Annotated in this window: 117 protein-coding genes, 1 tRNA gene, 1 pseudogene and 1 riboswitch (1 of these 120 cut by a window edge); of the genes and pseudogenes, 82 read left to right on the forward strand and 37 right to left on the reverse strand. The window is 66.6% G+C overall.

The window, feature by feature from the left end; all coding sequences use genetic code 11:
* Positions 1 to 204: 204 nt before the first annotated feature.
* Positions 205 to 1146: a GlxA family transcriptional regulator gene (locus EV191_RS07525; RefSeq protein WP_020502092.1), complete on the reverse strand. Its 942-nt coding sequence runs from the start codon at positions 1144 to 1146 to the stop codon at positions 205 to 207.
* Between the two features lie 107 nt (positions 1147 to 1253).
* Here EV191_RS07525 and EV191_RS07530 point away from each other — a divergent pair, with 107 nt between their 5' ends.
* From EV191_RS07530 to EV191_RS07540, 3 genes are all read left to right on the forward strand, one after another.
* Complete coding sequence (locus tag EV191_RS07530) at positions 1254 to 1565, forward strand: putative quinol monooxygenase (RefSeq protein ID WP_006247389.1); 312 nt, start codon at positions 1254 to 1256, stop codon at positions 1563 to 1565.
* Positions 1566 to 2341: 776 nt separating this feature from the next.
* Entirely contained in the window at positions 2342 to 3667 is a 1326-nt protein-coding gene (locus EV191_RS07535; RefSeq protein ID WP_132876210.1) for an ISL3-like element ISPfr2 family transposase, read from the forward strand.
* 665 nt (positions 3668 to 4332) lie between these two features.
* Entirely contained in the window at positions 4333 to 4680 is a 348-nt protein-coding gene (locus EV191_RS07540) for a hypothetical protein (protein ID WP_132876211.1), read from the forward strand.
* Positions 4681 to 4749: 69 nt separating this feature from the next.
* On the opposite strand, the gene EV191_RS07545 is transcribed toward EV191_RS07540, so the two are convergent.
* Positions 4750 to 6363 (reverse strand): tyrosine-type recombinase/integrase, encoded by a 1614-nt coding sequence (locus EV191_RS07545; protein ID WP_207894452.1) that lies wholly within the window; start codon positions 6361 to 6363, stop codon positions 4750 to 4752.
* A gap of 256 nt (positions 6364 to 6619) precedes the next feature.
* Positions 6620 to 6692, reverse strand: a tRNA-Arg gene (locus EV191_RS07550).
* 175 nt (positions 6693 to 6867) lie between these two features.
* Here EV191_RS07550 and EV191_RS07555 point away from each other — a divergent pair.
* The 11 genes from EV191_RS07555 to EV191_RS07605 all read left to right on the forward strand — a co-directional run bounded on the left by EV191_RS07555 (position 6868) and on the right by EV191_RS07605 (position 19665).
* Complete coding sequence (locus EV191_RS07555) at positions 6868 to 7785, forward strand: cation diffusion facilitator family transporter (protein ID WP_132876213.1); 918 nt, start codon at positions 6868 to 6870, stop codon at positions 7783 to 7785.
* Positions 7786 to 7890: 105 nt separating this feature from the next.
* Positions 7891 to 8811: a DALR anticodon-binding domain-containing protein gene (locus tag EV191_RS07560; protein WP_132876214.1), complete on the forward strand. Its 921-nt coding sequence runs from the start codon at positions 7891 to 7893 to the stop codon at positions 8809 to 8811.
* Position 8812: 1 nt separating this feature from the next.
* Entirely contained in the window at positions 8813 to 10240 is a 1428-nt protein-coding gene (lysA, locus tag EV191_RS07565) for a diaminopimelate decarboxylase (protein ID WP_132876215.1), read from the forward strand.
* Between the two features lie 61 nt (positions 10241 to 10301).
* Positions 10302 to 11609 carry a homoserine dehydrogenase gene (locus EV191_RS07570; protein ID WP_132876216.1) on the forward strand — a complete coding sequence of 436 codons (1308 nt, stop codon included), beginning with the start codon at positions 10302 to 10304 and terminating at the stop codon, positions 11607 to 11609.
* Complete coding sequence (gene thrC, locus EV191_RS07575; RefSeq protein ID WP_132876217.1) at positions 11606 to 12673, forward strand: threonine synthase; 1068 nt, start codon at positions 11606 to 11608, stop codon at positions 12671 to 12673. Before EV191_RS07570 ends, thrC (EV191_RS07575) begins: the two co-directional genes overlap by 4 nt.
* The gene (gene thrB / locus EV191_RS07580) at positions 12670 to 13560 is read left to right on the forward strand and encodes a homoserine kinase (protein ID WP_132876218.1); all 891 of its coding nucleotides are present in this window, start codon (positions 12670 to 12672) and stop codon (positions 13558 to 13560) included. The genes thrC (EV191_RS07575) and thrB overlap by 4 nt, the downstream gene beginning before the upstream one ends.
* Before the next feature lie 534 nt (positions 13561 to 14094).
* Positions 14095 to 16116, forward strand: a complete 2022-nt coding sequence (rho, locus tag EV191_RS07585; RefSeq protein ID WP_132876219.1) for a transcription termination factor Rho — start codon at positions 14095 to 14097, stop codon at positions 16114 to 16116.
* A gap of 186 nt (positions 16117 to 16302) precedes the next feature.
* Positions 16303 to 16515, forward strand: a complete 213-nt coding sequence (gene rpmE, locus EV191_RS07590; protein ID WP_132876220.1) for a 50S ribosomal protein L31 — start codon at positions 16303 to 16305, stop codon at positions 16513 to 16515.
* A 132-nt stretch (positions 16516 to 16647) separates the two neighbouring features.
* Entirely contained in the window at positions 16648 to 17730 is a 1083-nt protein-coding gene (gene prfA / locus EV191_RS07595; RefSeq protein WP_132876221.1) for a peptide chain release factor 1, read from the forward strand.
* A gap of 61 nt (positions 17731 to 17791) precedes the next feature.
* Positions 17792 to 18664: a peptide chain release factor N(5)-glutamine methyltransferase gene (gene prmC / locus EV191_RS07600; protein ID WP_132876222.1), complete on the forward strand. Its 873-nt coding sequence runs from the start codon at positions 17792 to 17794 to the stop codon at positions 18662 to 18664.
* Positions 18665 to 18708: 44 nt separating this feature from the next.
* Positions 18709 to 19665, forward strand: coding sequence for a hypothetical protein (locus EV191_RS07605; protein ID WP_165912873.1), 957 nt, complete (start codon positions 18709 to 18711; stop codon positions 19663 to 19665).
* A 57-nt stretch (positions 19666 to 19722) separates the two neighbouring features.
* Here the strand turns inward: EV191_RS07605 and EV191_RS07610 are convergent, their stop codons facing one another.
* Positions 19723 to 20793, reverse strand: coding sequence for a peptidoglycan recognition protein family protein (locus EV191_RS07610; protein ID WP_132876224.1), 1071 nt, complete (start codon positions 20791 to 20793; stop codon positions 19723 to 19725).
* 268 nt (positions 20794 to 21061) lie between these two features.
* Here EV191_RS07610 and EV191_RS07615 point away from each other — a divergent pair, with 268 nt between their 5' ends.
* From EV191_RS07615 to EV191_RS07670, 12 genes are all read left to right on the forward strand, one after another.
* A complete protein-coding gene (locus tag EV191_RS07615) occupies positions 21062 to 21712 on the forward strand; it encodes an L-threonylcarbamoyladenylate synthase (protein ID WP_132876225.1) in 651 nt (216 codons plus the stop codon).
* A 154-nt stretch (positions 21713 to 21866) separates the two neighbouring features.
* A complete protein-coding gene (locus EV191_RS07620) occupies positions 21867 to 23021 on the forward strand; it encodes a glycosyltransferase family 4 protein (protein WP_132876682.1) in 1155 nt (384 codons plus the stop codon).
* Positions 23018 to 23575: a Cg1360 family ATP-synthase-associated protein gene (locus tag EV191_RS07625; RefSeq protein WP_243658817.1), complete on the forward strand. Its 558-nt coding sequence runs from the start codon at positions 23018 to 23020 to the stop codon at positions 23573 to 23575. Before EV191_RS07620 ends, EV191_RS07625 begins: the two co-directional genes overlap by 4 nt.
* Positions 23576 to 23781: 206 nt before the next feature.
* Entirely contained in the window at positions 23782 to 24561 is a 780-nt protein-coding gene (atpB, locus tag EV191_RS07630; RefSeq protein WP_132876226.1) for a F0F1 ATP synthase subunit A, read from the forward strand.
* Between the two features lie 57 nt (positions 24562 to 24618).
* The gene (locus tag EV191_RS07635) at positions 24619 to 24867 is read left to right on the forward strand and encodes an ATP synthase subunit c family protein (protein WP_132876227.1); all 249 of its coding nucleotides are present in this window, start codon (positions 24619 to 24621) and stop codon (positions 24865 to 24867) included.
* A 30-nt stretch (positions 24868 to 24897) separates the two neighbouring features.
* Positions 24898 to 25458, forward strand: a complete 561-nt coding sequence (locus EV191_RS07640; protein WP_132876228.1) for a F0F1 ATP synthase subunit B — start codon at positions 24898 to 24900, stop codon at positions 25456 to 25458.
* Positions 25459 to 26298: a F0F1 ATP synthase subunit delta gene (locus EV191_RS07645; RefSeq protein ID WP_132876229.1), complete on the forward strand. Its 840-nt coding sequence runs from the start codon at positions 25459 to 25461 to the stop codon at positions 26296 to 26298.
* A 61-nt stretch (positions 26299 to 26359) separates the two neighbouring features.
* Positions 26360 to 28000 carry a F0F1 ATP synthase subunit alpha gene (atpA, locus tag EV191_RS07650; RefSeq protein WP_132876230.1) on the forward strand — a complete coding sequence of 547 codons (1641 nt, stop codon included), beginning with the start codon at positions 26360 to 26362 and terminating at the stop codon, positions 27998 to 28000.
* A gap of 11 nt (positions 28001 to 28011) precedes the next feature.
* Positions 28012 to 28974 carry a F0F1 ATP synthase subunit gamma gene (locus tag EV191_RS07655; protein ID WP_132876231.1) on the forward strand — a complete coding sequence of 321 codons (963 nt, stop codon included), beginning with the start codon at positions 28012 to 28014 and terminating at the stop codon, positions 28972 to 28974.
* Positions 28975 to 30402 carry a F0F1 ATP synthase subunit beta gene (gene atpD / locus EV191_RS07660; RefSeq protein WP_132876232.1) on the forward strand — a complete coding sequence of 476 codons (1428 nt, stop codon included), beginning with the start codon at positions 28975 to 28977 and terminating at the stop codon, positions 30400 to 30402. It begins immediately after the preceding gene.
* A gap of 143 nt (positions 30403 to 30545) precedes the next feature.
* Positions 30546 to 30911 carry a F0F1 ATP synthase subunit epsilon gene (locus EV191_RS07665; protein WP_132876233.1) on the forward strand — a complete coding sequence of 122 codons (366 nt, stop codon included), beginning with the start codon at positions 30546 to 30548 and terminating at the stop codon, positions 30909 to 30911.
* A 27-nt stretch (positions 30912 to 30938) separates the two neighbouring features.
* Positions 30939 to 31382 (forward strand): DUF2550 domain-containing protein, encoded by a 444-nt coding sequence (locus tag EV191_RS07670; RefSeq protein WP_132876234.1) that lies wholly within the window; start codon positions 30939 to 30941, stop codon positions 31380 to 31382.
* Positions 31383 to 31428: 46 nt separating this feature from the next.
* Here the strand turns inward: EV191_RS07670 and EV191_RS07675 are convergent, their stop codons facing one another.
* Together EV191_RS07675 and EV191_RS07680 are read right to left on the reverse strand one after the other, a co-directional pair.
* Positions 31429 to 32001, reverse strand: coding sequence for a cob(I)yrinic acid a,c-diamide adenosyltransferase (locus EV191_RS07675; protein WP_132876235.1), 573 nt, complete (start codon positions 31999 to 32001; stop codon positions 31429 to 31431).
* Positions 32002 to 32010: 9 nt separating this feature from the next.
* Positions 32011 to 32901, reverse strand: coding sequence for a glycosyl hydrolase (locus tag EV191_RS07680; RefSeq protein ID WP_165912874.1), 891 nt, complete (start codon positions 32899 to 32901; stop codon positions 32011 to 32013).
* A gap of 197 nt (positions 32902 to 33098) precedes the next feature.
* Between EV191_RS07680 and murA the strand changes: the two genes are divergently transcribed.
* Positions 33099 to 34379, forward strand: a complete 1281-nt coding sequence (gene murA, locus EV191_RS07685) for a UDP-N-acetylglucosamine 1-carboxyvinyltransferase (protein WP_132876237.1) — start codon at positions 33099 to 33101, stop codon at positions 34377 to 34379.
* 20 nt (positions 34380 to 34399) lie between these two features.
* Here the strand turns inward: murA and EV191_RS07690 are convergent, their stop codons facing one another.
* Positions 34400 to 35044 (reverse strand): TetR/AcrR family transcriptional regulator, encoded by a 645-nt coding sequence (locus EV191_RS07690; protein WP_132876238.1) that lies wholly within the window; start codon positions 35042 to 35044, stop codon positions 34400 to 34402.
* Between the two features lie 139 nt (positions 35045 to 35183).
* Between EV191_RS07690 and EV191_RS07695 the strand changes: the two genes are divergently transcribed.
* The 5 genes from EV191_RS07695 (at position 35184) to ehuA (ending at position 40478) form a co-directional block, all read left to right on the forward strand.
* A complete protein-coding gene (locus EV191_RS07695; protein WP_132876239.1) occupies positions 35184 to 37199 on the forward strand; it encodes a protein meaA in 2016 nt (671 codons plus the stop codon).
* Positions 37200 to 37349: 150 nt separating this feature from the next.
* On the forward strand, positions 37350 to 38258 hold the full coding sequence (ehuB, locus tag EV191_RS07700; protein WP_132876240.1) for an ectoine/hydroxyectoine ABC transporter substrate-binding protein EhuB: 909 nt from the start codon (positions 37350 to 37352) through the stop codon (positions 38256 to 38258).
* Positions 38259 to 38269: 11 nt separating this feature from the next.
* Positions 38270 to 38968 carry an ectoine/hydroxyectoine ABC transporter permease subunit EhuC gene (gene ehuC, locus EV191_RS07705; protein WP_132876241.1) on the forward strand — a complete coding sequence of 233 codons (699 nt, stop codon included), beginning with the start codon at positions 38270 to 38272 and terminating at the stop codon, positions 38966 to 38968.
* Positions 38965 to 39624, forward strand: a complete 660-nt coding sequence (gene ehuD, locus EV191_RS07710; RefSeq protein WP_132876242.1) for an ectoine/hydroxyectoine ABC transporter permease subunit EhuD — start codon at positions 38965 to 38967, stop codon at positions 39622 to 39624. The genes ehuC and ehuD overlap by 4 nt, the downstream gene beginning before the upstream one ends.
* A gap of 35 nt (positions 39625 to 39659) precedes the next feature.
* The gene (gene ehuA, locus EV191_RS07715; RefSeq protein ID WP_132876243.1) at positions 39660 to 40478 is read left to right on the forward strand and encodes an ectoine/hydroxyectoine ABC transporter ATP-binding protein EhuA; all 819 of its coding nucleotides are present in this window, start codon (positions 39660 to 39662) and stop codon (positions 40476 to 40478) included.
* A 37-nt stretch (positions 40479 to 40515) separates the two neighbouring features.
* Here the strand turns inward: ehuA and EV191_RS07720 are convergent, their stop codons facing one another.
* Positions 40516 to 41190, reverse strand: coding sequence for a LysE family translocator (locus EV191_RS07720; protein WP_132876244.1), 675 nt, complete (start codon positions 41188 to 41190; stop codon positions 40516 to 40518).
* A 112-nt stretch (positions 41191 to 41302) separates the two neighbouring features.
* Between EV191_RS07720 and EV191_RS07725 the strand changes: the two genes are divergently transcribed.
* Entirely contained in the window at positions 41303 to 42076 is a 774-nt protein-coding gene (locus EV191_RS07725; protein WP_132876245.1) for an enoyl-CoA hydratase-related protein, read from the forward strand.
* A gap of 35 nt (positions 42077 to 42111) precedes the next feature.
* Entirely contained in the window at positions 42112 to 42774 is a 663-nt protein-coding gene (locus EV191_RS07730; RefSeq protein WP_132876246.1) for a GOLPH3/VPS74 family protein, read from the forward strand.
* Positions 42775 to 42781: 7 nt separating this feature from the next.
* Here the strand turns inward: EV191_RS07730 and EV191_RS07735 are convergent, their stop codons facing one another.
* Positions 42782 to 43327, reverse strand: coding sequence for an NUDIX domain-containing protein (locus EV191_RS07735; protein WP_132876247.1), 546 nt, complete (start codon positions 43325 to 43327; stop codon positions 42782 to 42784).
* 84 nt (positions 43328 to 43411) lie between these two features.
* Between EV191_RS07735 and nucS the strand changes: the two genes are divergently transcribed.
* The 10 genes and pseudogenes from nucS (at position 43412) to EV191_RS07785 (ending at position 54985) form a co-directional block, all read left to right on the forward strand.
* Positions 43412 to 44071: an endonuclease NucS gene (nucS, locus tag EV191_RS07740; protein WP_132876248.1), complete on the forward strand. Its 660-nt coding sequence runs from the start codon at positions 43412 to 43414 to the stop codon at positions 44069 to 44071.
* 337 nt (positions 44072 to 44408) lie between these two features.
* A complete protein-coding gene (locus EV191_RS07745) occupies positions 44409 to 46106 on the forward strand; it encodes a sodium:solute symporter family protein (protein ID WP_132876249.1) in 1698 nt (565 codons plus the stop codon).
* Between the two features lie 15 nt (positions 46107 to 46121).
* Complete coding sequence (locus EV191_RS07750; RefSeq protein ID WP_132876250.1) at positions 46122 to 46403, forward strand: hypothetical protein; 282 nt, start codon at positions 46122 to 46124, stop codon at positions 46401 to 46403.
* Positions 46404 to 46497: 94 nt separating this feature from the next.
* The gene (gene dhaK / locus EV191_RS07755; protein ID WP_132876251.1) at positions 46498 to 47499 is read left to right on the forward strand and encodes a dihydroxyacetone kinase subunit DhaK; all 1002 of its coding nucleotides are present in this window, start codon (positions 46498 to 46500) and stop codon (positions 47497 to 47499) included.
* Positions 47499 to 48122, forward strand: a complete 624-nt coding sequence (dhaL, locus tag EV191_RS07760; protein ID WP_132876252.1) for a dihydroxyacetone kinase subunit DhaL — start codon at positions 47499 to 47501, stop codon at positions 48120 to 48122. Before dhaK ends, dhaL begins: the two co-directional genes overlap by 1 nt.
* Complete coding sequence (dhaM, locus tag EV191_RS07765; RefSeq protein ID WP_132876253.1) at positions 48119 to 48832, forward strand: dihydroxyacetone kinase phosphoryl donor subunit DhaM; 714 nt, start codon at positions 48119 to 48121, stop codon at positions 48830 to 48832. The genes dhaL and dhaM overlap by 4 nt, the downstream gene beginning before the upstream one ends.
* A gap of 225 nt (positions 48833 to 49057) precedes the next feature.
* The gene (locus tag EV191_RS07770) at positions 49058 to 50629 is read left to right on the forward strand and encodes a glycosyltransferase family 39 protein (protein WP_132876254.1); all 1572 of its coding nucleotides are present in this window, start codon (positions 49058 to 49060) and stop codon (positions 50627 to 50629) included.
* A gap of 129 nt (positions 50630 to 50758) precedes the next feature.
* Positions 50759 to 52534 (forward strand): 3-hydroxyacyl-CoA dehydrogenase family protein, encoded by a 1776-nt coding sequence (locus EV191_RS07775; RefSeq protein WP_132876255.1) that lies wholly within the window; start codon positions 50759 to 50761, stop codon positions 52532 to 52534.
* A 51-nt stretch (positions 52535 to 52585) separates the two neighbouring features.
* A pseudogene (locus tag EV191_RS07780) lies at positions 52586 to 53350 on the forward strand (class I SAM-dependent methyltransferase).
* Positions 53351 to 53431: 81 nt separating this feature from the next.
* A complete protein-coding gene (locus EV191_RS07785) occupies positions 53432 to 54985 on the forward strand; it encodes an alanine/glycine:cation symporter family protein (RefSeq protein ID WP_132876256.1) in 1554 nt (517 codons plus the stop codon).
* Positions 54986 to 55001: 16 nt separating this feature from the next.
* Here the strand turns inward: EV191_RS07785 and EV191_RS07790 are convergent, their stop codons facing one another.
* Complete coding sequence (locus tag EV191_RS07790; RefSeq protein ID WP_132876257.1) at positions 55002 to 55220, reverse strand: FmdB family zinc ribbon protein; 219 nt, start codon at positions 55218 to 55220, stop codon at positions 55002 to 55004.
* Positions 55221 to 55239: 19 nt separating this feature from the next.
* Between EV191_RS07790 and EV191_RS07795 the strand changes: the two genes are divergently transcribed.
* Positions 55240 to 56370: an alkaline phosphatase family protein gene (locus EV191_RS07795; protein ID WP_132876258.1), complete on the forward strand. Its 1131-nt coding sequence runs from the start codon at positions 55240 to 55242 to the stop codon at positions 56368 to 56370.
* 7 nt (positions 56371 to 56377) lie between these two features.
* On the opposite strand, the gene EV191_RS07800 is transcribed toward EV191_RS07795, so the two are convergent.
* Positions 56378 to 56953 carry a class I SAM-dependent methyltransferase gene (locus EV191_RS07800; protein WP_132876259.1) on the reverse strand — a complete coding sequence of 192 codons (576 nt, stop codon included), beginning with the start codon at positions 56951 to 56953 and terminating at the stop codon, positions 56378 to 56380.
* 118 nt (positions 56954 to 57071) lie between these two features.
* Between EV191_RS07800 and EV191_RS07805 the strand changes: the two genes are divergently transcribed.
* From EV191_RS07805 to EV191_RS07840, 8 genes are all read left to right on the forward strand, one after another.
* Positions 57072 to 57812, forward strand: a complete 741-nt coding sequence (locus EV191_RS07805) for an AraC family transcriptional regulator (protein ID WP_132876684.1) — start codon at positions 57072 to 57074, stop codon at positions 57810 to 57812.
* A gap of 46 nt (positions 57813 to 57858) precedes the next feature.
* Complete coding sequence (locus EV191_RS07810) at positions 57859 to 58161, forward strand: hypothetical protein (RefSeq protein ID WP_132876260.1); 303 nt, start codon at positions 57859 to 57861, stop codon at positions 58159 to 58161.
* Between the two features lie 67 nt (positions 58162 to 58228).
* A complete protein-coding gene (gene rsfS / locus EV191_RS07815; protein ID WP_132876261.1) occupies positions 58229 to 58630 on the forward strand; it encodes a ribosome silencing factor in 402 nt (133 codons plus the stop codon).
* Positions 58627 to 59250 carry a histidine phosphatase family protein gene (locus tag EV191_RS07820; protein WP_132876262.1) on the forward strand — a complete coding sequence of 208 codons (624 nt, stop codon included), beginning with the start codon at positions 58627 to 58629 and terminating at the stop codon, positions 59248 to 59250. Before rsfS ends, EV191_RS07820 begins: the two co-directional genes overlap by 4 nt.
* Before the next feature lie 10 nt (positions 59251 to 59260).
* Positions 59261 to 59992, forward strand: coding sequence for a diglucosylglycerate octanoyltransferase (octT, locus tag EV191_RS07825; protein WP_132876263.1), 732 nt, complete (start codon positions 59261 to 59263; stop codon positions 59990 to 59992).
* A gap of 46 nt (positions 59993 to 60038) precedes the next feature.
* Complete coding sequence (locus EV191_RS07830; protein ID WP_132876264.1) at positions 60039 to 60881, forward strand: DegV family protein; 843 nt, start codon at positions 60039 to 60041, stop codon at positions 60879 to 60881.
* A 102-nt stretch (positions 60882 to 60983) separates the two neighbouring features.
* Positions 60984 to 61772 carry a ComEA family DNA-binding protein gene (locus EV191_RS07835; protein ID WP_243658818.1) on the forward strand — a complete coding sequence of 263 codons (789 nt, stop codon included), beginning with the start codon at positions 60984 to 60986 and terminating at the stop codon, positions 61770 to 61772.
* A 53-nt stretch (positions 61773 to 61825) separates the two neighbouring features.
* Positions 61826 to 64363 (forward strand): DNA internalization-related competence protein ComEC/Rec2, encoded by a 2538-nt coding sequence (locus EV191_RS07840; RefSeq protein ID WP_341539598.1) that lies wholly within the window; start codon positions 61826 to 61828, stop codon positions 64361 to 64363.
* Here the strand turns inward: EV191_RS07840 and thrC (EV191_RS07845) are convergent.
* Positions 64288 to 65562 carry a threonine synthase gene (thrC, locus tag EV191_RS07845; protein WP_132876266.1) on the reverse strand — a complete coding sequence of 425 codons (1275 nt, stop codon included), beginning with the start codon at positions 65560 to 65562 and terminating at the stop codon, positions 64288 to 64290. The two genes, EV191_RS07840 and thrC (EV191_RS07845), sit on opposite strands and share 76 nt — an antisense overlap.
* Before the next feature lie 17 nt (positions 65563 to 65579).
* Positions 65580 to 65714, reverse strand: a riboswitch (SAM riboswitch).
* Positions 65715 to 65799: 85 nt separating this feature from the next.
* On the opposite strand from thrC (EV191_RS07845), the gene holA reads away from it, so the two are divergent.
* Positions 65800 to 66780, forward strand: coding sequence for a DNA polymerase III subunit delta (gene holA / locus EV191_RS07850; RefSeq protein WP_132876686.1), 981 nt, complete (start codon positions 65800 to 65802; stop codon positions 66778 to 66780).
* Positions 66781 to 66888: 108 nt separating this feature from the next.
* On the opposite strand, the gene rpsT is transcribed toward holA, so the two are convergent.
* From rpsT to EV191_RS07875, 5 genes are all read right to left on the reverse strand, one after another.
* Positions 66889 to 67149, reverse strand: coding sequence for a 30S ribosomal protein S20 (gene rpsT, locus EV191_RS07855; protein WP_132876267.1), 261 nt, complete (start codon positions 67147 to 67149; stop codon positions 66889 to 66891).
* Positions 67150 to 67359: 210 nt separating this feature from the next.
* Positions 67360 to 67917 (reverse strand): GNAT family N-acetyltransferase, encoded by a 558-nt coding sequence (locus tag EV191_RS07860; protein WP_243658819.1) that lies wholly within the window; start codon positions 67915 to 67917, stop codon positions 67360 to 67362.
* Positions 67918 to 67976: 59 nt separating this feature from the next.
* Positions 67977 to 68261 carry a hypothetical protein gene (locus tag EV191_RS07865; protein WP_132876268.1) on the reverse strand — a complete coding sequence of 95 codons (285 nt, stop codon included), beginning with the start codon at positions 68259 to 68261 and terminating at the stop codon, positions 67977 to 67979.
* A gap of 99 nt (positions 68262 to 68360) precedes the next feature.
* Positions 68361 to 68576 carry a heavy-metal-associated domain-containing protein gene (locus EV191_RS07870; protein ID WP_132876269.1) on the reverse strand — a complete coding sequence of 72 codons (216 nt, stop codon included), beginning with the start codon at positions 68574 to 68576 and terminating at the stop codon, positions 68361 to 68363.
* Entirely contained in the window at positions 68573 to 69007 is a 435-nt protein-coding gene (locus EV191_RS07875; RefSeq protein WP_132876270.1) for a nuclear transport factor 2 family protein, read from the reverse strand. The genes EV191_RS07870 and EV191_RS07875 overlap by 4 nt, the downstream gene beginning before the upstream one ends.
* Before the next feature lie 87 nt (positions 69008 to 69094).
* Between EV191_RS07875 and EV191_RS07880 the strand changes: the two genes are divergently transcribed.
* The 5 genes from EV191_RS07880 to EV191_RS07900 all read left to right on the forward strand — a co-directional run bounded on the left by EV191_RS07880 (position 69095) and on the right by EV191_RS07900 (position 72963).
* Positions 69095 to 69688 carry a TetR/AcrR family transcriptional regulator gene (locus EV191_RS07880; RefSeq protein ID WP_132876271.1) on the forward strand — a complete coding sequence of 198 codons (594 nt, stop codon included), beginning with the start codon at positions 69095 to 69097 and terminating at the stop codon, positions 69686 to 69688.
* Between the two features lie 141 nt (positions 69689 to 69829).
* Positions 69830 to 70912 (forward strand): S-(hydroxymethyl)mycothiol dehydrogenase, encoded by a 1083-nt coding sequence (locus EV191_RS07885; protein ID WP_132876272.1) that lies wholly within the window; start codon positions 69830 to 69832, stop codon positions 70910 to 70912.
* A 75-nt stretch (positions 70913 to 70987) separates the two neighbouring features.
* Positions 70988 to 71617: an MBL fold metallo-hydrolase gene (locus EV191_RS07890; RefSeq protein WP_132876273.1), complete on the forward strand. Its 630-nt coding sequence runs from the start codon at positions 70988 to 70990 to the stop codon at positions 71615 to 71617.
* A gap of 85 nt (positions 71618 to 71702) precedes the next feature.
* Positions 71703 to 72560 (forward strand): DMT family transporter, encoded by an 858-nt coding sequence (locus EV191_RS07895; protein ID WP_132876274.1) that lies wholly within the window; start codon positions 71703 to 71705, stop codon positions 72558 to 72560.
* Positions 72561 to 72588: 28 nt separating this feature from the next.
* Entirely contained in the window at positions 72589 to 72963 is a 375-nt protein-coding gene (locus EV191_RS07900; RefSeq protein WP_132876275.1) for a VOC family protein, read from the forward strand.
* Here EV191_RS07900 and EV191_RS07905 read toward each other — a convergent pair.
* Both EV191_RS07905 and EV191_RS07910 read right to left on the reverse strand, forming a co-directional pair.
* Entirely contained in the window at positions 72960 to 73763 is an 804-nt protein-coding gene (locus EV191_RS07905; RefSeq protein ID WP_132876276.1) for an exodeoxyribonuclease III, read from the reverse strand. The genes EV191_RS07900 and EV191_RS07905 overlap by 4 nt on opposite strands.
* 64 nt (positions 73764 to 73827) lie before the next feature.
* Positions 73828 to 74421, reverse strand: a complete 594-nt coding sequence (locus EV191_RS07910; RefSeq protein WP_132876277.1) for a class I SAM-dependent methyltransferase — start codon at positions 74419 to 74421, stop codon at positions 73828 to 73830.
* A gap of 144 nt (positions 74422 to 74565) precedes the next feature.
* Between EV191_RS07910 and lepA the strand changes: the two genes are divergently transcribed.
* Positions 74566 to 76413, forward strand: a complete 1848-nt coding sequence (gene lepA, locus EV191_RS07915) for a translation elongation factor 4 (protein WP_132876278.1) — start codon at positions 74566 to 74568, stop codon at positions 76411 to 76413.
* 72 nt (positions 76414 to 76485) lie between these two features.
* On the opposite strand, the gene EV191_RS07920 is transcribed toward lepA, so the two are convergent.
* Positions 76486 to 76725, reverse strand: coding sequence for a hypothetical protein (locus EV191_RS07920; RefSeq protein ID WP_132876279.1), 240 nt, complete (start codon positions 76723 to 76725; stop codon positions 76486 to 76488).
* Positions 76726 to 76897: 172 nt separating this feature from the next.
* Between EV191_RS07920 and EV191_RS07925 the strand changes: the two genes are divergently transcribed.
* Positions 76898 to 77953 (forward strand): NAD(P)H-dependent flavin oxidoreductase, encoded by a 1056-nt coding sequence (locus EV191_RS07925; RefSeq protein WP_132876280.1) that lies wholly within the window; start codon positions 76898 to 76900, stop codon positions 77951 to 77953.
* Positions 77954 to 78014: 61 nt separating this feature from the next.
* Here the strand turns inward: EV191_RS07925 and EV191_RS07930 are convergent, their stop codons facing one another.
* Complete coding sequence (locus EV191_RS07930) at positions 78015 to 78980, reverse strand: quinone oxidoreductase family protein (protein ID WP_132876281.1); 966 nt, start codon at positions 78978 to 78980, stop codon at positions 78015 to 78017.
* A 50-nt stretch (positions 78981 to 79030) separates the two neighbouring features.
* Here EV191_RS07930 and EV191_RS07935 point away from each other — a divergent pair, with 50 nt between their 5' ends.
* Together EV191_RS07935 and EV191_RS07940 are read left to right on the forward strand one after the other, a co-directional pair.
* Positions 79031 to 79300 (forward strand): hypothetical protein, encoded by a 270-nt coding sequence (locus EV191_RS07935; RefSeq protein WP_132876282.1) that lies wholly within the window; start codon positions 79031 to 79033, stop codon positions 79298 to 79300.
* Positions 79301 to 79431: 131 nt separating this feature from the next.
* Complete coding sequence (locus tag EV191_RS07940) at positions 79432 to 79779, forward strand: barstar family protein (RefSeq protein WP_132876283.1); 348 nt, start codon at positions 79432 to 79434, stop codon at positions 79777 to 79779.
* 84 nt (positions 79780 to 79863) lie between these two features.
* Here EV191_RS07940 and EV191_RS07945 read toward each other — a convergent pair whose 3' ends face one another.
* Genes EV191_RS07945 through tgmA form a run of 3 tightly spaced genes read right to left on the reverse strand, consistent with a single transcriptional unit; the run spans position 79864 to position 82266 of the window.
* The gene (locus tag EV191_RS07945; RefSeq protein WP_132876284.1) at positions 79864 to 81012 is read right to left on the reverse strand and encodes a methyltransferase domain-containing protein; all 1149 of its coding nucleotides are present in this window, start codon (positions 81010 to 81012) and stop codon (positions 79864 to 79866) included.
* Complete coding sequence (gene tgmB, locus EV191_RS07950; protein WP_132876285.1) at positions 81012 to 81965, reverse strand: ATP-grasp ribosomal peptide maturase; 954 nt, start codon at positions 81963 to 81965, stop codon at positions 81012 to 81014. Before tgmB ends, EV191_RS07945 begins: the two co-directional genes overlap by 1 nt.
* Before the next feature lies 1 nt (position 81966).
* Positions 81967 to 82266 (reverse strand): putative ATP-grasp-modified RiPP, encoded by a 300-nt coding sequence (tgmA, locus tag EV191_RS07955; RefSeq protein WP_243658820.1) that lies wholly within the window; start codon positions 82264 to 82266, stop codon positions 81967 to 81969.
* A 702-nt stretch (positions 82267 to 82968) separates the two neighbouring features.
* On the opposite strand from tgmA, the gene EV191_RS07960 reads away from it, so the two are divergent.
* Both EV191_RS07960 and EV191_RS07965 read left to right on the forward strand, forming a co-directional pair.
* Positions 82969 to 83841, forward strand: coding sequence for a helix-turn-helix domain-containing protein (locus EV191_RS07960; protein WP_132876287.1), 873 nt, complete (start codon positions 82969 to 82971; stop codon positions 83839 to 83841).
* A gap of 18 nt (positions 83842 to 83859) precedes the next feature.
* Positions 83860 to 84054 carry a DUF397 domain-containing protein gene (locus tag EV191_RS07965; protein WP_207894453.1) on the forward strand — a complete coding sequence of 65 codons (195 nt, stop codon included), beginning with the start codon at positions 83860 to 83862 and terminating at the stop codon, positions 84052 to 84054.
* Between the two features lie 316 nt (positions 84055 to 84370).
* On the opposite strand, the gene EV191_RS07970 is transcribed toward EV191_RS07965, so the two are convergent.
* From EV191_RS07970 to EV191_RS08020, 11 genes are all read right to left on the reverse strand, one after another.
* Positions 84371 to 85156, reverse strand: a complete 786-nt coding sequence (locus EV191_RS07970; protein ID WP_132876288.1) for an enoyl-CoA hydratase family protein — start codon at positions 85154 to 85156, stop codon at positions 84371 to 84373.
* A gap of 56 nt (positions 85157 to 85212) precedes the next feature.
* A complete protein-coding gene (locus tag EV191_RS07975) occupies positions 85213 to 87027 on the reverse strand; it encodes a gamma-glutamyltransferase family protein (RefSeq protein ID WP_132876289.1) in 1815 nt (604 codons plus the stop codon).
* Positions 87028 to 87102: 75 nt separating this feature from the next.
* Positions 87103 to 87873: a sirohydrochlorin chelatase gene (locus EV191_RS07980; RefSeq protein WP_132876290.1), complete on the reverse strand. Its 771-nt coding sequence runs from the start codon at positions 87871 to 87873 to the stop codon at positions 87103 to 87105.
* Positions 87870 to 88799, reverse strand: a complete 930-nt coding sequence (locus EV191_RS07985) for an ABC transporter permease (protein ID WP_132876291.1) — start codon at positions 88797 to 88799, stop codon at positions 87870 to 87872. The genes EV191_RS07980 and EV191_RS07985 overlap by 4 nt, the downstream gene beginning before the upstream one ends.
* Complete coding sequence (locus EV191_RS07990) at positions 88786 to 89610, reverse strand: ABC transporter ATP-binding protein (RefSeq protein ID WP_132876292.1); 825 nt, start codon at positions 89608 to 89610, stop codon at positions 88786 to 88788. Before EV191_RS07990 ends, EV191_RS07985 begins: the two co-directional genes overlap by 14 nt.
* 31 nt (positions 89611 to 89641) lie before the next feature.
* Positions 89642 to 90730 carry an ABC transporter substrate-binding protein gene (locus EV191_RS07995; RefSeq protein ID WP_424565445.1) on the reverse strand — a complete coding sequence of 363 codons (1089 nt, stop codon included), beginning with the start codon at positions 90728 to 90730 and terminating at the stop codon, positions 89642 to 89644.
* Positions 90731 to 90749: 19 nt separating this feature from the next.
* Entirely contained in the window at positions 90750 to 92042 is a 1293-nt protein-coding gene (locus tag EV191_RS08000) for a sulfate adenylyltransferase subunit 1 (protein WP_132876294.1), read from the reverse strand.
* A gap of 3 nt (positions 92043 to 92045) precedes the next feature.
* A complete protein-coding gene (gene cysD / locus EV191_RS08005; protein ID WP_132876295.1) occupies positions 92046 to 92960 on the reverse strand; it encodes a sulfate adenylyltransferase subunit CysD in 915 nt (304 codons plus the stop codon).
* 28 nt (positions 92961 to 92988) lie between these two features.
* Positions 92989 to 93690: a phosphoadenylyl-sulfate reductase gene (locus EV191_RS08010; protein WP_132876296.1), complete on the reverse strand. Its 702-nt coding sequence runs from the start codon at positions 93688 to 93690 to the stop codon at positions 92989 to 92991.
* On the reverse strand, positions 93687 to 93839 hold the full coding sequence (locus tag EV191_RS30510) for an Insertion element protein (protein ID WP_132876297.1): 153 nt from the start codon (positions 93837 to 93839) through the stop codon (positions 93687 to 93689). The genes EV191_RS08010 and EV191_RS30510 overlap by 4 nt, the downstream gene beginning before the upstream one ends.
* A gap of 93 nt (positions 93840 to 93932) precedes the next feature.
* Positions 93933 to 95630: a nitrite/sulfite reductase gene (locus EV191_RS08020; RefSeq protein ID WP_132876298.1), complete on the reverse strand. Its 1698-nt coding sequence runs from the start codon at positions 95628 to 95630 to the stop codon at positions 93933 to 93935.
* Between the two features lie 324 nt (positions 95631 to 95954).
* Between EV191_RS08020 and hemW the strand changes: the two genes are divergently transcribed.
* The 15 genes from hemW to recO all read left to right on the forward strand — a co-directional run bounded on the left by hemW (position 95955) and on the right by recO (position 110102).
* Positions 95955 to 97181, forward strand: a complete 1227-nt coding sequence (hemW, locus tag EV191_RS08025; RefSeq protein ID WP_132876299.1) for a radical SAM family heme chaperone HemW — start codon at positions 95955 to 95957, stop codon at positions 97179 to 97181.
* A 218-nt stretch (positions 97182 to 97399) separates the two neighbouring features.
* Positions 97400 to 98422, forward strand: a complete 1023-nt coding sequence (hrcA, locus tag EV191_RS08030) for a heat-inducible transcriptional repressor HrcA (protein ID WP_424565438.1) — start codon at positions 97400 to 97402, stop codon at positions 98420 to 98422.
* Positions 98423 to 98500: 78 nt separating this feature from the next.
* The gene (dnaJ, locus tag EV191_RS08035) at positions 98501 to 99655 is read left to right on the forward strand and encodes a molecular chaperone DnaJ (RefSeq protein ID WP_132876301.1); all 1155 of its coding nucleotides are present in this window, start codon (positions 98501 to 98503) and stop codon (positions 99653 to 99655) included.
* A 3-nt stretch (positions 99656 to 99658) separates the two neighbouring features.
* Positions 99659 to 100450, forward strand: a complete 792-nt coding sequence (locus tag EV191_RS08040) for a 16S rRNA (uracil(1498)-N(3))-methyltransferase (protein ID WP_243658822.1) — start codon at positions 99659 to 99661, stop codon at positions 100448 to 100450.
* 225 nt (positions 100451 to 100675) lie between these two features.
* Positions 100676 to 101314 (forward strand): TetR/AcrR family transcriptional regulator, encoded by a 639-nt coding sequence (locus tag EV191_RS30040; protein WP_165912875.1) that lies wholly within the window; start codon positions 100676 to 100678, stop codon positions 101312 to 101314.
* Between the two features lie 10 nt (positions 101315 to 101324).
* A complete protein-coding gene (locus EV191_RS08050; RefSeq protein WP_132876302.1) occupies positions 101325 to 101699 on the forward strand; it encodes a histidine triad nucleotide-binding protein in 375 nt (124 codons plus the stop codon).
* Positions 101700 to 101897: 198 nt separating this feature from the next.
* Complete coding sequence (locus EV191_RS08055; RefSeq protein WP_132876690.1) at positions 101898 to 102920, forward strand: PhoH family protein; 1023 nt, start codon at positions 101898 to 101900, stop codon at positions 102918 to 102920.
* Positions 102917 to 103477 (forward strand): rRNA maturation RNase YbeY, encoded by a 561-nt coding sequence (gene ybeY, locus EV191_RS08060; RefSeq protein WP_132876303.1) that lies wholly within the window; start codon positions 102917 to 102919, stop codon positions 103475 to 103477. The genes EV191_RS08055 and ybeY overlap by 4 nt, the downstream gene beginning before the upstream one ends.
* 49 nt (positions 103478 to 103526) lie before the next feature.
* Entirely contained in the window at positions 103527 to 104948 is a 1422-nt protein-coding gene (locus tag EV191_RS08065) for a hemolysin family protein (protein WP_132876304.1), read from the forward strand.
* A gap of 5 nt (positions 104949 to 104953) precedes the next feature.
* Positions 104954 to 105280 carry a cytidine deaminase gene (locus tag EV191_RS08070; RefSeq protein WP_132876305.1) on the forward strand — a complete coding sequence of 109 codons (327 nt, stop codon included), beginning with the start codon at positions 104954 to 104956 and terminating at the stop codon, positions 105278 to 105280.
* A 107-nt stretch (positions 105281 to 105387) separates the two neighbouring features.
* Complete coding sequence (locus tag EV191_RS08075; RefSeq protein WP_132876306.1) at positions 105388 to 106209, forward strand: SAM-dependent methyltransferase; 822 nt, start codon at positions 105388 to 105390, stop codon at positions 106207 to 106209.
* A gap of 23 nt (positions 106210 to 106232) precedes the next feature.
* Entirely contained in the window at positions 106233 to 107150 is a 918-nt protein-coding gene (gene era, locus EV191_RS08080) for a GTPase Era (protein ID WP_132876307.1), read from the forward strand.
* A 108-nt stretch (positions 107151 to 107258) separates the two neighbouring features.
* Entirely contained in the window at positions 107259 to 108083 is an 825-nt protein-coding gene (locus tag EV191_RS08085; protein ID WP_132876308.1) for an SAM-dependent methyltransferase, read from the forward strand.
* Positions 108080 to 109252, forward strand: a complete 1173-nt coding sequence (locus EV191_RS08090) for a YbfB/YjiJ family MFS transporter (protein WP_132876309.1) — start codon at positions 108080 to 108082, stop codon at positions 109250 to 109252. The genes EV191_RS08085 and EV191_RS08090 overlap by 4 nt, the downstream gene beginning before the upstream one ends.
* Before the next feature lie 37 nt (positions 109253 to 109289).
* Positions 109290 to 110102 carry a DNA repair protein RecO gene (gene recO / locus EV191_RS08095; RefSeq protein WP_132876310.1) on the forward strand — a complete coding sequence of 271 codons (813 nt, stop codon included), beginning with the start codon at positions 109290 to 109292 and terminating at the stop codon, positions 110100 to 110102.
* On the opposite strand, the gene glmS is transcribed toward recO, so the two are convergent.
* Positions 110089 to 111927: a glutamine--fructose-6-phosphate transaminase (isomerizing) gene (gene glmS, locus EV191_RS08100; RefSeq protein ID WP_132876311.1), complete on the reverse strand. Its 1839-nt coding sequence runs from the start codon at positions 111925 to 111927 to the stop codon at positions 110089 to 110091. The two genes, recO and glmS, sit on opposite strands and share 14 nt — an antisense overlap.
* 57 nt (positions 111928 to 111984) lie before the next feature.
* Entirely contained in the window at positions 111985 to 112254 is a 270-nt protein-coding gene (locus EV191_RS08105) for a hypothetical protein (protein ID WP_132876312.1), read from the reverse strand.
* Between the two features lie 187 nt (positions 112255 to 112441).
* Between EV191_RS08105 and EV191_RS08110 the strand changes: the two genes are divergently transcribed.
* Together EV191_RS08110 and EV191_RS08115 are read left to right on the forward strand one after the other, a co-directional pair.
* Complete coding sequence (locus tag EV191_RS08110) at positions 112442 to 113332, forward strand: isoprenyl transferase (RefSeq protein WP_132876313.1); 891 nt, start codon at positions 112442 to 112444, stop codon at positions 113330 to 113332.
* On the forward strand, positions 113329 to 113368 hold the 5' end (the start) of the coding sequence (locus EV191_RS08115; protein WP_132876314.1) for a hypothetical protein. The gene runs 395 nt beyond the window's last position; 40 of the gene's 435 nt are visible here — the first part of the coding sequence; the start codon lies at positions 113329 to 113331; its stop codon lies off the right edge, out of view. Before EV191_RS08110 ends, EV191_RS08115 begins: the two co-directional genes overlap by 4 nt.

The following is a 113368-nucleotide window of genomic DNA, read 5'->3' on the forward strand; positions in this document are numbered from 1 at the left end:
GGCTCCACTGTCTCGGTCATCACAGATCCTTCCCACCAAGCTTGCTGCTCGGCGTGTCAGACCAAGACCAGATCCACCGTTAACCAGACAGTCCCCGGGCGTGTCGAGTGGGTCGTCCAGGGGCGACGCAGGAGCGTCGACGCGACGTGCTGAGAGGTGGTTCCAACCGAGCGCTAGTACACCGGCTACAGGCATGGCGATAGGTCAGGAACGGCGTCGCTCCCTGCGCAGGAGGGAGCGCAGAGTCTCGGCGTTCGCGTAGCCGACCCGTCGCGCGATCTCGGCGGAGGTGAGGTCCGTGGTTGCTGAGAGGTGCCGAGCTCGTTCGATGCGAAGCCGTTGGACGAAGCCGAGCGGAGTGAGGTTGAGCGCCGCACGGACTCGTCGTTCGAGGGTGCGCCGGCTGGTGCCGAGCGACTGCGCGACGACGGCGACGTTGAACGGTTCGTCCAGGCGGACGCGCACGAAGCGTTCGAACTCGACGACGATCGGGTCCTCGTGCCGGAGATGTTCGTAGGCGACGAAGGCCGCCTGCGACGGGCGCTCGTCGATGATGAGGAGCTTGGCGACATGTTGGGCCAGGTCGGGGCTGATCGATCGCACGAGTGAGAGCGCGAGGTCGATGTGGGCGAAGGCGGCGCCGGCGGTGACGAGGTTCCCGTCGACCACGACCATGGTGTCGAGATCGAGGGCGACGGTCGGATAGCGCTTCAGGAACTCCGGCCCCAGGAACCAGCTGGTCGTCGCCCGCCGATGATGCATCCGTCCGGTCTCGGCGACGGCGAACACGCCGGTGCACGCCGCGGCGATCCGGGTGGTCGCGTCGTCGAGGCGCCCGAGTGAGGCGATGACCGAACGAGCATCTCGGCTCTGGAGGGCGTCGTGGGTCGCGGCGGCCGTGAGGGTTCCAAGCGCAGGGACGACGACCACGTCGAACTCTCCGGACTCCGACAGCGGGTGGTCCACCGACAGGGTCATCGATGCCGTCGTGGTCACTCGCCGTTTCGGTCCGAGGATGGCGAGTTCGATCGGGTCGATCCGCGGGTCGACATCGCCGCGGGCTCCGTCGGCCACCCGCACGATGTCGATGACCGACGCGACCGCCGAACCGAAGCAGCCGTCGATCGCGATCAGTCCGATACGCATGGCGCGAACAATAGCAATACTGCCGTATACGCCACTCCCCACCGGCCCTCGCTCGTCATACGCTGAACTCGCCCCACGAAGAACCCCGACTTCAAGGAGAACCCCTCATGTCCACACCCGCATCACTTCCGTATGCCTTCGTCGCCAAGATCGTCGCGGCCGATGGACAGCACGACGCGCTCGCCGATCTGCTCGCCGGCGCTGTCGCACTCGCCAACGAAGAAGTAGGAACGATTGTCTGGTTCGCGGCTAGGACCCACGCCGACACCTTCTGGATCTTCGATGCATTCCCCGACGAGGCCGCTCGCGACGCCCACGCCAACGGCGCCATCGTCGCAGCCCTGATGGCCAACCAGCACCTCCTCGGCGCAGCACCCGAGATCCTGGCGGCCGACGTCCTCGCGTCCAAGCTCCCGTAGTCCGCCAACGCACGAGACGATCGCGCCCCGCCGAGCCGTCGGACCCGACCGCCTCGACACCCGCACCACGTTGACGATCCCCGACGGGCCGATCACGAGGAGGCCAGGCAACACCAGGCGCAAGCCTGGAGCGGCACTGTTTCACCGGTGGTCATCGAGAGAGCCAGCGCGGTTCCATGGCAGCGCAACTGTGTCAACTTGCCCTCCGTCCCGCGAGGCGCCGTGGGCGGGTCGTGGTTGCGATCCGTTGCCGTGACGGGAGACGCGTTGCGCGTCGCAGCGATGACGGGTCGTTGGCGTTCCGGGGCGTTGCGTTCGTGCGCGCCGCGCGTGCGGCATGGAGCATCTCGCTGCGCACACAACGATCGCTGCGCCGACGCACCGTTGACACCTCGCACGTCCAGGTCGCGACACAACGCCACGCTGCGTTGCCGAGCGGAGCGAGGCATATCGGCACACGGACAGGATGCCGGCCGCGAGCGCTCAGCCGGCGAGGGGTCCGTCGCAGAGGAGAGCGACGTCGGTGTCGGGCAGAGCCGTGAGGCCAGCGCATCGCGCGACCACCAGAACCGAACCGCCCCTGCCCTGCGTTTGCGCAGGTCAGGGGCTGTTCGCCGGAGCCGCCTGTCGGAATCGAACCGACGACCTAATCACGTCGGCTTTGCGGGCTCTTCCCAGATGAGGGTGTAGGTCGGCCGGGCGCGTCGGTCCGCAGATAGACGTCGAGGTCTCCCGACGATGGAGGTTCCTACGCCATCCATCCGAAAGACCTCGACGTGTCCGACGCTACCCCGCCGGCCGGCTTCGGCCGCCCTGACCTGACCGCCTTCGCTCGACTCGACGGCCTCGGTCTGAGCGTGACCGGGCAACGACTTGAACCGGATCGTGCGGTCCTCGCGTGCCGCGTGGTGGAACCAGATCAGTCTTGCCGACGGTGCGGCAGCGAAGGCGCTGCTCGTGACACCGTGATCCGGCGGTTGGCCCACGAGCCGTTGGGCTGGCGACCGACCGTGCTGGAAGTTGTAGTTCGCCGCTACCGCTGTGCCGACTGCGGACACGTGTGGCGCCAAGACACCAGCGCCGCGGCGGAGCCACGCGCGAAGCTCTCGCGCACCGGGTTGCGGTGGGCGCTGGAAGGGATCGTGGTCGCACACCTCACCGTCGCCCGTGTCGCCGAGGGACTCGGGGTCGCGTGGGACACCGCCAACAACGCGGTCCTGGCCGAAGGCAATCGGCTGCTGATCAACGACCCCACGCGGTTCGAGGGCGTGAAGGTCATTGGCGTCGATGAGCACGTCTGGCGCCACACCAGGCGTGGCGACAAGTACGTCACCGTGATCATCGACCTCACCCCGGTCCGCGATGGCGCCGGCCCAGCAAGGCTGCTGGACATGGTCGAGGGCCGGTCGAAGGCGGCGTTCAAGACCTGGCTCGCCGACTGCGACGACGCCTTCCGTGACGCGGTCGAGGTGGTCGCGATGGACGGCTTCACCGGGTTCAAGACCGCCGCTGCGGAGGAGATCCCGGACGCGGTCACGGTGATGGATCCCTTCCACGTCGTGCGCCTGGCCGGTGACGCCCTCGACAGGTGCCGGCGCCGGGTCCAACTCGCGATCCACGGGCACCGTGGGTTCAGGGACGACCCGCTCTACAAGTCGCGGCGCACGCTGCACACCGGCGCGGACCTGCTCACCGACAAGCAGAGCGACAGGCTACGCGCGCTGTTCGTTGATGACGCTCACGTCGAGGTCGAGGCGACCTGGGGTGTCTACCAGCGCATGATCGCCGCCTATCGCCACGAGGACCGGCAACGTGGCCGCGAGCTCATGGAGAAGCTGATCACCGACCTCAGCGCCGGCGTCCCCAAGGTGCTCACCGAGCTCACCACCCTGGGCCGGACCCTGAAGAAGCGAGCCGCCGACGTGCTCGCCTACTTCGAACGACCCGGCACCAGCAACGGGCCGACCGAGGCGCTCAACGGACGGCTCGAACACCTGCGCGGCTCCGCACTCGGGTTCCGCAACCTGACCAACTACATCGCCCGAAGCCTGCTCGAGACCGGCGGCTTCAGACCCCAACTCCTACACCCCCGATTGGGATGAGCCGTTGTGCCGCGACCGGCCTTTGGTTTTCTTCGCCTAGGGGCCTGGCGTACGAAGCACTAAATTATGATGAGGGGCGAATAAGGTATGCAGGGTAAAAAGATTAGCATTCGGAAGTACTTATGGTCATCTGCGGTACTATTGGTTAGTTCTCTCGTGTTTATGGTAACCGGATCCGTGGCCGCGGCGACATCTGAATCATCTAATATTCCAGCCTATGAGACTTTTGCCGACATACAATGTCATAGGAATCCAGATTTTTTAACGGTTTCTTATAAAGGGTGGGGCGTGGACTACACTGCAAATACGAGGATCCATGTCTTCATGTATATAACGGCGCCTGCTGCTCAATCTCCGGGGGGTTCCGTCCAAGATGACGATCGAGTTCTGACAACATCGGGTAGCGGGTCCTGGAGCACTCCTAGGCTTAGCGAGGTCGCCCGTGAAGGGCAGTTTGTCCTGACGGTGAAAGCGTACAGATACCCGGCTAGTGGGGGGGGCTTCTAGATTCAGCAAGTGCTACCTGTACGTTCTGAAAAGGGTGACTAGGCTGGCCCTGGAAGTGTCGGCCGCAGGCGGTACTCGATCTCTTGGTCTTGCTGGTCAGTCTTGCGGGGTCTTATAATGCTCCGTATTTGATATAGTCCTAGTAGTTAGGTGGCCAAATGTGCGACGTACCGGATGATGTGCCGCCTGAAAAGTATCATGAGAATGCTGGATTGAATCCTATTCGGCACTGGGAGGACACTGCCGAGGTTCGGATGGAGCTTTGTCATATTGTGCGGGGTAGTACACCAGCTGACAGAGTTCAGTTCCTCGAACAGTTGGTGGACGGCAAGAAGAAACCGATGACCAAGCAGGATCTGGACTACGCGGTCTTCTTTAATAAGGTTGCCGAAGCATTTGGTTTCGTGGATATTATCGACATATCGACTGAAGGGTGCTCGATCGTACGCGGAGCACAAGAGCCGTTGCGTAAAGTTTTCTCGGATGATTATCAATTTGGAGACTAAGAAATGAGCTAGAGTTAGGATGTTTTTAGTCTTCAAAATCAACCTTTGTGTCCTTGTGATCGTCGACGATCACAAGGACACAAAGGTTGTGAGTAGCTCGGGCGTTCCGGCTCTACGTACTTCTAGTGCATAGTCGTCGATGTCGGTGTTTTCGCCTCCAAAACGTCGAATCGCGCCGGCTAGTAGGCGGCGCAGATGTTCGGCGTTCGTAGGGTCGGCCTGCGCGGAGAATGAACGAATCTCGTTGCCGAGTCGGTACAGTCCTAGATCCAGCATGATGGTTGCCTTAGCGTCTGATGTGGACTCGGGCGTCGTAGTAGTCGTCGGTAGTTCTGCGGCGGGTTGTTCCGTGGTAACCGGTTCTGGTGGCCGGATGATCGTGGGGCGGTTGCCGCGACCGGCATCGCTGAGCAGTCCCCATTTACGAAGCAGGCCGAGCGCGCGGTGAGCGGTACCTGCTGAAACGCTGTGGTCTTGGCACAGTTGCTTGACGGACGGCGCGAGTTGGCCACCGGGAAGCAGTCCTTCGAGGATTGCTCGGCGCAGGCTGGCCGCGATGTGTTCGTAGGGTGCCTGCGGATCGGCCTTTGCTCGTTCAATCGGGTCTGGTGGTGCGGCAGGGCGCTCAGGTACGCGTGAGAGCAGGGTTTGTGACGCGCGTTGGTCGGCTTCGGTGACCCATGCGGCGTAGACCTTGAGCGTCGTCGTGCCACCACCAGAATGGCCAAGGCGACCGGCAACCGTGCGGATGTCGACGCCAGCGGCGATGAGCTCGGTAGCTGAGTAGTGCCGCAGCTTGTGGATCGACGTGTTGATACCTAGACGTCCGGCCAGCCGCTTGTAGCGCTGTCCGAGCGATGCGGGCTTGTACGGCGTGCTGCCGTCTGGGGTTAGCGAGAAGATGTGCGCGTCGGACGTGATCGCGAGTCCGGCCTGCGACGCGAGTTTGACGCAATGGTCGTAGTAGTCCGACAGCACGGCAACGGTGGTGTCATCAAGTGCGAGGTTGCGCCCTTCGCCTTCCTTGGTCTCCTTCTCCCAAATCTCGGCGCCGTCCTGGGCAATGCTGCCGCTGTAGCGCAATACCTTTCGCTTCTTGTTGAAGTGCCGCCACCGTAGCCGGCTGATCTCTCCTCGGCGGGGTGCGGTGATCATCACAACCCATACGAGCGTGCCGAAGTCGAGATCCTTCCAGGCCTCATTGAGGATAGCGGCGGCTTCCTCGGCGCTCGGCGGGTCAGGGTTGGGTTTCGGCGCGGAGGGTGGTTCCGCCTGGTCCATCGGATTGCGGCCGATCCAGCCCCATCGGACGGCGCGTGCGTACGCCCCGGACAGGATGAAATGGATCTTCCGCACGGTCCATGCCGCAAGTGGTTCACGCATATGGGGTTGACACCGCTTGTCGCATTCGCGCGCCTTGGTGGTGTGATGCTCGGTGTGTGAGCCGGTGCAATGGTCGCGGCAACGCGCCAATTCGGCGTAGTAGGAGTCGAGCAACGTCGCGTCGAGCAGGTCGCCGATCTTGCGCTGCCCGATCAGCTGAGTCACATGGTTCTTGACGTAGCGCGCGTAGGTGCGTCGGGTGGTCTCTGCGATGTCCATCAACGGCAGGTGCTTGTCTAGGAGCTGCTGCACGGTCGCATCGGTGCGTGGATGCCGTTGCTCGTATACGTCGTTCAGCAATCGGACTCGGGCAGCTTCGGCTTGATCCCACTTCGTCGGACCGTCTGGAATCGTTTCCCGAAGGTAGCGCTCCTCGCCCGTGAAAGCGTCGACTCCGGCGTAGACGTGTACGCGGAGTGATCCGCCGCGACGTTCCTCGATATGACCGCGCTGACGGTGCCGTTTGCCTGCCATGAGACGAGCGTAGGCCCGTTTCATTCCCCAAACCATTCCCCAACGGGCGGCTCGGCCGGCTCAAGGCGGTCTCTGACCTGGGCGCCCTCGGTAGGATTCGAACCTACGACACCTGCCTCCGGAGGGCAGTGCTCTATCCCCTGAGCTACGAGGGCCCATCGCGATCGCGACGTCGGAGAGCCTATCGCATCCGGTTTTCGTCGTCGGCGGCCACCCCGTCCGCCGCCGGCGGGGACTCATCACTCTACCAAGTAAACTTAGCCTCAGCTTTCTTGCATACATGCGCATGTCGCTATATGTTCTCCCTATGCGATCTTATGGAGGCTGGTAATGGGACACGGACATGGGCACGGCCAGGTGAACCCGCAGAGCGCGTCCGGGCGCTACCTCGGCCGGCTGTTCATGGCGTTGGGCATCACGACGAGCTTCATGTTGGTCGAGTTCATCGTCGCGCTGAGTACCTCCTCGCTGGCTCTGCTCTCCGACGCCGCGCATATGCTCACCGACGTCGTCGGCATCGGGATGGCGATCACGGCGATCGTGTTGGCCAAACGAGCGAGCCGCAAGTCCAGCCGCACCTTCGGGCTCTACCGAGCCGAGGTCTTCGCCGCGCTAGCCAACGCCGTCATGTTGTTCGGGGTAGCCGGCTACGTGATCTACGAGGCTGTCGGCCGGCTCGACGATCCGCCAACGGTGCCCGGTATGCCGGTGGTACTGGTCGCGCTGGGTGGCCTTGTCGCGAACATCGCCGCCTTCGCGCTGCTCCGTCAGGGCGCCAAGGAGAGCCTGAACGTCCGGGGCGCCTATCTTGAGGTGTTCGCCGACCTGATCTCCTCGGTCGGCGTGCTGATCAGCGGTGCGATCACCCTGGCCTTCGGTTGGGCCTACGCGGACATGATCATCGGTGTCGCGATCGGTCTGTTCGTGCTCCCGCGTAGCTTCGTGTTGGCCCGCAGGGCACTGCGCATCCTCTTCCAGCACGCGCCGGAGCGGGTGGACGTCGGTGCGGTCAACGGCGCTCTCGCCGCCCTGCCCGGCGTGGTTGACGTGCATGACCTGCACATCTGGACACTGACCTCGGGCATGGAGGTCGCCTCGGCACATCTGGCGACCGAGACCGAGGCGGAGGTGGCCGACGTACTCGGCGCGGCGCAGCGGCTCCTCGCCGAGGACTACCACATCGAACACGCCACGCTGCAGGTCGAGCCGATCAACGCGACCGAACGCTGCGCGGAACTGAGCTGGTAGCCACACCGACGCATAACTCACCAGCCGGCGTGCCGATGGACCACGAGATCATCGGCACGCCGGCCCCTTTTTGCGCTGTTCGGGGCGCTCCCTAGACTTCCGCAGGTGACCCCCGCGATGCTCGCCGACCTGGTCCGTTCGGCCGGCGCCGAGGTGCTGACCGAACGCGGACTGGATACCGCCGCGTTGCCGGCGGAGATCATCGTGCGGCGACCACGGAATCCACGACACGGCGATTACGCGACCGGGATGGCTCTGCAGGTGGCGCCCCGAGTCGGGCTGGCTCCGCTCGAGCTGGCCGGAGCGCTCGCCGACCGCCTTGCCCGCGAACCAGCGCTGGACACCGTCGAGGTGGCCACGCCGGGCTTCCTGAACCTTCGCCTCGCGCCCGCGGCCGGGTACGGGGTCGTCGCCGACATCCTCGAGCAGGGCACCCGCTACGGCGGCGCGGACCGCGTCGAGCTCACTGCCGGCGATCCGCTCACCAGAGTGAACGAGGTGACCGGCGCGCCGGTCACCGAGCAGGACCTCGCCGCGCTCGTCGGACAGGACGAGGCCCGCTACGCGCTACTGCGCTGCCCACCAGGCTCGGTGCACATCGACGAGGATCTGCTGCGGACCCAACGCCCGAACAACCCCTGCTACCTCGTGCGATACGCGCACGCCAGGCTGGCCTCGGTGTCTCGAGGCGCGCAGCGCCTCGCCATCGACCCCGCGCTTGGCACCGCGGCAAGTGACGCGAAACTCACTGACGACCATACGGCCGAACTAGTGCGCATCCTTGCCGAGTGGCCCGAAGTGTGCGAAACCGCCGCGAACCGGAGCGAACCACACCGGATCGCGCGCTATCTCGAGGATCTGGCGCGGGCCTGCCACGCGTTCGCGGACACCTGCCAGCTACTGCCCAAAGGCGATGAGCCATCCTCCGAGGGGCACACCGCGCGGGTACGGCTGTGCCTCGCGGTGAAACAGGTCATGGCCAACGGACTTCGGCTGCTCGGCGTGAGCGCCCCAGAATGGATGTGAGATGAGAGCGCACCCCGCAGGACCACTGCACGCGGATGTACTGCCGCATACGGATACGGCCGGCCGTGAACCGTCTACTTCGGAGGATCTGAACCGGCTTCCCGAACTGGTCTGGCCGCGGGGCGCCGTACGCGACGCGGACGGCGTGGTGCGGATCGCCGGCGTGGACGTCCGGGAGCTCGCGGACACCTATGGCACCCCGCTGTTCATCGTGGACGAAGCGGATTTCCGCTCCCGCTGTGCGGAACACGCGCAGGCGTTCGGCGCGCCCGAACTGGTGCACTACGCGGCCAAGGCCTTCCTGACCACGCAGATCGCCAGATGGGTCGCCGAGGAAGGGTTGAGCCTGGACGTGTGCAGCGGCGGGGAGCTCGCGGTCGCCAAGCTGGCCGAGTTCCCGCCGGAGCGGATCACCTTCCACGGCAACAACAAGGCGCCAGCGGAGCTGGCCGAGGCGGTCGAAGCCGGGGTGGGCACGATCGTCGTCGACTCGTTCTTCGAGATCGCCAGGCTGGAGGCGATCGCCGCCGAACGTGGCACCGAACAGGACGTGATGGTGCGGGTGACCGTCGGCGTCGAGGCCCACACGCACGAGTACATCGCGACCGCGCACGAGGACCAGAAGTTCGGCTTCTCGCTGGCCGCCGGTGACGCGCTGGAGGCCGCGCGGCGGGTGCTGAAGTCGCCCTCGCTGAACCTGATCGGACTGCACAGTCACATCGGTTCGCAGATCTTCGACGTGGACGGCTTCGAGGTCGCCGCGCATCGGGTGATCGGGCTGCTCGCCGAGCTACGCGACGAACTGGGTGCCGCCGCGCTGGAATCGGTGCACACCGTGGATCTCGGCGGCGGGCTCGGCATCGCCTACGTGCCGCAGGACGATCCGCGACCACCCGCGATGCTTGCCGAGCAGCTACACAACATCGTCGCCAAGGAGTGCGAGTACGCCGATCTGCGGCCGCCGAGGGTCGCCGTGGAGCCAGGCAGGGCGATCGTCGGTCCTGGCACCGTGACGCTCTACGAAGTGGGCACCATCAAGGACGTCGTGCTCGGCACTGACGCGCAGCGACGCTACGTCAGCGTGGACGGTGGGATGAGCGACAACATCCGGACCGCGCTCTATGACGCCGTGTACGATTGCCGGCTGGTGTCCAGGCGCAGTGAGCCGGAAACTTCGGCGACGCTGTCCAGAGTGGTCGGAAAGCACTGTGAGTCCGGCGATGTCGTGGTTCGGGACTGCTGGCTGCCGAATGACCTCGGCCCCGGCGATCTGCTCGCGGTGGCCGCGACCGGTGCCTACTGCTATTCCATGGCGAGCGGTTACAACTGGTTGCCACGGGCAGCCGTGGTCAGTGTGCGGGACGGCGAGGTACGACCACTTCGGCGGCGCGAGACGATCGAGGATCTGCTGCGGCTGGAAGTTCGGTGAGCGGGTTGGCATGCGGTTCGCCGGCGATCATCGGTTGTGAACGGAAAACGGGAGGCACGTGGTGAGTGAGCGGGTGCGCGGACCCGTCCGGGTCGCGCTGCTCGGATACGGGACGGTGGGCACCGAGGTAGCCCGGCTACTCGAGGAACACGCGACGGATTTCGCCGCGCGAGTGGGCACGTCCATCGAGCTCACCGGGATCGCGGTGCGCCGCCCTGATCGGCATCCGGACGTACCGGCCGAACTGCTCACGGCGGACGCGGCGAGCCTGGTGAACGACGACGTCGACGTCGTCGTGGAGTTGATCGGCGGTATCGAGCCGGCGCGGACCTTGCTGCTCGACGCGCTGCGTGCGGGCAAATCGGTGGTGACCGCGAACAAGGCGCTGCTGGCCGAACACGGAGCCGAACTCTTCGCCGCGGCCGACAGCTCTGGTGCCGATCTGTACTTCGAGGCATCCGTGGCCGGCGCGATCCCGCTACTCCGGCCGCTCCGCGAGTCGCTTGCCGGGGACCGGATCACCCGGGTGATGGGAATCGTCAACGGCACAACGAACTTCATACTGTCCGCAATGGACTCCTCGGGCGCCGGTTATTCGGAGACGCTCGAGGAAGCCGCGCGACTTGGTTACGCCGAGGCCGATCCGACCGCGGACGTGGATGGCTTTGACGCCGCGTCAAAGGCCGCGATCCTTGCCTCGCTCGCCTTCCACACCAGGGTCAGTGCCGCTGACGTCTACCGCGAAGGCATCGCCGAGGTGACCGCTTCGGATATCGCCGCGGCGAAGACGCTCGACCGCACGGTGAAGCTACTCGCTATCTGCGAACGGGTGAGCGACACGGAAAACGGCGAGTCCGTCGCCGTCCGGGTCCACCCCGTGATGCTGCCACGCAAACACCCATTGTCCAGTGTGGACGGCGCGTTCAACGCGGTGTACGTGGAAGCGGATGCCGCCGGCGAGTTGATGTTCTACGGTCAGGGCGCCGGTGGCTCGCCGACCGCGAGCGCGGTGCTCGGTGACCTGATCGCGGTGGCGCGTAACCGGGTACAGGGCAGCCGAGGCTCGCGGGAATCCGCGTACGCCGCACTGCCGGTTCGGCCGTTCGCGCAAACCACCACCCGGTACCACATCAGCCTCGATGTTGCCGACCGTGCCGGTGTGCTCGCCCAGGTGGCCGCGGTGTTCGCCGCGCACGAGGTGAGCATCGCGGTGGTCCGCCAGCGAGGCAGGGCACAGGATGCCAGCCTCGTGGTGGTAACCCATTCGGCCAGTGACGCCGCGCTTCGCGCCACGGTGGACGATGTGGCGAAACTGGACGCGGTACACCAAGTGGTCAGCGTAATGCGGGTAGAAGGTGGCGAGCCATGACAGACGCACGGGCCGGCTGGCCGGGCATCATTCGCGCGTATGCGGACCGGATCGAGCTGCCGCCCGGTGCCGAGGTCGTGACGCTGCACGAGGGCGGCACGCCGTTGATCGAGGCGCCGCACCTTTCCGAGCTGACCGGATGCACGGTGTATCTGAAGGTCGAGGGCGCGAATCCGACCGGTTCGTTCAAGGACCGGGGGATGACCGTGGCGATCACGCACGCGCGGGCGACCGGTTTTCAGGCCGTGCTCTGCGCGTCCACGGGGAACACCTCGGCATCGGCCGCCGCTTATGCCGCCCGCGCCGGCCTGACCTGCGCGGTGCTCGTACCGCAGGCGAAGATCGCCCTTGGCAAGCTGGCCCAGGCCGTGGTGCACGGGGCGCGCATCCTGCAGATCGACGGCAACTTCGACGACTGCCTCGAGCTGGCCCGCAAAACCGCGGCCGACCATCCGGTGATGCTGGTCAACTCGGTGAACCCGGTGCGGCTCGTCGGGCAGCAGACCGCTGCCTGGGAGATCTGCGACGTACTCGGCCGCGCGCCCGATGTGCACTGCCTGCCAGTCGGCAATGCGGGCAATATCACCGCATACTGGCGAGGCTACGGCGAATACCACACCGAGGGGCGGATTCCGGCCACCCCGCGGATGTTCGGCTTCCAGGCGGCCGGCGCGGCACCACTGGTGCACGGTGCGCCGGTACGCGAGCCGGAAACCATCGCCACCGCGATCCGGGTGGGCAGTCCGGCCTCCTGGACCAGCGCGGTTGCCGCGAAGGACGCATCGGCTGGGCTGTTCGAAGCGGTCACCGACGAGCAGATCCTTGCCGCCTACCGGCTGCTCGCCGAGCGCGAGGCGGTGTTCGTCGAACCCGCATCGGCAACCAGCGTCGCTGGACTACTGCACACCGTTGCCGACGGTCGGCTGCCCGCCGGTTCCACGGTCGTCTGCACGGTCACCGGAAACGGGCTCAAGGACCCGTCCACCGCGCTGGAGAACAACATCGAGATTGAACCGCTGCCGGTCGATCCGCAGGCGGTGGCGGCGGCGCTGGAGCTCACATGAGCGCGCCGGAGGCGCCCGGTCTGCGCATCACGGTGCCCGCGTCCACGGCGAACCTCGGCTCCGGATTCGATGCGCTCGGGATGGCGCTCGGGATGTACGACGTCGTCGAGGTCCGCGCGAGTGATGGCCGGAGCAGGGTCGAGGTCGCCGGGCAGGGCACCCGCGAGTTACCGAGCGGGGAGCGGCATCTGGTGTTGCGGGCGCTACGTGCGGCGAGCAATCACCTCGGCCACGACGCCGGGGCGCTACGGGTCTTCTGCCAGAACGCGATCCCGCATTCGCGTGGCCTCGGCTCCTCGGCCGCCGCGATCGTGGCGGGAATCACGGCGGGCTACGCCTTGGCCGGTGCCGAGCTGGACGAGGGCGCACTGAATCTGGCCGCGGACTTCGAAGGACATGCCGACAACGCCGCCGCGAGCCTGTATGGCGGGCTGGTTCTGGTGTGGCGCAGCGAACACGGATTCCACGCGAGCCGCGCCGAACCGCACGGGTTGTTGCGTCCGGTGGTGGCCATCCCCGAGGTGCGCTCGGCGACCGCGGCCACCCGAGGACTGCTGCCGGAGACCGTGCCGCACGCGGACGCGGCCTTCGCCGCCGGCCGTGCGGCGCTGGTGGTACACGCCGTAACCACTCGTCCGGAACTCCTGCTCGCCGCCACCGATGACCGGCTGCACCAGGGATATCGGCGGCCGGCGTGGCCCGCGAGCATGGCACTGATCGAGGCACTGCGCGAGCGGGGCGTAGCCGCGGCCATCTCCGGTGCCGGGCCGACCGTGCTCGCGCTGACCACCGATGGCGTGCTGCCAGAGGATGTGGACACCACCGGGTTCGAGGTCCGCGAGCTGTCCGTGGACCTGCAGGGCGTCTCGGTGGACCAGCTGTCGTGACCAAACTCGACGCGCCAGGTGGGGGCGGTTGTTGCACCCACAACCGGCGACGTCTACCCTCGGCAGTGTTCAGTCACCGCGCGCACGGGCGCCCGGTGTTGTTCCCAGGGGATTCTTTCCTGGGTCACATCTTCTGCTGAGCCTTCGCTCCCACGCCTTCGGCGCGGGATGAGGTGCAGGCAGGTTCCCGGTGGCCGTGGTGACTGCTAACGAGCTTGCGCGGATAGTGGTTTCCGTTGTGAGCGGGGAGCCGATGTGGATAACGGACTCGGTAACGACATCACCCACGCAATCCATGGGTGATGTCAGGAACCGGTCGTTCCGCTGGGTCCCCGGCGGCTGGAAGCAGTTCCCTAGTCGTGCGAGTTCGCGAATCCCGTGCCGGCGACCCGGTAATAGTGCGGGACATGTCGATATGACCCGCAGTTATTCGCCGCGTACGTCGCACCGGATGAACAAGTCCGTTCCGCGTTCCGAGCGGGCGGAAGTCCGCTGATTCACGTTGGAGGCGTGGATCGGTCAGGAAGGACATGTGTGAGCAACACCGATCTATTGAGCGGCGAATCCGCGACAACGGATGCCACTGAGGCGTCGGCGAGTTCTGGGGGCAAAGCGACTGGCGGCGCGGCAAAGCGTCGTTCAGGGCTTTCCGGCATGGTGCTCGCCGAGCTGCGGGAGCTGGCTAACCAGCTTGGCATCAAATCCACCGCGGGTATGCGTAAGACCGACTTGATCGCGGCCATCAAGGAGCATCAAGACAAGAACCAGGGGCGGTCACGCGCGGAAACCTTGCCGCTGGACGGCGTCGGGGAGGCGCCGGCCAAGCCCGCGCGTCGACGCACGACCAAGACGAAGTCCGCGTCGACGAGCGAGCCAACCACGCCCACCGGCGAGTCGCAGAACGGCGCCGTATCCACGGTTGCCGACGAGGCCAAGCCGGCGAGCAGCAAGAACGGCACCGCCGCCGCGGCGAAGTCGACCGCGCCGAGCGAGCAGGCCGGGGGCGGCGAAGCCGAGGGACAGGACACCGAGCGCAGGGACAACCGGCGACGGCGTTCCGCCGGCAGGGCCGCGGGCAGCACGGATGGCGGTAGCGGCCAGAGTGGCGCCGGCCAGGGCGAGCAGCAGCGCGAATCCCGTGGCGGCCGTCAGGGTGACCGCAACCAGGGCGAGCGCTCCCAAGGTGATCGCAACCAGGGCGACCGCAACCAGGGTGATCGCAACCAGGGTGATCGCAACCAGGGTGATCGCAACCAGGGTGGTAACCGGGGCCAACAGAACCAGCAGGGCGGCAACCGGCAGAACGACGAGGACGACGAGGACGGCGGCAGGCGCAGGGGGCGTCGATTCCGGGATCGGCGGCGCAGGGGCGGCGGCCGCGGCGAAGGTGGCACGGACACCGAGATCCGCGAAGACGACGTGCTGCTGCCGGTCGGCGGCATCCTGGACGTGCTGGACAACTACGCGTTCGTGCGCACGTCCGGCTACCTCGCCGGCCCGGAGGACGTCTACGTCTCGCTGTCCCTGGTCCGCAAGTACGGGCTGCGCCGTGGCGACAACGTCACCGGCATGATCCGCCAGCCTCGGGAAGGCGAGCAGCAGCGGCAGAAGTTCAACCCGCTCGTTCGGGTGGACTCCATCAACGGTCTTGACCCGGACAAGGCTCGCGGCCGCCCCGAGTTCACCAAACTCACGCCGCTGTACCCGAATGAGCGGCTGCGGTTGGAAAGCGAATCGCACCAGCTGACCACCCGGGTGATTGACCTGGTGATGCCGATTGGCAAGGGCCAGCGAGCGCTGATCGTCTCGCCGCCGAAGGCCGGCAAGACGATGATCCTGCAGTCCATCGCGAACGCCATCACCAAGAACAACCCTGAGTGCCATCTGATGGTGGTACTCGCCGATGAGCGGCCGGAAGAAGTCACCGATATGCAGCGGTCGGTGAACGGCGAGGTCATCGCCTCGACGTTCGACCGTCCCCCGTCAGACCACACCTCGGTCGCGGAGCTGTCCATCGAGCGGGCCAAGCGGCTGGTGGAGATGGGCCACGACGTGGTGGTGCTACTGGACTCGATCACCCGGCTCGGCCGTGCCTACAACCTGGCGGCGCCGGCATCCGGGCGAATCCTGTCCGGTGGTGTGGACTCCACCGCGCTGTACCCGCCGAAGCGCTTCCTCGGTGCGGCGCGCAACATCGAGGGTGGCGGTTCGCTGACCATCTTCGCGACCGCGCTGGTGGAGACCGGATCCACGATGGACACGGTCATCTTCGAGGAGTTCAAGGGCACCGGTAACGCCGAGCTCAAGCTGGACCGCAAGATCGCGGACAAGCGGATCTTCCCCGCGGTGGACGTGCTGCAGTCCAGCACGCGTAAGGAGGAGCTGTTGCTCGCTCCGGACGAGCTGGCGGTCACCCACAAGCTGCGCAGGGTGCTGCACGCGCTGGACTCGCAGCAGGCCATCGACCTGCTGCTGGACCGGTTGCGGAAGTCGAAGACGAACATCGAGTTCCTGATGCAGGTGTCCAAGACCGCGCCTGGTCAGGAAGACGACTAGCTGCCGTCGAGGCTGGCGGGTTGACCTGCGTAAACGTCGGGAATACCCGCCAGCTTGGACGCGTTGTCGCGGTGACTGGCTCGTCTGGCAAGATGAGTTGGATTTTGTAGTGCGTTTGCGCACCGGTTCACCCCGCTCGGGCTATGGCCTGCGGGGACCCGGCGGCCACCAAGAGAGGACAGCACATTGAAGAGCGGTATTCACCCCGAGTACGCCAACACCGATATCACCTGTAGCTGTGGGAACTCGTTCACCACGCGCAGCACCAAGACTTCCGGTTCGATCCACGTCGAGGTGTGCTCGGCCTGCCACCCGTTCTACACCGGTAAGCAGAAGATTCTGGACACCGGTGGCCGGGTCGCCAAGTTCGAACAGCGCTACGGCAAGCGCAAGAAGTAGCTACCGCGACGGCGCCCGTGCAGCACCCAGTGCTCGCTACGGGCGCCGTTTTGCATGAGTAGTGCAAACCCATGAGTAATAGAACTCAGCCAGCGGCACCGCGCCGTAGGCGATGAGACGAGGAGGCGAGTAGTGGAAGCCGCATCTGAGGACTCCCTGCGGCCGCTGCTCGCCGAGTACGCGGAGATCGAGCAGCGGCTTTCCGAGCCGGATGTACACGCGGATCAGGCGCTGGCACGCAAACTCGGCAGGCGGTACGCGGAACTCGCGCCGCTGGTCAAAACGGTGCAGGAGCTTACGGCCGCGCGCGAGGACGAAGCCGCGGCCAAGGAGCTTGCTGGCGAGGATCCGGCATTCGCCGCCGAGGCCGAACAGCTCGCGCAACGTATTCCCGCGCTGCAAGCCAAGCTCACCGAACTACTGGTGCCGAGGGACTCCTACGACGCCTCCGACGTGCTGATGGAGATCAAATCCGGCGAGGGTGGCGAGGAGTCCGCGCTGTTCGCCGGCGATCTGCTGCGGATGTATCTGCGCTACGCCGAAGCACGCGGTTGGCGAGTCGAGGTGCTGGACGCGACCGAGTCCGACCTTGGCGGCTACAAGGACGTCACCATCGCGGTGAAGGGCAAGGGTGATGGCCCGGACGGCGTGTGGTCGCGGATGAAATACGAGGGTGGGGTGCACCGCGTACAGCGGGTGCCAGCCACCGAATCGCAGGGCCGGATCCACACCTCGGCCGCGGGGGTACTCGTCTATCCCGAGCCGGAAGAGGTCGAGGTCACCGTTGATCCGAATGATCTGCGGATCGATGTGTTCCGCTCCTCCGGTCCTGGCGGGCAGAGCGTGAACACCACGGACTCGGCGGTGCGCGTCACGCATCTGCCCACCGGGATCGTGGTTTCCTGCCAGAACGAGAAGTCGCAGCTGCAGAACCGGGCGCGCGCGATTCAGGTGTTGCAGGCACGGTTGCAGGCGATGGCGGAGGAGGAGGCTGCCGCGAAAGCCGCCGACGAGCGGCGCAGCCAGGTACGTACGGTGGACCGTTCGGAACGGGTACGTACCTACAACTTCCCGGAGAACCGCATCTCCGATCACCGGGTCAACTACAAGGCCTACAACCTCGATCAGGTCCTTGGTGGCGAGCTGGACGGGGTACTGGACGCGCTGACCGAAGCCGACCGCGCGGAGCGGATCGCCGCACAGTCGGCAAGCTGAGCTTGGACACACGTGTGGGTGCTTCACGCGTTATCCGTAGCGCGCATGGCAGGCTTACTACGTGAAACGACAGCCGTTACGCCTGGCGATAATGGAAGCCGAGCGACTTCTCGCGCAGGCAGGGGTGGACTCACCGCGTGCCGACGCCGAGTTGATCGCCGCACATGTGCTCGGTGTCGAGCGTGGCCGGTTGCCGATGGTGCCGCTGGTGGATCCGCCTGTCGTGGACGCGATTGGCCAGCTGGTTACGCAGCGCGCCAAGCGGATTCCGCTGCAGCATCTCACTGGATGGGCGGCGATGGGTCAGGTCACGGTGGACGTGGGCTCGGGTGTGTTCATTCCCCGTCCGGAAACCGAACTACTGCTCGAGTGGACCTTGCGCCAGCTGCGCGACGTGCAGCGGCCCATCGTGGTCGATCTGTGTACTGGTTCGGGCGCGCTTGCGCTCGCGATGGCGCACGAGCGGCCGGATGCCACCGTCTACGCCGTCGATAACGACCCCGTGGCGCTTTCCTGGGCGCGGCGGAACGTGGAGGCGCGGGCGTCGGCAGGGGATACCGCGGTGCGGCTGTTTTCCGGCGATGTGGCCGATCGCATGGTTTTCGCCGATCTCGATGGAATGGTGGACGCGGTCGTGTGCAATCCGCCGTACGTTCCGGAGGGAACCCGGGTAGCACCGGAGGTGGCCGGTTATGACCCGCCCGCCGCGGTGTTCGCGGGCGAAGGTGGATTGGCCGTGATCCGTCACGTGGTGAACTGCGCCGCCCGCCTGCTCAGGTCCGGTGGCGTCGTGGCGATTGAGCACGATGATCGGCACGGGCATTCGGTGCCCGCACTACTCGCCAGCAGGCGGGTGCTCAGTGCGGTCGCCGATCATCCGGACCTGGCTGGGCGCGCGCGGTTCGCGACCGCGCGGCGCGGCAGCGCTCCGTAGGAGCGCGGGCAGAAAGCGAGGGTTCGGATATGCGGCCCAAGGCGATGAGAAGTCGCGCCGTGGTGGTGTTCCTTGGGGTACTGGCGTTGTTGTTGGCGACGCCCGGGGCCTCCGGCGCGGATAGTCCGGCCAAGGCGGAGTTGCCTGGCGGGATGTCCCGGTTCGTGGCTTCGGTCGGTGGTCTGAGCACCGATTCCAGGGAGAACTGGGTACGGCTGGCGACCTACTCGTTCACCGCGGACGGCAAGGTCACCGAGTCACATTTCCATTGGACACAACGCGAGCGGGTGAAGCGTTCGCTCAATGGCGTGCATGGCAACGGATGTGATGCCAGGGACTGCGAAGTCCGCACCGCGAACGGCTATCAGGCAACCAGCTTCCCGGAAAAGCTGAGCGGCAGTTACACGGTGGATGGTGACCAGCTCACCGTGGAATGGCCGGATACGGGTACGGAGACCTGGAAACTGAGCTCGGTCGCGGACGGCAAGCTGGCGAAGCTGACCTTCGTGGACAGTTCCTACGGTGCCACGCATGGCTACGGCTACGGCAGCGAAGCGAAATGGGACGAGCGTGCGTCGATGGCCGAGGTCGCCGCCTTCGATCACGAGAAGCTTACGCACAACTTCGTCTTCTGGAAGACCGACGAAGGCGCGCCCTATTTGGACAAGGGATCCGGCAGCCCGTTCTGGCGCACCGAATGGAAGGAATGTGAGAGCAGTCGCTGCCTCGGCGGCAAGAACCCGGACACCGAGTACTACCTGGCGACGGCGAACAGTTCGTCCACCGACCGCAGGGACACGCTCTGGCACTGGCGTACCGAACTCGCTGATGGCCGGGGCGAGTACTGCTACACGGGCAACTCGCACGTGAAGCCGATGCTGCAGATCATCGACAGCGACGGAGGCTTCCACGGCTGGGTAGCCGCGGAAGCCTCGATCTCCGAGACATCGTCCAGCACGGACGATGATGACATCGGCGTTTTTGAGATTTCCGAATACTAGTAACTACTTGCGGTGACCGCGGTCCGTAAGAGGATCGCGGTCACCGCAAGGGGTGAGCTATTTGGCGAGCAGCTGTTTCCAGGCCGAGGTGTCTATCGTGGACTGGATTCGACTGCTGCGCCCCTTGGCGTCCAGCAGTACCTGCGCGGCTTTTGCCGCCGGGCCCTGATCACCCGGCCGCACCGTGGTGGCCAGGATCGGCCAGATGCCAGCGCCGAGCAAGCCGGTCTCCGGGCGCTTGCGTACCGCGCTGCAGGCCGCGGGGGTGATGCCGTACCGCGACTCCAGTTCAGCCACCGCCCGCTGCGTGGACGCGCCGAATACGCCGTCCGTCGGCACGGACATGCCCTGCGCGCGAAGCAGATGCTGACCGGCGAGCACCTCCGGGCCGGTGTCACCAGGCTGCACCAGACGCCAGGTGGTCGGCTGCTTGACCTCCTGGCCGAGCCGCGCGCCAACCGCGTCGCGGAGTTCGGGTAGCCGGCCGTAGAGCACCTCGCCCGGGCATTCCGTGCTGTTGTAATCCCGGTGGCCGTAGATCTCCGAGGCCGGAATACCGAACTGCGAGCACATATGCGAGACGAGTTCGACCAGCGAGTTCCACAGCGCGTCGGGCACGTCCACCTCGGTGTAGGTGCCCTCGTTCTCGATACCGACCGCATCGCTGTTGTGATCCCCGACGTGCGCGCCCACCACGTGCTTACCGCCGTCATTGAGCGCGTTCAGGCTTTCGTGCCTGCCCTCGGTGATATGGCCACCACGGCTGTTGGTGAACTGCTGGCCGGAATCGACCCACCCACGGTCGTCCATATGGAAGTTCTGGATGCCCCTGGACAGCGAGAAGGCGTGTTCCAGGGACGTGTCGTCGCTGTTGCCGCCGGCGGTGTGGTGCACCGCGACCCAGATGGGTGGCTGGTCGAGTACTTCGATAGTGCCGTTCGGGGAGCGAGCTCCCCAGTCCGCCGTGCCGTGGATCTCTGGGGCGGCTTTGCTCGATAAGGCTCGTGCCGGTCGGGTCAGTGCGCCGGCTGCCTGTGGCACGGCGAGCCCGATCGCGCCGAACGCGGTTACGGTGAGGCCGCCTTGGAGCAGGGTTCGGCGGCCGAGTGGACGTGTCGGAAACGCCATCTCGATCTCCCTCGTCACGGGGCGTGTCAACACGCCCAGATCGGTGATTGGCGAGCCGAACTTATGCGTTCACCTTGATGTTTGGAAGCCCCGATCGGGTCAAATGCCACCGTATTTACGTCTATTTTGGTAAATCAGCCACATTTACTTCACTTTCGGGTAAGCAGAATTGGTAAATACCCGGCGTTGTTCGCGTGGCATGTGTGCCCTGCGTGAAGTTGTGGAGGGGGAACTCGGCCAGTGTGGGCGCTGTGCCAGGATCATTTCCGTGAGGACGCTGTACGACTGTGGTCAGTCCGAAGCACGTCAGGACGGGCTGCGCGCCGCCGCGGGCGCGGTACGTTCCGGGCGACTCGTGGTACTGCCAACTGACACCGTGTATGGCATCGGTTGCGATGCGTTCAACTCCGGCTCCGTGCGCGCCCTGCTCCGCGCCAAGGATCGTGGCCCGGACATGCCGGTGGGGGTGCTGGTCGGGTCCTGGACGACGATCGACGGCCTGGTGCTCAACGTTCCAGCGCAGGCACGCGCACTGATCGAGGCATTCTGGCCGGGCGATCTGTCCATCGTGCTGCCGCACGCGCCCTCGCTGGCCTGGGATCTCGGGCTCACCAAGGGCACGGTGATGCTGCGGATGCCGCTACACCCGGTGGCGATCGAGTTGCTGCGCGAGGTCGGCCCGATGGCGGTCTCCAGCGCGAACCGGTCCGGGCAGCCTGCGGCCGCGTCCGCGGCCGAGGCGCGTGACCAGCTTGGCGACTCGGTCGCGGTATACCTGGATGGTGGACCGAGTGGTGACCCGGTGCCGTCGACCATCGTTGACCTCACCGGCAAGGAGCCGCTGCTGCTGCGCGAGGGTGCCGTATCCGCGTCGGCCGTCTCGGAAGCGCTCGGCACCGATGTCGCCACCGCGGGCTAGCCGCGCGCGCGAATGACAAGCGAGACGAACACCAATGCGGCGAGCGGCATTGGCGCACGGAACACGTGGGTGAGGGGACAGTGAACGCTCGGTGAACATTCCGTTCGGGGCCTTCGAGTCACCGTTCCGGGTCCTAGACGCGACAGGGCGAGCCATCGCCGCACCTGCCGCGGAGCCGGCAGGGTTGCCGGTACGGGAATTCCTGCTGGTCTGTCTGACGTCAGCCGCGCTGACCTACCTCACCACCGGCCTGGTGCGGAAGTTCGCGATCCGGATCGGCGCGATCGCCAACCCGCGTGCGCGGGACGTGCACGCCGTGCCCATTCCCCGGATGGGCGGGCTCGCGATGTACCTCGGGGTATGTGGCGGCATGCTGCTCGCGCACCAGCTGCCGGTACTGCGCAGGGCCTTCGATTACTCGCTCGATCCGGTCGCGGTGCTGATCGGCGGTGGGGTGATCGTGCTGATCGGTGCCCTCGACGACCGGTTCGAGCTCGACTCCCTGACCAAGCTGGCCGGCCAAGTCACCTGCGCGGGGCTGCTCGTGTTGTTCGGCGTGCAGTGGTTCGTCTTCTGGGTGCCATGGGGTGGCGAGCACGGTGGCATCGGTCAGGTGTTCGTGCTCGATCAGAACCTTGGCGGGCTACTGGTCGTGCTGCTGGTCGTCGCCATGGTCAACGCGATGAACATGGTGGACGGGCTGGACGGGCTGGCCGCCGGCATCGGGCTGATCACCGCCGTGGCGATGTGCGCTTTCTCGCTGAACATGCTCGCCGATTCCGGCGGCGACGTGGTGAGCTACCCACCCGCGCTGATCACGGCCACGCTCGCGGGGGCCTGTCTCGGCTTCCTGCCGTACAACTTCCAACCGGCGAAGATCTTCATGGGCGATTCCGGGTCCATGCTGATCGGGCTGATGCTGGCCGCCGCGAGCACCTCGGCCTCCGGGCGGCTGACCTACGCGCATTTCGGTGGGCGGGACGCGCTCGGGCTGCTTTCTCCGCTGCTCGTGGTGGCCGCCGTGCTGTTCGTCCCGCTGCTTGACCTGCTGATGGCCGTTGTCCGGCGCACTCGGCGCGGCCAGAGTCCGATGGCCGCGGACAAGATGCACCTGCACCATCGGCTGCTGGAGATCGGCCATTCACAGCGACGTGCGGTGCTGCTGATCTACATGTGGGTCGGCGTGATCGCCTTCGGCGCGGTATCACTGACCCTGTTCGACGACGTATGGGTGGCCGCCTGGGTCGTGGTCGGCGGGTTCCTGGTGGCGCTGCTCGTTTCGGCTGTTCCTAGACTGAGGGCACGATGAGCGAACACAGCGAACCGGACAGCCGGACCACCGACGTTGCCGGGAGCCAACAGGTGGAGCCGGAGGATACCGCCTCACCTGCGGAATCGCGCCCGAACGAGCCTGAGGAACGGGAGGAGCCGGTACTGCCGACGGCTCCGCGTACGCACGCGGAGAGCGTGCTGGCGTTGGCCCAGGCGATGCGGCGCTACGCGATGATTCCCGGCGCCGTCGTCGCGGCGCTCGCCGTCGTGGTGTTCGGCGTGGTCCTTGGCCAACCGGGCCTATTCGGCGCGCTGATCGGCGGCGTTGTCGGATTCGGCTCCTCGCTGGGCACGCTGTGGCTGATGCGGAAATCCGCGGCCGCGCATCCGTATATGGCGATGGCCGTTGCCCTCGGCGGTTTCGTCGGCAAGCTCATCCTGCTGTTGCTGGTGATGATGGCGCTGCGGGAAGTAACAGGGATTGATCACATCGCGCTCAGTATGACGATGCTACTCACCGTGATGGTTTGGGCGGGTGCTGAGCTGGTGGCGTTCCGAAAGACCAAGATCCCGACGATCATTCCGAGCTAACCAGTACGGCTGTCCGGTAGCAGTTGGGCGACTGATACCGTTCGCTCAAGCAGTTCCGCGGATCGCGCACCGTACTCGTCAAAGGCGGGTACGCGAAGCGGGATCCCGCTGCCAGGTACCTGGAATACGTCAGGTACGTTGATTCTTGATCGTGACGATTCGCCCGGTGGTGTGAACGCCGGCCGGGAGAACCGGAAGGAGCCCAGTTGGGCGCGCTGGTGCTGACGCAGGGTGGCGGGTTCGAGCCGCCAGGGGTGGACTTCTTTTTCCTACCGCCGATTTTCGGCGAGGTCACCAAGCCGATGGTGCTTGTGGTCTTGTCCACGCTCATCATCTCGGTGTACTTCATGCTGGCGAGCCGGAATCTCAAGATTGTTCCCGGCAAGGGTCAGTTTGTCGCGGAGTCGATCTACGGCATGGCGCGAAACACGATCGCGCGCGAACAGATCGGCGCCAAGGATTTCCGGCCGTTCGTGCCGCTTATTCTTGGCCTGTTCACTTTCGTGTTGGTGAACAACATCTTCGGCATTATCCCGCTGATTCAGTTCCCGACAATGTCGAAGATCGGGTTCCCGATCGCCCTGTTCATCGTCGTGTACGTGGTGATGCACGCGGTCGGTTTCCGCAGGCACGGGTTCCTGGGCTACTTCAAACACGTGATGTTCCCGCCCGGCGTGCCGAAGCCGATCTATCTGATTCTGAGCCCGATCGAGGCATTCCAGAAATTCATCGCGCAGCCACTCGCGCTCGCGGTTCGAGTTTTCGCCGCCATGTTCGCCGGTCACATGATCATCTTGGTGTTCGCGCTCGGTGGCGCGTATCTACTTTTCGAAGCCAGTGCGGGATTGAAGCCCACTTCACTGGTGGCATGGGCAGGCGTTATCGCCATTACCTTCGTCGAGGCGTTGATTCAGGTTCTGCAGGCATACATCTTTGCCCTGCTTACGGCCAACTTCATCGGTGCGGCGCTGTCCAGCGAGCACTAAGGAAATCGAGACCCCCGATCCGCGCAATGTGCGGGCCGAGTTGAAAGGGATATGCAAGTGAGCAACATTGTTCTCGCTCAGGAGGCGGTCAACCTCAATGCGGGTTTGGCCGCGATCGGTTACGGGCTCGCGACCATCGGCCCGGCGATCGGTGTGGCCATGATCTGGGCCGCGGTGATCAACGGTACGGCGCGTCAGCCGGAGGCCCAGGGCAAGCTCATGGGTATTGCCTGGATTTCCTTCGTGCTCGTCGAGGTGCTTGCCCTGATCGGCCTGGTCGTTTACTTCATCGCTTCCGGAGGCTGAGTTAGCCGCTCATCACGTTAGGGAGATGTTGTGGTGAAAACGCAGATCGTGCTTGCGGCCGCCGATGGCGAGCACAATCCGGTGCTGCCCGAACCAGCCGAGATCGGGGTTGGCCTTGTCGCCTTCCTCATCCTGCTGTTCGTGCTCTGGAAGTTCGCCGTACCGCGGTTCGAGAAGCTCTACAGCGAGCGCACGGAAAAGATCGAAGGCGGAATCAAGAAGGCCGAGCAGGCCCAGGCAGAGGCCGAGCAGGCGCTTGAGCAGTACAAAGCGCAGCTGGCGGATGCCCGCGCCGAGTCGGCCAGGATCCGGGACGACGCCAGGGTCGAAGCCGAGCAGATCAAGGAAGAGCTGCGCGCCGAGGCACAGACCGAAGCGGCTCGGATCGTCGCTCAGGGTGAAGCTCAGCTACAGGCGCAGCGGGCGCAGATCGTATCCGAGCTGCGTGCCGAACTCGGCCGTAACTCGGTTGAGCTGGCCAGCCGGATCGTCGGTGAAGCGCTGGAGAACGAGGCCCGCCAGCGTGGCACGGTCGACCGTTTCCTTGCCGAGCTGGATGCCGAGTCCGCCAGCAGTGCGACGAGGGAGTAGGTGAGTAGCTTGCGCGCGACGACGCTGCGTGCGGCCAGCCGCGAAGCACTGGAGGCAGCGCAAGGACGGCTGGACGAGGTGCTCGCGGAGCAGGCGACTGAGCCAGCGGCGCTCGGTGCCGAGTTGTACGCCGTCGTTGAGTTGCTCTCGACGGAGATTCCGCTGCGCCGCGCGGTCGCCGACGCCTCATCGGACGCGGCTTCGCGGACGCGACTGGTCCGGCAGCTGCTCAGCGACAAGGTTGCCGAGTCGACCTTGCAGGTGCTCGACGAGGTCGTGGTGAACCGCTGGTCGTCGCCTCGCGAGCTGCTGGACGGGATCGAACTGCTCGCCGGTTCGGCACTGCTTGCCCGCGCGGAGCGGGACGGCACGTTGGACACGGTCGAGGACGAACTGTTCCGGGCCGGCCGGTTGATCGCGGGCAACGTCGAGTTGGAGCGGGCACTTTCCGACCACGCGGCCCCGGCGGCGGCCAAGCGCGAGCTGATTCGCCGGTTGTTCGCCGACAAGGTGAACACGGTGACCGTGACGCTGTTGGAGAACGTCATTACGCTGATGCGTGGGCGTGGTGTGGTGTTCAACCTCGACGAACTCGCCGAGCGGGCCGCCGTGCGCCGCCAGCGTTCGGTCGCGCACGTGATTTCGGCCCGTGCGCTGTCCGAGGAGCAGCAGCGGCAGTTGGCCGAGCGCCTGCAGGGCATCTACGCGCGACCCATCGCGTTGCACGTCGAGATCGACCCGGCGATCGGCGGCGGTCTGATCGTCAAGGTTGGCGATGAGGTCATCGATGGCAGCGCCGCCGGACAGCTGGATGCGCTGCGACGGCAGTTGGCCGGCTAGTAGACGCGGGCGGCAGAAGAACTTTGCACACTGGCATTAACGAAGTGAGAGCGGGAACGACATGGCGGAGCTGACGATCTCCTCGGATGAGGTTCGCAGTGCGATCGAGAACTACGTCTCCAGTTACTCCCCGGATGTGAGCCGGGAAGAGGTCGGCGTTGTTTCCCAGACTTACGACGGCGTCGCGTACGTGGAGGGTCTGCCCTCGACCATGGCGAACGAGCTGCTCGAGTTCCCCGGCGGTGTGCTGGGTGTCGCGCAGAACCTCGAGCCGCGCGAGATCGGCGTCGTGTTGCTGGGTAACTTCGAGCAGATCGAGGAAGGGCAGGAGGTCAAGCGGACCGGGCAGGTGCTGTCCGTGCCGGTCGGCGACAACTTCCTCGGCCGTGTGATCGATCCGCTCGGTAAGCCGGTCGATGGCCTCGGTGATATCGAGTCCGACGAGCGGCGCGCGCTCGAACTGCAGGCCCCGACCGTGGTGCAGCGCCAGCCGGTCGGCGAGCCGCTGCAGACCGGTATCACCGCGATCGACGCGCAGACCCCGATCGGCCGCGGGCAGCGGCAGCTGATCATTGGTGACCGCAAGACCGGTAAGACCGCGGTCTGCGTGGACACGATCATCAACCAGAAGGCGAACTGGGAGTCCGGTGACCCGTCGAAGCAGGTGCGCTGCATCTACGTCGCGGTCGGCCAGAAGGGCTCCACCATCGCCGGGGTGCGCAAGTCGCTCGAGGACGCGGGCGCGCTCGAGTACACCACGATCGTGGCCGCGCCGGCTTCGGAATCCGCCGGTCTGAAGTACTTCGCCCCGTACACCGGCTCGGCGCTCGGCCAGCACTGGATGTATCAGGGCAAGCACGTGCTGATCGTGTTCGACGACCTGACCAAGCAGGCCGAGGCATACCGTGCCGTCTCGCTGCTGCTGCGTCGCCCGCCGGGCCGCGAGGCCTACCCCGGTGACGTGTTCTACCTACACTCCCGGTTGCTCGAGCGGTGCGCCAAGCTCTCCGACGAGCTGGGTGCCGGCTCGATGACCGGACTGCCGGTGATCGAGACCAAGGCCAACGACATCTCGGCCTACATCCCGACCAACGTCATCTCGATTACCGACGGGCAGTGCTTCTTCCAGTCCGACCTGTTCAACTCGGGTCAGCGCCCCGCGGTCGACGTCACCACCTCGGTCTCCCGAGTCGGTGGTGACGCGCAGATCAAGGCGATGAAGACGGTTTCCGGTTCGCTGCGAATCGACCTCTCGCAGTACGAGGAGCTGAAGGCCTTCGCCGCGTTCGCCTCCGACCTGGACGATGCCTCCAAGGCGCAGCTGAACCGGGGTGCCCGGCTCTACGAGCTGCTGAAGCAGCCGGAGAAGACGCCGATCCCAGTCGAGCAGCAGGTGGTGACCGTTTACCTGGGCACCAATGGGCACTTCGACGCCGTTCCGGTCGAGGACGTCGGTCGGTTCAACCACGAGTTGATCGACCAGATCCGGCGCAAGCACGACGACATCCTCACCGAGATCCGCGAGGCCCAGAAGTGGACCGACGATCTGGCGGACCGGGTCGTCGAGGCTGCGAAGGAGTTCAAGAAGGGCTTCACCACCTCCGAGGGCAAGCCGCTCGCTGAGGTCGAGGCCGAAGCCATGGACGCCGACAAGGTCGGGCAGGAGACCGTGAAGGTCAACAAGCCCGCCCCGAAGAAGTGACCGGGTAATCCATGGCCGCGCAACTTCGCGAACTACGCCGGCGGATCCGAGCGACGAAGTCGATCGGCAAGATCACCAAGGCGATGGAGCTGATCGCCACTTCGCGCATCGGTAAAGCACAGGCCAGGGTGCAGGCTTCCCGCCCGTACGCGACCGAGATCACCAAGGTGCTCTCGGCGCTCGCGGGCGCGGCGAGCAATCTGGACCACCCACTGCTCGTCGAGCGGGAGCAGCCGCGGCGGGCCGCGGTGCTGGTGGTCACCAGTGACAAGGGGCAGTGTGGCGGCTACAACGCCAACGTGCTGCGGGCTACCGAGGAACTGCTCTCGCTGCTGCGCGAGCAGGGCAAGGAGCCGGTGCTCTACGTGATCGGCGGCAAGGGCCTCAACTACTACACGTTCCGCAAGCGGGCGCTGGTTGAGTCCTGGACCGGTTTCTCCGACCAGCCGCACTACGTGAACGCCGCGACGGCTGGCGAGACGCTCGTCGAGTCGTTCCTGCACGGTGCCGATGACGCCGTGGACGCCTCGGGCCAGCCGGTAGCCGGCGAGGACGGCGTGCTTGGCGTGGACGAGCTGCACGTGGTCTACACCGAGTTCCGGTCCATGCTGACGCAGACTCCGGTCGCCAAGCGGATCGCGCCACTCGAGGTCGAGTACGCCGACGAGGAGGCCGAGGAAGCACCGGCCGGTCTGCTGCCGACCTACGAGTTCGAGCCGAGCCCGGACGCGCTACTCGACGCGCTACTGCCCAAGTACATCAATACGCGGATCTTCGCCGCGTTGCTCGAGTCCGCCGCATCTGAACTGGCAGCGCGCCGGACGGCGATGAAGGCCGCTTCGGACAACGCGAACGAACTGGTCGGCAACCTCACCCGTGAGGCGAACCAAGCCCGCCAGGCCCAGATCACCCAGGAGATCAGCGAGATCGTCGGTGGCGCCAATGCGCTTGCCGCCACAGGAAGTGATGACTAAATGACTGCAACCGCTACCAGCACCGCGTCCGGGCGCATCGTGCGGGTGACCGGGCCCGTGGTGGACGTGGAGTTCCCGCGCGGCGCGGTGCCCGAGCTCTTCCACGCGCTCAAGGTCGAGATCGAGTTCGAGCAGCTGCGTAAGACGGTGACCCTGGAAGTCGCCCAGCACCTGGGCGACAACCTGGTCCGCACCATTTCCTTGCAGCCGCAGGACGGTCTCGTGCGTGGCGCCGAGGTGATCAACACCGGCGCCCCGATCTCCGTACCGGTCGGGGACAAGGTCAAGGGGCACGTGTACAACGCGCTCGGCGACTGCCTCGACGAGCCTGGCTACGGCGCCGACCTGGAGAAGTGGTCGATCCACCGGAAGCCGCCGGCGTTCGACCAGCTCGAGGGCAAGACCGAGATCCTGGAGACCGGCCTCAAGGTGATCGACCTGCTCACCCCGTACGTGCAGGGTGGCAAGATCGGTCTGTTCGGTGGCGCCGGTGTGGGCAAGACGGTGCTGATCAAGGAGATGATCACCCGTGTCGCCAAGAACTTCGGTGGTACCTCGGTGTTCGCCGGCGTCGGTGAGCGCACCAGGGAGGGCACCGACCTGTTCCTGGAGATGAGCGAGGACGGTGTCATCAACGACACCGCGCTGGTCTTCGGGCAGATGGACGAGCCGCCGGGTACCCGTATGCGGGTGGCGCTGTCCGCGCTGACCATGGCGGAGTACTTCCGCGATGTGCAGAACCAGGACGTGCTGCTGTTCGTCGACAACATCTTCCGGTTCACCCAGGCCGGTATGGAGGTCTCCACGCTGCTCGGCCGGATGCCTTCCGCGGTGGGTTACCAGCCAACTCTCGCCGACGAGATGGGTGAGCTGCAGGAGCGGATTACCTCGGTCAAGGGCCGGTCGATCACCTCGATGCAGGCGATCTACGTGCCCGCGGACGACTACACCGACCCCGCGCCGGCGACCACCTTCGCCCACCTGGATGCCACCACGGAGCTTTCCCGTTCGGTCTTCCAGAAGGGAATTTTCCCGGCGGTGGACCCGCTGGCGTCCAGCTCGACGATCCTCGAGCCGGCGATCGTTGGCGATGAGCACTACCGGGTTGCCCAGCAGGTGATCGGGATTCTGCAGAAGTACAAGGAACTGCAGGACATCATCGCGATTCTGGGTATGGACGAGCTGTCCGAAGAGGACAAGCTGACGGTGAACAGGGCGCGCCGGATCGAGCGGTTCCTCTCGCAGAACATGCTGGTCGCGGAGACCTTCACCGGCCAGCCAGGTTCCACGGTGCCGCGTAGCGAGACCGTCGAGGCATTCGACAAGATCGCCAAGGGCGAGTTCGACCACTACCCGGAGCAGGCGTTCCTGGGTATCGGTGGTCTGGAAGACCTGGAGAAGAAGTACCGCGAGATCAGCGGTAAGTAACGCGTTGCCGACGGTGGTGGCCACGTCCGCTGTGGACGATGGTCACCACCGTCGCATAAGTTGGCGAGACCCGATGGACTACGGGACCATATGGACTACGGCAGTTAGAATGCTGACGTACTCCGCTGAGCAAGGAGGCATGCGTGGCCGAGATCGCGGTTGAGCTGGTCGCCGTTGAGCGCCGGTTGTGGTCGGGTAAGGCCAGCTTTGTCGTCGCCGAGACGACCGAGGGGCAGATTGGTCTACTGCCGGGGCACGAGCCGATGCTCGGACAGCTGGTCGAGGGCGGCATTGTCCGTGTGACCACTGTGGACGGTGACGTGATGTCCGCCGCGGTGCACGGCGGCTTCCTTTCGGTGACCGGTGACGGGGTCAGCGTGCTCGCCGAATCGGCCGATCTCGCGGACGAGATCGATGTGGCCGCCGCGCGGGCGGCGTTGACCGACGAGGACGCCACGGAGCGAGCACGAGCCGCGGGCAGGTTGCGCGCGGCGGGACAGTCGGCCTGATCGCGACGAGACAAGCGGGAGCCGCCGGTGATCATTTCCTGGATTCTAGGGCTGCTCCTGGTGGTTCTCGGCGCGCTGCTGGTGTTGCTTGCCGTGCGCTGGCTGCGCGTGCTGCGGGTTGGCGGAATCAATGTGGCGCTGCGCTGGCGCACGGATGACAGTGGGCGCGGCTGGCATCTGGGTATCGGTCGGTATCGGGGCGACGAGTTCGTGTGGTTTCGCGTACTGAGCCTGCGACTCGGCGCTAATCGGGTGATCCGGCGCGATGCGCTGGAGATCGATGACCGGCGGGAGCCGTCGCGATCCGAGGCGTACGCGATGCCGGCTGATTCGACCGTGCTGCGCTGTCGCTCCCTGGACGGTTCCGGTGGTAGCACCCTGGAAATAGCCATGGGCAAGGACGCGCTGACCGGGTTTCTGTCCTGGCTGGAGTCGGCCCCACCCGGTCGCAGCCTCCCGTGGGCCAGCTGACCTCGCTAACCCTAAAGAACGCGGTTACGGGGAGTGTCTGAAGGGCTCAGCGCTCGCCACCCGGCTTCCACAGCACATCGCCTTCCGGGTTAGCCAGCCGAGCGAGGATGAACAGCAGGTCAGAAAGCCGGTTCAGGTACTTCGCGGCGAGCGTGTTGGTGCGCTCCGCATCGGCTTCGAGGAGCGTCCACGCGGCACGTTCGGCGCGCCGGGTGACCGTACGTGCCTGATGCAGCAGCGCCGCGCCAGCCGTGCCGCCGGGCAGGATGAACGAGTTCAGCTTCGGCAGCCGTTCGTTGAAGTCATCGCACCACCCCTCCAGCCGCGTGACGTAGTCCTCGGTGACCCGCAGGGGCGGGTACGCCGGGTTCTCCACGATCGGAGTGCACAGGTCGGCGCCGACGTCGAACAGGTCATTCTGCACACCGCGGATAACCTCGGCGATCTCCTCGCTGAGCCCACCAAGCGCGATGGCTACGCCAAGCGTCGAGTTCGCCTCGTCCACCTCCGCGTAGGCGCCCAGCCGGGGGTCCGTTTTCGGCACCCGGGTGCCGTCGCCCAGCGCGGTGGCACCGCTGTCGCCTACCTTCGTGTACACCCGATTGATCCGAACGGCCATGGGCACAGCTTAGCTGTTGCAGAACTCCCGCCAGGCCGACTGGCTCGGCTCATCGCGCAGCCGGTAGTCGGAATGGCCATGCGAGGTGTAGTCGACGTCGAAGTACTGCACCCACAGCGCGCCGTGCTTGGTCAGATAGTCGACGACTTCCCGCAGCCATGCCGCCCGCTGCTCACCGGAGTCACCAGTGGCCAGGTCGCTGCCGGTTTCGGCGATCGCGAACGGTTTGCCGGCTTGCTCGCTCACCCTGATCAGCTCGCCGAACATGTCCTCCGGCGAACGGTACTCGGTCGTTTCGCCGCCGATCTGGTTGTACGAGTCCCAGCCGAGGATGTCGATGTATTCGTCTCCCGGGTAGTAGTCGGTCCACTGCCGGCCCGAAGCGGGGTCGACCGTCCAGTCCATCAGGATGAGCGTCGCGTGTAGCCGGTCGTTGCCCGCTTCCTTGGCGAGCCCCGCGAGGTGTTGCCAGGCTGCCCGGAACTGCTCGGTGGTGTACTCGCCCTGCTCCACGTTGTCCTCTGGCTCGTGGAAGAACGTCCAGTAGATGTCCCGGTCTTTCGGTGCCCCGGCGAACCAGTCACGCATATGCGCGTCGTGTTGACCGTCGACGACTTCCTGCGGCGCCATCTTGAACGAGACGGTCATCGGCAGGTTGCCCGCGTCCAGTTTGCCCGGCCATTCCTTCGGCAGCCCCGAGTAGAACAGCCGTACCGACTCGAGGTCGTAGTAGCCGTTGACCCGCTCGAATGCCTCCTGGAAGCTCTCTCCCTGCTGCTCGGGCAGGAACGAGGCGCCGCAGACCGGGGTCGCCGCATCGTGCGTGGGGGAGGCAACCGAGGTGTGCGTCAGCAGCAGTGCGCCCAACGCCGTGATGGTCAGAACGATCGTGCGTCGCATACCCACTCCGAGAGTCCGTGGAGCCGTTAGTTGGGTAATAAGTAACACCGCCAATGCCAGTCCGGCACTGTTCAGCGGCGTATTGGAGTAAATCTGCGGGAGCCGTTTAGGGCATGTTTGTGGAAAGTTTTCTACCGTCGGTGTGCTGCATGCCCTGCCGTCCGAGCGCGACGACGCAGGCGGCATTATGGGGTGTTGTGAGTGAGCACTTCGAGGTACACGGGGGAGCTCGCCTGACGGGCGAGGTCGAGGTCGTCGGCGCCAAGAACAGCGTGCTGAAGCTGATGGCGGCCGCGCTGCTCGCCGAGGGCACCACGACGCTGACGAACTGCCCCGAGATTCTGGACGTCCCGCTGATGGCGGACGTACTGCGCAGCCTGGGCTGCACGGTGGCCATCGAGGGTGACACCGTGCGCATCACCACCCCGACGGAACTCAACCACCGCGCCGACTCCGCATCCATGGGCAAACTGCGCGCCTCCGTATGCGTGCTCGGTCCGCTTGTCGGCCGCTGCAAACGGGCGGTGGTCGCGCTGCCCGGCGGTGACGCGATTGGCTCCCGTCCGCTGGATATGCACCAGAACGGCCTACGCAAACTCGGCGCGCACAGCGAGATCAGCCACGGCTGCGTGGTGGCCGAGGCCGAGCGGCTGCAGGGCACCCAGATCTGGCTGGACTTTCCCAGCGTCGGGGCCACCGAGAACATCCTCACCGCCGCGGTGCTCGCCGAGGGCAGCACGGTGGTGGACAACGCCGCGCGGGAACCCGAGATCGTGGATCTGTGCACGATGCTCACGCAGATGGGCGCCAAGATCGAGGGCGCAGGGACCTCGACGATCACGGTGCACGGAGTTGACTCGCTGCAGCCCACCACGCATCGGGTGATCGGGGATCGCATCGTGGGGGCGACCTGGGCGTTCGCCGCGGCCATCACCCAGGGTGATATCCGGGTTCGCGGGGTGGATCCGCACCACCTCGACCTGGTGTTGGAGAAGCTGCGTACCGCGGGCGCCGAGGTGACCGTGTTCGACGAGCCGGATGAGCAGGGGTTCCGGGTGACCCAGCGGGAACGGCCGCTCGCGGTGGACTTCGTCACGCTGCCCTACCCCGGTTTCGCTACCGATCTGCAGCCCTTCGCGATTACCTTGTCCGCGGTTGCCGAGGGCACCTCGATGATTACCGAGAACCTGTTCGAGGCACGTTTCCGGTTCGTCGAGGAGATGGTCCGGCTGGGCGCGGACGCCCGAACCGATGGACATCACGCCGTGGTGCGTGGGGTGGCGCAGTTGTCCTCGGCGCCGGTATGGGCTTCGGACATCCGAGCCGGCGTTGGTCTGGTGCTTGCCGGGTTGTGCGCCGATGGGGTCACCGAGGTCTGGGACGTGTTCCATATCGATCGCGGGTACCCGGCCTTTGTGGAGAACCTGCGCAGCCTTGGCGCGGATATCAGCCGGGTCACCGGTGACCCGCAGCGCTAACGCCAGTCAAACCGCGTTCTTTAGGAATCTTGTCGCGACTGCGTGTGACCGCGTTCTTTAAGGTTATCGGGGAACAGTTCGTCGAGGTGGTAGTTCAGGATCGCGTGTGCGGCGGCCGCGCCGCGCTGGCCGATCAGCACGCTGGTCGCCAGGCCGTGGTTGATGCTCAGCAGCCGAGCGGCTTCGGTGCTGGGGTCGGCCTCGGGGCGTAGCTCGCCGGCGCGGTGTGCCGATTCGAGCGCTTCGATGAGTCGGCCTTCCAGCAGGTTGGGACCCTCGATGAAGGGCTGCGCGGCGAGCTCCGGATCGGTCATCGCGAGCACCGCGTACGAGCTCCACACCAGGTGAAAAGCGCGGCTCGGTTCGTCGGTTGGCAGCGCCTCGGCCAGCAGCTCGCGAAGGTAGCCACGGGTCGAGGTCGGCTCGGCGAGCGCCGCGATCCGCTTCGCCCAGCGTTGGTTGCTCTGCTCGGTCAGTCGCGCCAGCGCGGCGTGCATCAGTTGCGCCTTGGTGTGGAAGTAGTACTGCACCAGGCGCAGCGATACGCCCGCTTCGGCGGCGACCGCGCGCATGGTGACCGAGTGCAGGCCGGATCGGGCCGCAAGGCGCACCAGCGCGTCGGTCAATTGGGCTCGCCGCTCATCATGATCGACGATCTTCGGCACCCGCTGCTCCTTGGTCGACTATCAGCTGCTGTTGGTACGTTTGTACCATAAACATCGATGTGCGTTGTGCTACTGCCTCGGTGCAATGCCGTTACTCGGCAGTATGGTGTTCGGAAAGCTGGATTAACGGAGGTTAACCGTGCCGTATCCGAGCGACCGGGAGCGCGACCGTCCATGGGTGATGCGGACCTATGCCGGACATTCGTCGGCCGCCGCGTCCAACGCGCTGTACCGGAAGAACCTGGCGAAAGGGCAGACCGGGCTATCGGTCGCCTTCGATCTGCCCACCCAGACCGGGTACGACCCGGACCACGACCTCGCGCGCGGCGAAGTGGGCAAGGTCGGGGTGCCGATCAGCCATATCGGCGATATGCGTCAGCTGTTCGACCAGATCCCGCTTTCCGCGGCGAACACCTCGATGACCATCAACGCGACGGCCATGTGGTTGCTCTCGCTGTACATCACCGTCGCCGAGGAACAGGCCACCGAGCAGGGGCTGGACTGGCACGAGGTGGTCGGCAAGCTCACCGGCACCACCCAGAACGACATCATCAAGGAGTACCTGTCTCGCGGTACCTATGTGTTCCCGCCGGGACCGAGCCTGCGGCTGATCACCGATATGGTCACCTGGACGGTGGCCAATGTGCCCAAGTGGAACCCGATCAACATCTGTAGCTATCACCTCCAGGAGGCGGGTGCCACCCCGGTACAGGAGCTCGCCTATGCGATGTCCACCGCGATTGCCGTACTGGACGCGGTCCGCGATTCGGGCGAGGTGCCGGCGGAGAAGTTCGGCGATGTCGTTGGGCGGATCTCGTTTTTCGTGAACGCCGGGGTCCGGTTCGTCGAGGAAATGTGCAAGCTACGTGCCTTCGCGCAACTCTGGGACGAAATCACCGAACAGCGCTACGGCGTCACCGATCCCAAGCAGCGCCGGTTCCGGTACGGCGTGCAGGTGAACTCGCTCGGACTCACCGAAGCTCAGCCGGAGAACAACGTACAGCGGATCGTGCTGGAGATGCTCGCGGTCTCCCTCTCCCGCAATGCGCGCGCCCGCGCGATTCAGCTTCCCGCGTGGAACGAGGCACTTGGTTTGCCGCGGCCATGGGACCAGCAGTGGGCCCTGCGCATGCAGCAGGTCCTCGCCTATGAGACGGATCTGCTCGACTACGAGGACATCTTCGACGGCTCCCCGGTCATTCAGTCCAGGGTGGACGAGATCGTGGCCGGCGCCCGCACGGAAATCGACCGCGTGCAGGCGATGGGCGGCGCGGTCGCCGCGGTGGAAAGCGGTTATATGAAGACCGAGCTGGTCGGTTCACTCGCCGAGCGGCGTCGCCGGATCGAATCCGGCGAGGAGGTCATCGTCGGCGTGAACGCTTTCGACACCACCGAGCCGAGCCCGCTGCAGGCCGAGGGTGCCAATGCGATCGAAACCGTGGACCCGCGGGTGGAAAGGGAAGCGGTCGAAGCCATCAAGGCGTGGCGGGCGAGCAGGGACGCGGGCAAGGTCGATCACGCGCTGCGCGCGCTGCGCGATGCGGCCAAGACCGAGGCGAACCTGATGGAGGCGACGCTGAACTGTGCCCGCGCTGGGGTCACCACCGGCGAATGGGCGGGCGTGCTGCGGGATGCCTTCGGCGAGTACCGCGCGCCGACCGGGGTGTCCGAAACGGCCGCGGCGGATGCCGGGGAAGAACTGGCCAAGGTGCGCGAGCGTGTCGAGCAGACCGGCGCGGAGCTCGGCGAGCGGCTGCGCATCCTGGTTGGTAAACCGGGGCTGGATGGGCATTCGAACGGTGCCGAACAGATCGCCGTGCGGGCAAGGGACGTCGGCTTCGAGGTGATCTACCAGGGGATCCGGCTTACCCCGGAACAGATCGTGGCCGCGGCGGTGCAGGAAGGCGTGCATATCGTCGGGATCTCGATCCTGTCCGGCTCGCATCTGGAGATCGTGCCGGCGGTGGTGGACGGGTTGCGCGCCGCGGGTGCCGAGGACATTCCGGTGGTGGTCGGCGGGATCATCCCGGATTCGGATGCCGTGCAGCTACGCGAACGCGGGGTCGCGAGGGTGTTCACGCCCAAGGACTACGCGCTCACCGAGATCATGTCCGAGATGGTGACCGTGCTCAGGCAGGCGAACGACCTAACCTAGCGCCCGCCATAACCGCAATGTTTAGGGATCTTGCGGTTATGGGGGAGCGCGGCTCTTTACCTCGCGGGCTGGACGGCCTACCGTTCATCCAACCTGAACGCTCAGTGATGGACCCGGCGACCACGTCGTGTGGACGAGAGCGAGGTACGGATGGGGAGCTGGAATCGGCGAAACTTCCTGCGAACGGCGGGCGGGGCGGCCATTGCGCTCGGCGCCGGACTGGGGATCGCTGGCTGTAGCCGGGTCAGTCTCTCCGATGAGCCAAACGGCGGAACCCTGCTCGAGCGATTGCGGCAGTCCGGCACGGTACGGGTGGGTTTCGCGAATGAGGCGCCATACAGCTATATCGACGACAACGCGGATATCACCGGAGAGGCCGCCGAGCTTGCCAAGATCGTTTTCCGGCGGCTTGGCGTGCCGAATATTCAGCCGATCCCGTCCGAGTTCGGCTCACTGATCGCCGGACTCAAAGTTGGACTGTTCGATGTGGTCGGTGCGGGGATGGCCATCCTGCCGGAACGTTGCGCCGAGGTCCTTTTCACCAATCCGGAGTTCGCCGCCCCGGCCGCATTCCTGGTGCCGAAGGGCAATCCGAAAGGGATTCAGAGCTTCGGAGATGTGGCCAACGAGGACGGTTTCCGGCTCGGCACGCTGATTGGCGCGGTGGAGCGGGACTACGCGATCTCGAGTGGAGTTCCCGAAGGCGCGATCACCGAGCTGGCGAACCAACCAAGTGGACTGGAAGCGGTGCGCACCGGACGAATCGATGGCTTCGCGTTGACCACGATCTCGCTGCGAGACGTGCTTTCCAAGAATCCCGGTGCGAACCTGGAGATCACCAAACCCTTTACCCCGGTCGTGAACGGTCAGCCGCAGTACACCGCGGGTGGGTTCGCGTTCCTGCCGGATCAACAGAACATCGTGGACTCGTTCAATACCGAGCTGGCGAAGATGAAAGAGAACGGTGAGCTGCTCGAAGCGTTGCGCCCGTTCGGTTTCACCGAGGCCGAGATGACCGAGCTGACCGCGAACGAGCTCTGCCGGGCACCGGCGTCATGAGGGAGTGATCCATGTCTGGCGAACAGGTTGGTTTGCTTGTCGACGGTGCCTTGTTCACCCTGTGGCTGACGCTCGGCGGCGCCGCGATCGGCCTCGTGCTCGCGTTCCTCGCCGGTCTGGCGCGGGTCAGCTCGTCGAAGGTGCTGCGGGCGATCGGCTTCGTGTACGTCGAGTTCTTTCGCGGTGCCGCCGTGCTGGTGCTGGCTTTCTGGTTCGTCTACGCGATGCCGATGCTCGGCTGGCAGTTCGAGCCGGTATTCGCTGGGATGGTCGCGCTCGGGTTGAACATCGGCGCCTATGCTGCCGAGATCGTGCGCGGCGCCATCCAGTCCGTTCCGGTCAACCAGTACGAAGCGGCGCTGGCGATGAACTTCAGCTCGTGGCAGCGGATGCGCCGAGTGGTGCTGCCGCAGGCGCTGGTTGCGATGATCCCGCCGTTTTCCAACAACATCATCGAGTTGCTCAAGGCGTCGGCCGTGGTATCCGTAGTGTCCATTCCGGAGCTCGCCTTCAACGGGCAGCTGATCTGGAGCGGTAATGGTCAGGCGGCCGCGGTATTCGGTGGCCTGCTGGTGATGTACGGCGCCCTCGCGTTGATCTTCACGATCATTATGCGGCTGCTCGAGCGTAGGGCGGCCCGCTCGGTCGGCAGGCAGCCAGACCCCGGCTGGTGGACCCGGCTGCGCCGTAGGTCGGAGGTGCCGGCATGAACTGGGACTGGGACTACGTCGGCAGCATGATGCCGGACCTGCTCGATGGTTTGTGGACGGCGCTGCTTGCCACCATCTTCGGTTTCTTGCTCGCGCTCGTGCTCGGCCTTGTTTTCGCGATCCTGCGCCGGAGCAAGACCGCGTGGATCAGGGTGCCGATCGGCTTCATCGTCGAGTTCATCCGGGGCACCCCGCTGCTGGTCCAGTTGTTCTTCCTGTTCTTCGTGCTGCCGGACTTCGGGGTACAGCTCTCGCCATTGGCGTCCGGAATCGTCGGGTTGGGCGTGCATTACGCGACCTACACGTCGGAGGTCTACCGGGCGGGCATCGACGGGGTGCCAGCCGGCCAGTGGGAGGCCGCGACGGCGCTGAACCTGCCGGCTCGCCGGACGTGGACGAGTGTCGTGTTGCCGCAGGCGGTCCCGCGCTCCTTGCCCGCGCTGAGTAACTACCTGATCGCACTGTTCAAGGATGTGCCGCAGCTCGTCGCGATCACCGTCGCCGAGCCGTTTACCGTGGCACGAGGCATTTTCGCGGATTCATTCCGCCCATTCGAAGCCATCACGATGGCCGGCGTGCTGTACTTGGTCACCGCGTTCGTGTTGTCATACCTCGGCAGGATCGTGGAGCGCCGGTACGGCACGGTGCGGGTGTGACCAGAGGCTGGTCTGTGGAAGGGACGAAAGAACCGATGACCGAAGCGACAAGCGCAGCGCCGGTGCGGGCCCATGACGGCAACGGCGAGTTCATCAAGTTCGCCGAGGTGAGCAAGCGGTTCGGGTCGAATGTGGTGCTGGACGACCTGTCCTTCAGCGTGGGCGCGGGCGAGCGGGTGACACTGATCGGACCAAGTGGTTCGGGCAAGACCACGATCCTGCGGATGCTGATGACGTTGCTCCGGCCGGACTCCGGCACGATCTCGGTGAACGGTGAGTACCTGTTCCACGAGGAGCGCGGCGGCCAGCTGGTGACCGCGAGCGAATCGCATATTCGCCGGGTGCGTAGCAAGATCACGATGGTCTTCCAGCAGTTCAACCTGTTCCCGAACATGCGGGTACTACGCAATGTCACCGAGGCGCCGGTGCATGTCCTCGGCAAGCCCAAGGATGAGGCCGCCGAGCGGGCCAAGGAGCTGCTCGCCCTCGTTGGCCTCGGCGAGAAGCTGGACGCCTATCCCTCGCAGCTCTCCGGTGGTCAGCAGCAGCGGGTCGCGATCGCCAGGGCGCTCGCCGTGGATCCGGATGTTCTGCTGCTTGACGAGGTCACCTCGGCATTGGACCCCGAGCTGGCCGCCGAGGTATTGGACGTGCTCCGGGATATCGCCAAGACCACGGATGTGACCATGCTGCTGGTGACGCACGCGATGAAGTTCGCCCGCGACGTGTCACACCGGGTGTTGATGTTCAACCAGGGCAAGATCATCGAGGATCGCCCGCCGGAGGAGATGTTCAACGAGCCGAGGCACGAGCGAACCCAGTCCTTCCTCCGCTCCGTGATCGACGAAACCTGAACCGCGAGATCCCTCAGCAGCGCGGTCACGGAGCGTGCTAGGTGGTGGAGTCGAGCGCCACCCGGAGGCCGAGCGCGACGAGCACGGTGCCCGTGATCCGGTCCAGTACGGTGCGCACTCGCTGCCTGGTCAGCAGGTGGCCCACCGTGCCAACCAGCAGTGAGTAGATCCGCCACCACAGCACGGCCACCACAAGGAAGACGGTGGCCAGCAACGCCGAGGTGGTCAGCCGGGGCTCGTTCGGCGAGACGAACTGGGGAAGTAGGGACAGGAACAGCACCGCGATCTTCGGGTTCAGGATGTTGCTCAGCAGCCCCTGCCGGAACGCTACCCAGCGGGACAAGCCGGTTCGCGGGTGCTCGTCCGTCGCTTGCTCGGCTGCGGTTTCGGCGTTATGCCCCATCGCTTTTCTGGAATTCCCCATGGCTTTTCTGGAGTTCCACAGGGCCTGCACGCCGAGATAGATCAGGTAGGCCGCGCCGGCGAACTTGACCACCGTGTACGCGGTCGCGGATGCGGCGAGTAGTGCGGAAAGCCCGAGAATCGCCGCGCTGGCGTGCACCACGAGCCCGGCGCAACAGCCAAGGCCGGTCCACCAGGTGCCACGCGCGCCACCGCGTACCCCGTTACGCAAACCGAGCGCCATATCCGGGCCGGGCGTGACGGTCAGTACCGTGACGAGTGCGAGAAACGGAAACAACTGCTGAGGCACGTAGTCCAGCCTAGCCGGGCTGTCGATGGTGTTGGCCGGTCAACGGTATTGCCCTGGGTTGCTTGCCCTGCGTTGGTATTGCCAGGGGTTGTCGCGCTTATAGAGTGCCAGTATGGGCGAGTATCAGCATATAACCGTCAAAACCGACGAGCCGACCGCGCGAATCACGATGAATCGGCCGAACCGGCGCAATTCGCTGACCTACGACCATCTCGCCGAGCTGCTTGCCGCGTTCACCGAGGTCGCCGAGACGTCCGCGACGGGCATCGTGCTCGCCGGTGAGGGGCCGGTGTTCTCCGCCGGACACGACTTTGGCGATGTCGCCGCGCGGGACCTCGCGCAGCTCAGGGATCTGCTGCAGCTGTGCACCCGGTTGATGCGCACTATCCAATCCGTACCGCAGGTGGTGCTCGCCAGGGTGCATGGCCTTGCCACCGCGGCCGGCTGCCAGCTGGTCGCCTCCTGTGATCTGGCGGTCGCCGCCGAATCGGCGGGATTCGCCCTGCCCGGCGGTAAGGGCGGCTGGTTCTGCCATACGCCCGCGGTGCCGGTGGCGCGGGCGGTCGGCCGCAAGCGGCTGATGGAAATGGCGTTGACCGGCGATCCGATCGATGCCGCCACGGCGCTCGACTGGGGCTTGGTGAACCGGGTGGTACCCGATACCGAACTCGACGCGGCGATCGACCAACTACTTAGTAAAGCCACTAGAGGTAGCCGGGTAAGCAAGGCGTTGGGGAAACAAACGCTGTACGCTCAGCTCGATCGCCCGGAGGACGACGCCTACGGGATCGCGCTCGAAGTAATGGCTGGCGCGGCGCAGCTCGACGGCGCGAAAGAAGGCATGGCCGCATTTATGGAGAAGCGTCAACCGGTTTGGCCAGACTAGCTAACTGGCAGCCGTCGAGGGACGAAAGGAACTACATGCGCGCGACGATCGCCGAGGAGCTACTGTTGCTCCGCTTGGACGACGAAGACGGCAAGAAGCGCGGAGACAGCACCAAGATGGGCTTTGGTGTCGTTGGTGCACATCTACTCGAGCTGGGACTCGCCGGGCGCGTCGAGCTGGAGGGCAAGAAGATCGCGGTCCGTGGTGACTCGCCGGTTGGCGAAGCCGCGACCGATGAGGTATTGCAAGCGCTGACCGAAGCGAAGCGGCCGGCGACACCGCACACCTGGATGTCCAAGCTGTCCTCAAAGTCCACAAAGGCGACGATGGAATCGCTTGTGGACAAAGGCTTCGTGCACGAGGAGGAGCGGAAGGTACTGGGCCTGTTCCCCGGTAAGCGGTATCCGGCCGCGGACGATTCGGCCGAGGCTGATGCCCGGCGACGGCTACGTACCGTGCTGATCGAGGGGCAGCGGCCGGATGCGCGCACCGCCGCGCTCGTGGGCATGGTGCACGCCACCGGACTGGCCAAGAGCCTGTTCCCGGAATCGGATGGCAAGGAGATTGCCAAGCGTGCCAAGGAGATCGCCGAAAGCGGTGACGACCTGGCCAGCGATGCGGTAACCAAAACCGTTGCGGCGGTCAGCACCGCCGTGCAGACCGCGGTGATGGCCGCGGTCGGCGGCAGCGGTCAGTGATCGCCGGTCAGTGATCACTGCGCTCATGCAGTAGCAGTAGCGCATAGGCCGCAAGGGATTGCGCGTCGGTGATCTCGCCGGCGCGGCTCATGCGCTCGAATTCGCCGCGGGTGAACCAGGCCGCGCGCATATCCTGTTCGGTGTGCTCGCGTTCTGGTTCGCCCTCGCGGAGCTCGGTCGCCAGAAACACCCTGCCGCGCTGGCTGGATAAGCCGGGGGCGACGTCGAGCAGGCCGATCTCGCGTAGCGACCCGGCGGTTAGTCCGGTTTCCTCGCGGAGCTCCCGCGCGGCGAGTTCGGCCGCCGGCAGCTCCGCCCGGTCCGGCGCGGTGCCTTGCGGGAACTCCCAGCGGCGCAGCCCGAGCGGATAGCGGTACTGCTCGACGAGATGTAGCTCCTCGCCGCGAAGCGGGATCACCAGTGCGTAGTCGGGTTTGTCGATAACCCCATAGATTCCCGCTGACCCGTCCGCCCGCTGGATATCGTCTTCTCGCACGCGCATCCAGGCGTTCGTGTAGACCTCACGACTCGATAGTGCTTCCACAACCGACATCCTGCCGGACGCGGGCGGTGGTTGGTCGGCGTATCGGTGGACCCAGTGACGGGGGTGTCCGGGCCGGTGACCTACCCTCGCTGCGTGCGTCTCGTACTCGCTCGGTGCAAAGTCGACTACGTGGGGCGGCTGACCGCGCATCTGCCGATGGCCAACAGGCTGCTGTTGATCAAGGCCGATGGTTCGGTCTCCGTCCACTCGGACGACCGTGCCTATAAGCCGTTGAACTGGATGAGCCCGCCGTGCTGGCTACTCGAAGACGGCGATGTCTGGACGGTGCAGAACAAGGCTGGCGAGCGCCTGGTGATCACCATCGACGCGCTGATCGACGAGCTCAACCACGACCTTGGTGCCGAACCGGGGCTGGTGAAAGACGGCGTCGAGGCGCATTTGCAGGAGCTGCTCGCCGAGCAGGTGAATACCCTCGGCGCCGGTTACTCGTTGGTGCGCAGGGAGTACCCGACCGCGATCGGCCCGGTTGATCTGCTGGTCAAAGACGGCGACGGCGGCACGGTCGCCGTGGAGGTGAAGCGGCGCGGCGAGCTGGACGGCGTCGAGCAGCTCACCCGCTACCTCGAACTCCTCAATCGTGATCCACTGATCGCTCCTGTACAGGGCGTTTTCGCGGCGCAGCAAATCAAGCCGCAGGCCAAGACGCTTGCCGAAGACCGCGGTATCCGCTGCGTGACGCTGGACTACGACGCGATGCGCGGTATCGAGCCGGACGAGTTCCGCCTCTTCTGAGCTACTCCCCGTAACCGCAAGAACCCTCAAAAACGTGGTCACCAGGCGTGCGCGCGCCGTGCAAACCCTGGAGGTTGCGGTTGCGGCGGCGCCTGTTTAGTCGCGACGCGACGCTTCTTGTTTGATGTTGCGGCCATTCCTGTTGATTTCCCGCTGAGCGTGTATCCCAGCTCTGATCACCACGGCACGCCTGGGTACAGCCATTGATAACGATGTCTGACCGGTCTGCGCGATTAGTTGGCTGACTGCATTCACCTGAAGGCCAGCGCGCGGTACGGTGCGCATGCCCGAAGATTGCTGATGCTTTTTGTTGACAATTGTTTAGTGGAGGTGCCCGTTGATAGTGCTCGCGGACGCCGACCTGCGGTTGGATGCGCAGTTCGTCGACTACGCCTTGCTCGCGGTGTACTTCGTACTGGTTCTCGGTATCGGGTACCTGGCAAGGCGACAGGTCTCGACCAGCCTTGACTTCTTCCTGTCCGGTCGCTCGTTGCCGGCCTGGGTCACCGGTCTCGCCTTCATCTCCGCGAACCTCGGCGCCGTCGAGGTCATGGGGATGTCCGCAAGTGGTGCGCAGTACGGCATGCCGACGATGCATTACTTCTGGGTGGGCGCCATACCCGCGATGCTGTTCCTCGGCATCGTGATGATGCCGTTCTACTACGGTTCCAAAGTCCGCAGCGTGCCCGAGTTCATGCTGCGCAGGTTCGGTAAGCCGGCCCACCTGGTGAACGGCATCAGCTTCGCCACCGCGCAGGTCCTGATCGCCGGTGCGAACCTGTTCCTGCTCGCGGCGGTGATCAACACGCTGCTCGGCTGGCCGCTGTGGGTGTCCATCGTGCTCGCCGCGGTGATCGTGCTCTCCTACACCGCGCTCGGCGGGCTGTCCGCGGCCATCTACAACGAGGTGCTGCAGTTCTTCGTCATCGTCATCGCCCTGCTGCCGCTGACCATCGTCGGCATGGTGAAGGTCGGCGGCTGGCAGGGCCTGGTGGACAAGGTCACCGCCGGCCCCGGTGGAGCCGAGCAGCTGAGCTCCTGGCCCGGTGATGCGATTACCGGCTTCGGCAACAGCTTCCTTTCGGTGCTCGGCATCGTGTTCGGCCTCGGTTTCGTGCTCTCCTTCGGCTACTGGACGACGAACTTCGTCGAGGTGCAGCGGGCCATGGCGTCGAAGAGCATGTCCGCCGCGCGGCGCACGCCGATCATTGGCGCCTTCCCGAAGATCTTCATCCCGTTCATCGTGATCATCCCCGGGATGATCGCCGGGGTCATCGCCTCGGAGCTGGTCAGGGACAAGGCCGCGCTGATGGAGGGGCAGCCAGGGGAAACCGGGGTGACCTTCAACGACGCGTTGTTGCTGCTGATGCGCGATCTACTGCCGAACGGCATGCTCGGCGTCGCGATCGCCGGTCTGCTCGCCTCGTTCATGGCCGGTATGGCGGCGAATCTCAGCGCCTTCAACACGGTGTTCACCTACGACATCTGGCAGTCCTACGTGGTCAAGGACAAGCCGGACGGCTACTACCTCCGGATGGGCCGCTGGGTCACCATGGCCGGCACGGTGCTGGCCATCGGCACCGCGTTCATCGCGGCAAGCTACGCCAACATCCTGCAGTACCTGCAGGACCTGTTCTCGTTCTTCAACGCGCCGCTGTTCGCCACCTTCATCCTCGGTATGTTCTGGAAGCGGATGACCCCCACCGCTGGCTGGCTCGGTCTGGTGATGGGCACCGCCTCCGCCGTCACGGTATGGGGACTCGCCCAGGCCGGCGTGCTCGGCCTTTCCGGGCTCGGCGTCAGCATGACGGCGGCCGGCACCGCCTTCGTGGTGGATATCGTGGTCAGCGTGGCCGTCTCGGTGGTCACCACGCCGAAGCCAGCGGATCAACTGGTTGGCCTGGTGTACACGGTGACGCCGAGGGCATCACTGCGGCATTCGGAGACCGGTCAGGACGCTGGCTGGTATCGCAAGCCGGCGCTGCTCGCCGGGATCGCGCTGGTCATCACGATCGCCCTGAACATCATCTTCTAGCGGGGAGAAGCGACCATGGCACACGAACGGAAAACCTCGGGCGCCCGGACGCATCGCGCTGGCGCCTTCGATGTACGCGCGATCATCGCCCTTCTCCTCGGCATCTACGGCGTCGTGCTGCTCGTCATGGGTATCGGGTTCACCAGCGAGGCGGATCTGGAACGGGCGGCAGGGGTGAACATCAACCTGTGGACGGGCCTGGCACTGACCGTCGCGGCGCTACTTTTCGTGGCCTGGGCCAGGTGGCGCCCGATCCTGGTACCGGACGACGAGGCCGAGCAGGAGCAAGCCGGCTAGCGCCGAGTGTCGTGGCTTTGCGGCCGGCCGGCGGGCAGGATAGGAAGTGCCTGGCAACGGTCGAGCAGCAGTTGGCGAATATTCGGGAGCCGCGATGAAGAAGATCATCAATGATCCGGCCACGGTGGTGGCCGAGGCGTTGCACGGGTTGGCCGTCGCGCATCCCGAGCGGTTACGGGTCACGACCGATCCCGCGGTGATCGTCCGGACGGACGCGCCGGTGGCCGGCAAGGTGGCGGTGATCTCCGGGGGCGGTTCCGGGCACGAACCGTTGCACGGCGGTTTCGTCGGCAGCGGAATGCTGGACGCCGCCTGCCCCGGTGCGGTGTTCACTTCGCCGACCCCCGATCAGGTGCAGGCCGCGGTTACCGCGACCGACGCGGGTGCCGGGGCACTGCTGCTGGTCAAGAACTACACGGGTGACGTGTTGAACTTCGAGACCGCGGCCGAACTCGCCGAGGCGACCGGGACCCCGGTGCGCAGCGTGCTGATCGACGATGACGTAGCGGTCGCCGACTCCACCTTCACCGCAGGCCGGCGCGGGGTTGGCGGCACCCTACTGCTGGAGAAGATCGTCGGCGCCGCCGCCGAGCGCGGCACTGACCTGGATGGGTGTGCGCGGTTGGCCGCCTCGGTGGTCGCGGGTGTGCGGTCGATGGGCGTGGCACTGACCGCGCCAACCGTGCCGCACGTCGGCGAGCCAAGTTTCACGCTCGGCGCGGACGAGATGGAGATCGGCATAGGCATTCACGGCGAACCCGGCCGCGCGCGGGTACCGCTCGAGGACGCCGATCGGCTGGTGGCCCGCCTTGTCGATGCGATCGTCAGTGACCTGCCGTTTGTCGCGGGCGACCGGGTCATCCTGTTCACCAATTCCATGGGTGGCACCCCGCTGCTCGAGCTTTATCTGGCGCACGGGATTGCCGAACGGCTACTGGCCGAGCGGGGGATCGAGGTCGCCCGTAGGTTGGTGGGGCCATACGTGACGAGTCTGGAGATGCAAGGAATGAGCCTTACCCTGCTGCGGGCGGATGATCAGCTGCTCGACCTGTGGGATGCCCCGGTGTGCACCCCCGCGCTGCGCTGGGGCATGTGATGGCCTGTACGACCGAGGACGTGGTGGCCGCGCTGCGCCGGTGCGCCGAGGTGATCAGCGAGCACCGGGACGAGCTGGTCGAGCTGGACAGGGAGATTGGCGATGCGGATCACGGCGAGAACCTGAATCGCGGATTCGCCGCCGTTGTGTCCGCTGTGGACTCGACGATGCCGGAAACTCCCGGCGCGGCGCTGAAACTTGCCGCGACCACACTGATATCCAAAGTGGGCGGTGCGGCCGGCCCGCTGTATGGCACGGCCTTTCTGCGCGCGGCGACAACCGTCGGTGACGCTGCTGAGCTCGATGCGCCGATGGTGGCGAAGGTACTGCGGGCGGCCATGGACGGTGTGGTGGCGCGCGGTAAGGCCGAGCAGGGTGACAAGACCATGGTGGATGCCTTGCATCCCGCGGTACTTGCCGCCGAATCCGCGACAGAGGTCCCGGTGGGGGAGCTACTGAAAGCCGCAGCCACGGCGGCGAGTGAGGGCGCGGCGGCGACCGTTCCGCTGGTCGCGCGCAAGGGCAGGGCGTCCTATTTGGGCGAACGCAGCGCGGGCCATCTCGATCCGGGCGCACGATCCACTGAGCTGCTGCTTGGCGCGTTCGCGGGCGGGCAGCGATGACCGTCGGCATCGTCCTTGTCTCCCACAGCGCCGCGCTTGCCGAGGGGCTTGCCGAGCTTGCCGGGCAGATGGCACCGGACGTGCGGATCGTGCCCGCTGGCGGTCTTGTCGACGAGCAGGGCGCTGGGCTGGGCACCGACTACGACGCCGTATGCGCCGCGGTGGCGCGGGCTGACTCCGGCGAAGGAGTGCTGCTGCTCTACGACCTCGGCAGCGCGCGGATGACCGCAGAGCTCGCGGTGGAATCGCTTGCTGGGGCACAGCGCGCCTTCGTAGCCGATGCGCCGTTCGTCGAAGGCGCGGTGGCCGCGGCGGTTGCCGCGCAGAGCGGTGCCGAGCTGGCCAGGGTCGCCACGGCCGCCGCGGCGGCGAACGCAGGGGAGGAGTCGGCTGCCGGGGAGGAGCCGGCTGAGCGCGAGCCAGGGGCCGAACGGGCTTCCGGCGCGGTACGGCGTGCCGAGTTCGTGCTGACCAACGAGGTCGGCTTGCATGCCCGACCGGCAGCCTTGTTCGCGCGTACCGTGGCTGGGCTCGCCGCCGAGGTCGAGGTGGTGTGCGGTGACCAGCGCGCCGCTGGCGACAGCGTGCTGGCCCTGATGGCGCTCGGCGCGGTCAAGGGTTCGCGGATCGAGGTGTCGGCGAGTGGTGCCGACGCGGCAGAGGCGTTGCGCCGTATCGGCGATCTTGTCGATCGCGATTTTGCCGAGTGAGTGATTACCGCGACAGCTACTATCCAAAAAGGAATACATAGCGGGCCAAATTGGCACAATTCGCGCTCGATCCGTTACTCAAGCCGGATTATCGCGCTGCGGATGAGTAATGATCACGAGTCAGCAACGGGAAGGCCGCCGATCTGCGCCCGATCGGTGCACGCTAATCTTTGGCACCGATTGAATATTGTTCCGATGATGTAGACGCTGGGTAGGTTGCCGGACATGTCCGAAACGGTTGTACGTACCCGGGATCTGCGCGGCCTATTGCGACGGCATTGGCTGATTGTGACACTGCTTCTGGTTGGTGTCACACTGCGGGTGCTGACCTGGATCGCGTATCACCCGGCGATCCTGTTCGGGGATTCATTCCGCTACCTGGACAACATCGGGGTGCACGATCCGACCGGTTTGCACCCGATCGGCTACGACTTCTTCGTTCTCGATCTACTCACGGTCTTCGGCGGCCTCGGGTTCATTACCGCCGCCCAGCATGTCGCGGGCGTGCTCGCCGGCTTCGCGCTCTATCCCCTCGCGCGGCGGTATGGCGCGCCGAACTGGCTGGCGGCGATCGCCGCCGCGCCACTGCTGCTGGATGGCTACCAGCTGCAGATCGAGCAGATGATCATGTCCGATGCCTGGCAGCAGGTACTGCTGGTGGCCACGTTGTGGCTGCTGCTTGGTTGGGGCGCGCCGAATCCCGCGCGGGCCGGGATCGCCGGCCTGCTGCTCGGTATTGCCGTCGCCTTCCGGATGGCCGCGCTGCCACTGATTGTGCCGGCGCTGTGCTATCTGGTGATCGCGGGCGGTGCATGGCGGAGCAAACGCGGTTGGCTGAAGATCGCTACCCGTTCGGTCGCGTTGGTGCTCGGCTTCTCGATCATGGTTGGGGGCTATGCCGCCTATTTCTACGCCGAGACCGGCAAGGTGGGGCTGTCCAACACCACGAGCAATGTGCTTTACGGCCGCGCGGCCGTGGTCGCCGACTGCGACACGCTCGAGCTCACCGAACTCGAGCGCCTTGCCTGCCCGGACGAACCACTCGGGGAACGCAAGGGAATCAACGATTACGCGCACATCATTGCCAATGAGCAGTGGCGCGAGCGGTTCCCGCCGGATACCGATATCGCCCCGGTCCTCGAATCCTTCGGTATGAAGACGTTCCAGCAGCAGCCTGTCGACATCGCCGGCGGGATCTTCGTGGACTTCCTGAAGGGTTTCGCGCCGGTTCGTACCCAGTCCTACAACGATGTGCCGCTGCTCTGGTGGCAGTTCCAGCGGACCTTCCCGTTCTACAACCACGAGGACAAGACGCGGGAGTACATCCAGGAGTTCGACGGGGTCGAGCCCGCGGACCAGCCGGTCCTCGCCGCGGTGATGCGCAGTTACCAGCTGACGGTCGGCTATACCCCGGGAACGCTACTTGGTATTGGTGGCCTGATCGCGCTGGCGGCCGGATTCGGGATTGGTAGCAGGGCGCGGGCGAGTGGCCTGCGCGCCGCGGCGTTGCTACCCGTCGGTATGGCGATTACGATTCTGGGCATCTCCGCGGCGTTCGAGTTCTCTTGGCGTTACCAGCTGCCGGCGCTCTCGTTGTTGCCGATCGCGGGAGTGCTCGGCATTACCGCCTACCTGCGGCGAGACAAGAAGGATTCCGACGGCGATCCGGCGGAACCAGTGACGACAGACCAGCAGCACGGCGTACCCGGCCAAGTGCCCGGCCAGACAGGTGCCGAGGAACCAGCCGGCCAGGCGCAGCCGCCGCACACCGAAGGCGCGCCGGAGGCAAGAGGCTGATCAGCCGCTTACCCCGGTCGTGGGTGGCGCGACTCACCGCACATCGTCGGGTCAGCCGTGGCAGTATCAAGCGATGTTACTGATTGGTAGCCCAGCAGCTTGATCGGCTCGCCTCCTGGAGGTACGACGATGGCACGCGAGTTCAGCACGATCGGGGTCGTCGGGATCGGCACCATGGGTTCCGGGATCGCCGAGGTACTTGCCCGTTCCGGTGGCACGGTGGTCGCCGTCGAGGTGGACCAAGATGCCCTGGCCAGAGGGCGAGAACACATCGAGCAGTCAACCGAGCGCGCGGTCGGTGGCGGAAAGTTGACCGCCGAGGAGCGTGCGGCCCTGCTCGCGCGGATCAGCTACACCACCTCGCTTGCCGAACTGGCCGGCGCGGACCTGGTGATCGAGGCGATCCCCGAGCAGTTGGAGCTCAAGGCGAAGGTATTCGCCGAACTGGACACCATCTGTGCGGCGGAGACCATTCTGGTTTCGAATACCTCCTCGCTATCGGTCACCGAGATCGGGGTGCACACTTCCCGCCCAGGCAAGGTCGTCGGGATGCATTTCTTCAACCCGGCTCCGGTGCTGAAGCTGGTCGAGGTGGTGCGCACGGTGGTCACCGAACCGGAGGTCGCCGACGATGTTGTCGCATTCGCGGAGAAACTAGGCAAATCGCCCGTAGTGATCGGCGACCGGGCCGGTTTTATCGCCAACGCGCTGTTGTTCGGCTACCTCAACCACGCGGTGCGGATGTATGAGGGGAAATACGCCACTCGCGAGGATCTGGATGCCGCGATGCGCTACGGCTGTGGCTATCCGATGGGGCCGCTGGCACTGCTCGACCTGATCGGTCTGGACACCGCCTACGAGATCCTGGAATCGATGTACCGGCAGTCGCGCAACCGGCTGCACGCCCCCGCCCCACTGCTGAAGCAGATGATCACCGCCGGGTTGCGCGGCCGCAAGGTCGGCCGCGGTTTTTACACCTATGACGCGCCCGACTCGCCGAATGTGGTGGCGGACGCCCAGTCGTCGGCGGCAGCGGCGCCTACCGCGGCGATCCGGGCGGTCAACCAGGTGGGTGTCGTCGGCACCGGCACGATGGCGACCGGAATCGCCGAGGTGCTGGCCAAGAAGGGTTACCAGGTCGTGCTGCGGGCTCGCAGCGCGGCGAAAGCCGATGCCGCGGTTGCTCAGGTGCGCAAATCACTGGACAAGGCGGTCGTCAAGGGCAGGATGTCCGAACAGGACAGAGCCGACGTGCTCGAGCGAATCCGGCCGGTGGTGGAATTCGCCGAACTGGCCGAGGCGGATCTGGTGATCGAGGCGGTCGCCGAGGAACTTGGCATCAAACAGGCCGTGTTCAGCGCACTCGATGAGGTCTGCAAGCCGGGTGCGGTGCTCGCCAGCACCACGTCCTCGCTGCCGGTGATCGAATGCGCGGCGGCCACCAACCGGCCAGCCGATGTGGTTGGCCTGCATTTCTTCAACCCCGCGCCGGCGATGAAGCTCGTCGAGGTAGTCAGCACGATTTCCACCGCCCCCGAGGTGGTGGCCACCGCGCACGCGCTGTGTCTCGGCGCGGGCAAGCATCCGGTGCACTGCGGCGACCGCGCCGGGTTCATCGTCAACGCGCTGCTGTTCCCTTACCTCAATGACGCGGTGCAGATGCTCGAGGCGCACTACGCCACCGCCGAGGACATCGATAACGCGATGAAGGTCGGCTGCTCGCTGCCCATGGGCCCGTTCGAACTACTCGACGTGGTCGGGCTGGATGTGTCCCTGGCCATCCAGCGCACGCTGTACTACGAGTTCCGGGAGGCGGGCTACGCGCCCGCCCCGTTGCTCGAACATCTCGTCACCGCTGGTCGGCTCGGCCGCAAGACCGGTAAGGGGTTCCGCGACTACGGTTGACCAATGACCGAGCAACGAGGCTCGTCCGAGGAGCCGCATCAGACACGGCAGGTGGCGGAGTCCTTCGGGGTGGACGCGGCGCGCTATGACCGTGCCCGGCCACCGTATCCCGTGGAGCTGATCAGCAGGATCGTCGAGCTCAGTCCTGGAACGCACGTGCTCGACGTTGGCTGCGGCACCGGTATCCAGGCGCGGCAGTTCGCGGCGGCGGGATGCCAGGTGCTCGGCGTCGACCCGGACACCCGGATGGCGGAGTTCGCCAGGGCCAGTGGGCTCGACGTCGAGGTGTCCACCTTCGAGGAATGGGAACCGGCGAGTAGGACGTTCGACGCCGTCGTCGCCGGACAGGCATGGCATTGGGTGGACCCGGCGGCTGGCGCGGTCAAGGCCGCGCGAGTGCTGCGCGGTGGTGGGCCGCTCGCGCTGTTCGCGCATGTCTTCGAACCGCCTGCCGAGATCGCGCGGGTGCAGGACGAGGTCATCCGGCGGGTGGTGCCCGATCTGCCGGCTGACGTTCGGCCGAGCGGCGGTGGACTCGCCGGCTACCGGGAGATGTTCGACAAACCGGCGGCGGGAATTGCCGCCACGGGTGAGTTCGGCGAGGTAGCGCAGTGGCGGTTCGACTGGGAGCGCTCCTATACCAGGGACTAGTGGTTGGATCTGCTGCCCACGATCGGCCTACTCACCAGGCTGTCGGCGGACAGGTTGGCAACGGTGCTGGATACCGTTGGCGCCGCGATCGACCAGCTCGGCGGTGGTTTCACCATGCCATACACCACCCTTGCGCTGGCCGCTACCCGCGGAGGCCCGCGCTGATGGCCGTGGCAATAAAACAACCACCTGCGGGCGAGTTCCCTATTGCCTAATTGATGCCGTCAGGGTAGGAATCGTTCCACCATGGCCGCGAATCAGGTACTTGCCCAAGAGACCGGCGCCGAGTCCGGCGTGCTCGCCGAGATTGAGCGCGCCATCAACACCGTTTTCGAACCGGTTACCCGGATTACCGCCGATATTGTGTTCGCGGAGATTAGCGTGTTCGGCATGCGGTTCCCGTGGATCGTGGCTTGGCTGGTAATCGCGGCCAGCGTGTTTACTGTCTACTTTGGATTTGTTCAGTTTCGCAGTTTCAAGCTCTCCCTCGAGATCGTGCGTGGCAAGTACACCGGAAAGGACGAGCCTGGCGAGATAAGCCATTTCCAGGCGCTGAGTGCCGCCGTTTCCGGCACGGTCGGGCTCGGCAATATCGCCGGTGTCGGGGTCGCGGTCACCATTGGTGGCCCGGGAGCGACTTTCTGGATGATCGTTGCCGGACTGCTTGGCATGTGTACGAAATTCGTGGAGTGCACGCTTGGCGTGAAGTACCGCGAGTTCAATCCGGACGGTTCGGTTGCCGGCGGGCCGATGCATTACCTGCGAAAGGGGATCGCCGAACGGTACAGCGGTAAACCAGGCAAGATTGTCGGCCATACGCTGGCCGCCTGCGTTGCCGCGACGATGCTGGTTTTCGCGTTCTGTTCCGCGATGCTCCAAACGAACCAGACTTTCGCGCAGCTGCGCGATGTCACCGGCGGTTCGGATGGGCTGCTCGGCGGGGACGGTGCCGCGCTGGTCACCGGTGTGGTGATCGCGCTCGTGGTCGGTTCGGTGATCATCGGCGGGATCAAGTCGATCGCCAAGGTAACCAGCAGGCTGGTGCCGACGATGGCGATCCTGTACGTGGGCGCCTGCCTGATCGTGATCGCCACCAACATCACCTCGGTGCCCGCGGCCTTCGGGGAGATCATCAGCGGCGCGTTCGCGCCGGAGGGCGTGGTTGGCGGCGCGGTCGGTGCCATGGTCATCGGTTTCCAGCGCGCCGCCTTCTCCAACGAGGCTGGTCTTGGCGCGGCGGCGACCGCGCATTCCGCGGTACGCACCAAACATCCGGTCACCGAGGGCTATGTCGCTCTGCTCGAGCCGTTTATCGACACCGTGGTCATCTGCACGATGACCGCGCTGACCATTGTCATCGCGCAGACCCAGCTATGGGAATCGGCGCGGGCCGATGTGCTCGCCGGCGCGGAACCGCCGGACGGGGTGACGGTGACCTCGCAGTCCTTCGACACCGTGCTGCCCGGCTTCTCCTACGTGCTGACCATCGCGGTGGTCTTGTTCGCCGTGTCCACGATGATCAGCTGGGCTTACTACGGGCAGCAGGCCGCCAGCTACCTGTTCGGCCTTCGTCGCAGGGGACAACGGGTGTTCCAGCTGATGTTCTGCGCATTCATCGTGGTTGGCGCGGTGATGACGCTTGGCGCGGTGTTGGACTTCGCCGATGCCTTCGTGTTCTGCATCGCCCTGTTCAATATCGCGGGTCTCTATCTGCTCGCGCCGGTGGTCAAGCGCGAGGTCAAGGCATACCGGGAGAAGCTTCGTTCCGGCGAGGTACGCAGGCTCGACCGGACGCGTTGACGCGCTTGGCGTCGGCTCAGCCGCAGCAGCCGCCGCCGCAGCAACCGCCCGCAGGGGCAGCGGCGGGTGGTGCTGGCGAGCCGGAGCGTCCGGCGAGCGCGACGGTTGGCAACAGCTTCACCGTGTCGGTGTGGCCATGCGGACAGCTCGCTGGCGTATCGGACTCGCGCATCGGCTTGGACACGTCGAATTCCGCGCCCGCGCAGTCGCGGCAGCGGTAGGTATACGTCGGCACGGCTCCTATTGTGACGGGCATGCGCCACGAAATTCCACGGTTGGCCGAACTGACCCCGTCGATCCTGGCCGCGCTCGGTGTCCCGGATGCTTCGAACAGCCTTGACCTGCGGCCGGTTCCACGCGCCTGTGTGCTGCTGGTGGACGGGCTTGGCTGGGAGCTGCTTGGCGCGCATCCGCAAGACGCGCCGGTGCTGACCGAGCTGGCCGCCGGCGCCGGCCCGCTTCGGGTAGGCCTACCCGCGACCACCTCGGCTGGTCTGGCCGCGATCGGCACCGGGGTCTCCGCGGGTGAACACGGCATGGTCGGCTACTCCTTCGCGCTGCCCGAGGTCGGCCTGCTGAACGCGCTCGGCTGGTGCCGGCACGGCGAGCAGGACCGCGCGGATCTGCGCGAGCTGGCCGTGCCTGAGCAGGTGCAACCACGCCAGACCGTGTTCCAGTTGGCGGCCGAGTCGGGTATCGCCGCCAGCGTCGTCTCGGCTGCCGCGTTCGCCGACTCGGGGATGACGCGCGCTTCGTTGCGCGGCGGCGACTACCGGGGTGTGCATGCCATCGGTGATCTGATCGCCGCGACGGAAGAGGCACTGCGACCGCGACCGAGTTTCTGTTTCGCCTACCACGCCGACCTGGATCGGATGGGCCATCTGCACGGGCCAGGCTCGCTGGCGTGGCGAATGCAGCTGCGGCAGGTGGACCGGTTGGTCGAGGGACTGCTGGAGAACCTGCCCACCGGCACCCTGCTTACGGTCGTGGCGGATCACGGGATGGTCCAACTCGGCCCGGACTCCCTCGATGTGGACAGCACCGAGGAACTGTGGCCTGGCGTACGGGCCGTCGGTGGCGAGGTTCGGCTGCGCCACGTGTACACGGAGGCGGGGGCGCGCGAGGACGTGCTGGCCAGCTGGCGATCCGTCCTCGGCGCGCGGGCGGAAGTGTGCGAGCGGGACGACGCGGTCGAGCGCGGTTGGTTCGGACCACGGGTGGACGCGTCGACGACGGCGCGGATCGGCGATGTGGTCGCCGTACCACGGGGCGATTTCGGGTTGCTGCGCGGTAGCGCCGAACCGTTCGAGTCCAGGCTGGTCGGCCACCATGGCGCGCTGACCGACGCGGAGCAACTGGTACCGCTGGTTTGTGCTTATCGGTGAGTCGGGCTTATCGGTGAGCCGGTTTACGGGCGGACCAGCGCAGTCGGTTGTTCAGCACGGTGGTCCGGATCTCGGTGAACCCGGCGGCTCGTAACCGGTCGGGCAGCGTGGCCGGGTCCAGCGGGTTATAGGTATCGCCGAGGTGGATCAGCCGAAAGCGCGCTCCGGGCGCGCCGTCACTGCCCGCGAACTGGCCGCCTGCTCGGAGCACCCGGCATGCCTCGGCGAACAACGCGTCCTGCGCCCGTGCCGTCGGTACGTGGTGCAGCATCGTGAAGCACACCACCGAATCGAAGGCGCCTTCAGGGAGCGGCATCGCCGCGCCATCGCCTTCGATGATCTCGGCGTGCTGGTGATACTTCGCCCGCAGTCCTTCGGCGAGCACCGGATCCAGTTCCAGCGCCGTTACCTTGGGTGCCAGCTCCACGAGTTCGCGGAGGTTGGCGCCGTAGCCGGGGCCGATCTCCAGCACCTTCTCGCCGAGTTCGACGCCGTCCAGCGCCCACGGCAGTAACTGTTCGCGCACGACCTCTGCCCACGCGGTGGAGCTGCAGCGCTTGCGGTGTAGCCAGTTCATCGCCATACCGGAAACGCTAGGCCGGTCCCGGCTTGGCCGATAGGCGCTATTCTGCCGAGTGATGTCGCTAATCAGACACGAGCCAGCGCACTGGTCCGACGCGGTACGGCAACAGGCCGGCGCGATGCTGTTCGGCTCGCTCGAACTGCCAGCCGGCGCGTGGTTTCCGCGGCATACGCACGGGCAGCACCAGCTGGTCTGGGCGGCGCGCGGAGTGGCCGCGGTGAACGTGGCCGATGCCCACTGGCTGCTGCCGCCGACCAGGGCGCTCTGGCTACCCGCCGGGGTGGCACACCGCACCGGAGCCGTCGGTAAGACGGAGTTACGCGGCATCTACGCCGATCCGGCTCGCTGTCCGGTGCACTGGTCGGGGCCACGCATGGTGCTTGTCCGGCCGCTGCTGCGCGAGCTGCTGGAATACCTTGCCGACCAGCTGATCGACGATGCCGCTCGGCAGCGGGCCGAAGCGGTGGTGTTCGACCTGCTCGAACCGGTCACGGTCACGCCGATCGCGGTGCCGCTGCCCACGGATCCCCGCGCGCTCGCGGTGGCGCGCGCGTTACTCGCCGATCCGACGGATCAGCGCACGCTGGCCGGTTTCGGCAGCGCGGTGGGGGCGAGTGAACGCACGCTGGCGCGGTTGTTCCGCGGTGAATGTCGGATGGCCTTCGGGCACTGGCGTACCCAGGCGCGACTGCGCGCGGCGCTGCCGTACCTCGCCGAAGGGATGCCGCTGGAGGCGATCGCCCGCCGGGTGGGCTACCGGACGCCAAGCGCGTTCGTCGCGGCTTTCCGGCGCGCCGTCGGAGTCCCGCCCGGCCAGTACTTCGCCGCCGACACCCGACCCACTGACCGCAGTCTTTAGGGATCTTGCGGTCACCCGCGGGCGAGCCGGTGGTTACGGTGGGAGCGTGCCTCGACGCAACCGCCCGAACCGCTCGCGATCCGCCGGTACTCCTGCCCGGCCGACCGCGGCAACCGGGCTGCAGCGCACCGAGTCCGGCCCGGACGGTGACTGGGTCGTGCGGCATATACCCGGTGAGCGGACCACCAAGCACTACCGTTGCCCCGGTTGTGACCACGAGATCCGGCCTGGCACCCCCCATCTGGTTGCCTGGTCGGCTGATCAACACGGTTCGGTGGACGACCGGCGGCATTGGCATTCTGGCTGCTGGCAGGCGCGCGCCCGGCGCGGTCCGACCAGGCGCCGGTGAACCATGCACACCTGGTCGACCGGTAGGCTCGACAGCCTGCCGGAATGATTTGCGACAAGGGAGCAAGGTGACAGCGACCGACCAGGCACGCGATATGGCGCGCCGCGCCGCGGCGGCCGCGGCCGCGAAACTGGCGACCGACGTGGTCCTGCTTGACGTCTCGGACCAGCTGGTGATCACCGATTGCTTCGTGATCGCCTCCGCCCCGAACGAGCGACAGGTCGGCGCGATCGTGGACAACGTCGAGGAAAAACTTCGCGCCGCTGGGCACAAACCGGTTCGTAGGGAGGGCGCCCGCGAGGGGCGTTGGGTCCTGCTCGACTTCGTCGACGTGGTGATCCATGTCCAGCACGCCGAGGAACGCTCCTTCTACCAGCTGGAGCGCCTGTGGAAGGACTGCCCGCGTATCGAGTTCGACGCGGAGGCGGTCGTTGTCGATGAAGCGGCGGCGGGAGATGGCCAGCCGTGAGCCTGACCCGCATCGTGTTGTGGCGGCACGGCGAAACCGACTACAACGCCGCTGGTCGGATGCAAGGACATCTTGATTCGGAACTGACCGCGGTGGGGTGGAATCAGGCTCGGTTCGCGGCCGCCGGCTTGAACCGTTACGAACCGACCGCGATCGTCGCCTCCGATCTGCGCCGCGCTACCGACACCGCGACGGTATTCGCCGAAGCGAGCGGGATTCCGTTGCGGATCGACAAGCGCTTGCGGGAAACCAACCTCGGTGCCTGGCAAGGGCTTACCAGCGCCGAACTCGACGCGGACTGGCCGGGCGAGCGGTTGCGCTGGCGGGCCGATCCGACCTTCGCCCCGCCCGGCGGGGAACGCAGGATCGATGTGGCCGAGCGAGCGGTCGAGGTCGTCACGGATCTCGATGGTGAGCTGGACGGCACCGTATTGCTCGCGACCCACGGCGGTCTGATCACCTCGCTGACCGCGCGATTGCTGGGACTGCCGGTGGAACACTGGACCGTCCTCGGCGGCGTTTCCAACTGTCACTGGACCGAGTTGGCCAAGCGCCCGGAGCCGGACGCGGAGTGGCGGCTGATCACCCACAACACGGGGATCAGCGGCTTCTCTGGGTGAGCCGCGCGCCGTGAGCACCAACGAGCCCAAGTACCACCTTCTCGTGCTCGGTGATTCGTTGAGCTTTCACGGGCCGAATGGACCACATGCCGCGGATGAGCCACGGCTGTGGCCCAATGTGGCCGCCCGCGAGCTGGGTGCACGGGTGGAGCTGGTCGCCGGGTTCGGCTGGACCGCGCGGGATGTGTGGTGGGCACTGATTGGTGACCCACGGCTCTGGGCGCTGTTGCATCACGTCGATGCGGTGGTTTTCGCGGTCGGTGGGATGGATTCGCTGCCTTCCCCGCTGCCGACCTACCTGCGCACGGGATTGCGATACGTGCGGCCGGACGGCCTGCGGCGGCGCTTGCGGGCCGGCTATCTTGCCGCGCAACCGTGGCTGGCCCGGGCATTCCATGGGCGGCCGCTGGTGTTGCCCGCGCGGCTGACCGAGCAGTACCTGGACACCGCGCTGGGCGCGTTGCGGGTGCTGCGGCCGGGGATGCCAGCGGTTGGTTGGCGTCCGGCGGTGCATCGGGCGGCCACCTACGGTTATGTGCACAACGGGTACCGGGCGACCGAACGCGCGATCGCCCGTTGGTCGGTGAAACACGACGTGCCGCTCGTCGATATCCCCGCGCTCACCGCCGAGCATGTCCTTGCTGGCGAGGGAAACGAGGATGGCATGCACTGGGGCTGGTCCGCGCACCGCGCGGTCGGTGGAGCCGTGGCCGCGCGGCTGGCCCGGTTGCTCGGTGATTAGCGCGCCGCTCGGCGCCGGCGGCGCTTCGCGCACGTAGGCTGGCGGTGTGCCGGTAGCCGTCGTCACCGATTCCACCGCATACCTGCCGGAGGGCTTTGCCACGCGGCACGGGGTGCGGGTTGTTCCGCTGCATGTCTTGATGGATGGCACGACCGGCCTGGATGGCGTTGAGGTAGGCGCGGCTGAGTTGGCCAAGGCTCTCGCCGACAAGCGACGGGTCACCACCTCGCGGCCAACCCCGGATGAGCTTGCCGAGGTCTTCGCGGCCGAGCTCGCCGCGGGCGCCTCCGCCGTCGTTTCGGTACATATCTCCCGGCTGCTTTCCGGGACGTGGGAGGCGGCCTGTCAAGCGGCCGAACGAGTCGATCCGGCCAGGGTGCGCGTCGTCGACTCGCGGACAACCGGGATGGGGCTCGGGTTCGCGGTGCTCAGCGCGGCAAGGGCGGCGGGAGCTGGCGCCACGCCCTCGGCGGTGGAGGCGGCCGCGACGGATACGGCGGCGGGCACCGCCACGTATTTCGCCGTGGAGACGCTGGATTATCTGCGCAGGGGTGGTCGGATTGGCGCGGCCGCGGCCTTGCTTGGTACCGCGCTTGCGGTGAAGCCGGTGTTGCACGTGTCCGAGGGGGAGATCGTGCCGCTGGAGAAGGTGCGCACGATGAACCGCGCGGTAGCCAGGTTGGCTGAGCTCGCCACCGCCGCGGCGGGCGATCGGGAGGTGCGTACCGCCGTGCATCATATCGCCGCATCCGAGCGAGCGGCGGCCTTGGCGAATCGACTGGACGAGGCACTGCCGCGATCACCCGGTTGCGTGGTGACCGAGTTGGGCGCGGTGATCGGGGCGCATACCGGACCGGGCGTGCTCGGCGTCGTGGTTGTTCCCGTCTAGCGCTTCCTGGCGCGCCGTTGAGTTGTCCACATCCCGTCGGACTGTCCACAGAAGTCGGTTTGCTGGCAGCGGGTAGGTCCTCGGGCGTTCTATGTTCGGTTCGTGTCCGAAGAATCAACGCAATCCAATGGTGGCACGGCGAGTACCCGGTTAGCCGCGCTGACCGAAACGGTGGACCGAGCCGTCGCCGAGCCGACTGCGGTCGCTGAGCGCGCTCCACCGTGGCGGGATCGCCTGACCGCACTGGCTAGCCGGTGGCTCCCGGATTTCTCCCGGTTCACCGTGGCGCGACCAGTGGTGTTCGGCGTCCTCGCGGTCGGAGTGCTCGTGGTGGCACTGCTGGTGATCGTCTTGTTTGGCAATCGGTCCGAGGCTGAACCGCCACCGCGATTGGAGGCTGCCGGGGTGGCCGGGGCGAGCTCGGCAGCATCGGCAACGGGTTCGGTCGAGCCAAGCGAACTCGTGGTGAGTGTGGTCGGCAAGGTCTCCGAACCGGGGCTGGTCACGGTTTCCGCGTCCGCGCGGGTGGCTGACGCGGTGGCGGAAGCCGGCGGTGCGCGGCACGGCACGAATCTGTACGCGCTGAACCTCGCCCGCAAGGTCAGTGATGGCGAACAGATCTATGTGGGTGTTCCCGTTCCGCCGGAAGCCGCGGCGGAGTCTGATGTGGACTCTGGGGCGTCCGAAGGGGGATCTGGGAAAGTGGACCTGAATACCGCGACGCTGGAACAGCTCGAAACGCTCAACGGCGTCGGCCCGGTGACCGCCGAGTCTATTCTGGACTGGAGGGAGGAGAACGAACGATTCACCGCGGTTGAGCAGTTGCGGGAAGTCGACGGGATCGGCGAGGTGCGGCTGGAGAAGCTGCGGGACGAGGTTGTCGTGCAATGACGCGCGGCAGCCCGAGCGCTGGTCAAAGAAGATCCCGGGATTCGTTGTTCAGCGTGTCGGCGGCCACCACGGCACAGCGTCACGATCTTGGTTTGCTGCCCTCGGCGATGCTGGTGTGGTCGGCGGGACTACTCGGTTTGCTTGGCAGCTGGTGGATAGCCGCGTTGTTCGCGGTAGGCGGTCTACTGCTCGCTGGCTGGTGGTTGCGGGCGGTGCGCCGGCCAGGTTGGGCGCGGCGACTGGCCCTACCGGGACGTGCTGGCATCTGGGCGCTTGCCGGTGTTTCGGTGCTGGTGCTGCTGTTGCTGGTGCCACAGCTGCGGGCAGCCGAAGGCGACCCGCTTCGGGAGTCCGCGGCCGCTGGGCATACCGCCACGCTCGCCGTGGAGTTGAATGAACGACCGCGCCCGATATTCGCTACCGGCTCCGCCGGTGAGCAGGGTGGTGTTCGGTCCGTCGTGGTCAACGCGGAGGTGCAGGCGGCACGGGTGGCCGATGAGCGCGTGCCGACGACCGGCGAGGTGGTGCTCCTCGCGCCGGCGGAAAGTTGGGCCGAGTTGCTGCCGGGGCAGCGGGTTCGGACCACCGCACGACTCGCGCCGGCCAGGGACGGTGAGCTGGCGGTCGCGGCGGCCTACGTGCACGAGCCACCACGGTTGCTCGGCGAGGCGCCGGGGTGGCAGCAGGCGGCCGACGCCATGCGCACGGCACTCAGAGAGGCAAGTGGCGTACTCGACCCCGAGCCGGCCGGGCTGTTGCCGGGGTTGGTCGTCGGCGATATCAGCGCATTGCCACAACGGGTGGTCGAGGAGCATCGGGTGGCTGGGCTCGCGCACCTGACTGCCGTTTCCGGCGCCAACGTGGCGGTCATCTGTGGTGCGGTGCTACTGGCGTTGCGGGCGATCCGGGTCGGTCCGCGTGCCTCAGCGATCATCGCCGCCGCGGTGCTGGTGTGGTTCGTGATCCTGGTCGGGCCCGAGCCGAGCGTGTTGCGCGCGGGGGTCATGGGCGGGGTTGGTCTGCTCGCTCTGGTGCTCGGTAAGGAACGTTCGGCGCTGCCCGCGCTCGCCTTCGCGGTGATCGCGTTGGTGCTCTATGACCCGGCGATGGCCGTGAGCTTCGGCTTCGCGCTGTCCGTGCTGGCAACCGCGGCGCTGGTGCTGCTCGCGCCCGGCTGGGTGGAGAAGATGGCCGCGCGGGGCATCCCTCGGGGGATCGGCGACGCGTTGGCGATCCCGGCGGCGGCACAGTTGGCCACCGCACCCGTGCTTGCCGGGATGGCCGGACAGATCAGCACGGTGTCGATCATCGCGAATATCCTGGCCGCGCCGGTGGTTGCCCCGGCGACCGTGCTTGGCGTGCTCGCGGCTGCCGCCGCGCCAGTCTGGCCGTGGCTCGCCGAGCTACTCGTGCGGCTCGCCGGGCCAGAGGTGAGCTGGGTGATCACGGTGGGGCGTAAGGCCGCCGGGATACCGGGTGCCGCGATCAGCTGGCCGAGCGGTTGGTGGGGTGGGTTGGCGCTGGCCCTCGTGGTGCTGGTGTTCGTGGTGCTCTGCCGGTTCCGGCGGCTGCGTACCCTGCTGCTCGCCGCGTTGCTGACGCTGGTGCTGATCCTGGTGCCACTGCGGGACACGCTGAGCGACTGGCCGCCCGCGCGCTGGTCGGTGCTGTCCTGCGACGTTGGTCAGGGTGACGCGTTCCTGCTGGCCACCGAGCAGCACGATCGAGCGGTGCTGGTGGATACCGGTCCGGATCCCGCGCTGTTGATGAGTTGCCTGCGCGAGGCAGGCGTCACCCGGATTCCGCTGGTGGTGCTGAGCCATCTGCATGCCGATCACGTCGGCGGGCTCGTCGCGGCGCTGGAAGCGGATGCGGTTGGCGCCGTAGCGATCGGCCCTGGCCGTACCCCGCGCTGGGCATGGGAGCAGGTCAGGGACGAGGCGGCGCGTGCGAAGGTGCCGCTGGTCGAGCTCGTCGCGGGGCAGCGGTTGGGCTGGCCGGGATTACGGATGGACGTGCTCGGTCCGGTGGCGCCGGTGTCGAACGAGGTACACGCCGAGGCGGCGGGCACCGAGATCAACAACACCTCGCTGGTGATTCGGGCGCATACCGCGGCGGGGCGGGTTTTACTCACTGGCGATATCGAACTGGCCGCGCAGGCCGATCTGCTCGCCTCGGGCACCGATCTGACCGCCGAGGTGCTCAAGGTTCCGCACCACGGCAGCAGGTTCACCGCGCCGGAGCTGGTGGACGCGGTCCAACCCGAACTGGCGATGATCGGCGTGGGCGAGGACAACAGCTACGGCCATCCCAGCAAGGAGGTGCTGCGTGGGCTCGCTGAGCGAGGTGTGCTGGTCACCCGAACCGACCGGGATGGGCACGGCGCGGTAGTGGCCGATGTGGACGGTCCGAGCTTGCTTCGCCGTGGAGCGCGGCGGGAACGCGGTCGGTATTCGCCGGTTCCCGCCACGGGGCGGCCGCGCTCAGCCGCGCCCGCGCTCAGCCGCGCCCGCGCTCAGCCGCGCCCGCGCTCCAGTGCTTCGTGCACGGCCGCCGCCGACGGCGGCACGGTCGCGCGTGGGCCTACCTGATCGGCGACCGCGTCCAGGGTCTTCAGCCCGTCGCCGGTGATCAGCAGCACCGTTTCGGCATCCGGGTCCAGTTTTCCGGTCTCCAGCAGCTTCTTGGCGCAGGCCATGGTGACACCGCCGGCCGTCTCCGCGAAGACACCCTCGGTGCGGGCGAGCAACCGGATGCCCTCAACGACTTCCGCGTCGGTGACGTCCTCGATGGCGCCGCCCGTGCGCCGCACGGTGTCCAGCACGTACGGGCCGTCCGCGGGAGCGCCAATGGCAAGCGAGCGCGCGATGGTGTCCGGCTTGACCGGCTGGACCACATCGTGCCCCGAGCGGAAAGCGGCGGAAACCGGCGAGCATCCGGTGGCCTGGGCGCCGAAGACCCGATAGGGCGTGGGTTCCACGAGTCCCAGCTGTCCGAACTCCTGAAATCCTTTGTCCACTTTGGTCAGCTGCGAGCCGGAGGCGATCGGGACCACGATCTGCTCGGGCAGTCGCCAGCCGAGCTGTTCGGCGACCTCGAAGCCGAGCGTCTTGGAGCCTTCCGAGTAGTAGGGGCGGACGTTGACGTTCACGAACGCCCAGTCCTCGTGTTCGGCGGCGAGTTCGGTAGCCAGCCGGTTCACATCGTCGTAGTTGCCGTCCACCGCGATCAGCGCGCCGTCGTACACGGCCGTGGTCAGCACCTTGGCGCGTTCCAGCGAGGAAGGGATGAGTACGACCGACTCCCAGCCCGCGCGGGCGGCTGCCGCCGCCGTGGCATTGGCCAGGTTGCCGGTCGACGGACAGGCGAGCACCTTGAAACCGAACTCGCGGGCCGCCGCGAGTGCTACCGCGACCACCCTGTCCTTGAACGAATGCGTCGGGTTTCCGGTGTCGTCCTTGATCCAGAGCTTGCGCACACCCAGTTCGGCCGCCAACCGGTCGGCCTTGATCAGCCTGGTACAGCCCGGTTCGGTGTTGGGGTAGTCCGCCACGTTTGGCGGCACTGGCAGCAGCTGCTTGTATCGCCAGATCGACCGGGGGCCGGCTTCGATGTCCTCTCGGCGAACGTTGCCGAAGTCGTACACCACTTCCAGCGGAGAGAAGTCGTCTGGACTGACGAATTCGGGTGCCAGTGGAATCCGCGCTCCGCTTTCCTTCGAGGCGAGGCCGGCGGCCGGGCCGAGGTTTACGGTGCTTGCGGTGGCTTCGTTGCTGGTCGTTGCGGTCATGCTAATCGCGAGATCCTTTCCCATCTTTCCCGCATGGCCGGGTCGGAATTGGCACCGTTGTCGCTGGCGATCTCGCGAATCTCGCGTATCACTCGCCTACGCCGGTTGCCGGGGCTTCGTCGGGCCGATCCCTCTGCCCCTCTGGATGAGCTGTATGCGGTTGTGGCCATCACGCTACGGCATCATCGCCACCAACCGCTAACCGCTATCCCGGTGAGCCATGCGACGATTGACAACGTGCAGGCGCCCGCGGTAACCGTCGACCCGCTACAGCTCGTCATCGGCGAAGAGGAACTGCTGGTAGAGCGTGCGGTGCGAGCCGCTCTGGATGCCGCCCGACTGGCCGATCCGACCGCCGAACTCAGCAGGTCGCCGGTGGCTGATGTCACACCGGCTGAGTTCGCCGAGCTGGTCAGTCCTTCGCTGTTCAGTGAGGGCCGGGTGATCGTGCTCGAAGCCGCACAGGACGCCAGTCAGGAGATCGCGGACGCGGTGCTGTCCTACTGCGCGAGTCCCGCGGACGGCATCGTGCTGGTGGTGTTGCACTCCGGTGGTGGGCGCAGCAAGGCCGGCAAGGGCCTGCCGAACGCGTTGCGCAAAGCGGGGGCGGTGGTGACCGAATGCCCCAAGATCACCAAGCCGGCGGATCGTGAAGCGTTCGTCCGCAACGAGGTGCGCAGGGTTGGCGGCAAGATCGACGCGGCCGGAGTCTCCGGATTGATCGAGGCGATCGGCAACGACCTTCGGGAGTTGTCCTCGGCAGCGACGCAGCTGGTCGCCGACTCCGGAGGAGTGGTCGACGAGCGGGCGGTGCGCCGCTATCACCGGGGGCGTGCCGAGGTCACCGGGTTCGCGGTGGCCGAGAAAGCCGTCACCGGGGACCGTGCGGCAGCGCTGGAAGCCGCCCGCTGGGCGGCCCAGCTCGGGGTGCCGCATGTGCTGGTGGCCGACGCTCTCGCGGACGCGGTGCGCACGATCGCGCGAGTGACGGCGTATCCGCGCAGTGATCCCGGCAGGCTGGCCAGCCAACTGGGTATGCCGCCGTGGAAGGTGCGCAAGGCACAGGGGCAGGCACGTGGTTGGTCCCCCGCCGGTCTGGCGGTGGCGATGCAGGTGGCTGCCGACGTCAACGCCGATGTGAAGGGCGCGGCGGCGGATGCCAATTACGCGCTCGAACGCGCGGTGCTGCGCATCGTCGATGCGCGCGCCCTGCGCTAGTTCGACCCCAACCGCCCTAGGCACACAAGAACCCCTGGCATAGGAAAACCGCCGGGGAGCGGTGGCTCACCCGACGGTTCGCGTGCTTTGTCAGCGGCGCGACAGACCTCAGATCTTGTTTGCGCGCTGGGCCATCGCCGCCTTGCGGTTCGCGGCCTGGTTCTTGTGGATGACGCCCTTGCTGGCGGCCTTGTCCAGTTTGCGGGAGGCCTCCCGCAGGAGCTCGGTGGCCTTTTCCTGCTCGCCGGCGTCAGCTGCCTCGCGGAACTTACGTACCGCGGTCTTCACCGAGGACTTCACGGCCTTGTTCCGCTGCCGCGCCTTCTCGTTGGTCTTGATGCGCTTCATCTGCGACTTGATATTCGCCATGCGACTACTCCTCTTTGGCTCCATGGAGCCCTCGTTGAATGTGTTGCCGCGATCACGTGGCACCGCCAGCGAGACAACTACGCTCGGCGGGCTTCCTCCCTTGCGGAATGCCGCACGGCAACAGCTAACAGGTTAACAGTGCAGGTCGGCGATGGTTCTGCCGGGGCGACCACGATCAGCGCTAACCTTAAAGAACGCGGACACGCACAGTCACCGCAAGGTCGCTGAAGGGGTCGCCGTGAGGTCGCGGACGAACCGCACGCGGTGTTCGCCTGGTCCGTCGTAGTCGAGTGCGGTCGGCGAGCCCTCCACGGTGTGCTCGCTTGGCTCGATGGTGAAGCCCATCCGCTGATGGAAGGCGATGGATCCGTGGTTGCCAGGCGAGGTGATGGCGCGCACCGTATGCCGTCCGTTGGCCGTGGCGGTCTGGAAGAACCACTCGTACGCCTGTTTGGCTAGACCGCTGCCGCGCGCCCACGGTGCTACGCCGACGAAGTGGATGTAGGCCTCGTCCGTCACCCGCTGCGAGAAGAAACCGACCAGAAAACCAGCCAGCTCGCCGTCTTCGCCCTCGATCACCAGGCTGGTGTCGCCGAAGTGTTCGCAGAACAGTCGCGGAACCAGCCGGGAGAGCTCCCGAGCCGCCGTCTCGTCCCGGGAGTCCGCCCACCACGTCTGGATTGCTCGCAGGATCGCGGGATGGTCGGTTGGCAGGCACGATCGGGTGGTGAACCGGTCCATCGGGCCGGCTTGGTGTTCGCTGGTCATCGCGATGATCATAGTCGGGTCAGCATGCCAGCGCGGTCGGTGCGGCCGGGTGGCAGCGATCAGACGAAGATCCCGCCGCCGGAGTCCGGTGGGATGTCCTTGCCGATGATCCGGTAGATGCGGTTCCGGGCCAGGGATCCGAACAGGATGGTCAGTCCAAGTGCCAAGGCCATCGGAAAGCCGAGGCGGCCGAACGCCGATTCGCGCACCGCGAGGACGACGAAGACGACGGTGAACACCCCGAGGGTCAACGTGATCAGGCCGAAGACGACGAGCAAGACCCATTGCCCCACGGCAGCTTTGCCGTGGACCCGCGGGGGATCGGGCTGCGCGTGACGGGCCATGGAATCGATGGTATACGCGCTCAGTTCGGCTGGTGGTGTCCGCCGAACCGCATTCTTGAGGAATCTTGCGGTGACTGTGTGTGACCGCGTTCTTCAGGGTTAGCGCGGTTCGCCGGCGAGCTCGTAGCCAGCTTCCTCGACCGCGGCGTGTATGTCCGCGATATCGAGCTCCGCCTCGCTGGTCACCGTGACCGTGCCGGCCTCGACGTCTACCGACACGGCGGTGACACCGGTGACCCGTTCGATCTCCTCGGTGACGGAGTCCGCGCAGTGCCCGCAGGCCATTCCGCTGACGCTGTAGGTACCTTCGGTCATGCTGACACACCTTGCCCCTCGACCAGCTGTTGCTTCGCCGGATCGGCCTTCGAATCCGTGCGCGTGAGCATATGCGCCTGGTTCAGCCGTCCGTCCGAAGTGAACTTTCCGAAGAAGTAGACCTCGATGGCGAGATCTTTCTTCCGGTTCTGGACGTACATGGTGTACCGGGCAGCGATCTGGTCCCCGTGTGCCACCGCTTCATGTACCTCCATCCGGCCGGTGGGCCGGTTCTTGCGCACCGGACGGGTGTGTGCGATGAGCTTGTCCCGATCCATCCGGCGCCCATCGGCGACCTGGACGATGTCCGGGGTGTGATAGCGGTCCACGACCAGCGCGGCGTCCTCATCGCTGCGCAGTAGCTCGTCGGTGAACGAAGTGAAGAAGTCGGTGATGAACTGCTTCGGGTCAGCCCCGTTGAAGGTGCTCATGGTCCTCCTGCCGTGCCGAGATCGCCCTACGATCTTTGACAACATGTAAGATATCCATATCTGACTAATTTTGACAAGGTGTAAGAGATGACTGGCCCTCAAGATCGGAATCGCCGCGCCGATGCCCAACGCAGTAGGACGTCGATCCTGGAAGCGGCGGTCCACGTGCTCAACGCCGATCCCGAGGCCAGTGTTGGAGCCATCGCCACGGCCGCGGCGGTAACCAGGCAGACGGTCTACGCGCACTTCCCCTCCCGGGAGCGGCTACTGGTCGCGGTGCTCGACCACCTCACCGAGGAAACCGTTGCCGCGATGGACGCCGCCGACCTCGACACCGGGCCGGCCGTGGACGCGCTGCTGCGACTACTCGAAGCGGGCAGTCGGACGGCCGGGCGATATCCGGTCCTGTTCCAGAAGCTCGGTTCACTACCCGTGCACCCGCACGCCGATCAGCGGCGACACGTACCGATCGGCGACCGGCTGAAGCGGATAATCCAGCGCGGCCAGCAGGCTGGCGAATTCGACGACCAGCTGTCACTCGACTGGCTGGTTGCCGTCACCATCAAACTCGGTCACGCCGCCAGCGAGGAGGCCGAAGCCGGCCGATTGTCCAGTGTCGAGGCAACCGAAGCGCTCCACGTCAGCCTGCTCCGCGTGTTCGGTGCGGCTGCCCCGCGCTAGCTATCCACAGTAGATAGACCAGCTTCGCAACGTCAGATCGACAACTGGTCGTGAACTGATATGTCAGAACCCCTTCCGTTGTGGAGCCGTGTCGAGTAGAGATATGCGCGTAACCGCATCGATGGGGTGAAGGGAGCTCTCGTGGCGCAGGAAGTCCGTGGGGTAGTCGCTCGTAAGCAGGGCGAGCCGGTATCCGTCGAAACGATCATCGTGCCGGACCCTGGGCCCGGCGAAGCAGTGGTCAAAGTGCAGACCTGCGGGGTGTGTCATACCGATCTGCACTACCGGGAAGGCGGCATCAACGACGAGTTCCCGTTCCTGCTCGGGCACGAGGCCGCCGGGGTGGTCGAGGCCGTCGGCTCCGACGTGACCGAGGTGGCGCCCGGTGACTTCGTGATCCTGAACTGGCGCGCGGTCTGCGGCCAGTGCCGCGCCTGCCAGCGCGGGCGCCCGTGGTACTGCTTCGACACGCATAACGCCAAGCAGCCGATGACGCTCACCGATGGCACCGCGCTCAGCCCCGCACTCGGCATCGGCGCGTTCGCCGAGAAGACACTGGTCGCCGCCGGCCAGTGCACCAAGGTTCCGGAAGTAGCGCCGGCCGCCGCTGGCCTGCTCGGCTGCGGTGTGATGGCGGGAATCGGCGCGGCGATCAACACCGGCGGCGTCGGCCGCGGCGACTCGGTCGCGGTCATCGGCTGCGGCGGCGTCGGTAGCGCCTCGGTGCTCGGCGCCAGCCTGGCCGGCGCGGCCAAGATCATCGCGGTGGACATCGACGACCGCAAGCTGGAGCAGGCCCGCAAACTCGGCGCCACACACACCGTGAACGGCAAGACGGAGGACCCGATCGAAGCCGTTCGCGCGCTGACCGATGGCTTCGGCACCGATGTGGCGATCGACGCGGTTGGCCGCCCGGAAACCTGGCAGCAGGCCTTCTACACCCGTGACCACGCCGGCACCGTGGTACTGGTGGGCGTGCCCACTCCGGATATGCGGCTGGAGATGCCGTTGATCGACTTCTTCTCCAGGGGCGGTTCGCTGAAGTCCTCCTGGTACGGCGACTGCCTGCCGTCCAGGGATTTCCCCATGTTGGTGGACCTGTACCAGCAAGGCAGACTGGACCTGGACGCGTTCGTCACCGAGACGATCTCACTGGACGGCGTCGAGGCGTCGTTCGAGAAGATGCACCACGGTGACGTACTGCGCTCCGTGGTAGTTCTCTAGTACGAGCGAAACAACGGTGCTGAGGGGCGCCACATGTCCCCTCAGCACCGGTTCTACGAGCGGTGAGGAGGGCGCGTGAGCGCGCGGATCGACAAGATCGTCACGTCTGGCCAGTTCAAGCTGGACGGCGGTTCCTGGGATGTGGACAACAACGTCTGGCTGGTCGGGGACGACTCCGAGGTGCTGGTGATCGACGCGGCGCATGATGCCGAGGCGATCCAGCGTGCGATCGGTGATCGCCGGCTGACCGCGATCGCGTGCACCCACGGGCATAACGACCACATCAACGCTGCGGCCGAACTCGCGGACCGTACCGGCGCCCCCATCCTGCTGCACCCCGAAGACCGGGTGCTCTGGGATATGACCTACCCGGACCGCAAACCCGATGAGCTACTCACCGAAGGCGAGGTGCTGACCGTCGCGGGCACCGGGCTGCGGATCCTGCACACGCCCGGCCACGCGCCCGGCGCGGTCTGCCTCTACGCCCCCGAGCTCGGCGCGCTGTTCTCCGGCGACACGTTGTTCCAGGGCGGACCGGGCGCCACCGGGCGGTCCTACAGCGACTTCAACGTGATCATCGAGTCCATTCGGGACAGTTTGCTGAGCCTTTCGCCGGATGTGACCGTCCATACCGGACACGGGGACAGCACCTCGATCGGTGCCGAGGCTCCCCAGCTGGACGAGTGGATCAAGCGCGGGCACTGACACCGCCCCTGAGGTGGTGCCAGCGACTCGGTCGTAGTCTCTAGGGCTCTGCTTCGCGTGCACCCGCACGCGGGAAGGAGCCTTCGTGGATTCCGCCGCCGTCCTACTGGTACTCGGCGCCGCCATGGTGCACGCGTTGTGGAACCTGTCCGCGAAACGCGTCGCCAACGGCGGCGCGCTGTTCGTCGCCGCCTACTACACGGTCTCCGCAGTGGTCTGCCTGCCACTCGCGGTGCTCTGGCTGCTCTGGGAAGGCAGCACGCCGCATTGGTCCTGGCTGGCCGCCGGTGCCGTCACCGCGATCTGGCACGTGCTCTACGGGGTGTTGCTGCAACGCGGCTACGCGGTCGGCGATATGTCCGTCGTCTACCCACTGGCCAGGGGCAGTGGTCCGTTGCTCACGGTGCTTGCCGCCGTGCTGCTGCTGGGCGAGCGGCCGGGGGCGCTCGGTCTCGTTGGCGCATTGGTGATCGTGGCCGGCGTGTTCGTGATCAGCTTCGGCGGTGCCGGCGTCGCTCCGAACGCCGTGAGTATTGGCTACGGCGTCGCCACCGGCGCGGCGATCGCCGGATACACGCTGTGGGACGCGCATTCGGTGACCGCCTTGGCCGTCCCACCACTGGTCTACTTCGGGCTCGGCTCGGTGCTGCAGAGCATGCTGCTCGCGCCGTACGCGCTGCACCGCCGCGCCGAGCTCAGCCAACTCTTGCGCGCGCACTGGCGACATGTGCTCATCGTCGGCCTGCTCTCGCCGGTGGCGTATCTGCTTGTGCTCTACGCGATGCGGATCGCGCCGGTGAGCATGGTCGCGCCGGTCCGGGAAACCAGCATCGTGATCGGCGCCGTCATCGGCTGGCTGGTGCTACGCGAACCCAACCCGGCGCGCCGGCTGGTCGGCTCGGTCGTGGTGCTGGCCGGCGTGGTGGCGATTGCGCTGGCCTGATCGCCGGACACCGGGTAGGAACGGCCGCATGGAGACGTTGAACAGCAGGATCCTGTTGCGCCCCCGCGACCCGGCGCGCTCCACCAGCTTCTACCGGGACACCCTCGGATTGGCGGTCAGCAGGGAGTTTCCCGGCGGCACGGTGTTCTTCCTCGGCCAGGGTTTCCTCGAGGTCGGTGGCACGGGGCGGGCGGGGCCGAGTCCCGATATGGCGCTCTGGCTCCAGGTCCGCGACCTCGCTGCCGAGCACGTCCGGCTACGCGCGGCCGGCGCCGCGATCGAGCGCGAACCCCAGCTGGAGCCGTGGGGGCTGCGCGAGATGTGGCTCACCGATCCGGACGGCGTGCGCATCGTGCTCGTCGAGGTGCCCGAGGGGCATCCGATCCGGACGGATACCCGTTAGCCAGCTAGTTCGAGGTCCACGACGACCGGCGCGTGGTCCGAACCGCCCTTGCCCTTGCGTTCCTCCCTGTCCACATAGCTGTCCGCTACCGCCGAGGTGAACTGGGGATCGCCGTACACCAGGTCGATGCGCATCCCTCGGTTCTTCGGGAAAGCCAGTTGCCGGTAGTCCCAGTAGGTGAACGGCACGTCGTATTTGAGTGCCCTCGGGTACACCTCGTCGAGCCCGGTCTTGGCTAGCTCGTCCAGCGCGGCACGCTCGGCGGCGGTTACATGCGTGCTGTCCGCATAGGCCGCGATATCCCAGACGTCCGCGTCGGTTGGTGCGATGTTGAAATCCCCGAGCACCGCGAGCGGCCCGCTGCCCGGCAGCTCCTCGGTGACCGTCTCGCTCAGCGCGGCCAGCCAGCGCAGTTTGTAGGCGTAATGCGGGTGGTCGATCTCCCTGCCGTTGGGCACGTACACCGACCACACGCGGACCCCGGCGCAGGTCGCGCCGAGCGCGCGCGGCTGGGTGGCGGCGACCAGCGCGCCGTCGTCCTGGAAGCCCGGCTCGTCGAGCAGACCCTGCCGCACATCGGCCAGCCCGACCCTGGACAGCACCGCCACGCCGTTCCACCTGCCCGCGCCGTACGCGGCAACCTCGTAGCCCAGTTCACCGACCTCGGCGCTGGGGAACGCTTCGCCGTCGCATTTGATCTCCTGCAGGCACAGCACGTCCGGTTCGGCCGCGCGCAACCAGGCGAGCAGCCGGGGGAGTCGGGCGCTGACGGAGTTGACGTTCCAGGTGGCGATCCGCATGCCGCAAACCTTGGCACAGCGCCCTGACAGCCTGGCCCAGGGGCGGCTATTCAGGGGCGGCTGTTCAGGGGCGCAGCGCGCTGAGTTGGGCGGCGACCGTGGAGCGCTGTACCGGTTGCCAGGACCAGGCCTGCACATCGGTGAACCCGGCCGCGCGGAGCTCGTCGGCGAGATCGTGTTTGGGCACTGGCAACCAGCGTTCGTGCGCGGAAAGCAGCAACCGCCCGCCCGGTCGTAGCACCCGGTGCAGTTCGGCGAAGGCGGCTGGCCGGTCCGGCCAGATCTGCACGTTGTTCGTCGAGAGCACGGTATCCACCGATTCGGGCGGTTGCCCGGTCTGCTCGGCAGTGCCGGCTCGTAGCTCGACGACCCCAGCCGCGATCTGCCGCTCGCACCGCTGCGCCGCGCTGTGCAGCATGTCCACCGAAGGATCGATACCGATGACATGGCCGGCGCGCTCGGCGGCCGCGTGTAGCCCGACTCCCGGTCCGGGGCCGATGACCAGCACGGTATCCGGGCTGCTGAGGTTGGCCAGCCGGACCAGTTGCTGCTCGGTCTCCGCGTTGCTCTGCGACATGATCAACCCGCCGAGCCGCCCGAGCGGTCCTTTCGGACGCCGGAACGTGGTGTCGAGCAGTTTGCTGAGCATGTGTGACATAACTCCACTGCAGCACCGCCCGTGGCTGGTCGCATCGGGGTTTACCCGGAATCTTCCCGCCGGATACCCGTGAGGCCGCAGACCCGCGCGGTGGGCATGGGACCATTGGGGAGATACCACGTCCGAAACACCGAGGGAAACCGCGTGACCACGTTCGCCGATACGACGTTCACCGCGCCAGAGTTGATTCGCAACTTCTGCATCATCGCGCATATCGACCACGGCAAGTCCACACTCGCGGACCGGATGTTGCAGCTGACCGGCGTGCTCGGCGAGCGCGACTACCGTGACCAGTACCTCGACCGGATGGATATCGAGCGCGAGCGGGGTATCACGATCAAGGCGCAGAACGTGCGGCTGCCCTGGGCGGTTGACGGGCAGGATCACGTGCTGCACATGATCGACACCCCCGGGCACGTGGACTTCACCTACGAGGTGTCCCGCGCCCTCGCCGCCTGCGAGGGCGCGATCCTGCTCGTCGACGCGGCGCAGGGGATCGAAGCACAGACGCTGGCCAATCTGTACCTCGCGCTGGAGAAGGATCTGCAGATCATCCCGGTGCTGAACAAGATCGATCTGCCCGCGGCCGACCCGGACAAGTACGCGGCCGAACTCGCGCACATCATCGGCTGCGACCCCGGCGACGTGCTGCGGGTCTCGGCCAAGACCGGAGACGGTGTCCGCGAGCTGCTGGACGAGATGGTGCGCAAGGTTCCGCCACCAGTCGGCGAATCCGATGCGCCCTCCCGCGCGATGATCTTCGATTCGGTCTACGACACCTACCGCGGCGTCGTCACCTACATCCGGGTGATGGACGGCAAGATCACCCCGCGCGAGCGAATCCGGATGATGTCCACAGGGGCCACCCACGAACTGCTCGAGGTCGGCATCATCTCGCCGGAACCAAAGCGGAGCAAGGGACTCGGGGTTGGCGAGGTTGGCTATCTGATCACCGGCGTGAAGGACGTCCGCCAGTCCAAGGTGGGCGATACCATCACCGCGGAGAAGCGGGGCGCCAGCGAGCCGCTTGCCGGGTACCGCGAACCCCAGCCGATGGTCTACGCCGGACTGTATCCAGTGGACGGTTCGGACTACCCGGTGCTGCGGGAAGCCCTGGACAAGCTACAGCTCAACGACGCGGCGCTGACCTACGAACCGGAAACGTCCGGCGCGCTCGGCTTCGGCTTCCGGTGTGGGTTCCTCGGCCTGCTGCACATGGAGATCACCAGGGCCAGGCTGGAGCGCGAGTACAATTTGGACTTGATCTCCACCGCGCCGAACGTGGTCTACCAGGTGACGTTGGACGATGGGAACGAGCTCGAGGTAACCAACCCCTCCGACTGGCCGACCGGCAAGAACATGGAGGTGCGCGAGCCGATCGTGAAGATGACGATCATCGCGCCAGCTGAGTTCATCGGGGCGATCATGGAACTCTGCCAGTCCCGGCGCGGAAATCTGGGCGGGATGGACTACCTGTCCGAAGAGCGGGTCGAGCTGCGCTACACCTTGCCGCTGGCGGAGATCATCTTCGACTTCTTCGACTCGCTGAAGTCCCGGACCCGGGGCTATGCCTCGCTTGACTACGAGGAGGCCGGCGAGCAGCCGTCCGATCTGGTCAAAGTGGACATCCTGTTGCAGGGTGAGCCGGTGGACGCGTTCTCCGCGATCGTGCACAAGGATGCCGCCTATGCCTACGGCACCAAGATGGCGACGAAGCTGCGCGAGCTGATACCCCGCCAGCAGTTCGAGGTGCCGATCCAGGCCGCCATCGGTTCCCGGATCATCGCAAGGGAAACCGTTCGGGCGATCCGCAAGGACGTGCTTGCCAAATGCTACGGCGGGGACATCTCCCGTAAGCGGAAACTGCTGGAAAAGCAGAAGGAAGGCAAGAAGCGGATGAAGATGGTCGGCCGCGTCGAGGTGCCGCAGGAAGCCTTCGTGGCGGCGCTGTCGACGGACGAACCAAGCGGGGACAAGAAGTCCAAGAAGTAGCCGCGCGGCTCTTGGCGTGACGGCGTGCAACCGCCGGTGTGCCCGATGTGGATTGGGCACACCGGCGGTGGTTCATGCCACGCCGAGTAGCAAGGCGAGGGCGCCGACCAGGCCCTCCGACGTCGCCGCGATCGTCTCGTCCAGGTACTCGGCGATCGGGGTGAGTTCCGCGGCGCCCGCGGTTCCGGAGAAGGCGACCAGCAGCGCCGGTACGGCCAGCGCGCCGACCGTCAGGCGGGCCGCGCGCCGCCTGCGGCTGTTCTTGGCCGGGTTGGCGACGGTCGACTCCAGGGTGTGCGTGGCGTCAGTCATTGTCGTTCCTCGTCTCGTGTTGGGGTACGTCTCACACTCAGTCTCGCCAGCCCGGGTACCTGCGGCGCAAGGCCGGTAACCGCAAGTTAATGATCTTGAAAAACTGTTCGGGAACCGCCAGGACGGCGGTTAACCAGAGCGATTCGAGAACGTAGCGACTAGGCTTCGGGATATGTTCGATCAACTGTCGATCCCGGTGCTGGTCGCACCGATGGCCGGCGGGCCCTCCACTCCGGACCTGGTTTCCGGTGCTGCCGAAGCCGGTGGGTTTGGCTTTCTCGCCGGCGGATATCTGACGGCCGAAGCGTTGCGCGAACAGATCAACGCCACCAAAGCCAGCGCCGGCGACCGGTACGGGGTCAACCTGTTCGTGCCCGGCGAGAACTCCACTGTGGACACGACGGGCTACCGGGAACTGATCCGCGCGACGGCGGATCGGTACCAGACCGAACCCGGGGAGCCGCGCTGGGACGACGACGGGTACCCGGACAAGCTCGAGGTGGTCCTCGCCGAGCGGGTGCCGGTGGTCTCGTTCACCTTCGGGCTGCCCGCCGCGAGCGAGGTCGCGCGGCTACACGATGCCGGTAGCTTCGTGGTGTGCACCGTCACCACGCCGGCGGAAGCGCGAGCGGCCGCCGAGGTCGGGGCGGACGCGCTCTGCGTGCAAGGCTTCGAAGCGGGTGGGCACCGCGCGGTGTTCGTCGACGATGGCCACTCGCCGGGTGGCGGTCAGCTGTACGGACTACTCGCCGCGCTACGGCTGATCCGGGCCCAGACGGAGCTGCCGCTGATCGCGGCCGGCGGTCTGGCGCATGGCGCGGATGTGGCCGCGGTGCTGACATCCGGGGCGGTCGCGGCGCAGCTCGGCACCGCGTTCCTGCGCTGCCCGGAGGCGGGCACGGCGCCGACCCAACGCGCCGCGCTGGCCGCGGGTGGTCGGCCAACCGAGTTCACCAGGGCGTTCAGCGGGCGGCCGGCGCGCGGGCTGCGTAACGACTTCATGACCGCGCACGAGGCGGCCGCGCCACCGGCTTACCCGCAGCTGCACTGGATGACCCGGCCGGTGCGTGCCGCGGCCGGCGCGGCCGGCGACCCCGAGGCCATGTCGCTGTGGGCGGGGCAGGCGTACCAGCTGGGCGAGGACGCTCCGGTCGGTGCGGTGCTACGCGGGCTGCACGAGCAGGCGCGCGCGGCACTCCGGGCCGCGGCCGACCGGCTGCTGCCCTGAGTCGCGGCTGTGCACCCGCAGTGCCGCGTTCTTTAGGGATCTTGCGGTCACTGGCAGGTGCTTACCCGGTAAAGACGATCTTTCCGGCGGTTTGGCCGTTCAGCATCGCCTCGAAGCCCTGTTTGGCGTCGCTGAACGGCAGTTCCGCGCCGATCTGCGGCCGGACATCCCGCAGCGCGCAGAACTGCAGCAGATCGGCCAGTTCGTCCCTGGTGCCCATGGTGGAACCGGCCACCCGCAGCTGTAGGAAGAACAGTCGCTGTAGTTCGGCGGAGCTGGCATCACCGCTGGTCGCGCCGGAGATGACGACGATTCCACCCGGCTTGAGCGATTTCATCGAATGCGACCAGGTCGCCTTGCCGACCGTTTCGAACACCGCATCGACCCGCTCCGGCAGCCGCGCGCCCGGTTCGAAGGTGTCGTGCGCGCCGAGCCGTTCGGCGATCGCCCGCTTCTCTTCGGTACGGCCGGTGGCCCATACCCGGAACCCGGCCGCCTTGCCCAGCTGCACCAGCGCGGTGGCGACCCCGCCGGAGGCGCCCTGCACCAGCATGGTCTGCCCGGGCTGTAGTCCGGACTTGACGAACAGCATGCGGTAGGCGGTCAGCCAGGCGGTGCCCATGCAGGCCGCCTCGGCGAAGGACAGCCCGTCTGGTTTGGGCAGCGCGTTGCGGGCCGGGACGACGACGTGTTCGGCGAAGCTGCCCTGGTGCTTCTCGGTGAGCAGGGTGCGCTTCGGGTCGAGGGTTTCATCACCCCGCCATGCCGGATCACCGATGACCGAATGCAGCACGACCTCGGTGCCGTCGTCGAGTACCCCGGCGCCGTCGCAGCCGAGGATCATCGGAAACTGTTCGGGTTTGATGCCGACCCCGCGCAGGGTCCACAGATCGTGCATGTTCAGGCTTGCCGCGCGTACCGCGACGCGAACCCAGCCTTCGGGGACGTCTGGATCGGGGCGCTCGCCGACGGCGAGCGAGGCCAGCGGATCTTCCTTGTTCGGGGTGGAAGCGTAAACGGCGAACATACGATCACCTTCCCATACTGGTCCAGTAGTGGCCGCGTAGCCTGAATCACGTGCTGACGTGGTTGCGCGACTGGTGGGACGGGATCGAGCTGTGGCTGACGCAGCTCTGGTACCCGTTCCAGCTCGCGCTGGTGCTCGTCGTACTGCTGCCGCTGTGCCTCGTCGCGGCATGGCTGATCGACAGGGCCGTTGACGTGCTCGGTGGTTGGCTCGGCAAGCTCCGGGGGAATCGGGCGGAACAGCCCGAATCGGCCGATGCGGATGCCGAGCGCGGGCGGGTGTTCGGCGGCGAACGAGGCGGCCACGAGCGAGAGTCGTAGGCTGGCCATCGTGCATGAACGAAGGGCGCTTTCCCGTAGGTTGATCAGGATCGGCCTACTCGTGCTGATCCTGGTCGTGATAGCTGGCTGGCTGGTTCAAGAGTTCGTCGTCAATGGGGGCGGGTGATCGTATGCCGGCAGATGATCAGGTGGATGCGGTGGTCGACGAGGTGAAGGCGCGTGGCGCTTTCCCGCATGTGCTGGACGGCAGCCAGGTGCGGGACAAGGTGGGCGCGCTCGAGGCGATCTCCGCGGCGTTGTCGTTCCCGGACTACTTCGGCGGCAACCTGGACGCGCTGTACGACTGCCTGCGCGATCTGTCCTGGTTGCAGGCTGGGGAGCACGTGCTGATCTGGGTCGGCGCCGAAGGGCTGCGCGCCGCTGACCCGAAGGCGTTCAGCGCGATCGAGGGGACGCTGCGGGACGCCTGCGAGGCAGCGAACGTCGCGCGCCCGCTGTCCGTCGTCTTCACCGACTAGACATCGCTAACCGTAAAGAACGCGAGTACGGGACGTCATCAGATCCACCGCGCTCGGTTACCGCAAGATCCTTAAAGAACGCGGTTACGGAGAGTGCTGGAGTGGCCAGGTCTGCGGGCGCTCCGGGTTGTCCAGCCACACCGTGTGTTCCCCCTCCGGGGTTACCGTCAGGCCGAATCGGGACCAGTCCGGCCGACCGAGCCGCGTCCAGTGCTGATGCTCGGCTTCCAGTACATCCCACAGCCGTCGCGGCCCACCCTGCACGACCGTACGCCGACCACCGTTGTCCGCGTTGATCCGCACGCGCGCCCAGGAGCCGCCGGCGCTCTCCAGGTATGTCCACTGTGGCTTGCCCGCCACGAAACCGCGCATCCCGAACCGGACCGGTTCGGCGTAGCCGATATTCGCGAGGAACCACGGCACAAGCATGGTCCACGGGTACGGCTCCAGTTCCGTTGTGGACTCGGTCGTCTCGGCCTCGGCTGGTGCGCTTGCCGTCCAGGTCGGCGCGATATCCGCGGCCCGCATCGCCATGAATCCCGCCCAGCGCGGCAGGAAACGCCCGTGCAGGCCGTTCACGGTCCGCCGGAGCAACACCAGGTTCCCCGCGTTTTCGGAAAGCTTCAGATCGGCGAGGATGATCCCGCCCTGGCGGACCTGTTGCTGCCAGGCATCCGGGATCGCCGGCACCGAACACGTCGCGATAATGCGATCGAACGGCGCGTGCTCCGGCATACCGCCCGCGCCGTCGCCGGTAACCAGAGTTGGTTCGTAGCCCAAAGCCGCCAGCCGCGCGCTGGCCGCGTGCACCAGATCCTGTCCAATGTCGACGGAGAACACCTGCGCGGCGCCGAGCCGGTGACACAGCAGTGCCGCGTTGTAGCCGGTTCCGGTGCCGATCTCCAGCACTCGTTGGCCGTCGCGGACCTCGAGTGCTTCCAGCATGCGCATCATCAGGCCCGGCTTGGTGGACGAGGACACCGTGATCGGGTCGCCTGCCGGAGTGGTGGCGAGCTTGGTGACCAGCGCATCGTTGCGGTACGCCTTTGCCAGCCAGCCCGGATCCTCCGATGTGGTCTCCACCCAACTGCCGTTACCGCGCTGGGTGAAGATCGAAGGCACGAACTGGTGGCGCGGGGTCTCCCGCAGCGCGAGTTTCCACCTTCGATCGTAGACGGCACCGGAGGTGGCGACCTCGTGCATGAGTTGGCGGGCGTGCGGTTCCCAGTTCATCAGTTGTTTCCTTGGCTGAGCAGGTCGGCGAGCGCGTCGGTGATCGGGACGTTCGTGCGATCCTCGAGCCAGCCGTACTGGCCGCCGGGATTGCATTCCAGGAACACCCAGGATCCGTCCGGCCGCACCACGAAGTCGAATGCGCCGTAACTGAGGCCCGTGGCGCTGAGATAGCGCCGGATCCCGGTGGTCACGGAGGTCGGCGGCACGATGGTGCTGTAGCCGAGCGACCGGTAGTCGGCTCGCCAGTCGACCCGCGCGCGTTGCCCGGTCGCGTAGATTCCGGTCGCGAAGTGCCGCCGGCCGACCACGGTCACTCTGGCTTCGAACAGTTTCGGCACCCAACGCTGAATCTGATGGCTGGTGTGTTCCAGCCCGGCGAGATCGGCGAGGGCTTCGTCGTCGAGCAGCCTGGTGAACGCTACCGAGCGCCCCGTCGCCTCGCGTACCGCCGGCGCGCCGAGCGCCTTGGACACGGTGGCGCCGGCATCGGCGAACTGGCGCACCGCATCGGGCTGATTGGTGATCAGCGTGTCCGGGACGGTCAGTCCGCAGCTGGCCGCGGTGATCAGCTGGGTCGGCTTGTAGGCGGCGTCGGCCGCCCTGCTCGGGTGGTTCACCCAGAGCACGGGCAGCGAGGCCAGCACACCACCGAAGCCCAGCTTCGCTTCGTTCATGGCCCAGTTCCGCTCCGTTTCGGACATGCCATCCGGTGGATCGAACGCGTTCGGGTTGCGGTACCAGACGGACCGCACCTCTTCGAGGTTCACCGTGCGCGTACCGGTATCCAGCTCACCCTTCCAGCGTCCACTGTGGAGTCGAGCGGAAAGTTTTGCCTGTCGCGGAAACCATGCGGTGTCCATCCGCGCCACGCGGGTGCCGCGTCTGGTCAGCGCTGCCACCACGCGATCGGCGGTGATATCCAGGTCAGGGGCGAGGATCAACACGGTCATCTCAGTCGTTGATCCAGTCTTCGGAGGACGGCGGGTCCTCGCCGTCCACGCTTGCCGTCGTATCAGCCGAAGGATCACCTCGACCGGACAGTTCGATCAGTGGCCGGCCAGTCGGGTCGACGGCAAGCTGCCGCTGCGGGTCGTATGTCCATTCCGGAAACGTTCGATCGCTCCGGCGCGGCGGCGTGGCACAGCGCAAGCCCCATGGGCGCATCGACGATGGGCTGGCGGCCGGCGTGGGATTCGAGCCGGCGAGCGCGAACCGTCCGGTTTCCGGCGCGAGCGGGTTCTCTGCGGTCATGGTGCGCATCCTTTCGTTGAGCTAGTGGTTGTCGGGTCGGATGTCGGTGCCCGAGCGGTGCCAGAAACCCGGTTCGTACTGGTCGCAGCTCGGGCAGGCCTGCAAGGTGCGTAACCGTTCGGTCGGGGCCGGGGTGCAGGACACGCCGCAGTGGGAGCGCAGGCCGTGGCCGGCCGGCACCCAGTGCGCGAACTCGTTCGCGCGGATCGTGGGCGAAGGCGGGTGGCCGGCCATGACTTGGCCCTGTGTCTGTTGGAGGCCCTGTGTCTGTTGTTGAGTCTGTGTCTGTTGTTGGCTCTGGGCCGGTTGGAGGTAGCCATCCCGGACAGGTCGGGGGTCGTGCCCGGGATGGCTACGCCTAGGGCCTGCCCGCCCGGTCGGGGAGACGTCGTGCCGGGCGAACACGACGGCGACCGGGCGGGCAGACGGCAACGAGGACGACGCGGCCTCCGGTGCCGCGGTTCGCGTGCGGATCGCGGTGTCGCGCACGTACGGATTTCCGCGCTGCATATGTCCTCGCTCGATGGATTGACGAGCCTCACTTAGTGGCTCCGATCACCTTGCGAGTTGTATAGTGTTACGTGAAATCACGCGGCACAAGTCGTAACGCGATGTAGGTTCTTAGATTCACTCAGTTGGTGGAGTTGCGTGACCCGCCCGATAGGGTGCGGGTATTGCAGGCCGAACAATCGGGAGGCGAGCGTGTCCAGCAAGGAGCCCACGACGACCTGGCGGCAACGCCGCATCGCGCGGATGTTGCGCGCATGGCGGGACAAGGCCGGCGTCCGGCAGCAGGATGTCTGCGCTCCGTTGAAGTGGTCGACGAACAAGTTGCATCGCTATGAGACGACCAAGACCACGCCGGGGCCTGCGGAGATCATCGCGCTGGCGTACCAGTACGGCACCGTGCCCGACGCGGAACGCGATCGCGTGGTGCAGCTGGTGTTGTCCACGATGAGCGATCGGGACAAGGGGTTGTGGGACAGCTATGCCCCGGAGACCGTCCCGGACTTCTTTCGTGAGTACCTGGAGACCGAGATCGAAGCTTCCAAGGTGCTCAATGCCGAGTCAGTCATCGTGCCGGGTCTGCTGCAGACCGCGAACTACAGCGATGCCCTGCTGCGTGGGGAAATGGATGACGGCGACCAACTGATGGTGGACCGCCGGGAGCTGCGTAAGCAGCGGCAGGCAAGGCTGGACAGCGCGGAGAATCCGCTGGAACTGCATGTGGTGATCCATGAGCTGGCGCTGCTTGCGCGAGTCGGTGGAGCGGAGACCATGCGAGAGCAATGCGCGCACCTCGTGGAACGGGCAGAGTTGCCGAATATCACCGTGCAGGTGATCCCGGTCGATGTTGGGGCGCATCCTGGGTTCGGTTCGAACTACACAATGCTTCAGTTTGATCATGAGGATGAGCTGGTCATTTACTGGGAGAACGCGGATTCCAGCATCTACCTGGAAAACGATGAGGACACGGAAAGCTTTACCCTGAAGTTCGAGCGTGCCTGTTCGGCCGCGCTCGAACCGGGCGCTTCCCGGGAGCTGCTGCTGCGGCATGCGGACGGGAAGTTTTAGTAGTACTAGGGAGAGCAGATGGCGATGCTTTTGGCTGGCGCGCGGTGGCGCGTCAGCAGTTACAGCAATGGCAGTGGCGGCCAGTGCGTTGAGGTTGCCGTGGCTGATGCGGTGGTGGGCGTCCGCGATTCGAAGAAGCGCGATGGCGGCCTGCTTGCCATGGACCGCGCCGCATGGCAGGGATTCCTGATCGGGGTCCGCGCGAACGGCTGACCCAACCACCCACGCTCCGTCACCGCGCTAACCCTAAACAACGCGGTGACGGAGCGTGCGCCACCGCAAGATCCCTAAACAACGCGATGACGGAGAGCGCCGCAGCGGCGTGAGTTAGGGAAACCCGCGCTCAGGCTGCGCCTAGTGATCGCAAGATCCTTAAGGATTGCGGTTTTGCCGGGTGCGCAAGAGCGCCGTGTCATCGCGAGAGCCTCGGAGCGCCTGCGACCACGGTTACCGCGACAAGGTCGCTAACCTTAAAGAACGCGGTCACACCCAGTCACCGCAAGATCCCTAAGCAATGCGGTTCGGGTGGTCAGGACTGGCCGGGAACCCAGGAAGGCGAGCGCTTCTCGGCGAAGGCGGTCATCCCCTCCTGCCCCTCCGCGCTGGCGAAGAACCGGGCGGACAGCTCAGTCATCTTGGCCAGCTCCGCACCCATGTCCGCGCCGCCAGCCCGCTCAGTCAGCAGCTCCTTGGTCGCCGCAAGCGCTTGCGGCCCACCGCGGCACAGCATCCCGGTGTAGCGCTCGACCTCGGCGTCCAGATCCTCCGGCGCCACCGCCGCGTTGATCAGCCCGATCTCCGCCGCGCGCTGCGCGTCGAACGTCTCCCCAGTCAGGAACAGCTCGTGCGCCGCGCGCGCCTGGAGCCGGGGCAGCACCGGGACCGAGATCACCGCCGGCACCACGCCGATGCGCACCTCGGTGAACGCGAACGTCGCCGCACGGGCGGCGATTGCAATGTCCGCGGCGGCAACCATGCCGACCCCGCCCGCGCGGGCCGGGCCAGCCAGCTTCGCCACCACCGGTTTCGGGCTGTGCGCGAGCTGTTCCAGAATCGCCGGGAACTCGTTCACCGCCTGGGTTTCCGCCGAGGCGCCACGCGCTTCCTTCAGATCCATCCCCGAGCAGAACACCGTGCCGGTGTGGCCGAGCACGATCACCCGCGCCGCCGCGTCGTCCTGCGCCGCCGCGATCGCCGCGCGTAGCTGCGCGCGCAGCCGCGCGGAGAGCGCATTGCGATTGTGCGGTGAATCCAGGGTGATCGTGGCGATGCCATCGGCCACCGCGTAGCGCACGAGCTGGTTTTCGTCCGTCACGGATTCGCTCCTCGTTATACTGCCTGGGTTGTACCGACTGGGTTGTACTGGTTGGCCTAGCCGCCGATCGCGGTGCCGTCCCTACGCGGATCGGCTGCCCCGGACAGCGCGCCATCCGGGCCGATCCCTACCGCGGTCTGCCCGCTGCGCAACTCGATCGCCTCCGCGCAGGGGTGCCCAAGCTCGCGCAAGCCTGGCAACAGTGCCTCCGCCGCAGTGCCGCGCTCCACCGCCGAACTCACACAGCCGTCCGAGGTGCGCTGCCCGCTCAGATGCGGCAGGGCGAGCGCTCTCGCGGGGTCCATTCCGTGATCGAGCACCGCGGACACGGTCTGCGTGACGTAGTCCGGAATGTAAGCACCGCCGGCCGATCCGGCCACCAGCGCCGGTTCACCCGCATCGTCGTAGACGATCGACGGCGCGATCGAGGTGCGCGGCCGCTTCGTCGGCTCCATCCGGTTGATTTCGGCATCGGCCGCGCTGAAGTTGGTCTGCGCGTCGTTCAGGATCATGCCGCGGGCTTCGATCCGGGAACCGAAGCCGAGGTTGACCGTTGTCGTCATGGAAACCGCATTACCCTCGGCGTCCACGATGCTGATATGACTCGTGTTGTCGCCGGTCTGGCGCGCATCGCTCGACCTCGCCGGAGCGCCGGCTGGCTCGCCAGGCTGGACGTCCTCGATCGCCTTGTCCGGCGACACCAGCGCGGCGCGCTCGTCGAGATAGTCCGCCGAACGCAGCCCGTCGACGGGCACGTTGTCGAAATCCGGATCGCCAACGTAGGCCCGGGAATCCACCCCGGCCAGTCGGCTCGCCTCGATATGTTGATGCGCCTGTTCGAGGCTGCCCGGCTCGAGCTCATTCGCGCCAAGCCGGTTCTCGATATCCAGAATGGCCAGTGTGCTCAACCCGCCGTGTGCGGGCGGTGGCGCGGTGCACAGTTTCCCCTGCGCCAGCTCAGCGCACAGCGGATCACGCTGCTTCGCTTGGTATGCCCCGAAATCCGCCGCACTGAGCAGGCTCGGGAGCACCGCGGGCCCCTGCTCGTCCGCGTCCGGCTTGAACTCACCGGCACGTGCCTTGTCCACAATGGCCGGCGCAATGTCGCCTTCCGGGTCGTAGAACGCGTCCGCGCCACCCTCGGCGACCTCACTGAGCACATCGGCCAGCTCGGTGTTCACGATCTCGGTGCCAACCGGTTTCGGTTCATCCCCCGCGCAGTACCTGGCGCGCAGATCCGGATAGCGGCACGGCAGTGGCGTCTCCTCCGCGCTGAGCATGTCGTGCATATACGGCGAAACCGCGAAGCCGTCCCGCGCCAGCCGCTCAGCTTCGGTGAACAAGTCCTGCCAGGCAAGGGAACCGTGCTCGCCCTGCAACTCGTCGAGCACCGCGACGGTGCCCGGCACGGAAACCGCGCGCCCGGTGTAGCCGACCGCATCGCTGAACTCATCGATACCGTGCTCGGCCTGTTCCTGCTCGGTTGGCGCCGAAAGCTCGGGCGTGACCTCCGCGCCTGCCGCGGAAAGCCCGTCGTAGAACTGGGTTTTGCCGGATCCCGCGTCGTAGTAGGTGATCAGCGAGCCGCCACCGAGCCCGGAGGACTGCGGCTCCACCACGCCGAGCGCGGCCTGTACGGCCACGGCCGCGTCCGCGGCACTACCTCCGCGCAACAACACCTGGCAACCGGCGCGCACGGCATCCGGGGCAGCCGCGGCGACCATGAAGTTCTCGCCGCGCATCGCGTTACCGTCCGGCGGCGCGCACGGATCCGGCGGAGTACCGGTGGCGGATGCGGTGGTCATCGGGGTTGCGACGGACAGTGCGAGTAGCGCACCAAGGACGACGGGCACAGCGCGGCGAACGACCATAGCCGCTGACCCTACCGGCACACCGCGTTATCGCAAGATCCGCAAAGAACGTGGTCACAGGGCGTGGTTGGGGGCTCAGGCGTACCGGCGCTCGTCGACTTCGGCCGGCAGGCTCGCGAGGTAGCGGCGGAAAACCAGGTCCGCGACCTCGGGCGCCGGTCCGAGTGGTTCGGCCACGACCGCGGCCGCATCCGCCTCGGCGGCCTGGTTCGTGATCCGGTCCAGCAACAGACCCGGCGCCAGGAACCAGGAAGCGACCGCGATCCGCCGCGCGCCCCGCGCGCGAAGTACCCGCGCCGCCTCGGCAAGTCCAGGCTCGGCGGCCGCGAACCCAGCCGCGACACCGGCCCAACCGAACCGCTCCTGCCAGCTGGCGGCAATCCGCGCGACGACCGCGTTCGCGCTCGCGCTGGACGAACCCGTGCCGGCCAGCACCACACCCAGCTCTGGATCATGCGGCGAAACACCGGCCTCGGTCAGCCGGCGCAACGCGGTCTCCTCCAGCGCGCTGTCCGGTCCAAGCACATCCGAGGTGTGCACGGCCAACCGGGGCAGCCGCGCCGAGGCCTCGGTGATCAGGGCAGGGATATCCACCTTGGCGTGATACGCATTGCCGAGCAGCAGCGGAACCACGACGGCGGCGCCCTTCTTGATATCCCTGGCCCCCTCGCCGTGCACCGCGCCAAGTACGTCACCGAGCCGTGGCGCGGACAGGTCCAGAAAGGCGCCGCGCACATCCAGCCCAGGCTGCCGCTGCTTGAGCACATCCAGCAACGCGTGCACGGTGGCCGCCGAACGCGGATCCCGGCTGCCATGCGCCACGGCGATCAGCGGTGGGGCGGTCATTTCGCCATCGCCCCGGTCAACCCGCGCGAGTGCAGCACATGCCGTTCGAGCGGACGGAACACCAGCAGCTCGATGCTGATACCAACGAGCAGGATCAGGAAGATCGCCGTGATCACCATCGACATCTCGCTAAGATCGTTGCCCTGCTGCAGGTAGGCGCCGAGTCCCAGACCGAGTGCGGGGGAGGTGGCGATCAGCTCGGCGGCCATCAGCGAGCGCCAGGAGAACGCCCAGCCCTGCTTGAGCCCGGAAAGGTAACCGGGAAGCGCGGCGGGCAGCAGGATATGCCGTACGGCGGCCAGGTTCGAGGCGCCAAGCGACTTGCCCACCCTCGGCAGGATCGGCGGTATCTGGTCAATCCCGGAGACCAGCCCGTTCGTGATCGACGGGATCGAACCGAGCAGTACCACGAAGTACAGCGCAGGGTCCTCGATCCCGAACCACAGCACGGCCGCGGGAACCCAGGCCACCGAAGGCAGCCCCTGCATTCCGGTGATCAGCGGGCCGAGCGCGGCGCGCACGATCGGCACCTTGGCCACCAGCAAACCGAGCGGGGTGGCCACCGCGACGGCGATGGCGAAACCAAGCACCGCCCGGTGCACCGAGGTCCAGATGATGCTCAGTACCTCGCCGTTGCTCGCCCGGCTCCAGAACTCCGCCCACACCTCGCCGGGGGCCGGCAGCTTGTACTCCGGCCACAACGCGGAAGCCCACAGCGCCTGCCAGATCAGGATCAGTACTACCAGCGCGGCGATCGGCGGCAGCACGTTGAACAGCACCGTGCGCAGCCGGCGCGGCGGCTCCTGGTGCACCGGAGCATCCAGCGCGTCCAACCCGGCCTCGACAGCGCTGAGATCATCCTGTTTGGGATCATCCTGCTTGGGGCCATCCTGCTCGCGCTGCCCGGATACCTCAGGTCGCGGCATGCTGACTGATCACCTCTCGCAGCGCGGCCGTGATCTCATCGGTGACCTCGGCGCTGTCGCCCGTTCCGTCGATATCCCTGGTGTGCCACTCGCGGACGACCCGTCCAGGGCGAGACGAGAGCAGCACCACCCGCTGGCCGAGCCGGGTCGCCTCGCGCACGTCGTGGGTCACGAAGAGCACGGCGGTTTTCGTCTTCCGCCAGATCCGGATCAGCTCGCCCTGCAGCACGTCCCTGGTGATCGCGTCCAGCGCGGCGAACGGCTCGTCCATCAGCAGCAGCGACGGCTCGTCCGCCTCCTCGGTACCCGCCGCGGAAGCAAGTGCCCTGGCCAGCGCGACCCGCTGCCGCATCCCGCCGGAGAGCTCGTGCGGCCGCTTGTCGTTCACGCCGGAAAGGCGCACCAGATCAAGCAGCTCGGCGACCTTCTCGGCGCGCTCCGCCTTCGGTACCCGATGCAGGCGCATCGGCAACTCCACGTTGCGCTGCACGGTCAACCAGGGCATCAAGGCGGCTTCCTGGAACATCACCGCCGGCCGCGCGGTATTGCGCACGATCGAACCGGTACTCGGCTGGTCCAGGTTCGCGATGAGATTGAGCAGCGTTGACTTGCCGCAGCCAGAGGCGCCGAGCAGGCAAAGGAACTCGCCAGGCGCCATGCGTAGATCAACGCCGTCCAGCGCGGTGATCGCCGCCTTGCCCCTACCGAAGGTCTTACCGATGCCGGACAGCTCGATAGCGCATTCCATTGTGGATCCTGACGTGGCCGTCGCCGGGTCAACGGGCGTGGTTTCCGCCAATGCTGAGGACATCAGGGGTTGCCTTTCTGCCAACGTGGTCGCGTTACCTTGCCGCCAGCGGACCGCTGTGGATCTGCTGCTGATTGGACTGTTCCAGCACCTGGTTCAGCATCCGAAAGTCCGCGAAGCCAGTCAGGTCCGGTTCTTCGGTGACGATCTCGGCGGTCACCGAGTCCCGTGCCAGTCTCGGGAACGCGGCGGAGATGGGATTCACCGACAGTTCCATGGTGTCGAAAGCCCGATCCAGTACCCGGTCGCCCATCCGCCCGCCGGTAAGTTCCTCAAACTCGTCATTGGTGACCTGCTTGGCCGCATCCGGGTTCTCGTTCGCCCAATCGGTCGCCTCAACCAGGCCGCGCAGCATCGCACGCACGGTGGTCGGGTGCTCCTCGAGGAACTCCTTGCGCACCAGGACAACCGTGGTCGGGAACGTGCCGCCCGGCCAGAGATCGCGCTCGTCGAGGAAGACCTTCGCGCCCGCCTCGAAAATGAGCCGGGAGGACCACGGCTCGGGAATCCAGGCGCCATCGATCGCGCCTTCCCGGAACGAGTTCAACGTCTGCGCGTTGTCCACATTGAGCACACGGACCTGAGTGGGGCCGGTGCCGAGCTCGAGGCCATGCTCGGCGAGCCAGGCCTTGAGCGCGACATCCTGGGTGCCGCCCAACTGCGGAGTGGCGATCTGCTTGCCCGCGAGGTCCTCCGGCTCACTGATATCCGGAGTGGTCACCAGCTGAGCGCCGCCCGAGGTCGCGCCCGCGATCATCCGCACCGCGGCGCCCTTGGACTTGGTGTACGCGTTGATCGCCGGCCCAGGGCCGAGGAAACCGATATCCAGCGAGCCGCCAAGGAAAGCGTTCACCGCGGTCGGGCCGTTGCTGAACTGCTGCGCGACGACTTTCGAATCGACAAGGTACTTGTCGAACAACCCGTTGTGCTGCGCGATGAGCGCCGGCGCGTGGGTGACGTTCGGGAAGTAGCCGAGTCGCACCTCGCCGGCGGAGGTCGGGTTGTCGGTCAGCTCGGCCTCCGCCCGGTCCGAACCGCCGGCCCGCGTGCAGGAACTCAACACACCGAGCAGTACGAGCACGGCAAGCGACAGTACGACCGATCGCCGGTTGCGAAACGAGATGCGCACGATGTGAGCCTGGCTAGGACGTCGTGGCAGTTGGCTCGCCGAGCACTGGAAGCGGTGCACCGACCATCCCCGCGGCCAGCGTGTCACCATCCTTCGGCTCGATGATCAGGAACGACCCGGTTCGGGCGTTCACCGCGTAGTCATCCACCGGCAGTCGCTCCGAGGTGCGGATCCGGACCCGGCCGATCTCGTTGAGCTGCAACTGCTCTGGCGACTCCACACTGGACAGTGTCTGTTCCTCGAAGCGCGAGTCAAGGTCGGTGACCATCGCCTGCACCGTCTTCGCGCCGTGCTTCACCAGTACCTTGGTGCCGGCGGTAAGTGGTTTCTCGGCGAGCCAGCAGATGGTCGCCTCGAGCTCGTCCACCGGCTCGGGCGCGTTCTCCGCGGCCGCGATCACATCGCCCCTGGAGATGTCCAGATCGTCCGCGAGCACCAGGGTGACCGAGCGGCCACCGGCGGCGGCCGGCAGCGGCCCGTCCGCGGTGTCGATACTCGCCACTGTGCTACGTAGGCCGGAGGGCAGCACGACGACCTCGTCGCCTTCGCGTACCAGCCCGGCGCTCACCTGGCCCGCGTAGCCGCGGTAGTCCGGGTACTCCGGAGTGCGCGGGCGGATCACGTACTGCACGGGCAACCGGAACGGCGCATCCGCCGGCTCGGGCGCGACCGGCACGGTTTCCAGGTGCTCGAGCAATGTCGGGCCGGAGTACCAGCTGGTGTTCGCCGAGCGGGTGGCGACGTTATCGCCGACCAGCGCGGACACCGGGATGGAAAGCACGCTGCCATCCGCGTACCCGAGCTCGGTGGCATGCGTGGTGAACTCCTTGGCGATCACCGCGAAGGTGGACTCGTCATAGTCCACCAGGTCGATCTTGTTCACCGCGAGCACCAGCCGCGGCACACCGAGCAGCGCGAGAACCGCGGCATGCCGGCGGGTTTGCTCGACGACACCCTTGCGGGCGTCCACAAGCAACACGCCAAGCTGCGCGGTGGACGCGCCGGTGACCGTGTTCCGGGTGTACTGCACGTGTCCAGGGGTGTCCGCGAGCACGAAGGTGCGCTGCGGGGTGGCGAAATAGCGGTAGGCAACGTCGATGGTGATGCCCTGCTCGCGCTCGGAGCGTAGCCCGTCCACCAGCAACGAGAGGTCCGGAGTGGACAGTCCGCGATCGACGCTGGCCCGTTCGACGGCGTCCAGCTGGTCAGCGAGCACCGACTTGGTGTCGTAGAGCAGCCTGCCGACCAATGTGGACTTGCCGTCGTCAACGCTACCCGCGGTAGCGAGCCGCAAGAGGTCGCTCATGGTTTAGAAGTACCCTTCCCGCTTGCGATCTTCCATGGCCGCTTCGGACAGGCGATCGTCCGCCCTGGTCGCACCACGTTCGGTGAGCCTGCTTGCCTGCACTTCGGCGATCACCGTGCGCACGTCGGCGGCGGTGGAATCCACCGCTCCGGTGCAGGAACCGTCGCCGACGGTCCGGTAGCGCACCACTCGCCGCTCCACGGTCTCGCCTTCCCTCGGGCCGCCCCACGGCCCCGAGGTCAACCACATGCCGTCGCGCTGGAACACATCGCGCTCGTGCGCGTAGTAGATCGACGGCAGCTCGATGTTCTCCCGCTCGATGTAGCTCCACACGTCCAGCTCGGTCCAGTTGGACAGTGGGAACACCCGGACATGCTCACCTGGGCGATGCCGGCCGTTGTACAGGTTCCACAGCTCGGGCCGCTGCCTGCGTGGCTCCCACTGGCCGAAGGAGTTGCGCAGGCTGAACACCCGCTCCTTCGCGCGGGCCCGCTCCTCGTCCCTGCGCCCGCCGCCGAAGACCGCGTCGAACTTCTGCTCGGTGATGGTGTCCAGCAGTGGCGTCGTTTGCAGCGGGTTGCGCGTGCCGTCCGGCCGCTCGGCCAGCCTGCCGTCGTCGATCCAGTCCTGGACATGCGCGACGACCAGGCGCAGGCCGTGTTTTTCGACTAGACCGTCACGAAACTCGATGACTTCGTCGAAATTGTGCCCGGTGTCCACGTGCAGCAGCGAGAACGGCACCGGCGCCGGCCAGAAGGCCTTGATCGCCAGGTGCAGCAGCACGGTGGAGTCCTTGCCGCCGGAGAACAGGATCACCGGCCGGTCGAACTCGCCCGCGACCTCACGGAAGATGTGGATCCCCTCGGCCTCGAGCGCGGTCAACTTCTCCGTCGCGATCGGTGCGGTGCTAGCGGTCATGCGGTCTCCCTGTACGGCGTCGGGCCTGTCACGCGTGCAGCCCGCACTCGGTCTTGTTCTGCCCGGCCCAGCGACCGCTTCGCGGGTCCGCCCCCGGCGCCACCTTCGCCGTGCACGGCGCACAACCGATCGACAGGTATCCTTCGGACACCAGCGGGTTCTGCAGTATTCCGTGCTCGACCAGGTAGCGGTCGAATTCTTCGTCGGTCCACGGTGCGATCGGATTGATCTTCACGAGACCATTCCGGTCGTCCCAACTGACGATGGGAGTGTTCGCCCTCGTTGGCGCATCCACCCTACGTACTCCGGTTACCCAGGCATCGTACTTGGCGAGGGTGCGCTGTAGTGGAATCACCTTCCGCAAATGGCAGCAGCGGTCCGGCCTGCTGGCAAAAAGGTCCTTGCCCTCGGCCGCGTCCTGTTCGGCGACGGTCTGGTCAGGCAGCGCGTTCACAATGCTCACATTTGGGTACACGGTGGACACCGCATCCCTCGTACCAATGGTTTCCGCGAAGTGATAACCGGTTTCCAGGAACAACACGTCCACGTCCGGTTTCACCTGCACGGCAAGATCGATCAGCACCGCGTCCTGCATATTCGAGGCCACGATCCAGGAATCGCCGAAAGTCTCGGCGGTCCAGGCAAGTGCTTCCTGGGTATTCGCGTCGGCGAGTTCACGCCCGGCGCGTTCGGCGAGCTCCTTGAGCTCGGCCGTGTCACTCGCGGTCATTGCACGCCTCCTACTGATACCCCAACCAGCTGCACCGTGAAGACACGCCGGCAGTCGGCGCACCGCCAGGCGTTCCGCGGCTCCGGCTCGGGCCGCAGGTCCTCCTCGCCACAATAGGGACAGTAGAACGGTACGGCTCGTTCCGTCATTGTTCTGCCCCTTCCCGTGTCGAGCTCGCGATATCTTCCGCGTGCTGGCATTTCGTTAGTGTTAGGTATTCACGCACGCATCGGCCCACTGGTTCACTTCAGGTCGGCTTCTTCGGCGCGGGAGACCCACTGCGCGAACCTTTCGCCCTCGGTTCGCTGGTCGAGGTAAGTCCGCACCACACGTTCCACGTATTCGACGAGCTCCGTGCCGATGACTTTGTGCGCCCGTAGCTTACGACCGAAGCCAGCGTCCATTCCGAGGCCACCACCCAGGTGTACCTGAAACCCTTCTACCTGGTTTCCCTCGGCATCCGTGACGATCTGTCCCTTGAGTCCGATATCAGCGGTCTGTATTCGGGCACACGAATTGGGGCAGCCGTTGAGGTGAACGCTAACCGGATTCGTGATTCCGCTCTGTACATCGGCGAGTCGCTGTTCGAGTTCCGCCACGAGCTCGGCGGCCCGGGCTTTCGTTTCCACGATCGCGAGTTTGCAGAATTCGATTCCGGTGCATGCCATGACACTGCGCCGCCATGGCGTCGGGGTGGACGGCAGCCCGAGTTCGGTGAGGTCGTCCCGCAGGGTTTCCAGGTCCCCCTCGGCGACGTCGAGGACGACCAGTTTCTGTTGCGGGGTAAGGCGAACTCGCGTCGAGCCGGCGCGCTCAGCCGCCTTGGCCACCTCGACCAGAGTGGACCCGGTGACCCGCCCGGCGACCGGTGCCACGCCGACGTAGTACCGGCCATCCCGCTGGCGGTGCACGCCGACGTGATCAAGAGGTGCGGCGGGGATCTCCGGTGCCGGCCCGTCGATCAGCGGGCGCTGTAGATACTCGGTTTCCAGGATCTGCCGGAACTTCTCCGGTCCCCAGTCCTTGACCAGGAACTTGATCCGGGCGCGGTGCCGCAGCCGCCGGTAGCCGTAGTCCCGGAAAACGCTGATCACGCCGGCCCAGACCGCGGGCACCTCATCCCTGGGTACCCAGGCGCCGAGGCGTTTGCCGAGCATCGGGTTGGTGGACAGCCCACCGCCGACCCAGACGTCGAAGCCGGGTCCGTGCTCGGGGTGGTTGACGCCGACGAAGGCGACATCGTGCACCTCGTGCGCGACGTCCGACTGCCCGGAGATCGCGGTTTTGAACTTACGCGGCAGGTTCGCGAAGGACCGTTCGCCGACGTAGCGCCGCTTGATCTCCTCGATCGCGGGCGTGCCGTCGATGATCTCGTCCTCGGCGATGCCGGCGACCGGAGAGCCGAGGATCACCCGTGGACTGTCCCCGCAGGCCTCCATCGTGGTCATCCCGGCCGCTTCCAGTTTCTGCCAGATCGTCGGCATGTCCTCGATGCGGATCCAGTGGTACTGGATGTTCTGCCGATCGGTGATGTCCGCGGTGTCCCGGGCGTAGGTCTGGGAGATCTCGCCGAGTATCCGCAGCTGCTCGGCGGTCAGCGCGCCACCGTCCACCCGGACCCGCAGCATGAAGTACTCGTCATCCAGCTCCTCGGGCTCGAGGGTGGCGGTGCGGCCACCGTCGATGCCCGGCTTGCGCTGGGTGTACAGGCCGTACCAGCGGAACCGGCCGCGCAGATCACCTGGGTCGATCGAGTCGAAGCCGCGGTGCGCATAGATGTTCTCGATGCGGTCCCGCACGTTCAGCGGGTTGTCGTCCTTTTTCGAACGCTCGTTGGGGTTCAGTGGTTCGCGGTAACCGAGTGCCCATTGGCCCTCGCCCTTACGTGCGGAGCCCCGCTTCGGAGCTGTGGGCTTCGGAGCTGTGGTGGGGGACGCCATGTGTTCCTCCGGACGATGTGGCACGTGAGCGCGCACGGCGGGCACAGTTCAGCGAAGGGAATTCGGCGATACGTGCGCAGCGGCGCGCCCAGCACCGTTGCGGATATGCGATAGCAGCGGCGGTGGGTCAGTTGGACGGGCGGCACAATGCGCTGGAGACGCGCAGGTAGTCGACGTGGCGTCGAACCACGAGGCACACACCTGGCGAAGTCATGGGTACTAGCGTGCCACGTGTCCACCAGGTGGTCTACCGGCATCCGCATGCTGGGATGGTGCTCACACGCCGCGGAATTACCTTCCTCTGGTGGGTGGTTGACTTGGCATATGGCCGCGAAACCCCCCGAAGGTGACCCACCGCCCGCAGACGGTGCGTTGCCCTCGGCCGCGCTCGCCGGGCTCGGCGAGCGGCCGTTCGGTGTGTATGTGCACGTCCCGTTCTGTGCCACCCGCTGCGGCTACTGCGATTTCAACACCTACACCTCGGCGGAACTCGCCGGAACCAGCGGCACGGCGGACTGGCTCAGCGCGCTACGCGCGGAACTGGCCCTGGGCGCGCGCGTGCTGGGTACACCGGCGCCGGCCAGCACCGTGTTCGTCGGCGGTGGCACCCCCTCGCTGCTCGGCGCGGAAGGGCTCGGCGGGGTACTGGACGCGGTCCGGGACAGCTTCGGTCTCACGGCGGACGCCGAGGTGACCACCGAGGCGAACCCGGAGTCCACCTCGCCGGAGTTCTTCGCCGGTATTCGCGCCGCCGGCTACACCAGGGTCTCGCTGGGTATGCAGTCGGTGGCCCCACATGTGCTGGCGGTGCTGGACCGGGTACACACCCCGGGCCGGCCAGCGGAGGCCGCGGCCCAGGCCCGGGCGGCCGGGTTCGAGCACGTGAGTATGGACCTGATCTACGGCACGCCGGGGGAGCGTGCCGAGGACCTGCGAGCCTCGCTGGAGGCCGCATTGGCCGCGGGGGTGGACCACGTCTCGGCGTACGCGCTGATCGTCGAGGAGGGCACCGCGCTGGCCAGAAAGGTACGCCGGGCCGAGCTGCCCGCGCCGGACGACGACGTGCTCGCGGACCGCTACGAGCTGGTCGACGGCATGCTCAGCGCCGCCGGGCTCGACTGGTACGAGGTGTCCAACTGGGCGCGCGACGAACGGGCCCGCTGCTGGCACAACATCGGCTACTGGCGCAGCGGCGACTGGTGGGGCGCCGGTCCGGGGGCGCACAGCCACGTGGGCGGCGTCCGCTGGTGGAACGTGCGTCACCCCGCGCGGTACGCGGACCTGCTCGCCGCCGGCAACTCGCCCGCGGCGGGGCGGGAGACGCTGGGTGTCGAGGATCGGGCAACCGAGCGGGTGTTACTCGAACTGCGCCTTGCCGATGGGCTGGCCGCGCGGGCACTCACCGAGCCGCAGCACGCCGAGGCGAAGCTGGCCGTCGCGGATGGGCTGCTGGACGAGGCCAGTTTCGCCGCCGGAAACTGCGTGCTCACCGCGCGTGGCCGGCTGCTCGCCGATGCGGTGGTGCGCAGGCTCGTCATCGCCGGCGAGTGACCGCGCGTAACCGCGTTCTATAGGGATCTTGCGGTGGTGGAGCGTGGTCGGTGACGCCCCGTGTTCGCGTTCTTTAAGGTTAGCGAGGCCGTGGAGTGTGGGATGCCACTCCCGCGTGTGCCCGTGAGCTGGTAGACGGGTACGGAACGGGGAACGCTCCGTAGACTTGACCACAGGCGCACCAGGTGGCGCGCCGAGCCCACGGGGAGTTGATGCGCGTGAACGCCGACGAGCGCCGCTTCGAGGTGCTGCGCGCCATTGTGGCCGATTACGTGGCCAACCAGGAGCCAGTGGGCTCCAAGGTGATCGTGGACCGGCACAACCTGGGCGTATCCAGCGCTACCGTGCGCAACGATATGGCCGCGCTCGAGGAAGACGGCTACATCGCCCAGCCGCACACCAGTGCGGGGCGGATCCCCACCGACAAGGGCTACCGGCTGTTCGTCGACCAGCTCTCCGACGTCAAGCCGCTTTCGGCCGCCGAGCGCCGCGCCATCCAGGGTTTCCTTGAAGGTGCCATCGACCTGGATGACGTGCTCAAACGCAGCGTCCGCCTGCTCGCCCAGCTGACCAGGCAGGTGGCCGTGGTGCAGTACCCCATGCTGACCAGCTCCACGGTGCGGCATGTAGAAGTGGTGCAACTCACGCCAGCGCGGTTGATGCTCGTAGTGATCACCGATACCGGGCGAGTAGACCAGCGGATGGTGGATCTCGGTGATGTGCTCGGTGACGAAGCCGTGGCCAATCTGCGTACCATGCTCAACGGTGCGCTCAGCGGGCAGCGGCTGACCGAGGCCGCGGTGCGGGTCGCCGAGCTTCCCGAGGAAGTTTCGGCGGAACTGCGGGATACCACCACCCGGGTGTGCACCGTGCTGATCGAATCGCTCGTCGAGCATCCGGACGACCGGCTGCTGCTCGGCGGTACGGCGAACCTCACCAGGAACGTCGCGGACTTCCCTGGTTCGCTGCGGGAAGTGCTTGAGGCGCTCGAAGAGCAGGTCGTGGTGCTCAAGCTGCTGGCCGCCGGGCGCGATCAGGACGCCATTACGGTGCGGATCGGCGAGGAGAATGAGCCGGCGGAAATGCGGAACGCTTCGGTGGTCACAATCGGATACGGCACGCGGGACACCATGTTGGGTGGCATGGGGGTGGTTGGCCCGACCCGGATGGACTATCCGGGCGCCATCGCCGCGGTTCGTGCGGTGGCCAACTACGTCGGGCAGATCCTGACCGGCAAATAGAATGGACTATGCGGGCGTGGCCAGACCACGCCTGGCGAACGGCGCCCGGTGGCGCGGCAGTAGGAGGGCAAGCAGACGGTGGCGACGGACTATTACGGCACGCTCGGGGTGCGCAAGGACGCCTCGGATGGCGATATCAAGCGCGCGTACCGCAAGCTCGCACGCGAGTTGCACCCGGATGTGAACCCCAGTGAGGACGCTCAGCAGCGCTTCGCTGAGGTCACGACCGCGTACGAGGTGCTTTCCGATCCGGAGAAGCGCAAGATCGTCGACCTCGGCGGCGACCCGATGGACGGCGGCGCCGGTGCGCGTGGCGCGCGCGATCCGTTCGCTGGTTTTGGCGGGCTCTCCGACATCATGGACGCGTTCTTCGGCGGTGGCGCTGGCGGCGGTGCCGGCAGGGGGCCGCGCAGCAGGGTGCAGCCCGGTTCGGACGCGTTGATCCGGCTGCGGATGACGCTGGAGGAATGCCTCGAGGGCGTGGACCGGGAGATCACCGTGGACACCGCCATCCTGTGCGAGCGGTGCACCGGTGCTGGCTCGGAGAAGGGCACCGGGGCGCAGAAATGTGACACCTGCTCAGGGATGGGCGAGGTGCAGTCGGTGCAGCGCACGCTGCTCGGACAGGTCGTCACCGCGCGGCCGTGCCCGGTCTGTCGCGGGCTCGGCGAAGTGATCGTGGACCCCTGCCAGCAGTGCGGCGGCGACGGCAGGGTGCGGGCGCGGCGGGACGTCAAGGTGCGTATCCCCGCGGGCGTGGCCGACGGCATGCGGATCCGGTTGAGCGGTCAGGGCGAAGTTGGTCCTGGCGGTGGCCCCGCCGGCGATCTCTACGTCGAGGTCGACGAGGAACCGCACCAGACCTTCGAGCGGGAAGGCAGCGATCTGCACTGCACGATCCGGATTCCGGTGACGGTGGCCGCGCTTGGCGCGACCCTGCCGCTGGACACCCTGGATGGCACCGAAGATCTGGAGATCCGACCGGGCACCCAGCCAAACACCGAACTGCGGCTGGCCGGTAAGGGCATGCCGAAGCTGCGTTCCTCCGGGCGGGTAGACGGTCGGGGTGACCTCCACGTACACGTGCAGGTCGAGGTGCCCACCAAGCTGGACTCCCGGCAGAACGAACTGCTGCGCGAGCTGGCCAGCCTGCGCGGTGAGGAAGAGCCGAGCCTGGCGAGCAACGGCAGCAAGGGCAACGGGCTGTTCTCCCGATTGCGGGCGCGGCGCTGAGCCGTGACTGACCCGGTTCCCGCCGGCGCGAGCACGCCAGCACTGTTCCTGGTCGACGCGCTGCCCTCCGGGCACTCCGCGGAGCTCATCGGGGAGGAGGCCAGGCACGCGGTGACCGTGCGGCGGATGCGCGCCGGCGAGTCGCTTGCGCTCAGCGACGGTGCCGGTGGCCTCGCGCACTGTGTCATCGAGACGGTACGGCCGGGCAAGAACCCGGTGCTCGAACTACGGGTGGATCGGCGGGAGACCGTTGCCGCGCCGGTACCCCGGCTGGTCGTGGTGCAGGCCCTGGTCAAGGGCGATCGTGGCGAGCTGGCCGTCGAGCTGGCCACCGAGGCCGGCGCGGATGAGATCGTGCCCTGGCGGGCAGCGCGCTGTGTCGCCCGCTGGGAAGCCGGGCCACGCGGCGACAAGGCGCTGGCCAGATGGCGAGCCACGGTCCGGTCCGCGGCCAAACAGGCCCGCAGGGCATGGCTACCCGAGGTACGCGAACCGGTGGATACCACCGGCCTCGCCGAGCTGGTCGCCGCGGATGCGGCAGCGGCCGTGGTGTTGGACGCCGGTGCCAGCGAAGCACTCGATGCCTGGGCCGTGCCGGATGCCGGGGTGCTCTATCTGGTCGTCGGACCGGAAGGGGGCATCACCTCGGCGGAACTGGAAACGCTCGGCGCCGCCGGTGCACGCAGTGCGCATCTGGGGCCGACGGTGCTGCGCGCATCCAGCGCGGCCGCGGTGTCGCTCGGCGCGCTCGGGGTGCTCTCCGGACGGTGGCGACCGGCCGGGCAATCCGGATGACCAGCCGGTCGCGTTATGAGCTTGGCGAATCGGTAGCGGTCGAAGCGGAAAACGGGTTACGCTGGATCACGAACACACCGCACGGCGTTGCCGGCGGAGTAGTTCCCCAGCACCGCCGGACACCTCCCCCTCGGTCCGGCGGCGCCGCGTCGCGGTGGAGCGACCCCCAGGCTCCATCGCGACGCGGCACCCTTCTTCCCGCGCTTCACCAGATGTTGGGGCGGCATGCCGAAGATCGTTGATCATGTGCAGCGGCGGGCCGAACTCGCGCACGCGGTGTGGCGGGTAATCCAGCGCGACGGTATCGAGCACGCCTCGGTGCGCACCGTCGCGGCGGAGTCCGGCTGGTCCACCGGCGCGCTGCGGCACTACTTCCCGACCTCGGACGCGTTGCTCGGCTTCGCCATGGAGCTGTGCTTCGACTGGATAGCCGAGCGACTCAACCGGTTGCGCGCCGAACAGGCCGCCCGTCCAGCCGGCACGACCAGCTCGTTCCAGCGGATCCGCGAGCTGGCGCATATCGTGCTGCCACTCGACGATCAGCGGCTGCTGAACGCGCGGGTGCTGATGTCGTTCATGCCGCGTTCGCTGGTGCACGAGGCCCTGCACGAGCAGGAACGGCGGGGTACCGGAATGCTCCGGATGGCGTTCACCGAGGTGTTCGAGGTGGCCGAACGGGCGGGGGAACTGGTCCCCGGCGCGCGAGCCGACCGGCAGGCGCGGCAGCTGCTCGCGCTGCTTGACGGGTTGAACACGCACCATCTGCTCGCGCCGCGGGACTATCCGGTGAGCGAGTTGGTCGAGCTCGTCGACGCGCAGCTGCGCGCCACCTTCGCCGCTCAGCCGGAAGTTCAGTCGGGATAGCCTGCCGGGTATGAGCGAAGCCAAGACCCTGTTCACCCGGATCATCGAGCGCGATATCCCGGCGGAAATCGTGCACGAGACCGCCACGGTCATCGCGTTCAAGGACATCAACCCGCAGGCCAATACGCATATCCTGGTGGTGCCCAAGGCGGTGTACCGGAACGCGCTCGAACTCGCCGAGGCTGATCCGGCCCTGCTGGCCGAGCTGGTGCGTACCGCCGGCGCGATCGCCGCCGAGCAGGGTATCGCCGAGTCCGGCTACCGGCTGGTTTTCAACACCGACGCGGACGCTGGCCAGACCGTTTTCCACGTGCATCTGCATCTGCTCGGCGGGGAACCGCTCGGTTTGTTCGGGCATCCGGGCAAGGGCGAACCGCAGGAGTGAGACACTGGTAACCGGCTGGTCAGTTGTTATCGCGGTGCGCGCGGGTATGGCCGGCCGTTAGCATCGACAGTGACCACCGCAGCCGAGCAGCGTAGAAAGCAGGCCCAAGAACACGTGGCCGGAACCGTATCGGGTAACGCCGCCCAGTCCGCCGACCTGTCCACCGTCCCGCCGAACGGGGCCGATGCGGACGAGAGAATCGCGGCTAAGGCGAACACAGCGGAGGAAACGGGCCCAGCGCAGGAAACGGGCCCAGCACAGGGGGCAGAGTCCAGATTCGCGATTCCGGATGGCGCCGCGCTCACCCTGCTCGGCTCCGCGGACGAGAACCTGCGAGTAGCCGAGGAACTGCTTACCGCGGATGTGCACGTACGCGGTAACGAGGTGACCCTTACCGGCGAGCCGGCCGAGGTGGCCTTCGCCGAACGGGTGTTCGCCGAGTTGAGCAAGCTCGCCGGCGGTGGCCAGCACGTCGGTACCGATACCGTGCGGCGGACGGTGGCCATGCTCTCCGCCGACCACGCGGAATCGCCGGCCGAGGTGTTCAGCCTCAACATTATTTCGCGTCGTGGCCGCACGATCCGCCCGAAGACGCTCAACCAGAAGCGTTATGTGGACGCGATCGACAAGCACACCGTGGTCTTCGGGATCGGTCCAGCCGGTACCGGTAAGACCTACCTGGCGATGGCCAAATCGGTGCAGGCGCTGCAGGCAAAGCAGGTGAACCGGATCATCCTCACCCGGCCCGCGGTGGAGGCAGGGGAACGGCTCGGTTATCTACCTGGCACGCTCTACGAGAAGATCGATCCGTATCTGCGGCCGCTGTATGACGCGCTGCACGACATGGTGGACCCGGAGTCGATTCCCCGGTTGACCCAGGCCGGCACGATCGAGGTCGCCCCGCTTGCTTATATGCGCGGTCGTACCCTCAACGACGCGTTCATCATCCTGGACGAGGCGCAGAACACCACGCCGGAACAGATGAAAATGTTCCTAACCAGGCTTGGGTTCGGTTCCAGGATCGTCGTCACCGGCGATATCACCCAGGTTGACCTGCCCGGCGGGCAGCGCAGCGGGCTGCGGGTGGTCCGGGAGATCCTGGACGGTGTGGAGGATGTCCACTTCGCCAATCTGACCAGCAGTGATGTCGTCCGGCACAAGCTCGTCGGGGATATCGTGGACGCTTACGATCGCTGGCAGGCGGTGCAGGAGCAGCGGTGAGTATCGAAATCGCCAATGAGTCCGGGGTACGGATCGACGACTCGTCGATCGTGTCAGTGGCCAGGTTCGCGCTCGACCGGATGGGCGTGAGTCCGCTTGCCGAGCTGTCCATCGCGCTGGTCGAGCTGGACACGATGAGCGATCTGCACCGGCAGTACATGGAGCTGGACGGCCCAACCGACGTGCTCGCGTTCCCGATGGACGAGCTGGAGGCCGCCCGGCGGCCGGACGCGGCGGAGGCATCCGGCGCGTTGCTCGGGGATATCGTGCTGTGTCCGGCGTATGCCAAAGACCAGGCGCGGACCGCCGGGCATGCACTGCTCGCGGAGCTGCATCTGCTTACCGTGCACGGGGTACTGCACCTGCTCGGCTACGACCACGCGGAGCCGGCCGAGGAACGTGAGATGTTCACCTTGCAACGGCGCATACTCGAGGAGTTCCACGCCGCGCGGGAAGCGGCGGAACGCAAGGCCGCGCAACGGGACGCGGACGATCAAGTGCTCGGTGCGGTAGGACTGAGCGATCCACCGGGAAACGAAGCCGCGAGCCGGGGGTAGTCGAATCCACACTGGGTTCGGCTACCTGGTTCGCTGAGGAAGGCAAACAGTGACGTCGGGGTCGGTAACTGTTTTAGTAGTTGCCATCGCATTGGTGCTGGGCGCGGGGGTGTTCGCCAGCGCGGACGCGGCGCTGTCCACCGCTTCCGCGGCCAGGGTGGACGGACTGGTTCGGGCCAAACGGCCGGGCGCGCGACAGCTGGCCGTGGTCGTCGCGGATCGGGCGCGGCATCTGAGCCTCTTGCTGTTGCTGCGGTTGTGCTGCGAGCTGCTTGCCACGGTGCTGGTCACCCTGCTGTGCATCTGGGAGATCGAGCCGACCTGGCTCGGCGTCCTGGTTGCCGCGGTGAGCATGATCGTGGCCAGCTACGTGCTGATCGGCGTGGGGCCACGCACGATCGGCCTGCAGCATCCGTATGGCGTGGGACTGGTGATGGCTGGTCCGGTGCGGGTGCTCGGCTGGGTGCTCGGGCCACTGAGTCGTGTGCTGATCGTGCTCGGCAACGCGATCACGCCAGGCAAGGGGTTCCGGGAAGGCCCGTTCTCCTCGGAGGTCGAGCTACGCGAACTGGTCGACCTTGCCGGCGAATCCGGGGTCGTCGCCGAGGGCGAGCGGGAGATGATCCATTCGGTATTCGAGCTCGGCGACACCATTGCCCGCGAGGTGATGGTGCCGCGTACCGAGATCGTGTGGATCGAACGGTCGAAGTCGGTGCACCAGGGGTTGGCGCTGTCCTTGCGAACCGGTTACACCCGGCTGCCGGTGATCGGCGAGAGCATCGACGAGATCGTCGGCGTGGTGAACCTGAAGGACCTGGTAAGCCACTCGGTCGCGGATGGGGACGGCGCGGTGCTCACGGCGTCGACAGCCGGTGGCTGCATTGGCGATGTGATGCGCTCGGCCAGTTTCATCCCGGACAGCAAGCGACTCGATGAGCTGCTGAAGGAGATGCAGAGTTCCCGCAACCATCTGGCGATCGCCGTGGATGAGTACGGTGGTACGGCGGGCCTGCTGACGATCGAGGACATTCTGGAGGAGATCGTCGGCGAGATCACCGACGAGTCGGATACCGAGGATCGTCCGCCGGTCGAGGATCTTGGCGATGGAACGACTCGGGTGAGCTCCCGGCTGCCGGTCGATGACCTGGACGAACTGTTCGACACCGAACTGGCTGATGAGGACGTGGAGACCGTCGGTGGACTGCTTGCGCAGCGGCTCGGCAGGGTACCGTTGCCCGGAGCGGAAGCGGAGATCGACGGGCTGCGGATGCGTGCCGAGGGGGGCAAGGACCGGCGTGGCCGGATGCGGATTACCTCGGTGGTGATCCGTCCGGTGCGGCCAGACCCGGTGATCGATGCCGCGAATCAGGTGGCCGCGGACGGCGATCCGGTCGGTGCGGGGGAACTCGCCGCGCGCCGGGCCGGGCAACGCCTGGCGGCGGAACGCGCGCAGGGCAATGGACAGGAGTAGCTGAGTTGGCTGAGCTCGACCCGGAAGACGGCAAGATCGTCACACTCGCCCGTTCGGTCCGCGCGCGGACCGGCGCTGCGGAAGGCGCGGCCGTCCGGGACACCGACGGCCGGACCTATGCCGCGGGCACGGTGGAGCTTTCCGCGCTCCGGCTAACCGCGCTGCAGGCCGCGGTCGCCGCCGCGGTGTCCAGCGGCGCCGAGGGGCTGGAGGCCGGCGCGGTGGTCACCGAAGCAGCCGAACTGGACGCGGAGTCCGTGGCCGCGGTCAAGGAGCTGGGCGGGAGCGCGAAGCTGCTGCTCGCCGATGTTTCCGGGACCGTGCGGGACTGAGTTCCGTACTGGCCGCTGGCCCCCGCGCACCGGTAGTCTTGATCAAGGTATCCCTCACCCATTCGGGTGGCTATGCTGTGCCGGAGCCGGCGAAGAGAGGCATCGCGATGACCGCAGATGATCAGCAGGTTGATTGGGTACCGGACAAGGTCGATCTGACATCGCCGAATTCGGCCCGCGTGTATGACTTCATGCTTGGCGGGGCGTGTAACTTCGCCGCGGATCGAGACTTCGCGCAGCGGGTGCTGACGATGTTGCCGGACCTGCGTGGCGCCGCGGTACAGAACCGCGCGTTCCTGCGCCGCGCGGTAGAGGAGCTGACCGAACTCGGCATCCGCCAGTTCCTCGATATCGGTTCCGGTATCCCCACGGTCGGCAATACTCACGAGGTCGCCCAACGGTCCGCGCCGGGCAGCCGGGTGGTCTATGTGGACAACGAGCCGATGGCCGTGGCACACAGCGAGATGATGTTGCGGGACAACCCGGACGCCGCGATCGTGAACGCGGATATGCGTGATCCGGACGGGGTCCTCAGTGCCGTCGAGGACATTCGGCTGCTCGACTTCACCGAACCGATCGCGCTGATCATGTGCGCGATCCTGCATTTCGTGCCGGAGGACGGAGATCCGCTCGAGTTGCTCGCTCGGTATCGCGCAGCGCTCATCCCCGGCAGCTATCTGGTGATCTCGCATGGCACGGACGGCGAGAAGGACCAGGATACGGCGAACTCCGCGGCGTCCATGTACGACCGCACGGCAACCCCACTGACGCTGCGCTCAAGGGGGCGGATCGCCGAGCTGTTCACCGGATGGGAGTTGGAGCCGCCCGGCGTCGTCTACACCACGCAGTGGCGTCCGGAGTTTCCCGAGGAGGCCGAGCGGGAGCCGGAGCGTAGCTTGCTCTACGGTGGCCTGGCCCGCAAGGCCTGACCCGCATCGGCGACAATGGCTGGATGACCAGCGCACCAGAGGAAACAGAGCAGCATCGATCCGGGTTCGCCTGCTTCGTCGGCCGGCCGAACGCGGGCAAGTCCACTCTCACCAACGCGCTGGTCGGCAGCAAGATCGCGATTACCTCGAGTAAACCGCAGACGACCAGGCACGCGATCCGCGGCATCGTGCACCGGCCGGATGCCCAACTGGTCATCGTGGACACACCGGGACTGCACCGGCCCCGAACCCTGCTCGGGCAGCGCCTCAACGATGTCGTCACCAATACGTGGTCCGAAGTGGACGTTGTGGGGCTGTGTGTGCCCGCCGACGAGAAAATCGGCCCGGGGGACCGGTTCATCGCCACCGAACTCGGCAAGATCGCCAGCAAAACCCCGGTGATCGGGGTGGTCACCAAAACCGACCTGGTGGATCAGCAGCGGGTGGCCGAGCAATTGCTCGCGCTACAGGAGGTCATGGCCTTCGCCGATCTGGTCCCGGTATCCGCGCAGGCGCAGTACCAGCTCGATGTGCTGGCCGACCTGCTTGTCGCTCGGATGCCAGTGGGGCCACCGTTGTATCCGGACGGCGAGCTGACCGAGGAACCGGAAACCAAGCTGGTTGGCGAGCTCGTGCGGGAGGCCGCGCTGGAAGGGGTGCGCGACGAACTGCCGCATTCGATCGCGGTGACCGTCGAGGAGATGCATCCGAGGGAAGGCCGCGACGATCTGGTGGATATCTACGTGAACCTGCACGTGGAGCGGCAGAGCCAGAAGGCGATCGTGCTCGGGCCCAAGGGCGCGCGGCTGCGCGAGGTGGGCAGTAACGCGCGCCGGCAGATCCAGGCCCTGCTTGGCAGCAAGGTCTATCTGGACATCCACGTGAAGGTCAGCAAGGAGTGGCAGCGCGACCCAAAGCAGTTGCGCCGCCTGGGTTTCTGAGCCATCCACGGCCGCTGCTCACGTGGGGGATTCTCGGCGCAAACCTCGCCTCCCGGGTGATCGACTTGTTACTATCCGTGCGTAACTGGGCTACGGAAGTTGGTGCGGATGAGCGAGGAATGGGGCAAGCCAGCGGATTCGTGGGTGCCCACGGACGTCGACCTGGCGCGGCCGAACGCGGCACGGGTGTACGACTACTTTCTCGGTGGCGCGCACAACTTTGACGTGGACAGGGAATTCGCCGGCAAGATCGCGGAGATGATGCCCGAGGCGACCACGCTCGCGATGCGCAACCGGCGCTTTCTGCAGCGTGCCGTGCGCGAGCTGTGCGGACTGGGTATCCGGCAGTTCCTCGACCTCGGCTCGGGGATCCCGACGGTAGGCAATGTGCACGAGATCGCCCAGGCTATCGATCCAGCCGCTCGAGTGGTGTATGTGGACAACGAGGCCGTGGCGGTCGCGCATAGTCAGCTACTGCTCGAAGACAATCCGAACGCCACCGTGGTCGCGGCCGATATCACCGATCCGGGTCGGGTACTGGCCCATCCGAATACCCGCGAGCTGCTCGACTTCGACCAGCCGATTGCGGTGATCCTGTGCGCGGTGCTGCATTTCGTGCCGGACGAAGGGGATCCGAAGGGACTCATCGCGCGCTACTGGGACGCCGTCTGCGCGGGCAGCTATCTCGCGCTCTCCCACGGCACCATGGATAACCGGGAGGATATCCAGACGGTCGGAGACCAGTACAAGAACACCGCGAATCCGGTGACCCTACGCAGCCGTGCCGAGGTGGCCGCGCTCCTCGACGGGATCGAGCTCATCGAACCCGGGCTCATCTTCACGCCACTGTGGCGCCCCGAGGAGCTGGACCAGGTGGGCACCGAGGAGGCCAAGCGGTCCGGGGTGTATGCCGCGGTCGGACGTAAGTCCTGAGCCAGTACGGCCGGCTCGTCGTACGGGCGCTCGGGCTATCGCTCGGTCCGGCCTGCGCGCTCGGTCTCGCCCGGTTCGCCTACGCGCTGTTGCTGCCGGCCATGCGCGCGGCACTGGACTGGTCGTTTGCGATCGCCGGCGCGATGAACGCGGCGAACGCGCTCGGTTATCTGGTTGGCGCGCTGCTTGCCGCGCGACTCGCTACCCGGTTCGGCGCCAGGAATGTCTTCCTGTTCGGCCTCGCGGGGACCGCGATCACCGTGCTGCTTTCGGCGGCGACGGCGAGTACCCCGCTGCTCCTGGTGCTGCGGTTGCTTTCCGGTATCGCCGGGGCGGCCACCTTCGTGCTTGGCGGTGCGCTCGTGGCCAAGCTCGGGGAGGGCTTGACTGGCCGCAGGGCCGGGCTGTTGCTCGGCTGCTACTTCGGCGGTTCGGGGATCGGCATTTTCTGCTCGGCGGTCGCGCTCCCGCCGTTGCTCGGCGCGCTGGACCCGGCTACCGGTTGGCGGTGGGGCTGGGTCGTACTCGGGGTGCTCGCCGGATTCGCCGCGCTCGGCGCGATACCGGCGGTCCTGCGTAGCCCGGAACCGGTGACGGAGCGGGGTCGTGGCCGGTGGCCGGTGGCCAAGCTGGCGCCGCTACTGCTGGCGTACACGCTGTTCGGCGTCGGCTATATCGCGTACATGACGTTCATCGTGGCTTTTCTGCGCGATGCGGGTAGATCCACGGCCGAGGTCACCGTTTTCTGGGCGGTACTCGGATTGGTGTCGATCGGGAGTGGGTTTCTCTGGGGTCCGCCGCTCGGTGCCTGGTCCGGCGGGCGTGGTCCGGCGATCGTGTTGAGCGTCGTCACGGTGGGCGCGGCGATCCCGCTGCTGTCCGCTTCGGCGGCGATGGCGATCGGCTCGGCCGTGGTGTTCGGGGTGGCGTTCCTGGTGGTCGCCGCGGCGATGACCGCGGTGGCCCAACGGATCGTGCCGGCGCATCAGTTGACCGCCGCGATCGGCGGGTTGACCACCGCGTTCGCGCTTGGCCAGTGTTTGGGGCCGGTGTTGGCCGGCGTTCTTTCGGACAGCGCGGATGGTGTGCGGGCCGGGTTGTTGCTCTCCGCGGTGATCCTGCTGATCGCTGTTCCGATCGCCGCCGCCCAGCGCCAGCACACTCGGTAACCGCGTTCTTCAAGGTTGGCGAGTTTAGAATGGACCGGTGAGCCTGTACCGCGACACCGGAATCGTTGTGCGGGTGCAGAAGCTGGGCGAGGCCGACCGGATCATCACGCTGATCACGCGCAAGTTCGGCAAAGTGCGTGCGGTCGCGAAGGGAGTCCGCAGAACGGGCTCGCGCTTCGGCGCCCGGCTGGAGCCGTTTGGTCACGTTGATGTGCAGTTCTACACCGGTCGCACGCTCGATGTGATCACCCAGGTGCAGACCGTGGACGCTTTCGGCTCGCCGATCGTGGCCGACTACCAGCGCTACACGGTGGCCAGCGCGATCCTGGAGACCGCCGACCGGCTGTGCGCCGAAGAGGGCGAGCCGGTGCTTCGGCTGTACCTGCTGGTGATCGGCGCGCTACGCGCGCTTGCCGGCGGCGAGCGGGACGCGGCACTGGTGCTGGACGCGTTCCTGCTGCGGGCGATGGCCTTCGCCGGCTGGGAACCGGCGATCGTGGAATGCGCCCGCTGTGCCAGCCCCGGCCCCCATCCGGCGTTCAACGTGGCCGCGGGCGGGGCGGTGTGCGCGCGCTGTCGTCCCGCGGGCTCGGTGAACCCGGGGGCCGAGGTGCTGATCCTGCTCGACGCGCTGATGGTCGGGGACTGGGCACGGGCCGAACACAGCAGCTACCCGGTCCGCCGCCAGGCAAGCGGGTTGATCGCCGCGCATCTGCAGTGGCATCTGGAACGCGGCCTGCGCTCGCTGCCGCTCGTCGAACGCCGGCTACGCGAACAGGCCGGCGTGCCGGAGGCGGAACAACACGCCGAACCGCACGCCGAACTGGATGGCCCGGCTACTCAACGGTGACACTTTTCGCCAGGTTGCGCGGTTTGTCGATATCCCGGCCGAGGACCTTCGCCAGGTGATAAGCGAACTGCTGCAAGGGAATCCCGAGCAGAATCGGGTCGAGCTCCGGTTCCACGGACGGTACCGGTAGCACCGCGTCGGCAAGTCCGTCCGGCAGCCGCGCACCGGTAATCGCGATGATCGGCCCGCCCCGCGCCTTGATCTGCTCCATCGTGCCGATGTTTTTCGCCAGTAGCTCGTCGTCCGGCACGACCACCACACTCGGCATCCCACGATCAATCAGCGCGAGCGGCCCATGCTTGAGCTCGGCCGCCTGATAAGCCTCGGCATGGATATAGGAGATCTCCTTGAGTTTCTGCGCGCCCTCCCGCGCGACCGGCCAGCCGCGCACCCTGCCGATGAAGAACATATGGCTGGCCTCGGCAAACCGGTTGGCCACGGCCGCGATCCGCTCGTCCATGGCTACCAGCTCGGCGATCCGGTCGGGCAGCGCACGCAGCCCGGAAACCAGCCGCTTACCGTCCGCTGTGGACAGATCGCGCACCCTGCCGAGCAGCGTGGCCAGCAGTGCGAAGGACACGTTCATCGAGGTGACGGCCTTGGTTGAGGCCACCGAAACCTCCGGGCCGGCGTGCAGGAAGATGCCCTGCTCGCATTCCCGCGCGATGGCGCTACCGACCGCGTTCACCACGCCAATCACCTCGCCACCCTTACGGCGCAACTCCTGCACCGCCGCGAGGGTGTCCGCGGTTTCGCCGGACTGGCTGATCGCCACATACAACGCATGCGGGTCCACCACTGGGTTGCGGTAGCGAAACTCCGAGGCCGGCTCGGCGTCGGCGGGAATTCTGGCCAGTTCCTCGACCAGGTTCGCGCCGAGCTGGCCCGCGTAGTACGCCGAGCCGCAACCGAGGAATTTCACCCTGCTGAACTCACGCAGCCGGCGCGGCTCCATCCGCAAGCCGCCAAGGTGGGCGGTGTTGAACCGCTCGTCCAACCTGCCGCGCAATGCCCTGCGCACCGCTTCGGGTTGCTCCCGGATCTCCTTGTGCATGAAATCCGGATGCCCATCGAGCTCGTATGCGCTGGCCTCCACCGGCATCGCGGTCGGGGCTGCCGCCACGCGCTCGGCGCTCGGCTGGTCGCGGAGCGTGCCGGTTTCGAAAGAGCCGGCGCGTACCGTGGCGAGCTCGCCGTCTTCCAGGTACACCACCTGCTGCGCGTAGCGGACCAGCGCGGCGAGGTCCGAGGCGATGAACATCTCGCCTTCCCCGATGCCAAGCACGAGCGGGCTACCGTTGCGCGCCACGACCAGCTCATCCGGTTTACGCGCGTCCAGTACGAGTAGCCCGTAGGTGCCGTCCACCTGGCCGAGCGCGGCGCGTACCGCCTCCCGCAGGCTGTCCGCGCCACCGTCCAGTGCTTCGGCGATCAGATGTGCCAGCGCCTCGGTGTCGGTATCCGAAACCAGCCGTACCCCGCGGGCGCGTAGCTGCTCCCGCAACGCCTCGGCGTTTTCCAGGATCCCGTTGTGCACCACGGCGATCCGGCCGCTGGCATCCAGCTGTGGATGCGCGTTGGCCTCGGTCGGCTCGCCATGCGTGGCCCATCTGGTGTGCGCGATCCCGGTCCGGCCGGCGGGCGCGGGATCGAGCCGGGCACGCAGTTCCGCGACGCGCACCGCGGCCTTGTGTACCTTGGCCCGACCGCGGTGCGGGACCGCGAGTCCAGCCGAGTCGTAGCCGCGGTACTCGAGCCGGTGCAGCCCTTCGAGGAGTACCGGGCAGGCTTCGCGCGAGCCGATGTAACCGACGATTCCGCACATGGGTGCAGCCTTTCCTGTACCAGATGACCTTTGCCGGATGACCCTTTGCCAGATGATTTAGCCGTAGACGATTCGCCGGAGCTGACGTGCGGACAGCTCCGGCGCGGCGACCGGACGCGCGGCCAGTTCCGCGCCGAGTACCGCCCAGATCCGCTCGTTGCCGAGCTGCTTGCCGCGCAGTTCGCGATGTCGCCGCCGGATGAATTCCTCGGTCGACTCGCCGAAGTAGCTCAGCACATCAGCGATGACCCGAGCTGCCGTGGCCGGCGGCAGGCCCGTGGAGGCGGCCACATGGCGCACCAGATCCGCGGGTGCCGAGTGGTCCATAGCTACCGAGCTTGCCGGGAAATCGGCGATTCTTCAAACTTTCTGCCCGATTTCGGGCAGGAGAAGGGCTGATATGGAGTAGGTCATCGGGGTCGACCGACTAGCAAGTAGGGTCGTTCGCGCCGTCCACGCGGTAACCGCGAACGAAGAGCTATGGCAGCACGCAACGATCAACCGGGAGGCGTACGTGCGAGGCAGGCGGAAGGCGGGGGCGCGGCGCGTATTTCGCCAGCCGGAACCGCATCCATCGGGCGCGCGGCCGCCGGAGATTCCGGCCGAGTTCTTGCCGAAGCATGTGGCGATCGTGATGGACGGCAACGGCCGGTGGGCCAACCAGCGCGGACTGCCGAGGATCGAAGGGCATAAACGCGGTGAGGCCGCGATGGCCGAGGCGGTGCGCGGCGCGATCGAGATCGGCGTGCCGTGGGTGTCGTTGTACGCGTTCTCCACCGAGAACTGGCGGCGCAGTCCGGAGGAAGTCCGTTTCCTGATGGGCTTTTCCCGGGATGTGATCCGCCGCCGGATCGACGAGTTCGACGAGATGGGTGTGCGCATCCGGTGGGCGGGCAGGCGGCCGAGGCTGTGGCGCAGCGTGATCAACGAGTTGATCAGCGCCGAGGAGCGGACCAGGGACAACCCTGGACTGAACCTGGCGATGTGTGTCAACTACGGCGGGCGCGCCGAGGTTGGCGATGCGGCACGGCAGATCGCCAAGCTGGCCGCCGAGGGTCGGATCAATCCGGACAAGGTGGATGAGCGCACCCTCGCCAAGTACCTCTACCAGCCGGAGATGCCCGATGTGGACATGTTCATCCGGCCGTCAGGGGAACAGCGCACGTCGAACTTCATGCTCTGGCAATCCGCCTATGCCGAGCTGGTGTTCCAGGACATTCTGTGGCCGGATTTCGACCGCCGCGATCTGTGGCGCGCCTGCCTGAGTTTCGCGGAGCGGGACCGGCGGTTCGGTGGCGCGCTCGATCGGGCCGCGGGTACGGAGCCGGCCGAACCTTTCGCCGCGGCTGGCGCTCGCGGCAGCGAAACGGATTCCCATCCGGAAAGCGGTGATCAGCGGAAATGAACGCTAACTTGGGTGCGGGCCAGGACGTCGAAGCGG

The sequence above is a fragment of the Tamaricihabitans halophyticus genome, from assembly GCF_004340875.1.
Taxonomy (GTDB): domain Bacteria; phylum Actinomycetota; class Actinomycetes; order Mycobacteriales; family Pseudonocardiaceae; genus Tamaricihabitans; species Tamaricihabitans halophyticus.

Excerpts from the sequence above, each read along its gene's own strand:
- EV191_RS07905 (WP_132876276.1), bottom strand. The coding sequence starts at position 73,763 with ATGCGGATCGCCACCTGGAACGTCAACTCCGTCAGCGCCCGACTCCCC.
- EV191_RS08105 (WP_132876312.1), bottom strand. The coding sequence starts at position 112,254 with ATGGACCACTCGGCACCCGCGGATCTGGTGCGCCATGTGGCCGCCTCC.
- EV191_RS07610 (WP_132876224.1), bottom strand. The coding sequence starts at position 20,793 with ATGGCGTTTCCGACACGTCCACTCGGCCGCCGAACCCTGCTCCAAGGC.
- ehuD (WP_132876242.1), top strand. The coding sequence starts at position 38,965 with ATGAACTGGGACTGGGACTACGTCGGCAGCATGATGCCGGACCTGCTC.
- rpsT (WP_132876267.1), bottom strand. The coding sequence starts at position 67,149 with ATGGCGAATATCAAGTCGCAGATGAAGCGCATCAAGACCAACGAGAAG.
- EV191_RS08085 (WP_132876308.1), top strand. The coding sequence starts at position 107,259 with ATGAGCGAGGAATGGGGCAAGCCAGCGGATTCGTGGGTGCCCACGGAC.
- EV191_RS07785 (WP_132876256.1), top strand. The coding sequence starts at position 53,432 with ATGGCCGCGAATCAGGTACTTGCCCAAGAGACCGGCGCCGAGTCCGGC.
- tgmB (WP_132876285.1), bottom strand. The coding sequence starts at position 81,965 with ATGACCGTGTTGATCCTCGCCCCTGACCTGGATATCACCGCCGATCGC.
- EV191_RS07870 (WP_132876269.1), bottom strand. The coding sequence starts at position 68,576 with ATGACCGAAGGTACCTACAGCGTCAGCGGAATGGCCTGCGGGCACTGC.
- EV191_RS07875 (WP_132876270.1), bottom strand. The coding sequence starts at position 69,007 with ATGAGCACCTTCAACGGGGCTGACCCGAAGCAGTTCATCACCGACTTC.
- EV191_RS07525 (WP_020502092.1), bottom strand. The coding sequence starts at position 1,146 with ATGCGTATCGGACTGATCGCGATCGACGGCTGCTTCGGTTCGGCGGTC.
- lysA (WP_132876215.1), top strand. The coding sequence starts at position 8,813 with ATGAGAGCGCACCCCGCAGGACCACTGCACGCGGATGTACTGCCGCAT.
- EV191_RS07725 (WP_132876245.1), top strand. The coding sequence starts at position 41,303 with ATGGGCGAGTATCAGCATATAACCGTCAAAACCGACGAGCCGACCGCG.
- EV191_RS07975 (WP_132876289.1), bottom strand. The coding sequence starts at position 87,027 with ATGGTCGTTCGCCGCGCTGTGCCCGTCGTCCTTGGTGCGCTACTCGCA.
- EV191_RS07530 (WP_006247389.1), top strand. The coding sequence starts at position 1,254 with ATGTCCACACCCGCATCACTTCCGTATGCCTTCGTCGCCAAGATCGTC.
- EV191_RS07920 (WP_132876279.1), bottom strand. The coding sequence starts at position 76,725 with ATGACTGACGCCACGCACACCCTGGAGTCGACCGTCGCCAACCCGGCC.
- EV191_RS07930 (WP_132876281.1), bottom strand. The coding sequence starts at position 78,980 with ATGTTCGCCGTTTACGCTTCCACCCCGAACAAGGAAGATCCGCTGGCC.
- EV191_RS30510 (WP_132876297.1), bottom strand. The coding sequence starts at position 93,839 with ATGACGGAACGAGCCGTACCGTTCTACTGTCCCTATTGTGGCGAGGAG.
- EV191_RS08020 (WP_132876298.1), bottom strand. The coding sequence starts at position 95,630 with ATGGCGTCCCCCACCACAGCTCCGAAGCCCACAGCTCCGAAGCGGGGC.
- thrC (WP_132876217.1), top strand. The coding sequence starts at position 11,606 with ATGACAGACGCACGGGCCGGCTGGCCGGGCATCATTCGCGCGTATGCG.
- EV191_RS07555 (WP_132876213.1), top strand. The coding sequence starts at position 6,868 with ATGGGACACGGACATGGGCACGGCCAGGTGAACCCGCAGAGCGCGTCC.
- EV191_RS08050 (WP_132876302.1), top strand. The coding sequence starts at position 101,325 with ATGAGCGAAGCCAAGACCCTGTTCACCCGGATCATCGAGCGCGATATC.
- EV191_RS07940 (WP_132876283.1), top strand. The coding sequence starts at position 79,432 with ATGCCGGCAGATGATCAGGTGGATGCGGTGGTCGACGAGGTGAAGGCG.
- dhaL (WP_132876252.1), top strand. The coding sequence starts at position 47,499 with ATGGCCTGTACGACCGAGGACGTGGTGGCCGCGCTGCGCCGGTGCGCC.
- EV191_RS07990 (WP_132876292.1), bottom strand. The coding sequence starts at position 89,610 with ATGTCCTCAGCATTGGCGGAAACCACGCCCGTTGACCCGGCGACGGCC.
- thrC (WP_132876266.1), bottom strand. The coding sequence starts at position 65,562 with ATGACCGCAACGACCAGCAACGAAGCCACCGCAAGCACCGTAAACCTC.
- glmS (WP_132876311.1), bottom strand. The coding sequence starts at position 111,927 with ATGTGCGGAATCGTCGGTTACATCGGCTCGCGCGAAGCCTGCCCGGTA.
- EV191_RS07770 (WP_132876254.1), top strand. The coding sequence starts at position 49,058 with ATGTCCGAAACGGTTGTACGTACCCGGGATCTGCGCGGCCTATTGCGA.
- EV191_RS07605 (WP_165912873.1), top strand. The coding sequence starts at position 18,709 with ATGAGAAGTCGCGCCGTGGTGGTGTTCCTTGGGGTACTGGCGTTGTTG.
- EV191_RS30040 (WP_165912875.1), top strand. The coding sequence starts at position 100,676 with ATGCCGAAGATCGTTGATCATGTGCAGCGGCGGGCCGAACTCGCGCAC.
- EV191_RS07910 (WP_132876277.1), bottom strand. The coding sequence starts at position 74,421 with ATGTCACACATGCTCAGCAAACTGCTCGACACCACGTTCCGGCGTCCG.
- EV191_RS07795 (WP_132876258.1), top strand. The coding sequence starts at position 55,240 with ATGCGCCACGAAATTCCACGGTTGGCCGAACTGACCCCGTCGATCCTG.
- thrB (WP_132876218.1), top strand. The coding sequence starts at position 12,670 with ATGAGCGCGCCGGAGGCGCCCGGTCTGCGCATCACGGTGCCCGCGTCC.
- dhaK (WP_132876251.1), top strand. The coding sequence starts at position 46,498 with ATGAAGAAGATCATCAATGATCCGGCCACGGTGGTGGCCGAGGCGTTG.
- EV191_RS07655 (WP_132876231.1), top strand. The coding sequence starts at position 28,012 with ATGGCCGCGCAACTTCGCGAACTACGCCGGCGGATCCGAGCGACGAAG.
- cysD (WP_132876295.1), bottom strand. The coding sequence starts at position 92,960 with ATGACCGCTAGCACCGCACCGATCGCGACGGAGAAGTTGACCGCGCTC.
- EV191_RS07865 (WP_132876268.1), bottom strand. The coding sequence starts at position 68,261 with ATGGCCCGTCACGCGCAGCCCGATCCCCCGCGGGTCCACGGCAAAGCT.
- EV191_RS07730 (WP_132876246.1), top strand. The coding sequence starts at position 42,112 with ATGCGCGCGACGATCGCCGAGGAGCTACTGTTGCTCCGCTTGGACGAC.
- EV191_RS07925 (WP_132876280.1), top strand. The coding sequence starts at position 76,898 with ATGTTCGATCAACTGTCGATCCCGGTGCTGGTCGCACCGATGGCCGGC.
- EV191_RS08000 (WP_132876294.1), bottom strand. The coding sequence starts at position 92,042 with ATGAGCGACCTCTTGCGGCTCGCTACCGCGGGTAGCGTTGACGACGGC.
- EV191_RS07775 (WP_132876255.1), top strand. The coding sequence starts at position 50,759 with ATGGCACGCGAGTTCAGCACGATCGGGGTCGTCGGGATCGGCACCATG.
- atpD (WP_132876232.1), top strand. The coding sequence starts at position 28,975 with ATGACTGCAACCGCTACCAGCACCGCGTCCGGGCGCATCGTGCGGGTG.
- EV191_RS08010 (WP_132876296.1), bottom strand. The coding sequence starts at position 93,690 with ATGACCGCGAGTGACACGGCCGAGCTCAAGGAGCTCGCCGAACGCGCC.
- EV191_RS07540 (WP_132876211.1), top strand. The coding sequence starts at position 4,333 with ATGTGCGACGTACCGGATGATGTGCCGCCTGAAAAGTATCATGAGAAT.
- EV191_RS07625 (WP_243658817.1), top strand. The coding sequence starts at position 23,018 with ATGAGCGAACACAGCGAACCGGACAGCCGGACCACCGACGTTGCCGGG.
- atpA (WP_132876230.1), top strand. The coding sequence starts at position 26,360 with ATGGCGGAGCTGACGATCTCCTCGGATGAGGTTCGCAGTGCGATCGAG.
- ehuC (WP_132876241.1), top strand. The coding sequence starts at position 38,270 with ATGTCTGGCGAACAGGTTGGTTTGCTTGTCGACGGTGCCTTGTTCACC.
- ehuA (WP_132876243.1), top strand. The coding sequence starts at position 39,660 with ATGACCGAAGCGACAAGCGCAGCGCCGGTGCGGGCCCATGACGGCAAC.
- ehuB (WP_132876240.1), top strand. The coding sequence starts at position 37,350 with ATGGGGAGCTGGAATCGGCGAAACTTCCTGCGAACGGCGGGCGGGGCG.
- EV191_RS07675 (WP_132876235.1), bottom strand. The coding sequence starts at position 32,001 with ATGGCCGTTCGGATCAATCGGGTGTACACGAAGGTAGGCGACAGCGGT.
- EV191_RS07735 (WP_132876247.1), bottom strand. The coding sequence starts at position 43,327 with ATGTCGGTTGTGGAAGCACTATCGAGTCGTGAGGTCTACACGAACGCC.
- EV191_RS07800 (WP_132876259.1), bottom strand. The coding sequence starts at position 56,953 with ATGGCGATGAACTGGCTACACCGCAAGCGCTGCAGCTCCACCGCGTGG.
- EV191_RS07860 (WP_243658819.1), bottom strand. The coding sequence starts at position 67,917 with ATGACCAGCGAACACCAAGCCGGCCCGATGGACCGGTTCACCACCCGA.
- EV191_RS07945 (WP_132876284.1), bottom strand. The coding sequence starts at position 81,012 with ATGAACTGGGAACCGCACGCCCGCCAACTCATGCACGAGGTCGCCACC.
- EV191_RS07680 (WP_165912874.1), bottom strand. The coding sequence starts at position 32,901 with ATGCGACGCACGATCGTTCTGACCATCACGGCGTTGGGCGCACTGCTG.
- EV191_RS07965 (WP_207894453.1), top strand. The coding sequence starts at position 83,860 with ATGGCGATGCTTTTGGCTGGCGCGCGGTGGCGCGTCAGCAGTTACAGC.
- EV191_RS07880 (WP_132876271.1), top strand. The coding sequence starts at position 69,095 with ATGACTGGCCCTCAAGATCGGAATCGCCGCGCCGATGCCCAACGCAGT.
- EV191_RS07750 (WP_132876250.1), top strand. The coding sequence starts at position 46,122 with ATGGCACACGAACGGAAAACCTCGGGCGCCCGGACGCATCGCGCTGGC.
- EV191_RS07900 (WP_132876275.1), top strand. The coding sequence starts at position 72,589 with ATGGAGACGTTGAACAGCAGGATCCTGTTGCGCCCCCGCGACCCGGCG.
- dhaM (WP_132876253.1), top strand. The coding sequence starts at position 48,119 with ATGACCGTCGGCATCGTCCTTGTCTCCCACAGCGCCGCGCTTGCCGAG.
- EV191_RS07985 (WP_132876291.1), bottom strand. The coding sequence starts at position 88,799 with ATGCCGCGACCTGAGGTATCCGGGCAGCGCGAGCAGGATGGCCCCAAG.
- era (WP_132876307.1), top strand. The coding sequence starts at position 106,233 with ATGACCAGCGCACCAGAGGAAACAGAGCAGCATCGATCCGGGTTCGCC.
- tgmA (WP_243658820.1), bottom strand. The coding sequence starts at position 82,266 with ATGACCGCAGAGAACCCGCTCGCGCCGGAAACCGGACGGTTCGCGCTC.
- EV191_RS07805 (WP_132876684.1), top strand. The coding sequence starts at position 57,072 with ATGCTGTTCGGCTCGCTCGAACTGCCAGCCGGCGCGTGGTTTCCGCGG.
- EV191_RS07980 (WP_132876290.1), bottom strand. The coding sequence starts at position 87,873 with ATGACCGCCCCACCGCTGATCGCCGTGGCGCATGGCAGCCGGGATCCG.
- hemW (WP_132876299.1), top strand. The coding sequence starts at position 95,955 with ATGGCCGCGAAACCCCCCGAAGGTGACCCACCGCCCGCAGACGGTGCG.
- EV191_RS08075 (WP_132876306.1), top strand. The coding sequence starts at position 105,388 with ATGACCGCAGATGATCAGCAGGTTGATTGGGTACCGGACAAGGTCGAT.